The following is a 115,343-nucleotide window of genomic DNA, read 5'->3' as shown; positions in this document are numbered from 1 at the left end:
TTTCACATAATGTCGTGGGAACCTGAAGCTGTTCATATCCACTTATTTTAAGATAGATAGTAGTGATCTTTCCGGGCTCTAAACTAAATTTGAAAGTGCTGAAAGGATTGTCAAATGTTCTTTTGTAATAAGGACGCCTATCGCCTATAAATTCTTTGTACACAACATTATTCTGATCATCTAGTTGATAAAAATCAACATAATCTATAGTAGGTAAAGGAATTTGAAGAATGAGGTGAGGGTCATTCGTATTGTTTTGTACTTTGAACATTAGCCAGTAACTGAAGTTACTTATGCCCAAATTAGGTACATCAGAGTCTACTGCTTTAAACTTTTTGCTGCTTAATACAGCTTTAAGGTCAAGTTTGTTGCTTGAATCGGCAAGCAAAAACATTTGTTTACCAAAATTGCTTAATGTCTCATCATTATGTAATTTAATCGCTTCCTGACTAATTGCAGGTAACGCTATTGAGCATGTAATTAGCAAGCCAAAGAATAACCTTAATAAAAAAGTTCTAATCATAGACAGGTATTAATAACTGATAATCTATATCTATCTCACCCTTTGGTCCCTGCTCAATTGTATGTTGTATTGGATTATTTCTCAGATCAAATATTCGATCTCTATCATACTCGTCTGCCGTTTCCAAAGTTTCGGCATTCATCTTTCTCAATACTCTTGCAATATAGTCGTCTTTTGGATAAAAAAACTCACCATTATTACCAATTCCATTTTCAACTATAAAACCAACCCTTCTTACCATCGGCATGGTATAGTCCCCACAGATGGTAAATAATGATCCAAGTCTGATTTGATTTACAATTGCAATACCCGCTCTTACAAGCAAAAGACTGATGCCGATGCCTGCAACACTCTTTGCATTCCACAAACCGCAGAGTTCACCTGTTCCATCGTCAAAGTATTCGTTAATAACGTGTGCTACTTTGGGATCCATGTATCCTACAGCCTTTTCGACAGGGAGGGGATGAATTCCGTCTGCAATATGAACTCTTACTCCTCCAACAACGTTTCCTTCTTCATCCTCCGCAACTATACCATGTACACTTGGCAAGTCCATCCACAGCCTGTTGTTGGTTGTAATGTTAGTGATACCATAATCCCTCAATACCTGAACATGCCCATCTAGATACCTCTCGCAAGTGTCAAGATCTTTAATTGCCGTAAAAGATCGAAATGTAAATTTTCTCATATTGTGTCTAGGAAAACTTTAAAATATCTTCCAGTGGTCTTTTTAATGATCTAGAAGATGCTTCGTCGGCGTAAGACAACCTGAACATAAAAATTCCACAATTATTTCCCAAAGCAGGAAAAATTTTCCGCAGGCCGCATTGTAGGGATTCAAGTTCTTTGGCCATATTAGCCGTCATGCCAGCACCATTAGTCTGATTAAACCTATCAAATACAAACAACGTGCCGCTGATAGGCTGAAACGAGAGGCCGTTCAAATTAGCAGTGATCCATGCTCTTTGAAGGGCTTCTCCGCCTTTCACAAAACTCTTTGGATTATACTCTGGCATACTAATCAATCCGATGGCAGACGATGAAGCAACACCTCCTTTGGATATTTTTTCAAAAGCGCTTCCACCTCCCCATTTGTTTAATAAAGTAATTACTCCAGGTTTAGAGGCAACCATCATTCCAGTCCTGTCACTTTCAGACAATTCCAGTGTGGCAATGTCGATTCCTTCAATTATTGGTGATCCGTCTGCAGAAGGCCATTTGATCTCTTTTGTAAACAGGTCATGATGCCCCTGAGGGTGCAAGAATCTCAATCTTTCTACTGACGATACAATATTTGCTATTTCATTAATTGATTCTCGATCTTCTACAAGATCGAGATGGGCAGTTGGCTCATCAATGCTTACATTCTTACGTATTTTTGTAGTAACAGCGGCATCAATAGGCTGCTGATCTCCTTTTTTTCTATTGGTTAGCCTTAAACCTACCCCAGCAATCAGTTCATTGCGATACGTTTGTTCTTCTGTTTTGCTAAATCCAAATGCTGCGATTAATTTGCTTTCACTTCCTGTCGGAAACAAATTGATTATTGTTTCCAAACCAAGACTGGCAGCTTTTATTTTTAAATTTTCAATAGCGGCCCCAAGTGAAATATATGAGGCTGTGTTCTGGAAGTCCATCCATGAAATCGATTGGTTTTCATCATGGAATAGGAACAATTGTCCTTTATGATATAAAAACTTCCACGGCTGGCTATTACCTCCAGAGGGAGCGAGTCCTGCCGCTGCAGCTAATTCTTTTACCTGATCATCTGTAAGTATCAGTCCTGAATGAGTTTCAGTAGCTACCGTATCCGCTGCTTTTTGCATTTCATCTAATTTCAACTCGGGAGCAGAATAATCTATCACCTTATAGAAGTCGTCTTCAGGTTTTACTTTATCCCTGATGATCTCTTCAAGGTCTACAAAATATCTTCCTGAATCATTGTACTGTCCCAGCGCAATCCTTCTACAAACATCAGCACCTAAAGCCCCCCCTAAAGTCACTGCTGAAGCTAGCTGTGGCCAGGTAGTGATGGATTGCCCAACTTCAACCATAGAAGCTTTTAGTCTATCTGATGATGTCTCTAGACCTACCATAGGAAGGAGGTAGGGGATCTTCTCTTCATTGGTCTTTAAATATTTGATTTTCGTATGATCGAGATGGTCTATTAAGCCGTGCAATATAGCCCTGTCTGGTTCAAGATCAAACCTTTCTACATCTAGCGTGCCTTTATCGCTAGCGTCCATTACAACCGGGACACGAAGCGCTTTTGCCTTATGTCTTAATAAAATTTTAATATCCAGTCCATCGCACTCATCTACAATTACATCAAGTTTTCCACCTTCCAAAAAGAAGCGGTCCATATTCTCTTCCGTCATCCCATCTTCAAAAAGCGTAACTTTCAAAAATGGATCTATTTCTTTAATTTCTCTGGCTACAATCACCACCTTTGGTAAGCCAAGGTTGTGTACGCCAGTTCTGATTCTGTTTAGGTTTGTTAGTTCCAGTAAATCAAAATCCGCCAGTCTGATCTCTCCAAAACCACGTTCCATAGCCATAGTTATCGATACTGATTGGCCAACAGAAAGACCAACAACACCTACTTTTTGCCTGCCTAAAATATCCCTTTCTTCTCTGGTGATTTTATAAATGTTGCGGTTGGTCCGCATTTCTATAAATTCTTCTTCATCCAGCAAATGCACTAAACGCTCAGACCATGGATAATATACCCAAACCCCATATTCCTGCATAGACAGATCACCGATATGAAGTTTTTTTAGTTTCTTTAATTCCTCTTCACTTGGTTTTTTCTTGGGTAATTTAGACTTTATTAAATCATCCAACTGAGTATCAATTTGATCATRGATGGAGATGTGTGGCTTCTTCTTAAGCAATTCCTCAAGCCTGTTTTTGTCATTCTCCAAATAAATTCGAAAAAATAAAGGCTCTGTAGCCATAGTGTTTTCCACCGAGTTGTTCTCAAATAATAGCATCGTAATAATAGATAAAAAATATGCCCCCAATTATTTATTTCAATAAATACAAAAATAGTATATTTGCTAAATATTTAACTATCTTAAGTAGGAGTTTAAACAATTTAGCATGGTTTTTTAGTTTTATGGATAGGCAAATAATAAGCGTATTGTATGTTGATGATGAAATACATAATCTAAACGCCTTTAAAGCTTCTTTTAGAAGACTTTTTAACGTGCATACAGCAGAGTCCGCTGCTGAGGCAGTGGAAATATTGAAACAAGAACATATTAATATCATACTTACAGATCAGCGCATGCCTGTTACCACAGGTATAGAGTTCTTAGAATCAATTCTTGATGACTATCCTGATCCTATTAGAATACTTCTTACTGGATATGCAGATATAAATGCAGTTATTGATGCAATTAATAAAGGACAGGTTTATTTATATATTGCTAAACCATGGCAAGAAGAAGAACTCCGATTAGCGTTAGAAAAAGCTTTTGAAGTGTTTTCTTTAAGGGCGAGAAATAAAGAATTAAATGAGGAATTGCTACTTGTTAATGAACAACTAGAGTTTATGTTGAGGCAGAAGTTATTATCTTAAGTATAGCGTGTGAGTCTTCAAAGAAGATTTGAATAGTTCAGTTTGATCTGTCTGAAAAATCAAGTACCTAGAGTTTAAGTCAAACAATTATTTAAAATAATTAAAAGTTCAATTAGAAAATAACTTTTAAGCTAAAAAACTTCATTAAAACTTATAATATCAATATATTTAACAAAAAACATTTCAGAGATTATGAGCAGCAGTGCCTCAATAAACGTTTTGTATGTAGATGACGAACTTCACAACCTGAATTCTTTTAAAGCCGGGTTTAGGAGGTTATTTAATATTTTTACTGCTGAGTCTGCTTTAGAAGGAAGAAAAATTCTTGAGGTGGAGAATATTCATGTCATTATTACAGATCAAAGAATGCCAGTTATGACTGGTATCGAATTTTTGGAATCTATTATACCTGATTTTCCCGATCCGATAAGAATTCTCTTGACAGGGTACGCAGATATAAATGCCGTTATAGATGCAATAAATAGGGGGCAGGTCTATAAATATATTCAAAAACCATGGATGGATGAAGATCTGAGGATCAATATAGAAAAAGCCTTTGAAATATATTCTTTAAGAAAAGAGAACAGGGAACTTACCCAGCAACTGATTTTAGCAAATAAGCAATTAGAATTTTTGCTAAGGCAAAATAATTTATTGCCTTAAATGTAAGAGACAATCAAGTATGAGAATCTGGAGAATAATTTTACTAACATTAACTCATCTCTCCTTTTTCTTAAGTATTCAGGCACAAAATATTTCCAATGAAGGCATTGATTTTTGGTCAGTATTTCCTACCCATGATCCTGCATTTTATCTGGAACTCCCAAAGCTCGCCAACAATACTATTTATGTGTCTTCAAAAAATAATTCAGAAGTAACAGTGACCTGTGGTGCCTGGAGTCAAACTAAAAGAATTATGGCTAATGTTGTTGAACCATTCCTTATTCCGAGAGTTGATGCATACATCGATTTAAATGACATAAATACTATTAAAGTCCAAAGGGGGATACACATAAAGGTCAAGGATGGAATGCCCAAAGTAGCCGTATATTCACATATTTATGCAGGTAGACGCTCTTCCGCATCTCTAATCCTTCCGACGGAAGCACTTGGACAACAGTATTTTTCAATGAATTATACTCAAAATGGAAACATAAACGATGGGGCAGGCAGAAATTACTTAGCAATTGTTGCAACTGAGCCAAATACAAAAATAATAATACATACCAGAGAGGGCGATAGATCAGTCTCCTTTACCAATGCAGGAGAGGTATATGAATATATGCCGCCTGACCAGCGAGATTTGACCGGTACAATTGTTGAAATAGATCCATTATCTCCAGACAATTGCAATAAACGTTTTGCTGTTTTCTCTGGAAATACTTCAGTTTCTATTGGTAGGGGAGATCCAGACGAAGACTCTAGAGATCCGTTATATCAGCAATTATATCCACCAACAAGCTGGGGTAAAAGCTATGCGGTGGTTCCATTTAAAGATAGAAAATTCTTGTTAAGGATATTAGCGCAGGAAGATAATACCCAGGTAGACTTTAATGGGGGTACATTTACACTGAACAAAGGGCAATTTTACGAGAGTCCCTCGCTTGCAATGGAATCATTGTTTATTAAAGCAAATAAGAAGATTAGTGTTGCACAATATTCTTTAAGTCAAATCTGGTCATCTGCAACAAATCTTGAGATGTTAAGCGATCCCGATATGGTAATGCTTAATCCAATAGAGTTTAACATTAAGGTCATCACGCTTTTCTCCTCCACAAAAGAGCGCATCTCTGAGCGCTATATTAACGTGAGTATGAAAACTTCAGCCACATCAACTTTTAAAATTGACGGAGCTGTTCCAGAAAATGGCATCTGGTCAGTAATACCATCTAATCCGGAATATTCAGGCACACAGATAAGAATTAATAATGTAAGTTCAACACTAACCGCTAACGATGGCTTTAACGCTATTGCTTACGGCTTTGGCGAGAAAGAATCTTATTCATATTCTGCGGGAACAAATCTAGCTGCCGACAATTACCTTTTGATTCATAATCAGATAACCAATACAGATTCAAAAAATGCATGCCTTGGCCAAAAATCAAATTTTAAAATTGTGTTACCCTATAAGGCTTTAAATATAAAGTGGCATTTAGAGGATCATTCTCCGGTAGATTATACACCAGAGCCTCAAATAATACCTACTCCAGATGGTCCTTCGTATGCATACTTATACAACAGAGATTTCATATTTGGCGAGTTGGGTAAATTGAAAATGCAGATCACGGCCGTAAGACCAAATGAAAATAATTGTTTAAGTGCTGAAATCGAATATGATTTTGATTTTGATGTGAACCCTATTCCTACGCCTATTATAAGTACGGATGCGGAAGGGTTGGTAGATTCCTTAATTACCTTTACTGATCGAAGTAATTCTAACTTACAAGATAAACCTCTGAATAAGTGGCAGTGGGATTTTGGAGATGGCCAGGCTTCAACAGAGCAGAATCCAACTCATACATATCAGAAAACGGGTAACTTTACGGTTAGGTTTGCCACCGGAAGAGACGACGGCTGCATGTCTGATGTTATTACAAAAATGATATGTATCAGGGCCTATATAGACTATTCGAAAGATATACATCCGCCAAATGCCTTTAGTCCTAATGATGATCAAATAAATGATGTCTGGGAAATTAATGGTATTGAGGACTGCCCAGAAGCAACAGTAGAAGTTTTTACTCGTTATGGAGCACGTGTTTTTTTTAGCAAAGGTTATACCGTACCTTTCGATGGGGAGTACAAAGGCGAAGCCTTATCTGTTGGAACTTATTATTATATTATCGATCCAAACGATGGAAGAAAAAGGGTAACTGGAGCTTTAACATTATTGAAATAACGTGAGAAAAAATATATACATTATTCTGGCACTTGTATTACTAAATATTGTTGCATTGGCTCAGCAAAGGCCCCAGTATACCCAGTATATATTTAATAATTACCTGTTGAATCCTGCCATTAGTGGGATCGAAAACTATACCGACGTAAAAGTTGGTTATAGAAAGCAGTGGGTTGGTATAAATGATGCGCCTCAAACTTCATTTGTTTCAGTGAACTGGAAGCTTGGTGATGATTATTTATGGAGAAATCCGCTATCCTTGCCTGATAAGGGAGACAATCCGATGAGCAGGAATTATATGCAAAACTACACTGCCTCTCCCTCACATCATGGAATGGGAATAATTGCTGTATTGGATGAGGTTGGACCGATATCGAGATTAGATGCCAATATTACTTATGCTTATCACCTGCAGATGGCTAATCAGTTAAATCTTTCAGTAGGTGTTGCTGCTGGATTAACCAGGATAGGGTTTGATGCGAGCTCATTGCAGTTTCACGAAGGGGAGATTGAGCCTGCGACGAGGAATGCTATTGAAAGTCAGATTAAGCCTGATCTGGGCCTTGGAGTTTGGTTATACGGAGCCAGGTTTTTTGCAGGCGCATCAGTGCAGCAAATCTTATCTCAGAAGTTAAAATTTGTTAATGATCCTGGATTTAATCTTGGGAAAGAAGTTCCGCACTTTTTTATTACCACCGGGTATAGATTTTTTGTCTCAGAAGAAATATCGGCAACTCCTTCAGTGATGTTTAAAAAGGTAAGCCCTACCCCGGTTTCAATAGATGTCAATATGAAATTGTCCTTTAAAGACAGATTTTGGATAGGGGGAAGTTATCGTAAAGATGACTCATTTGCTGCATTGGCTGGAGTGAATATTAGCAAACTGATTAACCTTACCTATTCTTACGATTTTGTAACTTCAGATCTGAATCGTGTTACGAATGGAAGCCACGAAATTGTTTTAGGATTCCAACTCAACAATGTGTACGAAGTGTTTAGCACCACAAAAATGTGGTAGTGCGGAAAGTTAAAGCTCTTTTCTAAGGCGGGCTACAGGAATATTCATTTGCTCCCTATACTTGGCAACAGTTCTGCGGGCAATATTGTATCCCCTGTCTTTTAATATTTCCGTTAACTTTTCATCTGCTAATGGTTTACGTTTGTCCTCATTGCCGATACAATCTTCCAGGATTTTCTTGACCTCTTTATTTGAGACTTCTTCACCGCTTTCTGTTTGTATGGCTTCAGAAAAGAACGATTTCAATAGAAAAGTGCCAAATTCGGTTTGAACATATTTAGAATTAGCAACCCTCGACACCGTAGAGATATCCATATCTATTTTATCTGCAATATCTTTTAGGATCATCGGACGCATCTTACGTTCATCTCCAGTAAGAAGATATTCATATTGATATTGCATAATTGCGTTCATGGTTTTAAGCAAGGTTTGTTGCCTTTGCTTAATGGCATCAATAAACCATTTTGCAGAGTCTAGCTTTTGCTTTACAAACTGCACCGCCTCCTTCATTTTTTTATCTTTTTGCGCTGCCTTATCGTAGTGATCGAACATGTCGATATAAGAGCGGCTAACCCTTAATTCTGGGGCATTCTTTGAATTGAGAGTAAGTATTAAAACACCATCATTGTTTGATACATGGAAATCTGGGATTACCTGTAATTGTTTTGTCGTTACCTGATTAGAGTCGCCTGGTTTAGGGTTGAGTCTTAATATTTCGGCAATAATCTCCTTAAGGTCCTCACTGCTTAAACCTAAAGATTTTTCAAGTTTATCATAATGCTTTTTGGTAAACTCGTCAAGATAATTCTCAACAATTTCAATAGCCTTTAAAATAATTGGATTATTAGGGTCTTTCCTTCTCAACTGAAGTGTTAAACATTCCTGCAAATCTCTGGCGGCAATGCCGGGAGGGTCAAATGCCTGAATAACCTTAAGCATTTCCAGAACATCCTCCTCTTCAACCATTACATTTTGGGAAAATGCAAGGTCGTCAATCATAGATGTAATGGGGCGGCGCAAATAACCGTCATCATCTAAGCTACCTATAATTTGTTTGCCAATAATAAAGTCCTGATCCGACAGAGGAACAAGATCTAATTGCTCCTGCAAACTCTCGAAAAAAGTACTTTCAATTGCAATTGGAGTTTCTTTTTTTTCCTCATCATCATCATTATTATTKYMASWTRYWCTNKTAATCATTTACACTATCATCCTGCAAATAATCATCTACATTAAATTCATCAACGCTCTCTTCCTTTGGTCCGGCTTCAAAATCGTCCGGTGTGTCATTTAAATCGTCATACTCACTTTTAGGCTCTTCTGCAATCATCAAACTAGGGTCTTCCAAAGCAGGATTCTCTTCCAATTCTTCTTTAATGCGTGTATCTAAAGCAACTGTTGGTACCTGCAGCAATTTTATAAATTGAATTTGCTGAGGCGATAATTTCTGAAGGAGTTTTTGTTGTAAGTGTTGTTTAAGCATAGAGTAAGTGGCCCGGTAATTTAATATACCTGTTTCAAAAATACGCATTTCGTTTATATAATAGCAATTGCCACAATTATATTATAGAAAATACCTGATAAACAGAGCGAAATATATCAATCGTTTTTAGTGAAATGTTTCATCCATCATTACACTTAAACAATCTGTAATTGATAATTGATTTCAGAATTCGCAACGCGCCGTAATGATTAGATGAAGATTAATTTAATGAAAAAGAAATGGAAATCAGGGTGGAAAAGGCTTTGAATAAGCTAAAAGTTTAAGGGAAAATAATTATCTTTAATAGAAATATCAAATGGTCCAGATCTTTCTGCCGAACAATGACCACTGTTTGCTTTTTATTCGGCTCTGGCCGAACAAGGTACGTCTATAGCAAAACCGCCTATATTATATAACGCAATCAATAAGCGTCCTTTCTCAACCTAAAACTAAGCCAAAATCCATCCGATTTTTTGGCAATCAATTGGATGAATCCACATCAATTGATTTCTTGCACTTAAATATAGCAAAAATATCTGAAACCAATCACGAAAGCTTGAGTGCCGTTTCGTGCTTATGTTCTGCTAATACACAAGTGGTTAGAGTTTCACCTACAATAGCCATTGCTTTAAGTTTTGTTTCAAAAAAAGTATAAAAGGCTCCGGAACATGTAGTGGCAACTTTAAGATGAAAATCATAATATCCGGTAATCTGAGAACATTCCATTACTTCATCGAAAGTGTCTATTTCCCGACAGAATTTTGAAGCTGCGAACGGTGAATGGTCAATAAGTTTAACAAGTATATTAGCAACTTGTATCATATGGAGTTTTGTATAATCAAGCAATAATACAGATGCTTTTACAAAGCCCCCTTTTTTTAAAGACTTGATTCTTTCATGTGTAGCTGATTCCGATTTATGGATTTTATGAGCAATTTGCTTTAGTGGCATCTCCGCATTTATTTGCAAAGCATTTAATATCTCATTATTAATTGAGTCTAATCCCTGAATTTTAAACATAATCTATTTAATATTTTTTACTGTTTACGATTGCATAACAGAATTAGGTTAGGGCAAACATAATAAATTAATTTTTAATGTTGATCTCTTGAAATTGAATGTTATGGATGTTTTTACAAATAAGATTTTGTGTTTAGAGTCTTTTCTTGGGAGTTGCCAAATTAAAAATTGTGAACGCTCTCTCTTCCCGTGATATTTACTGAAGTTAAACGGTGGAATTGATATGCAGCCCTATAAATAACAACTTTGCACCGGTTTAAGTGGAGCCATGGAGGATGTCTGTCATAGGCATGCCAATAACAGGTTAAATTTAGGTTAAAAGATGGCTAGGCCTGGATGGGCGGCCATTTTTTTTGAATTTCCTCAAAAACAATTCTTTGATTCCAATGTTTAATTTTCTAATTTTAGATAAAACATAACTAAACTATTATGGGATTTGTAAAAGAATTTAAAGAGTTTGCCATCAAAGGCAGCGTAATGGATCTGGCTGTCGGTGTAATTATTGGTGGTGCTTTTGGTAAGATCATAGACAGTGTGGTTAATGATCTTATTATGCCATTAATTTCGGCAATAGTCGGATCGGTTGATTTTAGTAATATGTATGTAGTACTAAAAGGAAGTGTTAATGAAGGAATGGCATTAGTTGATGCAAGAAAAGTTCCTGGAGCTGTTGTTTTTGCTTACGGTAATTTCATTACAGTAGCTATTAATTTCCTATTACTTGCGTTAGCAGTATTTATGCTTGTAAAAGGTATTAATTCAATGAAACGCAAACAAGAGGCAGTTGCAGCCGCACCTGCAGGGCCTACTAAAGAAGAAGTTCTACTTACTGAAATCAGAGATTTACTTAAAAAGTAAATTAAAAGCTCTTTTTAATACCTGGGTCGGTTATAATAATGTAATCACCCAGGTGTTTGTGTTTTCCCCACTCTGGGTTATTATAATCTGCCGAAGGGAAGCACGACAGATTCGAAATGATAAGTTTCTTTGAAGTGCTCTTTAGTTTTGCAAGTGTACCCAATCTTTCATCACTATGAAAGCGACCATTAAGATGCAGCACTTTTGTGCCCTTGTGCTTCTTTATGTATCTGGCAATTGACCAGGCCATTGTAGCATCCCAGAAATTTTGAGTCTGATATATTTTCATATTACCCATATTATGGCCACCAAGTTCTTTTGTGAATTTATTGTAATAGCTTCCAGTTGCTGTGTCTATGGGTAATGGGGGTAAATAAGATCTCGATTCTTTCGGTAGGGTATTTAGCACATCCAACCCTGATTTACTAACCATATTGCTATACCTGGCGGCTCCATTAGCTCCAATTACATCTATTTCGTTGACTTTTGCATATTCCATAAGTGGTCTGTAATCCTTGTAGTTGTTCCATGCTCTTGATTCTTTTATAAAGTTTTTTTCTGAAATATAGCCACCAAGATATTCGTTTATAATGGGCTGTACATCGGTATGAAACATTTCCATAGAAAGGGCTGTTTTGGGATATGCGATATGTATCTGTTTAAGAATTTCAAACTCTAATATATGACCAACAGAATCGTTATGTTCTTCTCCGAAAAATAGCACATCTGTTTTTTCTAAATCCCGGGTCAATTCATTTACAGAGATGACTTTCTGATTTTTGACATCATAAATTTTATACTGTTGGGAAATTTGAGCTGTAATAAATAAGGGCAGGCATATGCAAATTATGGTAAGGAGGTGTTTCATACATCAAAAGTAAGGGATATTTTTACCGATTAAAAATGCACGTTTACCGATCTTTAGCGTAGATATAAATCATTCATGTTGACTAATGGATTCCTTCTATATACATTTGACTCACTACTTTTACATTAAAGGTTAAATAGAGCATAAAATTCATAAAGATTGTAATAGACTTTACTGAATTATATAAAATATAAGGAAATGGAAAAATTTACAAACAACAACAGTTCTAGCAGATTATGGAGTGGGTTGATAATATTGGGAGTAGGCCTGGTGTTTTTTTTAAGAAATTTTGGCGTCGATATCCCTCATTGGGTTATCAGCTGGCATACCCTGTTGATTGTAATCGGTTTGCTAGTTGGTTATAAAAGAAATTTCAATGGTGGCGGATGGTTGATAATGGTGTTGGTAGGAGGATTCTTTACGCTTGAAGACATTGGAGAATTTGATTTATCTAAATATTATTTTGCCATTGCATTTATTATTCTTGGCTTGTTTATGATTTTTAAACCAAAACGATCTGAATGGAATAAAGAGAGATGGAGAAATAGGTGGAATAAAAGACATCCACGTTTCAGAAACTTTGATGAACCTGTAAATACAGATGAGCCGAAAGAATATAGTGATATAAATAAAGATGATATTCTTGATTCTGTGAATGTGTTTGGCGGCAGCCATCAAAATGTATACTCAAAGAATTTTAAAGGAGGAGATGTGATCGCAATTTTTGGTGGCTCAGACATCAACTTAACCCAAGCCGATTTTGAGGGTACAATAATTCTGGAGGTAGTTGCAATATTTGGAGGATTAAAGATTGTAATTCCACCAAGTTGGGAAGTGAAATCGGAAGTTACTGCCATTTTTGGTGGCATGGACGATAAGAGGGCTATCGGTCAGGTGATAGACGGGCCGAGGAAAATAATAATTATTAAGGGGGTGGCTTTATTTGGCGGGGTGGACATTAGAAACTTTTAAAACCCTATGTTATGAAATGGTTTTTAGTAAGATATATTTATGAAATAGTTTGTGGTGATGGTAATTATAGACCGCAATTTGATGAACAACTAAGATTGATGTTAGCATTAAATAGTGCAGATGCACTTTTAAAAGCAGAAGAAACAGCTCATAGTTTTCATCCGCCATTTAAAAACTGTAGTGGCGAATTGGTAACCTGGAAATTCATTTGTATTGCTGATCTGCATGAAATTCAAACGCCGGATGACGGTGCTGAAATAGCATCGATAATGCATGAACCAATAGATGTATCTGCTTTTTTAAATCAGATAGAAAAAAGACAAACGTTTTTAAAAGAACATATACAACTTACAACTACAGAATTAGATTGTTTTGACAACTAGACCCCTATCAGTACCACAGATCCAGAAGTTTGCCCTTGTTATATTTTTAGCATGGGTTGCAATTTTTGTGTTCCTGTTTTATTATACACTGAATTTTAGTCTGCCTGTTTCCGTTGCCGATAGTTTAATAACAAATGGTCTGCTGGCTGTCGCATGTATTATTTTGAGTAATTTATTGGGTTATTATCAACCTAAAAATGAAACGATATTGTTTATACTGGTGTTAACTTTAATGCTGGCTCTGATTATTACTTTTGCAAGTAAGTTCGCATTAAACTTTTTGTTCTTAGATAACCTTACTTACCAAAGTTTTTTAAACTTGTCTTTATTGGTTCGCTTTATCATTGTATTTATATTTTTAGCCTGGTGTGCTTTAGCTAATATTTTATGGTATAGACTGGAAGAGCAGTCAGCCACTCAGGAAAGATTACTTACCGCTCAGAATTTATCAAAAGAGGCAGAATTAAATAAGCTTAGGCATCAGCTGCAACCGCATTTTTTGTTTAATAGTTTGAACTCTGTGTATGCACTTACTATAGTAAATCCTAAAGAGGCAGGTACCATGATCACTAAGCTTGCAGCCTTTCTAAGAGGTACTTTAAAACGAGATGATGAGGTTTGGGTTAGTGTGGGGGAAGAGATGGAATATATTGAACTTTATCTTGACATAGAAAAAGTAAGGTTTAGCCACAGATTAAATATTGATATTAGTGTAGATGAGAATACACTTAATCTGCGTTTGCCAGGTACATTATTGCAACCTATAGTAGAAAATGCTATAAAATTTGGCTTATACAATACCTCGGCAGCAATTACAATATCTATGCATGTAAAGGTTGAAAATAATGTATTGGTGATTATGGTACAAAACCCTTATGATCCCGAAATGAAGGCGACTGGTGGAACAGGTTTTGGTTTGTCTGCTATCAAAAGAAGGCTATATTTGCTGTTCGCTGATGAGAAGTTATTAAAAACGAAGGCTACAGAAGATAATTTATTTATAACAACGCTTAAAATACCTCAGGCAAATGATAAGAACGATACTAATTGATGATGAACCCCTGGCCAGGGATATTGTGAAACATTACCTGAGCGACTTTCCTAATATTGAGGTGGTGGCTGAGTGCAATGATGGGTTTGAGGGTATTAAGGCAATCACTCAGCATCAACCTGATTTTATTTTTCTGGACATACAAATGCCAAAAATTAATGGTTTCGAGATGTTGGAATTGGTAGAGAAGCCTCCTGCCGTAATATTTACCACGGCCTTTGATGAGTATGCAATTAAGGCTTTTGAAGTTAATGCGGTGGATTATTTACTGAAGCCGATAGAAAAGAGCAGATTTGATCTTGCCATGCAGAAACTGCCATCAAGGTTAAGTAATAATGGTGATGAATCAACCAGAGAATTATTGGATTCAGCAGCGCTTAGCCCGACACAAAATAACAGGGTTGTAGTTAAAAAGAATGGGGTAATTAAAATTATTGCTGTTTCTGATATCCATTATCTGGAAGCTGATGATGATTACGTAAAGATGAGCACCGTTGAGGGGATATTCCATAAGAATAAAACAATGAGCTTTTTTGAACAAACTTTGGATTCCGAGCAGTTCATTAGGATACATCGTTCCTATATTATAAATTTGGCCCAGGTTACAAAGATCGAATTGAAAGAAAAGGATAGTTATATTGTTCTTTTAAAATCAGATATATGGCTGCCAGTGAGTAAAACAGGGTATGTGAAATTGAAAGCTGCGCTGGGCTTATAGAAAATTCTAATTCTATTTGCAATTAGAAAAAAATCGCACTATATTTGCACCTCTTAATTAAAAAAATAGTCTAAGATATAATACAGTTATGAAAAGAACATTCCAACCTTCGCAAAGAAAGAGAAGAAACAAGCATGGCTTCCGCGAAAGAATGGCTACAGCAAACGGTAGAAGAGTATTAGCTTCACGTCGTGCAAAAGGAAGAAAAAGATTATCAGTTTCTGACGAACGTCGTCATAAAGCATAATTTTTGATTGCAGCACGTTTAGGTGTTAGCAGATCAGAACATCTGCAAAGTTGCGATCAAAAACATGAACACATTTAACAAAGAAGAACGGTTGTGTAGCAGGAAGTTAATTGACTTGCTATTTAAGAACGGTTCTTCTTTTTTATTATACCCCTTTCGTGTATCTTATTTATATGTAGATACAGAACACAAATATCCTGTGCAGGTTGTAATTAATGTTTCTAAGAAGCGTTTTAAGAAGGCGGTAGACAGAAATTTGATCAAACGCCGTACCCGTGAGGTTTATCGCCTTCAGAAGCAATCACAGCTTTACTCATCTCTTGTTGGTTCTAATAATCTATTGTTGCTTTCTGTTCAATTTATTGGCAAGCAGATTTACGATTATTCATTTTTTGAGAAGAAAATGTCCGGAGTTTTTAAAAAATTGGTTTTAGCTGTTGGAACCAATGAAATGAAAAAAGTTGATGGGGATAATTAAGCAGATAATTAGCTGGATTTTTTTAGGCTTGATAAAGCTTTATCAATGGTTGTTGTCTCCATTATTGGGAGCAAGTTGCAGATATACACCTACGTGTTCTCAATATGGTATTGAAGCCATAAAAAAGCATGGTCCGTTTAAAGGAGGGTGGTTAACCTTAAAACGTATTGGGCGATGTCATCCTTGGGGTGGTCATGGCCATGATCCTGTTCCGTAATGATATTTTAATTTAAACTGATGGCTACTATACTTCAAATTGAAACCGCTACACAAGTCTGTTCTGCTGCAATAGCACATGATGGTAAGACCATAGCTTTAAAAGAGTTAATGGCAAATAATATTCATGCTGGTAGCATAACTTTGTTTATAAAGGAGGCTATGGATTCTACTGGATTACAATTTGAGGATCTTGATGCTGTAGCAGTAAGTATGGGGCCAGGTTCTTATACAGGGTTGCGTATTGGCGTTTCTACCGCAAAAGGACTGTGCTTTGCGCTTGATAAGCCATTAATTGCAATACCTACCCTTCAAATGATGGCGCAAGGATTTATGCTTCAAAATCCCGATTACGATGGCCTGATTTGCGCAATGATTGATGCCAGAAGAATGGAGGTGTTTACTTCTATTTATAATAATGATCTTAAAACTGTGTCTCCGGTTTCCGCTAAAATAATAGATGAGCGGAGCTTTGCTGAAGATTTAAATAATAATATAATAACTTTTATTGGTAATGGTGCTGCCAAGTGCACTGATGTACTGAAGCAGGAAAATGCAAGATTTTCTGAACTGAATTTTAACTCGGCATCTTACATGAGTAAACTTGCTCATGAGGCCTATGAGTCTTCCAGATTTGAAGATGTTGCTTATTTTGAGCCCTTTTACTTGAAAGATTTTGTTTTAACCACACCTAAAAAGAAGTAAGGCAGTTGTTCTGAGACTGTGTTATCCTTCCGCATTATCTCTTTTTAGAGAATACACTGAAAATACGTTTGAAGAAACCAGTTCCCTGATCATCTAAACCTGGTATATAGCTGCTGTTTTGGGGATGTTCTACAGTATAACCAAACTTAATGCCCAATCCTATGTAAAAGGATGCGCCGTTATATCCAGATTTTGGGGATGCATCAGTTTTAATTGTTGCATAAGCGGTTCGAGTTGTCTTAAGGAGGTTGTCAGAACCTAAGAAGAACTCAAAGTTGGGGGTCTGATACATTCCCTGCATTCCAAAAAGAAATAGGTTATTGAAATTATAAATTGGAATAGCACTCACAGAAAAACCATTGTAATAGAATTTATTTACAATCGCTGCATCACCTCCATTATAAAACAGATTTTTTGATAAAACAAAGCTAGGCGTATAAAAATTAAATGTTTTGGAGATCAGGAAATCAGCTTTGGCATTTGTAAGGGTATAAAAACTTTTATTTACTGCACTATTTTTTACAATATCTGTAATTTGGTTTCTTATTCTTTGATCTTTACCCTTTGGACTGAGGGGTGGATTCTGCTCGGGAATTATAGTAGGATTAAGCATCTTGTCAAAATTGCTTACATAAGAACTGTTGCTCCATCTGATTATGCCGAGATCCTTTAAATTGGCCATAATGAATACACCACTTTTTGAGGTATAAGTTGTGCCAAAGCTAAGAGCGAGGCCTGGGTTTTTAAATGTAGGGATCAGGTCTTTTTTTTCTAAATCTTTGGCTTCCAGAAAACTTGCTTTGTATGTTCCTTTTAAAGATAAAGCTATTTTATCCTTTGTTGGTCCAGGCTGGATAGCTGAATTGTCAGTCCTTAAACTGTTGTAGGAAATTCCACTTAGTAAACTAACTTTAACACCGAAAGCAAGCTTCTTAGTATAGTTTTCTCTGTAGGTTAGGCTGAATTGATGATAAGATTGACCATATCCACTATTGTCAAATGGATTTGCAGTTAAATTGGAGTTGTTAATGAACCGAGTGTAATCATCCATTACTGCAAGTGATTCATTTGAGTATTTTGCATGAAGATCTGATCGCAATTGCCACGAAAAACCAATCTCCTTATGATATTTATAGGATTTAAATATCTTAAAATTGAATAAATATATATTGGAATTTTGATAGATGCTGTTTAGCTTATTCGTTCCAATTGGAATGTCTTTTACTGAAAGTCTTCCGGTGGTAATTAATTTATGCATTATATCCTCATTGCCTTTATTGATGGCATTTATTCCGAAATACGGTAAGAAGAAATTTGAAGCATATTTGCGCGAAGAATCTAGAACGAATGTTTTTTGTGCTGGGTTTTCAAACCCATCAAATAAAGTTTTGGTATTGAAAAGGCCGTATTGTTGAGCTTTTAGCTGATTAAAAAGAAATAAAAATGAGAATAGGATCAGATATTTTCTCATAATGAGTCATTTTCTAATATTAAASWWTMTTKSAYKRRWKGKWRWTSYYWMMTGCTCATCAAAACATTTGTTTGAAATTTACCATTATCTCCGCTAAGTTGGTATATAAATGACTGATAATTTTTTAATCCTTTTTCAGATGTGATATGCTTGTAGTAAGGCAGGTATATATTTTTAAGAAATATATCTGATGAATTATTGAGGTCGATAAAGAAGCTAATGCTGGAAGTATTTGGCAGCTGATTGATGCTATTGGAATAGCTTTCTTTATTTATAAAAAGACGATTGTTTTTATAACTGTTCAGAAAAGATTGTACTGTACTGGCATTATTAGCAAAGACCATATAATTATCTATAATGATGTAATAAGGTCTTTTGAATTTCTTAAAAGGCTCTCCAAAATAAACATACAAAAAATCATCCTCTTTAAATAGTTTTATGCCGTCTCCGTAATCCGTGCTAAGATCTAATAATAACTGATCAACTTTTTCGCCATTACTCAAATTGATCGCTCCAATTTTTTCTGTAGTACTTAGCTGGAAGGTAATAAGCTGATCTTTAAAGTATTTGGGTAATATCTGATTTGGATCTATATGGTATTTAGCACTGATGTTTTTTATTACCTCTGAGGCTTGATTTTCTTCCTTTTTACTGGCGAACCATTTTTGCAGCCTTCCTTTCCAATCTGTATAGTTTTCTATGGCAAAAACAGTGTAATTGGCTGTGTTTTCAGGCAAAATGTTGGTTATGGTAATTTTTTGTGCATTAGCGTTAGAGAACAACCCGTGGTAGTCATTTGGGTCATTGTTTTGTGTTACGCCAGTAAGTAATATTTTTTCTTTACTGAAATTGTATACAAGAGACGCAAATGCATTACAATTATCAAGTACTGAAAGCTCCCCGCTAAGTTTGCCCGGCATAGTTGATTTTAGCAGTTGAGGAAGGGTGTTAAAATTGATGTAGACTTCGGCAAGACTATTTTTTGCTAGCCTGGTGGTTGATTTAATGTGCTGGACAAATTTATGGTTACTATTAATAGGCGTAGATAACGCACTTGAAATGGATTGAGCAGAGCTTGATAATAGTAAGAGGTTATCTTTAGTAGCCAAATAGAATATCATGCTATCTGGTAAAGTAATAGTAGTTATCTTTTGTGAAGTATCTAATTGCAATTTAGCAGATGCTAGTGAAATCAATAATTGGTTTCTGTTTGATCCAGGATTTATCTGGGTACTATATAACAAATCTATGTGTTTGTCTTTTCCGGGAATGAGACTAATATATATGTTCTGTTTACCAATAATACGGTTGATATCGGGAGCTGATAGTAGGTGGTCCTTTATAGATTGCAGTTGTGCAAAATTATCTTCTCCAATAATTTCCTGCAAAATTTCCTGACCTTTTAAGATCTCAAATATGCTTTTGTCGTTTTGAAAAGAAAAGATAAGAGCTGAATTTGCTGTAGCTGCGTATAAACTGCTGTCATTACTTTCCCGATCTGTATTTAGACCAGAAAAATACATATAGGCCAGAGTTAAGATGGCAGTAAACAGAGCTATTATTATGACAAGAATTTTTTTCATTTGCTGTTACTACAAATTTAATTTTAATAGTTGGGATTAATAATAAATGCTTCAAGTTTGTTAAGTTTGTTATCTCAAATTGTGGGTTTAGAATATAATGGATAGACGTATATTGATAACTGCATCATTATTTGGAGCTATTGCAGTAATGCTTGGCGCTTTTGGTGCACATGGCTTAAGAAATGTATTGGATGCCGGCTCTATTGAGATCTGGACAAAAGGAGTGGAGTATCAGTTTTATCATACTTTCGCGTTACTCTTTCTTGCTCAACTTAAAAGTCGGGAAGCCGGACAAGGCAAATTCATAAACCTGGCGTATGTTTTTTTTACATTTGGCATATTGTTGTTTTCAGGATCCTTGTATTTGCTCGCAACACGAAGCATTACAAATAATGGTTTTGTAAATTACATTGGTCCGGTAACACCTATTGGGGGTTTATTGTTGATTCTTGGCTGGTTGTCGCTGCTTTTAGCGGCTTTAAAAAGTAAATAATGTTGGATTTTCTTGATCCGGAATTTATTGAAAGWGARACWMTCWTNNTRTTGNAGGWSRWWWKMCCKCTNTNTCTGNNNAWMAWTTNATWYWWATSGWRYWCSATWWRWATWAWWTKWKSASATCGMGRKCGGTAAACGTGTGGTAGTTCAGTTTGGAAAAAATAAAATCTATACAGCCTTAGTAAAAAGTATCAGTAAAGAGGCCCCTGAAGTTTATGAGGCTAAGTATATTATTGATGTTGTTGATGCTTATCCGATCATTACCCCTGAGCAGTTAAATTTATGGGATTGGATGACTTCTTATTACTTATGTAATGAAGGTGACGTCCTGTCGGCAGCATTACCAACCGGTCTGAAACTGGCAAGTGAAACGATCATCGTGTTGAAGGAGGAAAGCCCGCTTTCTGATGAAGATGGGGTTATTCAGGAGATCGTTTTTACAGATAAGGAGCAGATCATTTTAAATGCCTTAAGAAGTAGACCCAGATTAACTATCGATGATGTATCGGCATTATTGGGACAAAAAACGGTTTATCCAATCATTAATTCCCTGCTGAGCAAAGGAATGGTTTATATCGCTGAAGAAGTGGTAGAGAAATATAAACCTCTGTTAAAGTCATTTGTCTCTCTGCAGCCATTTTACAATGAGGAGGAGAATTTAAAACACCTGTTTTCGATTTTAGAGCGGGCACCTAAACAATTGAATGCGCTTTTGGCTTATTTAAAGCTTTCCAAGCAGCAGACTACTATTTCTAAGCAACAATTGCTTGAAGAGAGTGCTTGTGGTACAGCGGCCTTTAAAACGCTTGTAGATAAAGAAATTTTCGCAGTATACAAGCGGCCGGTTAGCAGACTACTGGAAAATGCCGATGACTTTGTGTTAAATTTTGAACTTAGTGAAGCTCAAAATAGAGCTTTGCAACAAATAGAAGACGGTTTTCTCGCTAAGGATGTTATGTTGTTACATGGTGTAACTGCATCAGGAAAAACACAGATATATATAAAACTGATTGAAAAAGCAATTGAAAAAGGGGGACAGGTATTGTTCTTATTACCTGAAATTGCTTTAACTACTCAAATAGTAGAACGCATACAGCGTTATTTTGGAGATGCTATTGGTGTTTACCATTCTAAATTCAACAATAACGAGCGAGTCGAGATTTGGAATAAGGTATTAAATGGCAAATATCGCGTGGTTCTGGGCGCTCGTTCTGCGGTATTTCTGCCTTTTAAAGAACTGAAATTAATTGTGGTTGATGAGGAACATGAATCTTCGTATAAGCAACACGATCCGTCGCCAAGATATCAGGCCAGGGATGCGGCAGTTTATCTGGCACATTTGCATCAGGCTAAAATTGTGCTTGGGTCTGCTACACCATCTATTGAAAGCTATTATAATGCGGTTAGCGGTAAGTATGGTCTTGTAACAATTACCGAAAGGTTTGGTGGTGTCGATTTGCCTTTACAGGAAGTAATTAGTATTTCCGAAGAAACGAAACGCAAGAAAATGGTTTCTTATTTTTCAACCAAGTTGATTGATGAGATTGCTTTTACATTGGAAAATAAGGAGCAGGTAATTTTGTTTCAAAATAGACGAGGGTATGCCACCATCTTAATTTGTGGTACTTGTGGTTATGCACCTAAGTGTGTGAATTGTGATGTGAGTTTAACTTATCACAAAACAAGTGGGAAATTACATTGTCATTATTGTGGTTATCACCAAAGTAGTATTAACGTCTGCCCGGCTTGCGGATCGGTTCACATTGAACAGAAAGGATTTGGTACCGAAAGGGTGGAGGAAGAGCTGAGTTTGATTTTTCCTGAAGCCAAAATCTCAAGGTTGGATGTAGATAGTACACGGACTAAAAATGGACTGCAGCAGATTATTTCTGATTTTCAAGAGAAAAAGACAGATATTTTGATCGGCACACAAATGGTTGCTAAAGGATTGGACTTTGATAATGTAACGCTAATTGGAGTAATTAATGCAGATACACTCTTAAACTATCCTGATTTCAGGGCTTTTGAAAGAAGTTATCAACTGTTGGCACAGGTTGCAGGTAGGGCCGGTAGAAGGGATAAACAAGGCAAAGTAATTATACAGGCCTATGATGATAACCATAGAATTATTAATCAGGTTATCGATAATAAATACTTGGAAATGTACAATGAGGAAGTTGCAGAACGCAAGCAATTTAATTATCCTCCATTTACAAGACTCATTTTTATTAATATAAAGCACAAAGATGCTGATCTTTTAAACGTGGCTTCGCAGAAGTTTGCGAACATTCTTAAAGGGCAGCTAGGGGGGAGAGTACTGGGGCCTGAACAGCCCTTAGTATCACGTGTAAGAAATTACTATATTAAACAGGTAATTATTAAGAGCGATAAAAATACTTCGGTGCAAAAGGTAAAGTCGATATTGAAAGATACCATTGTTCAATTTCAATCGGAAAAAGACTATCGCGCAGTAAACATTCAGGTGGATGTTGATCCTTACTAGTTTTTATTAGGATTGATTTTGTGCGTATTAGCATTTTTTTAACTTTTTGGAGCTAAATAATTAACTTTATTAGATTTGAAAAGGCTAATTTTGGGGTGCTATGGCGTATAAGTTTGTTGACAATTACAGAGAAAAGGGAGCGAGAAAGAAATTAGTTGAACACCTTGAAGCAAGAGGTATTACTGATAAAAGGGTATTGAAAGCTATAGGCAAGGTGCCTCGTCATTTCTTTTTTGATGAAACTTTCTGGAATCAGGCATATAAAGATATTGCTTTTCCAATTGGCGACGGACAAACTATTTCGCAACCTTATACAGTTGCTTATCAAAGTGAATTATTACATATAAAAAAGGGCGATAAGGTTCTTGAAATTGGTACTGGATCTGGCTATCAAACTTGTGTTTTAATGGAGCTTGGGGCTAATGTGTATACTATTGAGCGCCAGGAAAGCATCTATAGACACACCATACGAGTCTTGCCTGGAATGGGATACAATGCTCATTTCTTTTTTGGCGATGGATCAAAAGGGATTGCTGCTCATGCACCCTATCATAAGATCATTGTAACAGCGGGGGCCCCATTTGTGCCAGAGATATTACTTAAACAACTTAAAGTTGGTGGAATTTTAGTAATTCCGGTAGGTGATGAGCACTCACAAAAAATGGTAACTGTAATTCGTGTAAGCGAAACCGATTATGAAAGGATAGAATTGGATACCTTTAGGTTTGTACCCCTGGTTGGAGATCAGGCCTGGTAATTTTTTGCAGAGCTGCTAGAATTTCATAGCCCTGTCCATTTCTCTTTTCGATTCTCTGTCTTTAATACTATCTCTCTTGTCGAATTCTTTTTTACCTTGGGCCAGTGCAATCTCTATCTTTGCAAATCCTCTTTCATTGGTGAAAATCCGCAGTGGGACAATCGTGTAGCCCTTTTCTTCACCTTTTACTTTAAGTTTTTTAATTTCTTTTTTTTGTAAAAGCAATGCCCTGTCGCGTTTAATATCGTGGTGGTGAAATGAACTATGACTGTATTCTGAAATGTGGAGGTTCCTTACGTATAGTGTATTACCTATAAACATGCAAAATGCATCAGACATATTGGCCTTACCCTGTCTGATGGCTTTTATTTCTGTGCCTAATAAAGCAATTCCTGCATTATACTTTTCAATAATGTGGTAATCAAAATAGGCCCTTTTATTTTTAATCTGGATATCGTTCTTCATAAGAATCCGCTAATATCTCAATTTTATCTCACAATAAGCACTGGGATAGTCACTTTATGACGTACAGAATTCACTGTAGTTCCAAGTATTAGGTCCTTTAAACCTTTATGTCCATGGGCACCCATAACAAGCAGTTCAAGATTACTTTCATTAGTAATATCTACAATTGCTTTTACTGTACCTCCATAGCCAATGTGGATGGTGGCTTTGTAACCAAGCTCCGCCAGATTAGTACGGTACTTTTCAAGATTTTCTGTATCACTTTGTGTTTCATAATCTAATGCCGATTCTCCATGGTAGCGGGCTACAGCTGTTTCAACTACGTGAATTAGATGGTAGTTGGCCTGTTTGCCGCCTTGGATTAAAGCATGTCGTATTGTGTTTCTGTCGTTCTTAGAAAAATCGACAGTAATACCGATTCTTTTGTAGTGGATTTTCTCAACCTCATCTATATTAAGGGCAGTGCCATGTGGAGTTACATTTTGTTCGCGCTTAATTTTACTTATCAAAGGGTATATGAAGACGTATAATAAAAGCAATCCAATAAGTATAGCTAATGGAACTATTATAGCATAAACGTACCAACCACCATCAGCGCCCCAGGTTTTAATTTCTTCCACAACGAGTTTAACATTTAAGGAAACAATAACGATGGAGCTTCCCCAAGCTAGAATTTTTACCCATGTTTTGATGGCGAATCCTTTCATCGTGCGTTTGTCTGATGTGAAGTGGATTAGTGGGATTACTGCAAAGCCGAGTTGAAGACTTAATACTACCTGACTTAAAATCAATAAACCACCTAAAGCATCATTGCCAAACCATAATATAGTAAAAAAAGCTGGTATAATTGCCAGTAAGCGTGTAATTAATCGGCGTAACCATGGCTCTATACGAAGCTTTAAGTGGCCTTCCATTACAATTTGACCGGCTAAGGTGCCGGTTACGGTAGAACTTTGTCCTGCGGCGATTAGTGCGATGGCAAAAAGAGCTGGAGCAACATTGCCGAAAATATTTTGAAGCAGTTTATGGGCGTCTTGAATTTCCGCAACCTCATGTAAACCGTTTTTATAGAATGCAGCGGCTGCAAGAATTAAAATGGCAGCATTTACAAAGAATGCAAGGTTTAAAGCTACGGCTGTATCGATGAAATTAAACTTGATGGCCTCTTTGATTCCTTTATTATCTCTTTCAAATTTTCTGGTTTGAACCAGTGATGAGTGCAGATATAGATTATGGGGCATTACAGTTGCACCAATAATACCTATCGCTATGTATAACGCTTCTCCTGACAGCATAGTTGGCTCAAAGCCTCTCGCAATTTCTTTTAAGGATGGCTCTACGATGAACATCTCTACTAAAAATGAAACGCCCACTATAAAAACCATTGAAACAATAAAGGCCTCCATTTTGCGCATTCCTTTATTAAGTAAGAAAAGCAGGAGCACAGTATCAAAAATGGTTAAGCTAATTCCCCATATTAAAGGCAACCCAAACAATAAGTTTAAACCAATTGCCATACCTATAATCTCAGCAAGGTCACAAGCTATAATTGCTGTTTGTGCCAGGCCAAAAAGAGGAATGTTTACCCATTTCGGGTAGCCGTTTCTCGACGCTTGCGCAAGATCGAGGCCTCTTACAATACCCAAACGGGCGCTAAGCGATTGTAGTAGCAATGCAATGAGGTTAGACATTAGCAGAATCCAGATGAGCTGATAGCCAAATTTACTACCACCCGCAATATCTGTAGCCCAATTTCCTGGATCCATATACCCAACACTTACCAGGTAAGCAGGGCCAATAAAAGAAAGGATACGTCGCCAGCCAGTTCTTTTGCTGGTGTCAACACTCTGATGTACTTCACTTAGTGAGCCGGAATTCTTTGTATTGGTTTCGGGTTTGTTCATGTTATATTTTAATAAGGATGCTTTTTGCCACCTCCCGGCTTACATTAATTTGTTTGTTTTCTATACTTAGCTCTACAGAACCATCAAAATCTGTGATTTCCGTAATTCTTATTTGCTTACCTAGTGTGAGACCTATTTTTTCTAGATGTTGTAAAAAGACTGAGGAGTGTTCACTAACTCCCATAATCAGGCCTTTATCTCCGGTCTTGAGTTTAGATAATTTTATAAATACTGTGTTATCAAGCTTTCCGTTTTTATCTGGTATAGGATCGCCATGCGGGTCATTCCTGGGGAAAGCGAGGAATTCATCTAAACGTTCAATTAGCTCTGGAGATTTGATATGCTCTAACTCTTCGGCTATATCATGTACTTCGTCCCATTTAAAATTCAGTTTCTCTACAAGAAACACCTCCCAGAGCCGGTGTCTTCTTACTATGTTTATTGCTGCATTTTTGCCTGATTCTGTGAGTTTTACACCCTGATATTTTTTATAATCAACTAACTTTTTATCGGCTAATTTCTTGATCATATCGGTAACCGAAGCCGCTTTAGTCTGTATTCTTTCGGCTATAGCATTGGTTTGTACCGCGCTTTCAGTATTAAGCGAAAGGTGATAAATGATTTTGAGATAGTTCTCCTCTGTGAATGATTGCATTTATGGTTGCCTAACTATAAGTTTAGACAAATCTAAAAAAATATTAAGAAATAAACTGTAAATAATTGTAATATTTTTAGAATAAAATTTGGCATGTAACGCATTCTTATTCTACCTTTGCATAATATTAATAAAACTAATGGCAGCAGAACTAGATAAAACTGATTTTAAAATTCTTAAATTACTACAGGAAAATGGAAGGATAACTAATTTATTGTTATCTCAGGAGATTGGACTTTCTCCGGCTCCTACCTTGGAAAGGGTGCGTAAATTAGAGATGTCAGGATTTATCAAAAGCTACCATGCCCTGGTCGACGAAGAGAAATTAGGTTTAGGTATTAAAACCTTTATTCAAGTTCAACTTGATTTTCATAAAAATAATACCATACAGATCTTTTTGGATGAGGTAAATCAGATTAAAGAAATTACGGAATGTCACCACGTTACAGGACAAGCCGATTTCTTACTTAAGGTTTACGTTAATGATATTAAAGCTTATGAACGTTTAATTATGGATAAGATCAGCAAAATATCTGTAGTTAAAACTTTTCAGACAATGATGATCATGTCTACCACCAAAAAGGAACCAATCGTTCCTTTGGAATACTAAGTTCTTTTAGACAATTTGCCAGTCAATTCCACTAAGACCTTGTTTTTCTAAAATAGCATTGGCTTTAGAAAAATGTTTGCACCCAAAAAATCCATTATATGCCGAGAAAGGAGAGGGATGGGCTGCTGTCAAAATAGTGTGTTTGGTCTGATCAATTAACGCCGATTTATTTTGAGCATATCTACCCCATAAAAGAAAAACAAGCCCCTTTCTGTGTTCGGATAGCTGACTTATTATTTTATCGGTAAATATTTCCCAGCCCTTACCCTGATGAGAACCTGCTTCGTGGGCTCTTACCGTTAAAGTTGCATTGAGTAATAAAACTCCTTCATCTGCCCATTGGGTTAAATTGCCATGAGTAGGAGTAGAAAATCCTTCAACATCGGTAGCAAGTTCTTTATAAATGTTCTTTAAAGAAGGGGGAATTGTAATGCCTTTTTGAACTGAAAAGGATAAACCGTGAGCCTGTCCTTGTCCATGATAAGGATCTTGTCCTAAGATCACTACTTTAACCTTATCAAATGGTGTGTGATCTAGCGCATTGAAAATGTCTGATCCTTTAGGATATACTGTAGTGCCTTTTTGCTTTTCCTGCTGCAAGAAAGCTTTTAGATCTTTCATATAGCTTTTTTCAAATTCGGCATCTAGTTCTTTAAGCCAGCTCTTTTCTAAAGTAATCGACATGTTTAGTTTTTTGATAATATAAGTACCAAATCTTCTTCAATACTTATAATTGGTTTTTCAATAATGCGACCGAGCTCTTTTTCATTATCATAAATAATGAAGGTCGGTACACGATCTATATTTAAGTTATCTAATAACCCATTTTCTGCTTTTTTTGCCCTATCCACACAGATAAAAGTTATGTTTTTTTTATTAAGGGACAATGCATCTATAGTTTTTAGAAAATGAGGCAATTGTTCGCGACTATCACCACACCATGTTCCTAAAACAATGGTAACAGTCTGGTCTTCTAATAAAACCCGTAATTCGTCTAATGCAGCAGATTCAGGACTATATTTGGGGTACTCGTTATCATACTTGTCCCTCATCGCTGGAAATGTCGTTACAGCATCGCGGGTACAAGTATTTAATAGGATGATTTCACCTGTTAAATAGTCTTCTATTTGCTTATTGATATGCTGTGTTGTGTTTTCCATATTTAAAGATTTGTAAATCTATTCATATTTTGAAAATCTTTAGGTAAAACATGAAAGGAACGTCATTTCTTTTTTGCTGAAATTATAATTTTAAATCTGTTTTTTGGTATTTAAACACGATATTTGCAAAAAAAAAATATAAAAGGATATGCCAAATATAGTTCGTCTTATTGTAGGTTTTGTTGTGTTGGGAGCTTCCATTGCCCTTATGTTCTTCAGTTTTTGGGGCTGGGGTATTCTAGGGATTTTTATAAGTATCCTGATTCTTGTTACATATTTTTATAATGAGAATATGTTACTTGCTCAGTGGTTTTTAAGAAAAGATAATATGATTAAGGCCGAAGTTTTTCTGAAAAGAATCACTAATTATGAAAAGCAACTGATCAGAGTTCAGCAAGGCTATTATAACCTTTTGATAGGTCTTATAGAATCAAGAAAGGCTCCTATGCAATCGGAAAAATATTTCAAGAAAGCGCTTTCTTTAGGTTTACATATGGACCATAATATTGCCTTAGCTAAATTAAGTTTAGCTGGTATATCAATGGCAAAAAGAAATAAAAGGGAAGCGCAAATGTATCTGACAGAGGCAAAAAAGGCAGATAAGAATAAATTACTTGCTGATCAGATAAAACAAATGAAGGATCAGCTTGGAATGATGGATAGACAACAACAGGTTAGATACAGATAAAAAGAAGCTTAAAGCCACATACAAATGTGGCTTTTTATTTTTCGCTTAATCTGTCAAAGTTTTCATTAGGTTCATAATTCTCTGAATTTCTGCTGATGATGTCATCTTCAAGATAATCTTTCTTTCTGCTAAAGAACAATTGCTCTGATTGTATTCTTGTGATCAGCTGACGGATCAATGTTAAGTCAAATGCTTCTTTACTTAGCTTGATGCAGTATTCTTTTTCTGTTATTTCAAGGCTTGAACTGTTCATAATTTATCAATTTTAATATGCCCTAAAAATAGAAAAGGCCTGCTAAGTTTTTATGTAGCAAGCCTTTAAGTTTATGTTATCTCTATGTTAAGAAAACCAAGCAGTTACGTCTTCTTTTGAAGGCATGGTTAATTCTAGCTTAAGTTTCTTACGCATACCTCCAAGATCATTAAAAACCTTGTTTGGGTTAGCACCTTTTAACTCTTCAATTGTATTGATTCCCATTTTTCTAATCACCTGAACCCATTCAGCCGGAATACCTGCATTTACGAAATCTTCATCGGTAGTTATCTTCGCTTTTTTCTCAGGTCTCATTTGAGGGAAGAACAACACTTCCTGAATAGTAGACTGATTAGTCATTAACATTACTAACCTGTCTATACCTATTCCTAATCCAGAGGTAGGTGGCATTCCGTATTCAAGGGCTCTGATAAAATCATCGTCCATAGCCATAGCTTCGTCATCGCCTCTGTCTGCTAATTTCAGCTGATCTTCGAAGCGCTCTTTTTGATCGATGGGGTCGTTAAGTTCTGAGTAAGCATTGCCAATTTCTTTACCCATTACAAATAATTCAAATCTTTCTACCAGACCTTCTTTGCTTCTGTGTTTTTTAGCAAGAGGAGTCATCTCAATAGGGTAGTCGGTAATATATGTAGGTTGGATCAGGTTTGCTTCAACTTTCTCACTAAACAATTCATCAATAAGCTTACCACGACCCATTGATGTATCTATTTCAATATTGAGACTTTTACAGGTTTCTTTTAGCTCCTCTTCAGTCATGTTAGAAACATCTATGCCTGTATATTTTTGTATTGACTCATACATGGTCATTTTTTCATAAGGACCTTCAAAGTTTATCTCATGTTCACCAACCTTCACAACCGGAGATCCATGAATAGTTACCGCAATCTTTTCAAGACATTCTTCAACCATGGCCATCATCCAGATATAATCTTTATAGGCTACATAGATTTCCATAGCAGTGTACTCAGGGTTATGCGTACGGTCCATACCTTCATTCCTGAACATTTTGCCAAATTCATATACACCATCGAACCCTGCCACAATAAGCCTTTTTAAATAAAGCTCATTTGCTATACGAAGGTATAGCGGCATATCTAATGTATTATGGTGTGTAGTAAAAGGACGTGCAGCAGCGCCACCATGAATAGACTGTAATATAGGAGTCTCCACTTCCATCCATCCCTGGTCATCAAAATAACTTCTCATGGTGTTGATTACCTTAGAGCGGTTAATAAAGATTTGTTTAAAGCCAGGGTTTACAGTTAAATCAACATAACGTTGCCTGTAACGTAATTCAGGATCAGTAAATCCATCATATATATTACCATCTTCGTCACGTTTAACTATTGGTAAAGGTTTTAATGCTTTAGAAAGGAGTTTGAACTCTGTAACATGAATAGAAATCTCGCCAGTTTGGGTGGTAAAAACGTAACCTTTAACACCTATAAAATCTCCAAGGTCAAGTAGTTTTTTGAAAACTGTATTGTAAAGCGTCTTGTCCTCATCCGGACAAAGATCATCCCTTTTTAAATAGACTTGTATTCTTCCTGTAGCGTCTTGTATTTCGACAAATGAAGCACTTCCCATAATACGGCGGGTCATTATCCTGCCGGCTATGCTGATATTCTTATATGCCGTTTTATCCCGTTCGTAGTTCGCTAAAATATCTGCAGCATTTGCGTTTATTTCAAATGCTTCAGCAGGGTAGGGGTTTATCCCTAATTCACGCAATTGATTTAGTGAATTACGGCGTAATAATTCTAATTCTGATAGTCCTGTACTCATATATCTCTTGTATCCGGCATTAAGCCGTATAGTTTTATTTGTATTGTATTTTTAAAATTATGCAAAAATAGGTATTTACAGACATTTTTTGTCTGTATTAAATAGGAATATTCAGCACAAATCAGAATATATATTAATCTGCCTCAACAGATTCTGTATACATTTCGTTAATGGTCTCTGCATATTTTTTTTCAAGAACTTTCCTTTTGGCTTTTAAGGTTGGTGTTATTTCACCCTCCTCAATACTAAAGGGATTGCGTTTAACTTTAAAATTCTTAATTCTTTCAAATTTCGCAAGTTCTCCTGAAAACTTTTTAATGTCCTGACCTATCCAGTCTATAATTTCTTTTTCTTTTATAAAAACTTCTGGCTTTTGAAAAAATGACTCAGGAAGTTTAAATGTTTCCTGAAGGTTCTCTTTATTGGGGATAATGATTGCAGTAAGATATTCTCTTTTATCGCCAATTAAAAACAACTGATCTATTTTAAGACTTTTAAGGTAGATGTTTTCTACCGGAGTAGGATAAACATTTTTCCCGTAAGCATTCACGATCATGTTCTTTAGTCGATCTGTGATTTGTAAATTACCTCTGTAGAACCTGCCAATATCACCTGTATGAAACCAATTTTGTTTGTCAATAGCTTCTGCGGTTTCAGCTGGCTTATTGAAGTAACCCTGCATAACACAATGACCGCGAACAATTATTTCTCCTTCTGCGCACTCAAAATTAGGGTCAAAAGATTCGTGTGTCTGGATGTTAATCATTTCTTTGGTTTCTACATCCTGTATGCCAATTTCAATACCAGGTATTACGCGACCAACTGTTCCATATACCTGCCTGTGATATTCGGTAACAGACATAACTGGTGATGTTTCTGTCAGTCCAAAGCCTTCAAGTATTTTGATGTCAAGATTTCCAAAGAATTCGCCAACGTTTTTAGGTAAAGCCGCCCCACCCGAGATCATAAATTTTAATCTGCCACCTGTTTTCTCCTTTATTTTACTAAAAACAAGTTTCTCGGCTATTGAACGCTTTGCTGAAAGAAAAATACCAGGTGATCTTCCTGCTTCTTTTTCCTGACGGTAGTTCTTGCCCGTTTCCAGGGCCCAAAGAAAGATTTTAGACTTTAATCCGTCTCCTGCTGTACCACTTTTTATCGCCTTGTCATGAATCCTTTCTAATAATCTGGGAACGCAATTCATTACAGTTGGCTTTATTTCACCCATATTTTTTGCCAGTAGTTCTAGGCTTTGGGCAAAGGCAATTTTACAGCCCTGTGCACAGCAAACATGATAAGTTGCAGTACGCTCAAAAACGTGGGATAAGGGTAAAAATGATAAAAATGTTTCAGTCTCATCAATAACGGGGATTTGTTGTAAACATACCTTAACATTTTCAACGAAATTACTATGAGAAAGCATTACACCCTTTGGAGTTCCGGTAGTGCCCGAAGTATAAATTAATGCAGAAATATCTGATGGACTAAGTGCATCCCTGAGCGCTTTTATTTCTGCTAATTTGTCCTCCGTCAGATTGCTTTTAGTATTAAGAACTTCTTCAAAACTTATGATTTCTACATTCAGATCTTCGGGGACGGTAACTTTTGTGTATTCTGCAAAGGCAGGAATGATATATTTTAACTGCCGGCAGTTACCTGCAATTTTCAGTATTTTCTTATATAAGAAGGTATTCCCGACTAAGATAGCTTTGATACCTGAATCATTTATGATGTACTCTACTTCGTGTTCTGAAAGGGTAGGATATATAGATGTATTAATGGCTCCAATTTGCTGTATTCCCTGGTCATAGTACACATACTCAGGAGAATTCTCTATCATTAGGCCCATTCTGTCACCTTTCTTTATCCCCTTATTTAAAAAGAATACTGACACCGCGTCTGCATTGTCTAGCGTTTCTTTGAATGATATTTCCTCCCATTCAGTACTCTTTTTGTCTATAAGAAAGGTTTCTTCCGGTTTATGAATGTTTTCAACTACATTTCGCAGTAAACTGGGAATTGTAGCCGACTCGTTGAATGATACCATATTATATGATTGGTTAGCTTGTTATAGCAATGATAAACTTTTCCTTTTAAAAATGCAACCAGCATATATCGGTGCCTTTTATATAATAAAAAAGGGCGCTAAAAGCGCCCTCTACAAATATAGTGAATGTATGTTAAACAGAAAAACTCTCTCCGCAACCGCAGGAACGACTGGCATTTGGGTTGTTAAAATTAAAGCCTTTTCCATTTAAACCATCAGAAAAATCAAGTTCAGTGCCTGCCAGGTATAAAAAGGATTTCATATCAAGGGCTATTTTAATGCCTCTATCTTCAAAAAACTGATCTCCCTTTTGTTCTTCGTTATCAAAGTCTAGATTATAAGATAAACCTGAACAGCCACCACCTTTAACTGAAACGCGTAAGAAATAGCTGCTATCCATATGCGAATCCTGCATAAGGTGATCAATTTTGCTCTTTGCTTTATCTGTTATCGTGATCATGTCTTAATAGTATTAATTCTAATAATGATATTCAAAATGTATACCAAATTACACTCATTTTAGTTAAATATTGTAGCTGATACTGCTACATCTGTAATATTTACCTAGTGATGAGATTTAGCTAATTCAAATGGTGCCATACCGTTTTTAACACGATAATCGTTAATTGCTGATTTGATAGCATCCTCTGCCAATACTGAACAGTGAATTTTTACCGGAGGTAAAGCCAATTCTTCAACAATATCCATATTGTCAATAGTTAATGCTTCATCAACAGTTTTTCCTTTTAACCATTCGGTAGCTAATGAAGATGATGCAATTGCAGATCCACATCCAAATGTTTTGAATTTTGCATCTGTAATTACGTTGTTTTCATCTACCTCAATTTGTAAACGCATTACGTCGCCACACTCAGGTGCACCAACTAAGCCTGTACCAACTGATTTACTATCTTTATCTAAAGTACCAACATTTCTAGGGTTGGTATAATGTTCCATTACTTTTTCTGAATATGCCATTTTATCTTACTTTAAATCTCTGTTAACAGAGATGATTTATATTTTTATTAATTAAGGGGCTATTATTAATGTTCAGCCCACTCAATTTTACTTAAGTCTATGCCTTCTTTAAACATTTCCCAAAGTGGAGAAAGGTCTCTAAGGTGATTAACTGCTTTTTTAGTGTTTTCGATTGCGTAATCAATTTCTTCATCAGTTGTAAAGCGACCTAATCCGAAACGGATAGAGGAGTGCGCAAGATCATCAGATAATCCAAGGCTCTTTAAAACGTACGAAGGTTCTAAAGAAGCTGAAGTACACGCTGAACCTGAGGATACAGCAAGATCTTTCATCGCCATCATTAAGCCTTCTCCCTCAACATATTTAAATGAAATATTAGCAACATGAGGTAAACGGTGGTTTACATTTCCATTTACATAGCTTTCTTCGAGTTGAGTAAGAGCAGCTTCAAGTTTATCTCTAAGGCCAGACAGGCGTTTAGCTTCACTATCCATCTCTAAACGGCAAAGTTCACAAGCTTTACCTAAGCCAACAATACCAGGTACGTTTAATGTTCCTGAACGCATACCGCGCTCGTGACCACCGCCGTCCATTTGTGCTGTTACCTTAACTCTTGGGTTTTTACGACGTACATAAAGTACACCTACACCTTTAGGGCCGTACATTTTATGAGCAGAAAATGCCATTAAATCAATACCATCTGCGTTTACATCAACAGGGATTTTACCAACTGCCTGCGTAGCATCTGTCATGAATAAAGCACCATGTTTATGAGCAATTGCCGATATTTCTTTGATTGGTTGAACAACACCTATTTCATTGTTTCCATACATAATGGTTACAAGAATAGTTTGATCGGTCATTGCCGCTTCAAGTTCCTGAAGATCGATAAGACCATCTTCTTTAACTTTAAGATAAGTAACTCTTGCACCTGCTTTTTCCAGATGTTTACAAGTATCTAAAACAGCTTTGTGTTCTGTTGTAGCGGTAATGATATGATTACCTTTATCCTGATACATCTCGAAAACACCTTTTATACCCAGATTGTCTGCTTCTGTAGCACCCGAAGTAAAAATGATTTCTTTTTCTGTACAGCCAATTAATTTGGCTACTTGCTCACGAGAGTAATCAACAGCTTCTTCAGCAACCCATCCAAAGGCATGATTACGGCTGGCAGCGTTACCAAATTTGTTTGTAAAATAAGGTAGCATTGCTTCTAAGACCCTAGGATCTAGAGGGGTAGTGGCATTATTATCTAAGTAAATAGGAAGTTCCATCGTTTTTGTTTATTCTTATTAATAGACAAAGATACGAAAAAAGATTACCAACAATTATAATTAATACCTATGACGGTATAGTTAAAACTTGCATTTTTACATTTGTTTAACGTATTAATTCGTTTATGAAGAAGATTGAGCATATTGGCATCGCAGTAAAAGATCTTGATCTTTCCTGTAATTTGTACGAAAGGTTGTTGGGAACTTCTTGTTATAAGAAGGAAGGAGTAGCTTCCGAAAGTGTGAATACTGCCTTCTTTAAAACGGGAGAAAGTAAGATCGAGTTGCTTGCGGCTACTTCTGAAAATAGCCCAATCGCCAGATTTCTTGAAAAGAAGGGAGAGGGGATACACCATATCGCATTTGAAGTGGATAATATTGAATTGGAGATGGAAAGATTAAAATTAGAAGGTTTTGTATTACTTAATGAGCAGCCAAAACAAGGAGCTGATAATAAACTGGTATGTTTTTTACATCCAAAGGGTGCCAATGGGGTTTTGGTTGAATTATGTCAGGAAGTGCAATGATGGATGAGTTAACTTCGCTGAGTAATATTATTAGCAAGGATTTTGATATTGATAATCTGACCACAGAAGCGTTAATGAGAGAACGGCTAATTGAAGCATTTGCGTACTTGTTGGATAATGATATTTCTAAAATGATGAACATTTTATACAGGACTGATGTTGATGAAGTTAAACTGAAAGCCTTGTTGATTAGTAACTCTGAATTGCCCTCAGCAGAGGTGATTGCTGATGCTTATATTGCAAGACAAAAGCAGAAAATAGAAACACGTAAAAAGTATAGCAGATAATTTTTCCACACTTATTTGTTTCTGAAAAATAAAATTACGATATTTGCATCCTTAAAAATAAGCGACACATAAGTATATAACAATATGAAAAAAGATCTGCATCCATCAAACTATAGATTTGTAGTATTTAAAGACATGTCTAACGAATATTCTTTTCTAACAAAATCTTGTGTAGATACTAAAGAGACTGTTCAATGGGAAGATGGTAACGAATATCCTCTATATAAATTGGAGATTTCTCATACTTCTCACCCTTTTTATACTGGTAAAATGAAATTGGTTGATACTGCTGGTCGTATCGATAAATTCAAAACTCGTTACGCTAAGAAGTAATTATACCAAAATAAAAAATTATTTTAAAGTCCCGGTGCTGTTGCTTCGGGACTTTTTTTATTTTTGTCGCTTATGATAATCAATTTATTTGATGATAGTGCGTGGAAGTCTCTACGGCCGCTATCTTTCACACGGCCAGTTGCAGATCTCCGTATCGGGATTTTAACTATTGCTCAAAAATGGGAAAAGTATTTAGATGCCGAATCTGGATTTTTAACAATAGCTTATCTGGCAGTAAAATATCCTTCACTATCTGGTGCCGAATTATTTATCAATGGATCTGTATGTCCGGATGAAGGTCTGTTAGATGCTATATCTAATCTGAAACATGGTGAGTGCTTAAAGAAGCAAGATATTGTCATTGCATATAAAATAAATGCTGCCGATCTTGATACTCATACCCTAGATAAACTGCAAATTATAACATATTCTGGTAATTTCATCAGGATTGCTGTTCCAGAGGATATTTTTAAGTTCAATGATATTGAACTAAGAAAGGATTTTGCACTACTTACCAAAGGCAGGAACTCCGTAGAATTAAGTACAACCAATACGTTTATTGGTGATAATATTTTTGCTGAAGAAGGAGCGGAAGCGGAATGCTCATCCTTTAATAGTTTAAACGGACCTATTTATCTTGGAAAAAATGCCCAGGTATGGGAAGGCTGCCATATAAGAGGTTCTTTTGCCTTGTGTAATGATTCTCAAATTAAGATGGGCGCAAAAATTTATGGGCAAACTACTATTGGGCCTTACAGTAGGGTAGGCGGAGAAATTAATAACGCTGTCATCTGGGGTTACTCATCAAAGGGGCATGAAGGGTATTTAGGAAACGCAGTGATGGGGCAATGGTGTAATATCGGTGCTGACAGTAATAACTCTAACCTTAAAAATAATTATGCAGAGGTGAGGTTATGGGATTACGAAAAAGAAAGCTTTCGTCAAACAGGATTACAGTTTTGTGGTTTAATTATGGCTGATCATGCTAAATGCGGTATCAATACCATGTTTAATACAGGTACTGTGGCTGGTGTAAGTGCTAATATTTTTGGTCCAGGTTTCCCTAGAAACTTTATCCCAGATTTTGCTTGGGGCGGGGCTCAGGGATTTGATGTATACAGCTTAAATAAAATGTTTGAAACCGCCGCTAAGGTTTACGAGCGCAGAAATTTAGAATTTAATAAAATAGAACAAGATATTTTAACCCAGGTTTTTGAAGATACAAAGACCTACAGACATTTTTAATTAAAGATTATGAGAAAAAAGATAGTAGCCGGAAATTGGAAAATGAATTTGGATTATGCTGAAGGCATATCCTTGTTTTCAGAAATTGTTAACATGGTTAAAGATGAAAAAAAAGGTGAACAGTTAGCCGTTATTTGTGCTCCATATATTCATTTAAACAGTTTAGCTAAGCTTGGTGGCGACGTGGTAGGTATCGGTGCAGAAAACTGTCATGAGAAAGAAAGCGGTGCCTATACTGGCGAAATTTCAGCTAAAATGATAAAATCAGTAGGCTGTGGGTATGTAATCGTTGGCCACTCCGAAAGACGCCAGTATTTTGGCGAAAGTGATCAATTGTTAGCACAAAAAACAGTTGCTGTATTACAAAATGATTTAACTCCTATTTTCTGTATTGGCGAAACGCTTGAAGAGAGAAATAACGGAAGCTATTTTGAAGTTTTAAAATCTCAATTAGAGAACGGAATCTTTGGCCTAAGTGCTGCTGATTTTTCTAAAGTTGTAATTGCATATGAGCCTGTATGGGCTATAGGAACTGGTTTAACTGCATCATCTGACCAGGCTCAGGAAGTTCATGCTTTTATCCGTAAGGAAATTGCAGCTAAATATGATCAGACAACTGCTGATAATACCAGCATACTTTATGGAGGTAGCTGTAATCCAAAAAATGCTGCAGAACTGTTTGCTCAAAATGATATTGATGGTGGTTTAATTGGTGGTGCTTCTTTAAAATCAAGAGATTTTGTAGACATCGTTAAAACTTTCAATTCTTAATGCAATACATACAAGTTACTTTCAGCTTTACCGAGGTTCAGGAATATCAAAAAGATTTATTGATTGACGAACTGGCAAACATAGGTTATAATACTTTTGAGGATACATCTGATGGATTCGATGCTTTTGTAGGACTTGACCATTATAATGAGCAGGCTTTAAAAGAAGTTATGGCCCAGTTTGAAGGTGAACTTAAGTATACCTATGCAGTAGCAGAGATCGCGGCGGAAAACTGGAATGAAGAATGGGAAAAGAATTTTGAACCATTAATTATTGACGATCAGTGTTATGTCAGGGCTACTTTCCACCAGCCACAACCTCAGTATAAGTACGAGATAGTGATTGATCCGAAAATGGCCTTTGGTACCGGTCATCATCAAACTACAACCATGATGATGCAATATATTCTATCTACAGATGTTGAAAATCAGATCATATTGGACATGGGATGTGGAACTGGAATATTAGCCATTTTAGCTTCTAAAAGAGGAGCTAAAATGTTAATTGCAATAGATAATGATGATGTTTGCTATGAAAGTACATTAGAGAACTCAGCATTAAATAACATCACAAATATAACTGCACTGTGCGGTGGTAAAGAAGTGATTCCTAGCACCTCATTTGATATTATTCTTGCAAACATAAACAGGAATATCCTTCTTGATCAGATTTCAAGATATGCTGAAATACTAAAAGAAAGTGGAAGCATTTTCTTCAGCGGATTTTACGAATCTCCCGACCTTGAAATGATAACCGAAACTTGTAAAGAGTTTGGTATCAATTATGTTAGTCATAAAAAGATTGGTGAATGGGTAGCTGCCCACTTTAAAAAATAAAACAAATGCGTATACATTTTATCGCCATAGGTGGCAGTGCTATGCACAATCTTGCCATTGCTTTACATAAAAAAGGTTATCAGGTTACCGGCTCTGACGATGTCATCTTTGAACCTTCAAACAGCAGGCTGGAAAAGCATGGGATTCTACCTAAATCTATGGGTTGGAGCGAAGATAATATTACAGAAGACCTGGATGCAGTTATTCTGGGAATGCATGCACTTGTGGACAACCCGGAACTATTAAAAGCGCAAAAATTGGGCTTAAAGATATATTCTTATCCAGAGTATATTTATGAGCAAACAAAAGATAAACTTCGTGTGGTAATAGGTGGGAGTCATGGTAAAACAACAATTACCTCCATGATATTACATGTTCTGAACCATTACAAGAGGGATTTTGATTATCTGGTTGGAGCACAATTAGCCGGATTTGATACCATGGTTAAAGTCACAGATTCAGCTCCTCTGATTGTTATTGAGGGAGACGAGTATTTGGCTTCACCAATTGATCGCAGACCAAAGTTTCATCTGTATAAAGCAAATATTGCGGTGATTAGCGGAATTGCCTGGGATCACATTAATGTATTTCCTACTTATCAGGATTATACCAGACAGTTTGAACTTTTTATAGATACAATTCAACCTGATGGGAAACTAATTTTCTGTAATAAAGACAATGACCTTAACACTATAGTCGAAAATTCAAATGCTCCAATTGAAAAGATTGGGTATGGAATTCCAGATCATGAAGTAAAAGATGGCATAACCTATCTGCTTCCTGACGAAACTGCATTAAAAGTATTTGGAGATCATAACTTAATGAATCTTAATGCCGCAAAACTCGTATGTAAGCAATTGGACATTTCTGAGGAAGAGTTTAACATTGCAATAGCTTCGTTTACTGGTGCGGCAAAGAGATTAGAACTTTTAAATAGCTCGAATGAAACAAATGTATATAAAGACTTTGCTCATTCGCCGTCAAAGTTAAAAGCAACAATCGAAGCGGTGAAAACTCAGTTTGCTACACGAAAATTAATTGCCTGTATAGAGTTGCATACGTTTAGCAGTTTGAATAAAAATTTTCTTGCTCAATATGCAAACACTATGTGTAATGCAGATGTTGCAATTGTTTATATTGATGAAAAAACATTTGTGCATAAGAAAATGCAACCATTTACAAAAGAAGAGGTACAAATGGCGTTTAACGACGATAAACTGCAGTTTTTTAATGACTTTACTTTGTTGGAAAGTTACTTGCGAAGCATAAATTTTTACCGTAGTAACTTGTTGTTAATGAGTTCTGGAAATTTTGGTGGACTAGATCTTACGAAATTGGCACGTGAGTTGAATACAGTATCCTAAAAAGAACAAACAACAAATAGTACACCTAAATTTTAAACATGAATATCATTGGTAAAAACATTAGACAGCTACGCCAAAAAAATGGCTGGAGTCAAGGTGAAGTAGCAAAGCGTCTAAATATTTCCATCCCTGCATTTTCAAAAATCGAAACTGGTATCACTGATATAAACATATCGAGATTAGCGCAAATAGCAAATCTGTTCGAAGTTTCTACTATGGATATTATTTCAAAAGAGGGTGAAAATCCTCAATCGCTTAATTTTGAAGAAATCAACAGCTTAAAGGATAAACTTTCTCAAAGAGAAGAAGAAATCATTAAACTGCAAAAAAAGGTTATTGACCTTTACGAAGAAATTCGCGAGAAATAAATCCCTAAAAGAAAATTTTACGCATGGTCAGGTGTCGCTTTCCAAAAGTGGCACCTGTTGCCTGGTGAATTGATAGCATCTTATCATTAAAATCACCGACCCAGGATAATTCCAGTTCATCATACTGATTAAGTGGCAAAACATATTCCTTTAGTTTTATAAAAAGTGCAGATTCTAACCCGTGTTTTTGATAGGACTTTTTGGTACCCATTACAATAGCTCGCATTCTGTTGACGCCTACCCAGCGCTTATAAACAAACTTTAACTTTTCAATTATTCCAAGCTTACCATTAAAGCCTTTGATCATCTGGTTAGCATCCGGTATAATAACTACAAAAGAAGCAGGCTCTCCGTTTACGTAAGCAAACCAAATTAGTTTTTCATCCATTATAGCTTCCATCATTTTGAAGCTTTCCTGCAGTGTTTCCTTTTTTATTGGTACAAAGTTTTCAAAGTCTTCCCAGCCGTTATTATAGATCTCCATAAGATCATGAACATATTTTTCTGCGTTCTTTTTAGAGAAATGTTCAAATGTGTATCCTGGCTTGTTTGCAACCCAGTTAGCGATTTTTGTGAAACGTTCCGGAAATGGATTTCTTACAGCAAGATGATTGGTTATTTGCTCATATTCTGTATTGAATCCGTATTCCTTAAAGAAGTCATGATAGTAGGGCGGGTTATAATTCATTCCAAAAGAAGGTGGGGTAAAACCCTCAACTAGTAATCCCCAGAATGAATCGTTTTCACCAAAGTTTATTGGGCCATCCATAGCTTTCATACCATTTTCCTCGAGCCACAACTTGGCCGTATCAAATAGTTTAAAAGCAGCGGTTTTATCATTTATGCATTCAAAAAAGCCCATGCCCCCGGTGGGTTGATCGTATTGAAAAGCTTTTTTCTCATTTATAAAAGCAGCCACTCTTCCTATTGTTTGGCCTTTATTGTCTTTTAGCAACCACCTTTGGCACTTCCCATGTTTAAAGAAAGGATTTTTATCAGAGTTAAATATTGTATTTATATCCTGATCTAACGGACAAATCCAATTTTTATCATTTTTATAAATAAAGCGGGCAACTTCTAAAAAATCTTTACTGGTTTGTTTATCAGATACGGGTACAATTGTCATGCTTGATGATTGGGATAAAATAAAAAGCATCCCAATGGGATGCTCATAAACTATTATATTTTTAGTTACTAGTAGTCGTCATCGTCGTCGTCCGAACCAAAACTATCAAAAGTATCCAGATCGTCTAACGGCATATCAAAATCGTCATCATCATCGTCATACTTTTTCTTCGTAGTAATTTCGTCTTGCGAATCTTCCATCTCAGCTTCTGGATCCACTAATGGACTTTTCTTAATTGGTTTCTTTGGAGTTTTCATTACAAAAAATATAATTCCCTAAGGTTTTTATTTATGAGTTAAATTTACAGAAAATCTTTTTAAATCAAAAGAGCGATGTTTTTTTAAGTTTTTCTGTATCTCAAAAGTAAGATAAATAGGAATTTCACAACGAATTTTTTTTAAAAAAAATTAAGTCAAAAAAAAATGGTAAAGCTATGAACTTTACCATTTTTTAACACACAAATGAAACCTGAATTGAGATATAGTTTTAGGTTAGGTAAAATATCTTTGATCAATTCTATAAGAACGCTTTTTACAAACTCTGTTTGTTTTAATATCTATAACAAGTTTAATGCAAATTTTAAAATGATTAATTTTTAATTAGTGAGTGGTATAAAAAATTGAGTAAACGGTATTTTGCTACTTTAAGGGGATGGCTATTGACACAAAAGTGCCTGAATTTCCATTTTGTTTTATCTCCATTTGTATAGGATTTACTTCAACCCTATTTAGAAGGTTAATACGTTCGCGTGTTAAATCCATGCCCTTGCTTACATGATGTCCCTTTTTATCTCTCAGAGAATTGTCTATCCCTATACCATCATCAATAATCTGGATCAACAAATGTTCAGCCCCTATTAAATCTATATGTATATCGATTTTACCACCTTCTTCCTTAGGCATTATCCCGTGCCATATGGCATTTTCTATATATGGCTGAAGCAACATAGAGGGTATTAAGGTTTCTTCTTTATCTATTGCCTTATTTAGCGTAATGGTATAATTCAATTTGCCTCCAAATCGTTTCTTTTCTAAACTGAGGTAAAGCTCCAGGTATTCAATTTCTTCTTCAAGCGTTATATAGCTTTTTGTACAAATTTCCAGATTCTTCCTGATCAGCCTGGCAAAACCGGTTAATATTTTATTTGCCGAGGTGGTATCTTTTGTGTTTATATAATGTTGTATAGAGTTCATTACATTAAAAACAAAGTGCGGGTTCATCATTGCCTGTAAAGCCCGTTGCTCCAGCATCAAGATTTTATTTTTTAGCAGCAGCTGTTCTTGTTCTTTGTTTTTTCGTCTTTTAGTTACAAAAACCGCTATTTTATAAAATATAAAGCCAGCAAGTAAGAATGTGATTATAAGAAACCACGGTGTTTGCCAAAAATGGCTTTTTAGAACGAAGTTAATCTTGGTTGGACTGCTCCAATCACTATTATTGGTTTTGGCACTTATTTCAAAAACGTAATCACCAGGTTCTAATGAAGAAAATTCAAGTCTCCTGTTCTTTGTCTCTGTCCAGTTGGCATCAGATTTTAAACGATATCGATAAACAATATTTCTATTTTGAAAATCAATGGCGCTATAATAAAATGAAATGTTATTGTCCGACGGGTCCAGGGTATGACTGATCTCACTTAGCCCAAGCTTTATCTTATTATTAATTATAGATGATATAAATACTTTAGGCGGATCATTTATAGTTTTAACCTTATTGATTGAAAAATAGACCAGGCCGTTGTTGGTTGCGAAGTATGCATAACTGTTATCAATATACAATGAGTTAACATCATCTTTAAGCAAAGCATTGGTAAATTCAAAAGTTTCTACAAACGTCTTTTGCTCATTTAATGAAACCTTGTTAATGCCATTATTGGTGATTATCCATACGTCATTACCCTTTACGAATAACTTTTTACAAATATTATCAGCAAGTCCATCTCTTTGAGTTATTATCTTTATGACTTTTCTGTTTTTGATAAAAATAATTCCATATCCATCAGTAGCAAGTACTATAGTGCCATCATCCAATTCCTTTATATCATTAATTCTCCGGGTTAAAAGACTACTCTTTTCATAGTAACTATATAATGATCCATTTGAAAATTCTGATAATCCATTGATATTAGAGAACCAAAGGTTTTGGCTTTTATCAAAAAAAACGCTGTAAGCTCTATTGTTAAAGAAATCGGTCCCTTGCTTAAAGTATAAAGAGCTAAATTCAAATTTACCTTCAGTGAAAGGTAAAATAACCACGCCAGACGATAAGGCCAGAGCCAAACTTTTATCTTTTGCTACACTAAAACTCTTAATTACAAACATCGAGTTGGTAGCCTCTCTTAAGTAATCTATTTTTTTATTAGCCCCATAAATATTTGCTATTCGGCCTAGTCCATATTCCGAAGCAAAGTATATGGTTTCATTTGCAGTATCTAAAGTAAGCTGTTTGATGATGTTATATTTCTTTTTATCCGGTATTGAAATTTTACCAACAGAAAAATTAACAGGGTCGAGAATATTAATGTCGGCCTCATCCAATCCTAACCAGAAATGATTTTTGGTGTCTTTAATAACACTTTTTACAACATTGCTGCTTAATCCATTACTTTGGTCCAATATATATAGCCGTTCCTCACTTTTTGGAAGCATGTAAATTCCATTGTTAGTGGTGAACCACATATTGCCCTTAGAATCCTTTATTACCTGACTTGATGATATGTTGCTCAGGTAAGTAATCATTTTTCCCGAACGACCAATAAAATATATTCCAGAGGCGTTGCTAATCCATACATCTTTGTTTTCATCTAAATGAAAAAATCCCGGGTCATTGTTTAACAAAGACGGATCAATTTTTAATTGAAAATACTGGACATTTCCATTTTGAGTGTTAAGTCCATTTTTATCAAGAAAAGCGAGTGTCTTATCTGGCATATTTAGTCCAGACTTATAATTTATGAGGAGCGTTTTGTGAGGAATTACGGTGAATTCAGAACCATTAAACGTTCTGACAGACCGATTGCTGAATATCCAGATCTTTCCAGATTTATCTTCATGTACAAAACTATTGATGAATTGTCGGTTCCCATTAGCCGAGATGTACTTTGTTATAGATTTTCCATCCCAGGTCACCAAAACATTCTTGTTCGTACCAAACCATATTCTGCCTTTGCTATCTTCAAAAAATGAAACAATAACCGCATTGAATCTTAACAGTTTAAGTAGTTTATTGTTTGTTTCATTAAAGAACTTACCATTAAAAAAATAACTTAACTGCCCATTTAATGCCAGAAACCATATTTTTCCGCTTTTATCTTCTTTAATCTGTAAAATTTGATTGTCAGGCAAACCATCATCAACAGAAAAGGTTTCGAATACTTTTCCATCAAATCTGCTTACCCCCGCATCAGTGGCTACCCAAATGTAACCCTTAGAATCTTGTAGTGTATAAAAGCAGCTATTACTTGGAAGTCCGTCTTTAGTGCTAAAATGTTGTAGGTATGTACTTTGAGAATAGCCATCCAAGCTAAGAATTAATAAAACAATTAGTATTGTACTACTTATGGTCCAATTCTTTGTCTTATTTATCACTGTCAAAATTGGTATATGATTTAACCTTTTCCATAAAATCACTTGCTCGTCTTCTGGAAACCGCAATTTTATCGCCATTTTTTAATATCAGTTCCAATCCATTCTTAGAATTGTATTCTCTTAAATAATTCAGATTCACGATGCTCGATTTATGAACCCTCATAAACTGATGGGCAGGAAGGATTTCTTCGTATTCCTTTAAGACTTTTGATACTGTGATTTTATCTTTGTTGGCCAGATGGAAAACAGAATAATTACTATCTGCTTCGATATGAACAATATCATCAATACTTACTAAACTATATCCCTGCCCATTAGGTAAGCTAATCTTACGGATTTCGTTTCTATCTGATAGATTGACGGCTAAATTTTGCAGCCCTTCATTTCTATTATGCTCCGTTTTACTTAAAGCAATATATTTTGAGGCCTTATTCACGGCCTCTTTAAGCTCATCAATATCTATAGGCTTAAGCAGATAATCCAATGCATTGGCTTTAATCGCTTTTAATGCATACTGATCGTAAGCAGTAGTGAAGATCACATGCGTTTTAGTGGATTGTATTTGAGGGATTAAATCGAACCCATTTTCTCCGGGCATGGCAATGTCAAGAAAAATAAGATCAATGGCATTATGAGCCAGTAGGTTTCGTGCTTCCGAAACAGACTTTGCTATGCCAGATACGTGGATATTCTCACAGTTTTCCTGCAATAAAAAATATAATGAGGAACGGGCAAACTCTTCATCGTCTACAATAATAGCATTCAGCACAGTAATAGATTTTATATATGGTGAATTTATTAAAAAAAAGAACGATTGAAGAATATTTCTTTCAAACATCGAAAACCGAACTCATTTTTCTTTCGTAAGTGCACATATAAGCAGCAACTAAAGTCGTAATCAACCAAGGGCTTTTAGCCCTTATAGAACTAATAAATTATAGAAAACTCAAACTTAAAAACTATGAAAAATTTACAAGAACAAGAAAAGCAAGAATTGCTCCAAGCAGAAAGGAGCATTTTTACTGCTCCTTTGCAACGCCGTTCTTTCCTGCAATTTGCAGGAGCAGGTGCTGCAACCATTGCGTTAGTAGCTGCAGGATGTAAAAAAGACAGGAACGATCCTATGGTTCCCGGCGGAGTAACATTAAATTTTAAAGATGATTTCGGTGTATTGAATTACGCTTATGCTTTAGAACAATTAGAAGCAGCTTTTTATATTCAGGTAGCATCAAATCCGCCATCAGGTTTTTCCCCCGCTGAAAAACAGTATTTTCAAGATATCCAATTTCATGAAATTGCACACAGAGAGTTTTTTAAGAAAGCTTTAGGCACAGCTGCAATAGGAAGTTTAGAAGTTGACTTTTCAAGTATAAATTTCACAGATAGAACCAGCGTTTTAGGCGCAGCTATGGCTTTTGAAGATTTAGGTGTTGGCGCTTATAATGGTGCAGGTGTACGTTTAACAACAGACGCTTATTTGGTTGCCGCAGGAAAAATTGTTTCGGTTGAAGCACGTCACGCAGCATATGTTCGTGATCTGATTTCAAACGGAACTTTTGCTTCCAGTCCACAAGTAGATGCAAACGGTTTGGATAAAGCCTTAGCACCTGATGTAGTTCTTGCAGCTGCGGGAAAATACATCAAAACTAAAATTACTGTAACTAACCTATAACCTAAACTTTAGAAAACATGAATATCGTAAATATATTAGAAGAAATTGAAAAAGTAGACGGTGAGATCTATGAAAGATTAAATCCGAGAAGATCTGCAATGAAGGATTTTTATAACATGGGTAAAAAAGTGGCTTTGGCAGCAATGCCTTTGGCTTTAGGATCTATGTTTACAAAGGCTTATGGACAAAGTACGCCAACGGCGGTTGTAGATGTTTTAAATTTTGCTTTGACACTGGAATACCTGGAGTATCATTTTTATAACCATTCGCTTTTGGCTGCACCAGGCTTGCTTACAGCAGGTACGCCTCCTCATGGTGCAATCACCACTATCCGCGACCACGAATTGGCTCACGTAAATTTGCTTAAAGGTGCGTTGGGCAGTGCTGCAAGACCAGCATTAGCTTATACTGATTTTGATTTTACAGCAAAGGGTACTTTCCCAACCGTTTATTCAGATTATAAAACATTTCTAGCAGTTGCCCAGGCATTTGAAGATACTGGGGTAAGGGCTTATAAAGGACAGGCCACAGTTTTAAAAGGAATGCCGGTTTTAACAACAGCATTACAAATCCATTCTGTTGAAGCACGTCATGCTTCGCATATCCGTCAGATGCGTGCTGCTCCTGCTGGCGGTGGTGTTTCTATTAAACCATGGATCAGTCTTGGCGCAGGTGGTGGTGCAAATGATTCTGGTGTTCCTCAAGTAGATCCGGTATACAAAGGTGAAGATCTTGAAACTCAAGCCGGGGTAACCATTACTGGTATTGCCACTGGAGTTACTAAAGCTGCTGCAGTTGAGTCATTTGATGAGCCTTTAGCTAAAGCAGATGTTTTAGCAATTGCAAGTTTGTTTATTAAATAGTTTAAACCACACTTATTTTATTTACAAGAGTTGTTTAAGTTTAAGATAGGGAAGGAGGCGAAAGTCTTCTTCCTTTTTTAATTATATAAGGAATCTTAGTAGTTAATCACTTGCTCTTCCAATTGTTCTGGCAAATCACGGTAATTATACTGTTGACCGCGTAACTGAGGTTCAAAGCCAGCTTCTCTAATCGCATCCTGTATTCCCTTTGCAGTAAAACGATGTGGAGCACCTGCAGCCGAAACCACATTCTCTTCAATCATAATAGAGCCAAAATCATTGGCGCCAGCATGTAAACATAGTTCAGCAACGCTTTTTCCAACGGTTAACCACGAGGCCTGTATGTTTTTAACATTTGGCAACATAATTCTGCTTAACGCCAGCATTCTTATGTATTCGTCACCAGAAACATTATTGCTAATGCCTCTCAGGCGTTTTAATAAAGTACCATCATCTTGAAAAGGCCATGGAATAAATGCCAAAAATCCTTTAGCATCTGCCGGTTTCTCACTTTGTACTTCTCTGATCCATACTAGGTGTTCAAAGCGTTCTTCAATGGTTTCAACATGTCCAAACATCATAGTGGCAGAAGTAGTGATGTCAAGTTGATGAGCTGCACGCATTACATCCAACCATTCTTGTCCACCGCACTTACCTTTTGAGATCAATCTTCTAACACGGTCATTTAATATTTCTGCTCCCGCACCAGGTAATGAATCCATGCCGGCCTCTTTAAGTGCTTTTAAAACTTCGGTATGAGAAATACCCTCCAATTTTGCAACATGGGCAATTTCCGGTGGCCCCAAAGCATGCAGTTTTAGATCAGGATATAGTTCTTTTAATTGTCTAAACAGATCTGCATAAAATTTTAAGCCTAAATCAGGATGATGTCCGCCTTGCAATAACAACTGATCTCCACCTAATCTGAAAGTTTCTTCAATCTTTACTTTATAGGTTTCTATATCCGTTATATAGCTTTCATCGTGTCCTGGCCGTCTAAAAAAATTACAGAACTTGCAGTTTGCAATACATACATTAGTGGTATTCACATTTCTGTCTATCTGCCAGGTAACCTTGCCACTTGGTACTTGTTTCTTTCTCAATTCATTGGCAACATAAGCCAGCTCAGCCGTAGCTGCATTATTGTATAAAAAAACACCCTCTTCTTTTGTTAAAAAGTCGAACTGTAAGGCCCTTTGTAGTAATTCGGCAGTATTCATAGTACAAACTTAGACAAAATTGATGCTTATATTTTCAATACTGTGCAATATTTTTATCAGTGTGCAAATGCTAACTCAGTTTTATCTAAGTTTGCCGGAATTATTTTTAATCTATGGTAGACTTTAATCGTTTTACATTACCCAACGGACTTCGCGTGCTTGTGCACGAAGATGATACAACGCCAATGGCGGTATTAAATGTCCTTTACGATGTTGGTGCTCGCGATGAGGAGCAAGACAGGACCGGGTTTGCACACTTATTTGAACACCTGATGTTTGGTGGTTCTGTAAATATTCCTAGTTATGATGAGCCTTTGCAAAGAGTAGGCGGAGAAAATAATGCCTTTACCAGTAACGACATTACTAACTATTACATTACCCTTCCGGCTGTAAATCTGGAAACTGCCTTTTGGTTGGAAAGTGATAGGATGTTAAGCCTTGCCTTTTCAGAAAAAAGTTTGGAAACCCAGCGCAACGTAGTTTGCGAAGAGTTTAAACAACGTTATCTGAATCAGCCATATGGCGATGTTTGGTTAAAGTTAAGACCACTGGCTTATAAAAAACACCCTTACCAATGGGCAACAATAGGCCAGGACCTGAAGCAAATTGAAGATGCAAAAATGGAAGACGTTAAAGCGTTTTTCAAAAAACATTATAACCCTCAAAATGCCATTATGGTTGTAGGTGGTAATGTTAAAACTGAAGATGTTAAGGCACTTGCCGAGAAATGGTTTGCGCCTATTCCGGCCGGAGATAAATATATCAGAAATCTTCCTCAGGAACCATTACAAACCGAAGAGCGTAAGGAAACTGTTAAGGCTGATGTTCCATTGAATGCCATTTACATGGCTTTTAAAATGCCTGCCCGACAAGATTCTGAGTACCAAAGTTTCGATCTGATGTCTGATATTCTTTCACAGGGGCAGTCGTCAAGGTTGTACAATAGTTTATTAAAAGAACAGCAATTATTTAGTGATATACATGCGTATGTTACCAGCAGTATAGATGAAGGTCTATTTGTAGTTGAAGGTAAGCTTGTTCAAGGTGTAACCGTTGAAGCTGCGGAGGCTTCAATATGGGCTGAACTAACAAAACTAAAACAGCATGAAGTCACAGAAGAAGAAATTACTAAGGTGAAGAATAAATCTGAATCCATTATGGTCTTTGCTGAAATGAGTCTTTTAGATAAAGCTATGAATCTTGCCTATTATGAATTGCTGGGTGATGCCAACGGACTCAATACCGAAATAGATAAGTATTTGGCTGTTACCCCTCAGGGCATTCTTCAAGCCGCTAAAAATACCTTTGTAAAAGAGCAATGTTCAACTTTATATTATTTAAACGCCAAAGATGCTTAATCGTACACTAGCCCCCGAATCATTACAGGTTAATGAGATCAAATTTTTAGAGCCCTTAGCCCAACATCTCGACAATGGCATACCTGTTTTTACCATTAATGCAGGTAAACAGGAGCTGGTAAGGATAGAGTTTATATTTGAAAATGTAAACTGGGATGCATCAAAGCCATTACAGGCCGTAGGAGTTAGTCATTTGATAAACAATGGTACTGCTAAGTTAAGCGCTAAGGAAATTGCTGATAAAGTAGATTATTATGGTGCATTTTTACAAACTGAATATGGAGCAGACCAGTCTAGCGTAAAACTATATACGCTTAACAAACACCTGCAAGCAGTACTGCCTATTTTAAGATCAATCTTAAATGAAAGTATTTTCCCTGAGCAGGAACTGGCTATTTTTGTTCAGAATCAAAAACAATCCCTACAGGTAAATCTTCAAAAGAATGATTTTCTTGCCAGAAGACAATTTGCAAATTCAATTTTTGGCGATACGCCCTATGGATCAAATATCGATGCTAAGGATTACGATGCACTAAAAAGGGAAGATTTGATCAACTATTTTAAAGCTGCTTTTAAACCAGAGAATTGTACCGTAATAGCTGCCGGAAAGTTCGAAGAAAACGAATTCGAGATACTAAATAACGTTTTTGGAAATCAATGGGAAAATACTCAATCCTCTGTAATCAATAAATTTACATTTGAAGCAAGCCCTGCAGGCGAACTTTTAATTGAAAGGCCAGAAGCCATCCAATCTGCCATTAGAATGGGAGCTTTAAGCATTAGCAGAAATCACCATGATTTTCCTGGATTTCAGGTGTTAAACTGTTTACTTGGAGGTTATTTTGGATCACGACTAATGGCCAATATCCGTGAAGATAAAGGCTATACTTACGGAATAGGTTCGGCAGTTGTTTCTTTAAGAGGTGCCGGATATTTCTTTATTGCAACCGAAGTAGGAGCAGAGGTATGCAATAATGCCCTTATTGAGATCGAAAAAGAAATTAACTTGTTAAAAACAGAATTGATTGCTGATCAGGAGTTAGACCTGGTACGTAATTATATGCTGGGTTCTATGCTTGGTAGTTTAGAAAATGCATTTTCTCATGCAGATAAGTTTAAGAATGTTTATTTCTCAGGGCTTGATCATAACTATTACGAGAACTATATCACAACCGTAAAAACAATTACCTCACAAGAATTGAAAGATCTTGCTGGTAAATACTTAAACACAGACACTTTTACCAAGGTTATTGTAGGTAAGAAATAAAAATAGGGCTGTATAATGATACAGCCTTATTCAATTTTAGCAAGAATACCTTTTTGCTTATCCGCCTGGTAGATTTTTTTAGAAAATGCTACATAGTCATTATATTTCTCTGGCGGATATTTTTTGTTGTTAATCGTTTTTGTCCGGCTATAAATAAGACTGTTATCTTTTTGAACCACTTTGGCTGTGTACTTGCCAAACTCCGATTCAATCACAATATCTTTAGGCATAAACTCTACTTTATAACCTTTAGGGATAATATWRWKWWTNMKYATNNTYAYCAGNAAKAKCYKTNAWTTYWYRTKANNWAATWANTMTKCYGGNKTTCWATNMKKWGTARYTKMRMWMWYKYRTYGATTCGTCATATTTAAAGTAAGGAATAATTTATCGCCTCCTTTAGTTAAGATCTGTGACGCTTTTAGGTCTACTTTTTCATTCAGAACAGCAGCCTCTTTATTTGGCTGATTGAAGCTAAATGAGCTGATCTGCATATTTGGTATACTTAACGAGTTCATTAAGCTTTTCCTTTGCTCATTAGGCTCAATCAATGTCATTCTCAGATTTTCTTCATACTGTGCAAAGCCATATTGGGTTTCAAGACTAATAGTTGCAGAACCCTCCTCATCAAGATTTACCTTTGTTATGCGTTTCTGATAGTTGTTGGCCGGACTATAATAAGGTGTTTGTGCTAATTTACCTCCAGCTTCTGTTACCAGCAAAACCGTTCTGTCTGAATTGTCATTTCCAATATAACCCATTGGTACAAACTGGCTTGTGCATTCCAGCCATGTGGTATCTTTTTCCAGAGGCACACAAAGTATCATGTGATTTGCCTGACTTAGACTTGCAAATTTTTTATTCAGTGAAGGCATGTCATTCCCGATAACAACTAGATGAGATCTTATTCCTGCTTCTTGTAATATAGCTTTCATATAATTAGACAAAGCCTTACAGTCACCATAGTTTACAGCCGCAACCTTTTCGGCTGCAATGGGTTTGTAGCCACCAATACCCAATTGCACCCCAACATATCTGGTGTTCGATTGCAAGTAGTTGTATAGTAGTTTTATTTTGTCTTTCGGAGTTGCCGCACCTTTAATCAGGTTTTGAACTTTTGATTTTACAGATTCAGGCAATACCTGTGCCCCATTATTTAAGCCATAAAGCCACGCCCCAAGGTTAACCCAGGTTTCGATATTCGCTTTAGAGTTATCATATTCAAACTGATTTGGTGCCAAAGTTACCCAAGGACTTATATCAGCTATGCCAGCACTCATCGGCTCATATTCAAGAGCTTTTACATTCTCACAGCTCCATTTGTATTGCATCTTGTCTTTTACCTTTAAAGAATCAGTTTTAAGGCCTTTACTTTTAAGGTATTTGAAAGTCATAGTTTCAGGAATTCTGAAAGTATATTCCGATTTTTCTACCGCAGTTCCCCACGAACTAACCGGTTTCCATGACGGGTAAAAACGTATTCCACTATAGTCAGTGCTATAACTGTATTCTATAGTATAAGRATARSKRRYAKWTWAAAAATCCAGAAATTTAACTCTGTTGTCTTCATAAAGAGAACCGCTCGAAACTGCACTTCTATCTTTAAAATCACTGCTCTTGTATTCCTTAACCTTGTTGCCCTTATTGTCGTATAACGTGGCTTTTAAGTTGTAAACATTAGAGAATTTATCATAAAACTCGTACATGTTTGATGCGCCTTCTGCACTCTTGTTTAATAAAGTTACAGCAATTTTATAATCGTAAACGGCATTCCCCGGGTTCTTTACATCATACGTTTGGCTCTCGTACCTTACCACCAATGAAGCATCCTTAAGTAAATCAGCAGGGATTTTATTTACATCGTACGTACCTTGCGCCTTAGTTTCTTTAATAAGAAACAGGCCAATCACAAAAAGCATTACTATTCTCATCCTAGCTCTTTTTAAGTACAATTTGTTCAGACTGCTTCCTTACAATATTTTTAAACAGTTCCTTAATGTAATGATATTCTTCTGGGGTATAAAGTGACTTTTTAAGTACTATTTTGCTGCTGATTACCATTTTTCCAGGTTCACCGGCAAACAGAAAAGTAAATGATGCAGATTCTTCGGGCAGTATGACTTTTTCATTTTTTGGCGTTTTGTCTACCTGATATTCTTTGGGGTAATCAATAGTAATTCTAACCACTTCTTCAGTCGGGTGACCAAAATCTACCGGGAAATTTCTCTCCTCTAACTTAAATGGATTCACTTTAGTCCTTTCGTAAAGAAGAGGAGTGAAATAAATTAAGTTTCCGGCCTCTTCTACATTGTCTTCAATATTTACGTCCATACTCTCAACAAGAGATTCATTAAGGTTCGTAAGGTTCTCGATCTTATAATTTTTTATGCCTAAACCAGGTTTTCCATTTTTATAACTTTTAAGAAAGTCATCTTCATTTGAAGCAGCCTGATAACTGCTTCTTCGACTAAAAGCCTCGTAATTTGTGGTAGATAAATACATTTTGCCAGTAATCTTATTCTCTCCGTCAAGTGTTAAAAGGTAATTAACATTCTTTCTGCTAATTGTTGGGTCTTCAACCGAAATCCATTCGGCAGTCTCATCAGCCAGATTTACTTTTAATCCTTCATGACACAGATTATCAAAAGCAATCATATCTGGCATATGATTTTTATCAGTAGCATCTAAAAGGATTGTTTTTTCACCAATCTGAACACCAACAATTACATTGTTAAATTTCGTGATCATTGGAAAACCAGGATGTGCACCATTGGATCTTGTACTCAATAAAATAGGAAAAGCATTAACTTTTGCTTCTGATAATAAAGTAAGCAAACACAGATTTATATCAGCAGAGTTCCCACTTTTCTTTTCAAATATGGTTTTAGGATTTGTTTCAGAAGTATAGAAATCGGCATCATCATTAAATTTGAAGTTGTTTTTTACATAGTTAAAAACTAGCTGAACTATAGTATCCTGATTGGTGTTCATTTTAATTATATCTTTCAATAATGTTTTACTGTAGCTCCTTTTATTTATAAACAAGCCAAAGTTTTCATCTTCTTTTAGACCCTTCACAATTTTTGGCCATGTCGAAGTAACATCACGGTAAACTTCGCCAGGTACTGTTATAGAGCTTAACTCAAAGCCAACCTTGCTAACATAATCTTCCATCGTCGTAATGAAATTCTCCGTTTTCAATCCTGGAACATTTTCAACCTGGTAATGTAATTTTAAAGAAGTTGTATTTAAAGTGCCAGACGATGAAATGAAGGATTCATTAACCCGTTCCTCTTTTGGATTGATAAACAGAAACCCACCGGCAGTAATTTTGTATTTAAAATATTCAGGAATTTTGATTTCATACGCCGAATATAACATTGGAATTTCCTTCTGGAAGCGCCATGATCTCAACGTAAATATAAAGTCTGATTTAATTTTATATTTAAATTCCACTATAGACCTTTCTTTAACATTAGGTAACGCAAATTTTTTCAGGGTATAATTTTTATCTTGTTTCTCAGAAAACTTCGATTCTTTGCTCAGTTTGCTGGCAATAATTTTACCTGCTTCAAGGTTATAAGTCGTACCATCCGTGTACTCCAAATGTTGCTCGCTACCATTTTGCTTATACAATTGAATTTCAAGATTTGCATAATCATAACCGGTTTTGTTAATGATCTTGTATCGGGTATGGCGTTCAAAAACATAAATGAAATTGCCGGTTTTCGCGCTAAATTCAAACCAACCTCTTCCAACATCAAATAATGCTACTGCAGAGGCAGCTGAATCTGCACCATTAACCTTAGTATCAAATTCATTGAGGTCAACTTTGCCATACTTAAAGGTTTTTGGTTTTACTTCTTTTTCTTGTGAGTAAGCACATAGGTTTGCTACTAAAAGCAATCCGAATAGAACAGATTTTATCGCATTCATGAGAGTGTAATTTGCGTAACAATAATAAGGTATATCCCGATAACAAATAGAATAATTTTTTTTCATAATTAATCTATTTGTAGAATATATTTACATTATGAACCACAAACTAATTTACCTGTCTGTTTTTGTAATAATCAGTCAGTTAAGCATTGCTCAGGATAAAGCAAAATACAAGGTCTGGAATCCTGCAAATGATACTTTAAACGTTTTGGAAGGTCAGGGCTGGCCAAAAAAGGTAAAAGATTATTATGATCGTTTACCCGCAAAGGCCGAAGGAATCGTACGTACTGAAGTATGGAAGTTATCAAAGAACAATGCTGGAGTAAACCTGCGCTTCCGTACGAATTCGAATGAAATCATCGTAAAGTATGTGGTTAAAGGCAATCTGCAACTATCGCACATGCCAGCCACAGGCGTGAGTGGTGTTGATCTATATGCAAAAGACAGAGACGGCAGGTGGCTTTGGAGTGCCGGCGCTTTCTCTTTTGGTGATACAATTACTTATCGCTTTAATAACTTAGAACAGGCTAATAATCCAGATCGGGAATACACACTTTACCTTCCATTGTATAACGCTGTAAAATGGATGGAAATCTATGTGCCCAGCGAAAAGTCGTTTGCGCCAATGCCCCTGCATCAGGAAAAACCGATAGTAGTTTATGGTACTTCAATAGCGCAAGGGGCCTGTGCAACTAGACCTGGTTTGGCCTGGACATCCATATTGCAGCGCAAACTAGACCAACCTGTAATTAATCTGGGCTTTTCAGGTAATGGTCGTTTGGAAAAAGAGGTAGTTGATTTGCTTACAGAAATTGATGCTAAATTATACGTGTTAGATCGTTTACCTAATCTTATCTCTATATCAAAAGAAGATCTTGCAGCAAGAATTGAAGCCACTGTACTTCAATTGCAAGCAAAAAGGCCGGGAGTTCCCATTCTGTTAACAGAGCACGATGGTTATACAGATGAGCTGATAAGTCCTAAAAGGAAAACCGATTATGATAATCCAAATATTACCTTAAATGATGCATTTAAACAATTAAAGGCGAAGGGGATAAAAAACATCTACCTGCTTTCAAAGAATGAAATAGGCCAGGACATCGAGAGTACGGTTGATGGCGTACATCCCAATGATATTGGAATGATGAACTATGCAAATGCATACGAGAGGACAATTAAAAAGCTATTAAACCAGCCAGAGGGAAATATCAGTACAACCAAACCGACTACACAATATCGTGAGCTTCCTGGCTATGACTGGGAAAAGAGACATAACGAAGTACTAAATCACAACAAAACAAATCCACCTCAGTTGGTTTTTATAGGCAATTCAATCACCCATTTTTGGTCAGGTGAGCCCTTGGCGCATGTTGCAAGAGGAACCGAATCATGGAATAAATATTTTAAAGACAAGAGCCCTCTAAACATGGGCTTTGGCTGGGATAGAATAGAAAATGTTCTTTGGCGTGTTTATCATGGAGAGCTGGACGGTTTTGCTGCTAAACAAATTATATTGATGATTGGTACAAACAACTTGCAATTTAATACTGATGCTCAGATAGCCGAAGGACTAAAGGTTCTTATAACAGCGATAAAAGCAAGACAACCGAAAGCAAAAATTCTTGTGCTTGGCCTGCTACCACGTAGAGAAATGGAGGTTAGGGTTGCTAAATTAAATCTGTTATACGCAAAAATAGCATTGAACTTAAAAGTTCAATATGCTGATGCAGGAAGTCTTTTGCTTAATATAAGGAAAAAAGTAAATGAAGCACTTTTTACCGATGGGTTACATCCTAACGCACAGGGCTACGAAAAACTGGGAGCTTTTATTAATAAACAGATTACCAATAATTAAGCGAAATAATATTAAGCCTGTAAAATGAAATTTACGCAACCGTTTGTGTGAAAAAAACTTTTCATGCCTGCCCATAAGCTGTGTATATTGGTGGTATAAACTAATTTGACTTCTTGTCAAACACCTATTCTTAACCATATAAAACACAAGATGAAACCAAACCGTAGAAAATTTTTACAACAACTGGCAATAGGTTCCGGAGCTGTGGCTATCGGCCTTCCTACATTTGCCAATGAAAATGCGCCTAGCGATCATGAGCTGGCAGCAGCATTAAATCAGGGCAATAGCAGTCAGAGATTCAATATGAGTGGATATGCCGCTCCAAAAATCGATAAGGTAAGGGTTGGAATCATAGGTCTCGGAATGAGAGGCCCAGGTGCGGTTTCCAGATTGTCACATATAGAAGGAGTAGAGATCAAAGCACTTTGCGATAAATTACCTGCAAGAGCCTCAGCTGCACAAAAATATCTTACTGATAAAGGTCTTACTAAAGCAAAAGAATACTCTGGCGAAGATGGCTGGAAAGAAATGATTGAAAAAGAGGATCTTGATTTGGTTTATATCTGTACACCTTGGCATTACCATACACCAATGGCTGTTTATGCTATGGAACATGGTAAACATGCGGCAACAGAGGTTCCTGCAGCACTTACTCTTGAAGATTGCTGGAAACTGGTAGAAACATCAGAGAAAACGCGTAAGCACTGTATGATGCTTGAGAATTGCTGTTATGATTTCTTCGAAATGCTAACATTAAACATGGCTCGTAACGGCATGTTTGGGGAATTAATCCATGCCGAAGGTGCATACATCCATAACCTGTTGGGATTAAATTTCGATAAAAATGGTTATGCAGATATGTGGAGGTTAAAAGAAAACATAAATTATAACGGTAATATTTATCCAACCCATGGTTTAGGCCCAATTGCGCAATGCTTAAACATCAACAGAGGCGATAAGATGGATTATTTGGTGTCGATGTCAACAAATGATTTCCATATGGAACATGAGGCTGAGGAAAGAGCAAAAAAAGATGATTTTTACAAACAATTTGTAGGTAAAAATTATCGCGGTAACATGAATACTACAACCATCAGAACCGCTAAAGGAAAAACAATGATGTTACAGCACGATGTAACTTCACCAAGAATCTATTCCAGAATTCACCTGCTTAGCGGAACTAAAGGTTTTGCAAGTAAATGGCCAGAACCGGAACGTATTTCATTTGGCGAAGAGTGGGTTACTGAAGATGGATTAAAGAAATTATATGATACTTATAGCCCTCCAATTATTAAACACGTTGGAGAGATCGGTAAGAAGATTGGTGGCCATGGTGGTATGGACTTTATCATGGACTGGCGTTTAATTGATTGCCTGCGAAATGGATTGCCTCTTGATCAAAACGTTTACGATGCTGCATCATGGAGCTGCATAGTGCCATTAAGCAAAAAATCAGTATCTAAAAAATCTGGAAGTGTTGATGTGCCTGATTTTACCAGAGGAGCGTGGACGAGCAATGTGCCTGTAAACCTGACGCTGGATGGTGGTGGCAACACTACTGTTAGAAGTGTTAAATAAGAGCCGTCTCAAATAAAAAAGGATGGTGTATCATAAATCATGATACACCATCCTTTTTATGAAACAAAATCTTACAAATTACTCTCAATAGCACCTACTTTTTCCCTGTAAAGGTCAATCGGGCCATCAAGCAATACCGCTACTACTGTAAGATCCTTGTCAAGTCGATCTTTTGGAAGCGGGATATAAACAATTCCAGGAACCGAACTCCAATAAAGCTTGTTGTAGATTTCTGGCTCAATCATAGTGCCTTCTCCAACAATTCTAATCCGGCTAATCTTATTTTTAATTCCTTTTAAAGCAATTGGTCCTGTAGGTTTTCCTTCCACAAAAAGATACACCGTCTGCTTGTCGGCAGATAAAGCACTTGCACCTTGGTAATGTCCGTCAGGCAGGCCTTTTCCTGTCTTGTACAGGCTCTCTGCATTTTTGGTGACCCATTTGTACAGTTCAGGGTTTAATCCTTTCTTGCCCGACTCAAAATCTAAACCATCTGCCGGCAAATCTGTATCCTTAAATGGATTAACACCATTATGCAATGAACATGCAATACTATTAAGCTGCGTTTTATAGTCTGCATTTTTACCAGTAAGATCATTGAAACTTAAAGAAACCAAAGATTGGTCATTCACTTCAACAGGGCTGTCAAATTTTAATGCGATAACCGTTACATCCTGATCAGCTGCGGATGCAGGAATCTTAATGGAAACATTTTCGCCATTGCTCTCAAAAGTTGCCTTCAAATCAGAGCCTACAATCTTAGCAGAACGAACGGCCGATTTGATTCCACTTAACAGCAAGCCTCCATTATCCGGAATCCAGTCGGCATATAAATAGAGTATTTTTCTATCCATAGAAAGCGCCGTTTTTCCATTAAAATGACCTGCTGGTAAGCCAGCGTGAGTTCCATAAATTGCTTCAGCATGCTTTTTAGTCCACCTGCCTAAACCTTTGAGGATATCTACCTGCTCTGTGGCAATAGTGCCATCGGCTTTTGGCCCAATGTCAAGTAATAAATTGCCGCCCATACTGATACAATCAACCAACGTACGAACAATCATATTTGGCGATTTATATTTAAAATCATAAGGCTGATACCCCCAAGAATCATTCATTGTGTAGCACAGCTCCCAATATTCGCTATTTGGCTTAAGCACCGGGATACCCTGTTCAGGGGTTTCATAGTCGCCATGATGATTCAAACGGGAATTGATTATAATATTCGGATTATACTTTTTAAGGTCTGCTGAAATCTTTCCGGCCTGCCATTCTTCAGCAGAATGCTCCCAATCGCCATCAAACCACAATAAATCTGGCTTAAAGTTCACAGAGATTTCATTCATCTGAGTATGTAAATACTTTTGGAATTTATCCCAGCGCTTAGGCTCTTCACTAAGTTTGTATCTTTTTCTGTCTCTGGTAAAACCGTCGTAATCAGGATGGCTCCAGTCTGGTAAGGAAAAGTAAATGCCCGTTTTCAATCCAGATTTTTTAACTTCTTTTATAAAAGGTGTAATCACATCTTTCTTGGCAGCACTTTGTTTTAAGGTAGTAGTTGCATCAATTGCCTTAGTGTCCCAAAGGGATACCCCATCATGATGCTTAGTGGTAATTACAGTATACTTTGCACCACTTTCTTTAATCATTTTAACCCATTCTTCTGGGCGATACTTGGCTGCAGTAAAACCATCCAACTGCTTCATATAATTATCATGATTGATGTAGTTGTTAAAAAACGACCATGATTCGGAGATGCCGTTTACAGAATAAATGCCCCAGTGTATAAAAATTCCAAGTTTTGCATTAGCAAACCAATCCATTTTTTGTTTTTTGTCATCAATATCCTTAGCACCTGGCTGCTGGGCATTTACTTTGCCCCATAGCATTATTACAAATAGTAAAGCGGTTATTCTTTTTTTCATTAAAAGGACTGTTTTTTGTTTTTATGATTAATTATTTTTGTAGATATGATTTCTGATAAGAAAGCGGACTTTTTCCTGTTATAATTTTGAAATGTTTATGGAAGCTAGCAAAATTATGGAAGCCACTTTCATAACAGATCTGTTTAACGTTCATACTGTCCTCAATCAATAATTTGCAGGCATGACCAACCCTTATCTCACTTATAAACTGAGTGTAAGTTTTCCTTGTTCTCGATTTAAAGTATCTGCAAAACGAATTAGGGCTAATGTTGGCTACGGCAGCCATTTCTTCCATCTGAATCTTTCTTTTAAAATTAGCCAGAGAGTAATTGTAAATGGCATTGATCCGGTCATTTTCTGTCTCTTCAAAATCGTGACGGAAGCCGATAGATGACAATAAGCTGCTTTGTGAGTAATTTTCTATAGCCAGTAAGGCTTCTACAAGCAAAATAATCCTTTTAGGCCCTTCAGATAACAAAATAGACTCTATCAGTTCCCCAATTAATTTTTTGCTTTTATCTTGAACCTGTACTCCCCTCTGTGCACGCTCCAGCAACAATTTAAGTGATTTATTTTCAGGAAGATTTAAAAATGAATTACCCCAAAAGTTCTCGCAAAAGTGTACCACAACTACATCTGCATTGCTTTTTTCATCATTGAAGTAATTATCGTCAAATCGCCAGTAGTGAGGTAGATGAGCGCCAACAAGTACTACATCGCCAGATCTGAAACGTTTAATACTATCGCCAATAAATTGAGTGCCATTTCCTTTTTTAAAATAAATCAGTTCAACTTCGGCGTGGTAGTGCCAGCGGTTATTAATGTAAGGCACCTTGTCTCTTCTCGCGCTAAATGAATTTACAGAGTTGTTAGCTACTTTAAGCAATTGAGGTTTCATCTTAGTCTAATTTAGTTGTCAGATGTAAGTCACTTAACCTAACTTATACTTAAAAGAATAAGGTCAAGATCCGGTTCATTTGATTTGGTTAGGTAATAATTTCTAAATGTATAAAAATCTTTTAAAATTACATGTATTGATGATTAAATGATACTAATTTGTAAAAATCGCTGAATATTTGATGATTTTACCCTTAAAATGAAACAACGCAAACGTTTGATAATGGCTTTAAACCGCGTTAATTATTAAGCAATACGATGCTTTTTAAATTTTATAAATATTAATTAAGAAAAATAAAACACGATGATTTTTCGTTTGTTATAATAGGCTAGCTAATTAAAACGGGAATGACTGAATTATCTGAGAAAAAAGAGCGTAAATCACAAAATATACTAATCATTGAAAATGATGATGATTTAGTAGAGTTATTAGAAGAGTTATTTAGTTACGAAGGCTATCAAGTACGTTGTTATAAAGATACTAATGATATTTTTTCCTTGATGGAAGATTTTAAGCCAGATATTGTATTACTGGATTATTTACTCCCTGGAATTAACGGAGGAGAATTATGTGCCCAACTGAAAAGAGATCCGTCTACCAAACATATTCCTGTAGTTATATTTTCTGCGTATTCGCAAGTATTGCTATCACTTGGTAGTTACGGTTGTAATGCATTTATCTCTAAGCCTTTTGAGCTAAGCTCATTGTTAAATCAAATTAATAAATGTTTAGAAAATCCTTTAAAAATATTTACTGAAAAAGAGTTTGATAAAAAAACTTCCGCATCAGCGGGTGTTAATGAATAGGTAATCTTAGTTAAGGTGCCAAGAGAGTTTCAGTCATGAATGCAATTGGTTACATCAGGGTATCACCATATCTGGAGTCTGTAATAGCTCAGGAAACTGCAATTACGAATTTTTGCGAACAAAAGGGGTTAAACCTGTTAATCATATTTAAAGATACTGACGAGTACAATGAAGATATGGAGCGCGAAAGCTGGCTCGCGCTCGAAGAATATGTAAGATATAATCGGAGTGGAGTTGATTTTTTGCTGTTCTTACTCCCCGCAAAAATAACAAGATTCAATAAAATGATAGATCAGATTCAGGATCATTTTAAGCGGGAATACGGAGTAATGCTGGTGGCTGTGTTATAAATCACCTAAATGCTTGGTAATTGCCGAACCTAGCTCGTCAACCTGTTCATGCGTAAGTGAACCCCATATTTGTTCCCATTTTTCATCCTTTCTAATCTGGGCCTCTTTGCCATCCAGGGTGCATACATAATACGGTATCCCATCGGTAGTTTCTGTTTGCTTAACTTCTACCTTAATCTTTTTTTGTTCGTTGTCATGAAGCACAACAGTGAACTTTATGTCTTCGGATGCTTCCATAATTTTGTAATTTATATTTGTAATATATAACAACCAGCACGAACTAAAGTTTGGTTTTTGTAGTGTTCCTCACATAGTTCACACATTTCACATACGTTATTTAGAAAAAGGTACGTGTTTGTGGGTCTCATCCGCCTATAGGTTGATGAGACCGGGGTTTGGTGTGAAGGATGTGTAAAGAAGCACTAATCCTATGAAGAACTGTACTTAAAACGTTATAAAAGATTTATGATCAAAATTTTTAAGTTGTTTATATTTGGTGAATACTAATGTTCATTTTTAGATAATGATAAAAGGAATCACGAAATTGTTTTTGTTGGGAAGTTGTGCTTTGTTTGTTCTCATGCCCTCCCTTGTTAACGCACAATCAAAAAAAAGTAGTGCTTCAAAGCCTAATATCATATTTATCTTAACCGATGATCTTGGATACGGCGATTTAGGTGTGTTTTTTCAAAATCAGAGAAAGGAGAAAGCAGATCAAAAACTTCCTTATCAATTTACTCCAAACCTCGATAAAATGGCTGCCAATGGTGCACAATTAACTAATCAGTATTGCAACGCACCGGTATGTGCCCCATCCAGGGCATCTCTTTTAACGGGGCTTAATCAGGGCAACGCAAAGGTAAGAGACAACCAATTTGATAAGCAAATTGAAAATAACCATACTATTGGTACGGTATTGAAAACTGCAGGCTATGCCACGTCGGTTATCGGAAAATGGGGTCTGCAAGGCGAAACTAAAGATGAACCTAACTGGCCGGCACATCCTCAGAAAAGAGGATTTGATGATTTTTTTGGCTATATGCGCCATGCCGATGGACATGAACATTATCCTTACGAAGGAATTTACAGAGGTAAAAAGGAAGTATGGGACAATTATAAAAACGTAGCTGCTGATTTAGCCAAATGTTACACTACCGACTTATGGACGGCCCGTGCCAAGAAATGGATAGTAGATCATGAAAGCGCTAAAGGACCCGAAAAGCCTTTCTTCATGTTTCTTGCCTATGATTCTCCACACGCGGTGTTGGAATTACCCACTCAAGCTTATCCCGAAGGCAAAGGATTAAAAGGCGGCATACAGTGGCTTGGCAGTCCTGGCAACATGATAAATACAGCATCTGGTAAAGTCGATTCTTTTGTACACCCGGATTATAAAAATTCTACATATGATAATGGAAAGGTAAAAAATGCGCCATGGCCTGATACCTTTAAACGCTATGCTACGGCCACCAGAAGAATTGATGATGCAGTGGGCGATATTTTGCAGCTTTTAGAGGACTTAAAAATTTCGGAAAATACCATTGTCGTTTTTACATCTGATAACGGACCATCTATTGAATCTTATCTTCCTGCTGGTTATGCACCTAATAATCCGGAATTTTTTGGTGGATTTGGACCTTTTGATGGAATAAAAAGAGATGTTTGGGAAGGAGGATTAAGAATGCCGACTCTTGTAACCTGGGCTCAGCACATTCCGGCTGGTAAAGTGGTGGTATCGCCAAGTATGCTGTCAGACTGGATGCCTACCTTTGCTGATGTTGCAGGTATAAATGCACCAGCCAGAACAAATGGTGTTTCATTAGTCCCGTCTCTAACAGGAAAAGGCATACAGACCGAAAGTTTAATCTATTCAGAATATTCCGAAGGGGGTAAAACACCCGATTTTAAAGCTTTTGAAGCTAGCAGGAGAGGCCGGAAACGTGGGCAAATGCAAATGATTCGTCTCGGGGATTTTGTTGGTGTGCGTTATGATATCAAATCCGCAGATGATGATTTTGAAATTTACGATATAGTAAGCGACCCTAAGGAAACCACTAATCTTGCTTCAATACCTTCGTGCAATGAATTACAGGTTCAAATGAAAGCCAAATCATTACAGGTTAGAAAGGCAGACCTGGAGGCCCCACGACCATATGATAAGGCCGAAATTCCGGCTGTAGAGATTTTGGACAAAACATATCCCGGACTTTCATGGAAATTCTTTAAAGGAAATTTTCCCTATGTAGTTTCAGAAACAGGACTAACGCAGGTTTCAAATGGAATTAGCAAACATTTAGGAGAAGAAATGCTAAAATCAAGACCTGGAATGACTTTATATGAAGGTTTTATCAAGGTTCCATCGGATGGAGAATATAGTTTTTCACTTCAGGCAAGTGGAAAAGCTTATATGAGAATTCATGAAGCAGAGCTAATTGATGCAGATTTTGGTTATCAGTCGGTAAGTCAGGAAACAGAGCGTGTTTATCTCAAAGCCGGCTACCATCCGGTTAAGATTTACTATTTAAGAGAGGCGGGTAAAGAACGCATACTTTCCTTAAAAATGAGATATAAAGATGGCGATTGGAAACCACTAAAAGGCACTGATTTTTACGCTATTAGATAATTTGTTAACCGGATTTTCTGACTTCGCAATAATATTCTAATTAAGATGAGAAAAAAGTATGTTTAAACTTTCATTTATTCAAAAAGATAATTACATTTGGGCTTACCCTTTCGGGGGTATGTTTTTCATAGGTAGATGTAGGGTCGAAAATTAATTTTCGGCCCTTTTTTGTTATCTAAGGTTCCGTATCTTTATCTGCGCTATGAGGAAGAAGAAAATTATTGTTGCAATTACTGGTGCCAGCGGATCTATTTATGCTAAATTACTGTTAGATAGTTTGTTGAAATTGTCGGATCAGATTGATAAAGTGGGCGTGGTAATGTCAGACAATGCCAAAGAAGTTTGGCGTTTTGAACTCCAGAATCAGGATTACGACAGTTACCCCTTTACTTTTTACACAAAAATGGATTTTAACGCTCCATTTGCATCGGGATCGGCTAGGTTTGATACAATGATCATCATTCCATGTTCAATGGGTACTCTGGGCAGAATTGCACATGGGATTTCTAACGACTTAATTTCCAGAGCCGCAGATGTTGTATTGAAGGAGCGCAGAAAATTAATAGCAGTAGTAAGAGATACACCTTTTAGCCTTATCCATATCAATAACATGAAAACTGTAACGGAAGCAGGGGGGATTATATGCCCTGCCAGCCCATCTTTTTATTCCTTACCTAAAAGTATTGAAGAGGTTGCGCAAACAGTAGTAAGCCGCGTAATAGATCTAGCAGGGCTGGAGCAAGATAGTTATCGCTGGAATGAATCATAATTTCATTTAAAACCTTATCTTTGCGGGCTTATTGGAACATTTAAAAATTTACAATCGTCATGCTGAATTTATTTCAGCATCTCGAATTAGATATTCTAAAACATGCTTAAACGGGATGCTGAAATAAATTCAGCATGACGTGTGCATAATTATAGCGATAATACTGAATGAAGAAGGTTGCATTTTATACACTGGGTTGTAAGTTGAATTTCTCTGAAACTTCAACAATTGGTAGGTTATTTACCAATGCCGGATATGCTGTTGTAGATTTTACTGATGGGGCGGACGTGTATGTAATAAATACCTGTTCCGTAACAGAGCACGCTGATAAAAAGTGTCGTAAAGTGGTTAAAGAGGCATTAAAGTACTCGCCTGATGCTTATGTAACTATAGTGGGATGCTATGCTCAGTTAAAGCCTGTTGAGATTGCCGAAATAGAAGGCGTTGATATGGTGCTTGGTGCAGCAGAGAAATTTCGGATAGTTGAATACATCTCCGATCTTACCAAACAGCCTAAGGCCGTTATTCATCAGCAAAACATCGAAAAAGTTAACCATAATTTTATTGCAGCTTATTCAATAGGGGATAGAACACGCACCTTCTTAAAGGTGCAGGATGGTTGTGATTATCCATGTACTTATTGCACTATACCATTGGCGCGTGGGGGCAGCAGAAGCGATACCATCGAAAATGTAGTAAACCGCGCTAAACAAATAGCCGAAAGCGGCGTTAAAGAAATTGTACTTACAGGGGTAAATCTTGGCGATTTCGGGATAAGAAACGGAGATAGAGAAGATAAATTCTTTGACCTGGTAAAAGCACTGGATGAGGTTGAGGGTATAGAAAGGATAAGAATTTCTTCTATCGAGCCGAACTTGCTAAGCAATGAAATCATTGAATTTGTCGCAACATCCAAAAGATTTGTACCTCATTTTCATATTCCCCTGCAGTCTGGATCTAATAAAATATTAGGTTTAATGCGCAGACGTTACCAACGAGAACTTTATACCGAACGTGTTGCTGAAATTAAAGCTTTAATACCCAATTGCTGTATTGGAGTTGATGTAATCGTGGGATTCCCTGGTGAAACCCATGAAGATTTTCTGGATACTTATCAGTTCCTAAACGAACTTGACATTTCTTATCTACACGTATTTACCTATTCAGAACGCGAGCAAACAGCAGCGGCCGAAATGAAAGGCGTTGTTGCCGGAAGTGCTCGTGCGGATAGAAGTAAAATGCTTCACATCTTGTCCGACAAAAAGAGAAGGGCCTTTTATGAATCTCAGATTGGTTCAGTTGGCGAAGTGCTTTTTGAAGACGACCAAAAGAATGGTTTTATGCATGGTTTTACTAAAAACTATGTAAAAGTTAAAGCTAAATATGACCCGGTAATGGTTAATGAAATCAAAACTGTAAAACTTATTGAGCTTACTGCTGATGGTGAAGTAGAAGTTGCCGAAACAGAAGAAGTTTTAGCGCATTAATACTATATTCGCATAAAACTTTTTTATACGTATGTTTCCTACTGTATCTCATTTTTTAGAATATCTTTTTGGTATACAAGTCCCACTGCCGTTTAACACATTTGGTGTTTTTGTCGCTTTAGCTTTTATTGCTGGTTACTGGGCTTTTACTCAGGAGTTTAAACGTAAGGAAGCACTTGGTATTCTTCATCCCATTAAAAAAACAATGACTATTGGTAAACCCGCTACTACAACTGAGCTGGTTTATAATGGAGTATTCGGGTTCCTTATCGGATATAAATTGGTTTATGCACTCTTAAACTATCAACTGTTTGTAAGCGATGCCCAAACAGTACTGCTTTCATTAAAAGGAAATATACTTGGAGGCTTATTTTTTGCAGGTTTGTTTGCTTACTGGGATTATAAGGAAAAAAATGCACATAAATTACCTGAGCCAAAAACTGTTGAAGTAACGCAGCATCCATATGAATTAATGGGTACACTTATCGTTTGGGCGGCTATCTGGGGCTTTCTCGGTGCAAAGATATTTGATAACCTGGAACATTGGGACTCATTTGTGAAAGATCCTATTGGCAGCTTGTTGTCATTTAGTGGTTTAACATTTTATGGCGGACTGATCTGTGGTGGTGCTGCCGTTTTATATATCGCAAGGAAAAATAATATTAAAGTATTACACATGCTTGATATTGGTGGTCCAGGTATGATGTTGGCGTACAGTGTGGGTAGGATTGGTTGCCATATGTCTGGTGATGGAGATTGGGGGATACCTAATTTAAACCCTAAACCAATGTTGTGGCTTCCTGATTGGTTATGGGCTTATACTTATCCAAATAATGTTGCTAACGAAGGAAATCCTATTGCAGGTTGCGTTGGCAGGTTCTGTAACGAATTGCCTCAGCCGGTATACCCAACACCTATATATGAGGTAATTGTATGCTTTATACTGTTCCTGATCTTATGGAAGATCCGTGATCGTATTAAATCTCCGGGAATGATGTTTGGTATATACTTAATGCTAAACGGTTTGGAACGCTTCTTTATTGAATTGATCAGAGTAAATACTAAATATAATGTTGCCGGTATACAGTTTACACAGGCAGAGCTAATTTCAAGTATTCTCTTTTTGTCTGGCTTAGGTCTTGTTTTATATTCGTATAAGAACAGAGAAAAGCTGGCTAACTATTAAAATCTGTTTCTGAATTGAATTACGAATTAATATGTTCTAAGGTAATTGCTGTTACCCGTTTAACAGGCAATTTTATAAGAAAAGAGTCAATGAACTTTGATGCAGGTGCGGTCGAGTTTAAAGGCTTAAATGATATGGTTTCTTATGTAGATAAGAATGCTGAGAAGTTATTGGTTAGAAATTTAACCAAGCTAATTCCTGAAGCAGGCTTTACTACGGAAGAAGAAACCATAAATAGTAAAGGGGCTGTGTACAACTGGATCATAGATCCATTAGATGGTACTACCAATTTTATTCATGGTGTTCCCACTTATTCTATTAGCATAGCGCTTTATGAAGAGGATAAACCCGTTGTTGGTGTAGTTTATGAGATAAACCGTGGAGAGATGTTTTATTCTTATAAAGGCGGCGATGCCTATTTAAACAATAAAGTGATTAAGGTTTCTTCCAGACCTGCTTTATCAGATTGCTTACTGGCTACGGGATTTCCATATTATCAGTTTGACAAACAAGCACAATACATGCAGTTGCTTTCAGAGATGATGCAGAAAACGCATGGCTTACGGCGCATAGGTTCAGCTGCGGTTGATTTAGCTTATGTAGCGTGTGGCAGGTTTGATGCTTTCTTTGAGTATAACCTGAACGCCTGGGATATTGCGGCCGGCGCTTATCTGGTGCAACAGGCAGGAGGAAATATATTAAACTTTGCCGGAGGCGATGAATTTATAGAAACCAGAGAAATTCTGGCTACAAATGGTTTGATTGATGGCGAAATATTAGAGGCTATTGAACGGAGTTTTAATAGTTAATAATATTTTAGTTACGCTATCGCCACCACGTCATCCTGAATTTATTTCAGGACCTCGGACTTGCTGGGTTGTCCTTCTAATACAAGATCCTGAAATTAATTCAGGATGACGATAAGCATAATCCATAAAACAAAAGAGCCTGTTCATACAGGCTTTTTCGTTATATTTAAATTAGCTTACCAAGCTTCAGATCCTTACAAAGCTTCTGATACTACTTCTTTCACTTCAGGAACCATGCGTTGCAATAAGTTCTGAATTCCTGATTTCAAGGTAATGGTAGAAGATGGGCAGCCGCTGCATGAACCTCTAAGTTCAACTGTTACCACACCCTCATCAAATGATTTGTAGCTAATTGCACCCCCATCTTGTTCAACTGCAGGGCGAACATAATCGTGTAGAATTTGCTGTATTTTAATCTCAAGATCTGTTCCTTCAAAAGTAGGCGTCTCATCAGATGTTTCTTCTTTTATTTTATATTCAGACTCAACAGCTCCTTTAACAAATTCTTTAAGAATTGGTTCGATATCTGGCCATTCAACACCCTCTGTTTTTGTAATAGTAACAAAGTTACTTGCAAAAAAAACGCCATTAACAAAGTTGAACTTAAACAGTTCCTTTGCAAAAGGAGAGTGCTCAGCACTTTCTTTAGTTGCGAAATCTTCACTGCCATTGATCAATAATTTATTGACCATGAATTTCATTGTAGCAGGGTTTGGAGTTTGTTCAGTATATACGTTGATAGTCATTGTCTTCTTTTTTTCTACAAAAATAAATAATTCGTCGGTGCAATTTAAGGTATCGATGTCTGTTTTAGGTCATTATATCTAAAATACGCCCGTGTAGTTAAAAGGAGTGATGTTCTTTAATTCCTGTTTAATCTGATCATTCACATTTAAGCCATCAATAAAGTTCGCCATGGTATCAGCAGTAATCTTCTGATTGGTACGGGTAAGATCTTTAAGTGCTTCGTATGGATTAGGATAAGCTTCTCTTCTAAGTACAGTCTGAATTGCTTCAGCAACGACAGCCCAGTTGTTTTCAAGGTCAGCATCAATAGCTTCATTATTCAGCAATAATTTATTTAAACCTTTTAACGTAGATGCAATAGCTATTGTAGTATGAGCAAGAGGCACACCTACATTTCTGAGTACTGTAGAATCTGTAAGGTCTCTCTGTAAACGCGAAATTGGCAATTTAGCAGCAAAAAATTCGAATAAAGCATTTGCTATACCGGCATTCCCCTCTGCATTTTCAAAATCAATTGGGTTTACTTTATGAGGCATTGCGGAGGAGCCAACTTCACCTTCTTTAATCTTTTGTTTAAAATAGTTTTTAGAAATGTACGCCCAAATGTCTCTATCAAGATCAATAATGATGTTGTTTATTCTTTTTAAAGCATCACATTGTGCAGCAAATTGATCATAATGCTCAATTTGGGTAGTATACTGAGCGCGCGAAAGGCCTAATATCTCATTTACAAAATTATTTGAGAAATCTACCCAGTTTACACGAGGATAAGCAATATGGTGTGCATTAAAGTTACCTGTTGCACCGCCAAATTTTGCGCTGTTAGGAATGTTTTTTAAGTTGTTTAACTGAATCTCCAAACGTTCTGCAAATACCATAAACTCTTTACCAAGTTTAGTAGGGGATGCTGGCTGCCCATGCGTATGTGCAAGTAAAGGCACATCTTTCCATTCAGTAGCGAGACTTTTTATTTTAGCAATTAACTCAGCTATTTGAGGATAGTAAACTTCATTTAAAGCTAATTTAATCGTATAAGGTATAGCGGTGTTATTGATGTCCTGAGATGTTAATCCGAAATGGATAAATTCTTTATAAGCCTGTAGACCCAATTGATCAAATTGTTTTTTTATAAAATATTCAACCGCTTTAACATCATGGTTGGTAATTTTTTCTGTGTCTTTAATTTCCTGCGCATGATTATCATCAAACTGCTCATGAATTAAACGTAGTTTACCGTAAATAGATTTATCGAATTCTTTTAAACCAGGCAAGCCTGTTTCACAAAGTGCAATAAAGTATTCAATTTCTACAAATACTCTGTATTTTATTAATGCTGACTCTGAAAAATATTTAGAAAGGCTTTGAGTAGTGTTTCTATAACGTCCATCAACTGGAGAAATAGCTTGAAGAGGAGATAAATTCATGAATTTGACTTATTTTTACAAGCGCAAATGTAGCATTTATTAGCCTTTTAATGAAGTAAGGTTGCTGAAAAGCAAAACTTTGGACAACAAAAAAGGCCTTGGAGATTCCAAAGCCTTTTTTATTTTGTTAAAAATGACTAGTGTTTAGTTGAGTCAACAGTAGTAGTTACAGTAGTATCTTTTACAGTTGAATCAGTTACGTTAGTATCAACTTGAGTAACAACAGTAGATGAATCAGTTACAGTAGTATCTGTAGATTCACCTGTTTTCTCAGAGTTACAAGCTGCTACTGATAAAGAGATTGCTAAAGCTAAAAAGCCAAATTTAAATGCGTTTTTCATTCTAATTCTATTTTAAATAATTAATTAATTTTACAGATTAATACAGTAAAGTTTAAAAGGTAACCCACCTAATTGAAAAAAAAATAAAATATATTTTAATGTTGGTTACTGGGTTACTCTTTATAGTATTACCGTATTAAGGATGAAATAAAAAAAGTAATTTTTTTTGTTATCATTGGGTTACCATTCATGTTTAAATGTATTAATTGGTGAGTAATAAGTTAAGCAGTTCAGTTCCAACAGATAGAGAGGTAGTTTTAGGGGTCTTAAATAACTCAGAAGAAGCGCTAAATAAATTGTATACGGGGTATTTTCCGATGATTTTACAGTTTATCTTAAATAATAACGGTGATGAAGATGATGCAAAAGATGTGTATCAGGAAGGCATAATTGTTTTATATAATAAAATTAAAAGCGGAGATTTCGAGTTAAGCAGTAAACTAAAGACCTATATATACTCAGTCTGCAGACGTATTTGGTTAAAGAAGTTAGCACAGCAAAGCAAGAAAACCAATAACATCTCTGACTTTGAGGATGTGATAGCGATAGAAGAGGACGTTGAACAGCATGAAGAGAAGGATAGGCAGTTTGATAAGATGCAAGAAGCACTCCTCCATTTAGGCGAACCCTGCAAGACCATTATTCAGGACTTTTATATTAACAACCTTTCTATGCAGGAAATTTGTGAAAAGTTTGGGTATACCAATACCGATAACGCAAAAACACAAAAATATAAGTGCTTACAAAGGTTAAAGAAATTATTTTTTCAATCGTGATATGAGGAACGAAATAGAGTTAGAGGGTATAATAGAAGATTACCTTAACGGTAAACTTACTGAGGCAGAAGCCACCGCTTTTGAGCAACTACGCTTAAATGATCCGACTGTTGATCATAAGGTTGTTGCGCATAAGGTTTTTCTGGATTCGCTAAAGGATTATGCCTCAAATCTTGATTTGAAAAACAAGATGGATCATGCACATGATCAGATCGATGTTGATGCATTAAGCAGAAAGCTTGGGCCTCATCCTTCGTTTATTGTTAACATGTGGCGTAAAAATAAATCAGCAATTGCTGTGGCCGCCTCTTTTATATTATTAACAATTGTTACCATTTATTCTATACAACAAACTACAGAGCAAACGGGTAGCTATAAACAAATGAGTGCTGAGCTTAGTAAGCTTAAAAGTTCTACCACTACCTTGATCAGAGATATTAAATCAAGCCAGAATTCAAAGGTTCCTGTTAAACCTGTGAAATTTGGAGGTACCGGTTTTGCAATTTCTTCTAACGGATATATCTTAACAAGCTATCACGTAGTCGAAAAATCTGATACGGTCTATGTTCAGAACAACAAAGGTGATCTTTATAAAGTTGATATTACCTATAAAGATCCTATTAACGACATTGCTATTCTGAAAATCATTGATAAGAAATTCTCATTAGGCTCGTTACCTTACTCATTGAAAAAGGGTAAAGTTGGCCTTGGAGAATCTGTTTACACACTGGGTTATCCTAAAGATGAAGTAGTGTTAGGAATAGGCTACTTAAGTTCACAGAGTGGTTTTAATGGTGATACTTTAGCGTATCAGTTATCTCTGGATGTTAATCCTGGTAATAGCGGCGGGCCGCTGTTAGATAACAGCGGAAACGTAATAGGTATAATCAATGCTAAAGAAAGCTATACAGACGGAGCAACCTTTGCTGTAAAAGCAAAGTTCCTTCAGGAAGCATTAAGCTCTATCCCTCAGGATTCTATAGTTGGCAGGATATCTTCTGTTAGGAAGAGCAAATTATCGAAATTAGAGCCATCAAAACAGGTATCCAAAATTCAGGATTACGTGTTTATGATAAAAGGTTATAACTAATAACTAACACATAGATTTGAAACCCCGAAACCTTAATTGGTTTCGGGGTTTGTTGTTTTTGACCAGTTCACAGGTGTTCCTGCAAATTTTTTATTATTTGATTAGGTCGTAATCTAATGGTTGATAAAATTTGTAAATAATTTATTATTTTACAGTCTAACCAAATAGTAAAGACAGTGGGAGTAAGAGAAATAGTTATCATAATCGTTTCCCTTTTGATGTTATATCAGGGATATAGATTGGGTGAAAAACGAAATATTGGTGGTACTGGTGGGCTTACACTTGTATTCTTTTTTAGTTTTATCGGATTAACAATTGTTTATTTTTTACCAAATAAGAATGATCCCTATCAAGCTAAAAATGGAAAGAATTTTCGAGAGGCTCTCATTTTTATTGGGTTGTTAATTCTGTTTTTAGTTTTATTTGTTGTAGTTGTTTATAATATTAAACACCAAAGCGTTTAATTAGGGATTTATTTTTACTATCTTGTTGGTAATTAGATATCACTATATGGGAGTCATATTTGAATTGCTTTTCTTTATCTTCCAAGTCGTTGCTGGTAGTAGCAATAAGGAATCCACGGCAAATAAGTATGTCGCTGTCGGCTTCTTTGCCGTTTTCTTATTAGTTGTAGTCCTAATTTGGTGGTACAATCCTGCACCGCATACTACTGGTGCTAAAACGCTCTAATCAGTCTTTATTTCCTTTAATCCTCCATGATAAATCTTTATTATACTAATTCGGTTAGATAAGAATAATAGTAAAATCTGTGATTCTTAACAATATTTAATAATTGTTGTTTAACTGAGTAGTTTAATAATTAGTAGATTTAGCCTTGACCTGACCACAAAACCTTTATATAAAAATTTTAAATATGGATTTCGGAAAAGTAGCAGATAGTCAGATAAAGGATGTAGATTTTACACTGCCAAAAGATGGTATACAGACTTCAAAAACATTGTCGAAAGGTAAGCCGGCTAAAACCCCTGAGTTTTACGTTGGATGTGCCAAATGGGGCCGAAAGGAATGGTTAAATATGATTTACCCACCAAAAACAAAGGAGGCCGACTTTCTGGATCAATATGTAAAACATTTCAATTCTATTGAGCTGAATGCAGTTTTTTACAGCATCCCGAATGCAGAGTTGATTAAAAAATGGAAAGCCAAGGCCGAGGATAATTCCAGTAATGGTTTTATTTTCTGTCCTAAATTTTCCAGAACAATCAGCCATATTAAAAGGCTAAAAGATGCAGAGGTACCAACAGATCTTTTTCTGGCAAGTATTTCTGAATTTGGTCAGTTCCTGGGGCCATGCTTTTTGCAGCTTGGAGATAACTTTACATCTAAAAGCCTTCCTGTTCTGGAAGAATATCTGAAATACCTTCCTACCGACCTTGCTGTTTTTGTGGAGTTAAGGCACGAAGGATGGTTTTTGGAAGAAGCGAACAGGAACCAGGTGTTTGATATGTTTGCAGAGCTAAATAAGGGTGCAGTAATTACTGATGCAAGCGGTAGGAGAGACTGTGTGCACATGGAACTAACCATACCTGAAATATTTATTCGCTTTGTCGGAAATGGATCGGCACACCAGGATTCTGACTTTGCAAGGATAGATGATTGGGTGGTGAGAATTAAAGAGTGGTTGGATAAAGGACTGGAAAAGGTCTACTTCTTTCTGCACCAACACGATGAAAAGGATACGCCTATTCTGGCAGATTATACCATTAAACAATTTAACAAGCACCTGGGAAGCAAGATTCCTGAAATAAATTTTATTACAAAAACAGGAGAATTATTTTAAATAGTATACTTAACTTGTAGACTTTAATATTTACTTTTAAACATTGTTATTTACTACTAAAATATATAATTATGAGTTTAAGAATAGGGGACGCAGCTCCCAATTTTAAGGCAGAAACTTCTATAGGTAATATCGATTTTTATGATTTTCTGGGAGACAGCTGGGGAGTCTTGTTTTCTCACCCTGCAGATTATACGCCGGTATGTACTACGGAACTTGGCCGTACTGCATCTTTAAAAGGAGAATTTGAAAAAAGAAATGTTAAAGTATTGGCGCTTAGCGTTGATTCAGCAGAGTCTCATAAAGGCTGGATCAAAGACATCAATGAAACTCAAAATACAAATGTAGAGTTCCCTATCATTGCAGATCAGGACAAGAAAGTGGCTGATCTATATGATATGATTCATCCAAATGCATCAGAAACTTTAACTGTGCGTTCATTGTTCATTATCTCTCCTGATAAAAAAGTTAAATTGATGCTAACCTATCCAGCGTCTACAGGACGTAATTTTAACGAAGTATTGAGAGTAATCGATTCATTGCAACTTACCGCTAATTATAGCGTTGCAACGCCTGCCGATTGGGAAGATGGAGAAGATGTTGTGGTAATGAACAGCATTAAAACAGAAGATATTCCTGCAAGGTTTCCTAAAGGGCATAAAGTAATTAAGCCTTATTTAAGAACTACACCCCAACCTAACAAGTAAGATTGAAATATAAGGATAAACAAAAAGCGGGGCATTTTTAAAATGCCCCGCTTTTTGTTTTCTGGAATTCAGTTTCTCCGCGTTTTGTCATTCTGAAGCTAAAGCGATCGTCAGAATGACGGGTGGATAACAAAGGTCTCTAACTAAACTTAGCCTGCAATTCTTCAAACTTTTTGGCGATCTTATCACTAAGCTCAGTTTGCTTGTAGCCCAGAGCCACCCGGTGAAGGTTGCTTAAAACATACATGCCTACCTGGATATCTCTTCCATAAGCATTAAACCGTTCTGGCTCTAAAGAAGCAATATAAGTAAGCTCTTTATCTAAAAATTCAAGTGTCTCATCTGTCAATTTATTAGCTGCCTTAGTTTCATTTAAAGCATACATGTTTTGTATGGTCTGATACCTGTTTATCGTATCATCAACTGAATAATTTTTAAGAGGAATATCTTTAACACTTTTAACTAAAATGTTGCGTGCCTTATCCGTTTTTCCTTCCATGAAAAGGTTTGTAGTAAGCGAGTTCGAAACACTCCATGAACTTTGGGCAACTCTTCTGCTTTCCGGGTCAATGTATTTTGCAGTTTTAAAGCCTTTAAAATCAAATTTATGCATTAGGTTATCATACATCGGATCGCTGTTTGTTTTCTCCATTTTATCACGTGTATCCTTAGGATCGGTTTTGAAAGGCAACAAACGGAGGGCATACCCTTCAAGGTATAGGTATTTGCCTAGACCTGCATAAGTATCTTCAGATACATTTGATTCGAAATATATTGGCCTTTCCCAATTGTTGTTTGCAATGATATCCAGCAAAGCCAGATCATATTTGTACAGGATATCTTTATTGTATTTCCACTCCATCAAAGGTGTAACCTTGTCTTTGTCTTTAGCTGAAATGGTATTCGTTTTTATCAGTTGATCTGAATCTACCGTTAATTTAAAGTTTTGAGTGGGCAGAAAATTCACGAAACTTCCATCCGATAGCGGAAGTTTATCCTCTTTATTATCTGAAGTCAAAACGGCTAAAAGATCTTTTAGCTCCACACTATCTTTTAAATCGTAATCATAGTAACGAATATAATCTCTAACACCATTTACATACTTCTCTGTTGGCATTGTAATAGGAAGCGCTGCGGATTTATTCAGCTTCAATTTCATTTGATTGATATATGCATCATCAGAAAGGTATTGAATATTCACTACCCTTATATCAGTGCGAATACCCTCGACCTCTTGTGCATACCACAAAGGAAACGTATCGTTATCGGCTGTCACAAACAATATGGCGTTCGGAGCGCAAGAGTTAAGATAGTTTTTTGCCCATTCCAAGGCAGTTGTTTTACCAGAACGGTTATGGTCGCCCCAGCCCTGAACACCCATAATTGCAGGTGCGGCCAATAAGCCAACCAACGAAGCCACTATAAGGCTCAATTTAGGCGCATTAAAGCGCGATAGCCACTCCCTGATAGCAAATACCCCGAAGCCAATAAAAATAGCGAAGGCATAAAAGGAACCTACATAAGCATAATCTCTTTCCCTTACCTGTCTGGGATCTTGATTTAAATAAACAATAATAGCCAGGCCAGTAAACAAGAAAAGTGTTGTAATTACTAGAGTATCATTTCTGTTTCTACGGTATAAAAAGAATAGACCCGCAATACCTAATATTAAGGGTAAACCGTAAAATCTGTTAAATCCTTCATTGTCAACAATACTTGGCGGCAGGTTAGTTTGGCTTCSSRRWMKTNNMTAKCAKSSARTGACTTAATTCCTGTTATCCAGTTTCCTTCACTATAGCCTCCCTGACCCTGATTGTCATTTTGTCTACCAACAAAATTCCAGAAGAAATAGCGCCAGTACATAAAACCTACCTGGTATGATGCAAAGAACTTTAAATTCTGGGCAAAAGAAGGGGTTTGTCCGTCAGCAAGATTTAACCATTGTTTGTAAAAGCTTACATGATCAGGCTTGTCGCTATATGTTCTTGGAAACAATAAATTCTTATCATATTCCACATCTATACCTCTTCCGGAAACCTCATATTTATCTTTTCCTTTCCTGTATTTGGTATAAGTTTCTTTGCCGTCAATTTGTTTAGCATCAAAAGTTTGTCCGTATAAGAGGGGCGTTTGACCGTAATTTGTACGTCCTAAATAACCATATAGAGCAAAAGCATTATCAGGATTCGATAGATTTAAACTCGGTTTCGCATCTGCTCTTATAATGATTAAAAAGTAGGAGCCAAAGCCAAATAAGACAAATGTTAGGCATATCATGCTAAGGTTAAGATTGTACTTTTTGTGCTTAATTGAGTAGTAAATGGCGTAAGTAATACTGGCGGCCAAAAGCAGTATAAATGTTATGGCCCCATATCCAAAGCCAAAACCCAGTGTGTTTACGAAGAACAAATCGAATTTGGCAGCAAACAGTACAAAATATTGGATAATAACGAACTGAACTAATATCCATATAAGCCCTGCAATACCTATTGCTTTAATGATACCAAAGGCGGTTGGCTTTGCTGATTTTTTAAAATAATAAACCAGTACCACAGCTGGAATGGCCAATAAACTTAATAAATGAACCCCAATTGATAATCCAATTACAAATGCAATTAGCACCAGCCAACGGTCGTCTGTTTTACTTTCCCATTTCAAAATTGCCCAAAATACAAGGGCCGTAAATAATATGGAAAGTGAATATACTTCGGCCTCAACTGCCGAAAACCAAAATGTATCTGAAAAGGTAAATGCCAAAGCACCAACTACCCCTGTAGCAACAACGGTAAGCGTATCTGCTGTAGTTTTTTCTTGCTTGTACAGCTTGTTTGCAATCAAGGTGATGGTCCAATAAAGAAACATAACTGTGGCAGCACTAAAAATTACGGAACTAAAGTTCATCCAGTAAGCAATTTTTGATACATCACCGGCAGCTAACAAGGAAAACAACTTTCCTATCATCAGGAATAAAGGAGCTCCGGGCTGGTGACCCACTTGTAATTTATCGGCTGCGGAAATGAATTCTCCGCAGTCCCAAAAACTTACGGTTGGCTCCATGGTTAGCCAGTAGACCACTCCTGCTACAAAGAAAAGCAGAAATCCTACAAGATTSTTNWTWWWTWSWTWAWGRTTCMTANNWWRMRGSTAAYTTTCNNNGNNTMATAGTNNRARRRTAANYTWMRWMATWGNAAARWTARCTNRWWYWWKGAAWGTTNARSTRTNTTWARGAATGTTNAAAKTANTSWKAAAGAATGNNANNNTTANNWKCWGAANRGAMTNNTTMGNCAKCTSAAWGKAMTTYCNNRTSATNNCKSMAASTAWTTNYCANMYKAWSKMSGYAASTNKYTKWMAMMTRAMTANYSWAWRTKCTTNNWWWTKAAKRGWSWATMTWCYWYWWTTAARGGNNTNKMTASSWSARKKMRAKGWGRTNSSYGRRRKMKAWGWRKTCCSNGGNNWWYWTWWKKATNKCSSKRKYKWWSKTWTYRATKGCGCNNWRTTGMAGNNKYMYMAAYTGNNYRMKSWGTTNRMAGMTKYYCAWRYTSWWTWATCNSWTWWWMKCTKTTCWTSYTSWTTKRWMSWWWWKCTNMTWWTSYKCSYSATTRRWRGYAWARMTWMTRATNYKMGMYAKTNWTGNGMAWAWAWTCWGNYKTARAWAGNYYWGWRAAAATNMWTYWSYKTWWWMWKYYCAGAAANMWMTCCNKTWWYTYYWWWMWTTKYWKWAAGYTCTCCGGTAATTCCAAAAATTGTTTTAAGTTGTAGTTCTAGTTGATCTGCTTCCGATAAACCAGCCAATCCGGGCGACAGCGAAGCCATTGATATGGCCAGGCTTGCTGCACCTACATCTGGATCCTTTTCGTTGGGATTACGATTGATCGTAATGTTGTTTACTCCGGCTGTTTTGGTAATCCCTGAATTGAGAATTGATTTAACGTCCTGATAAGCTTTAGCCGAGCGTTGGGTAGTGGCTTCCAGTATCAGGAAATTACAGTAGCTAAGAAGCGCAGCAATTTTGTTACCTGGTTCTGCCATGTTAATTAATGCGTATAAGCGATGGCTACTTGCGTGTTTTGGATTTAGCTGCAAAGCTTTGGTCACATTTTGTAATGCCTCCTCATTTTTGCCGAGGCTGCTATAGGTTATGGCAAGATTATAATATAGACCCTGATATTCTGGCTGCGCTTTTATGCCGCGTTTATAATATTCAATGGCTTTGTCTTTCTGTCCCTGAGTATCATAAATACTCCCTAACATATCGTATGCGCCTCCTGAATTGGACGGATTCCCTTCAATTACCTTATTCAGATAAGGGATGGCATCCTTAGCAGATTTATTGCTAAATAGTGTGTAGGCAATTTCATAATTCGCGGTAGAATTATCTGGTTCTAATTGTAACGCTTCTTTATATTTTGAAATGGCTTCTTCAAATTTACCGGCGTCATGGAGTTTAACTCCTTCAGAGATTAGGCCGTTAATCTTGCTTTTATCCTGAGATAAAACCGCAGTTGAAATAAATAGAGATAAGAGAATGAGCGTTAATTGTTTCATGATCAGGAAAAATTTGGTTATGATTATTTCGTTAACATAAAGCTAAATTAAATCGATCTTTTTTTTAGAACGAATTTTGGAAATAACCAAACCTAAAATTTAATAATGCTGCACTATTTCGGCGTCTATTATTAGATAATCATGGTTTGCGCCTTGTGTAAAAACAAGGAATTTGTTGTGATCGGCCTTTATTTTGTATTTCTTTACCAGGTTTTCTGCTTTATCCCGATAGTTTCTGGCAATTACATTTCCCCTCGGCGATTTTTCTTTTTTAAGATCACTGGAAGATAAGGTACTGTTGATCTTAAAAATCCTGCCGGGAAAGGAAGAATCCACATGATCTGAAACATACAGCTGCGTTTGATGATGGAGCTTTTTTAATCTAAACCTTGCAGCTATCAGGTTAAAGGCTCCGCTTTTAAGCAGTGCTGTATCTGGTTCATACAGATACCCAGAAGGAGTTTCGTTTAGCAATTCAATGTCTGTTTCTTCTTCCCCTTTAAAAAAGGAAAATTCTTTTTGGGATTTGTTTAGGGTAACTGCTGTTATTTTTGGCTGCTGTGCAGATCTGTTGCTGTCAATAATCCATAACAATTCCTTGCACTCATTTTTTACACTTATAATGTGAACTTCAGAAACATTGCCGAGCTCCTTTAAACCAGCCGTAATGTCTAATAATGGTGCTGTTTTAATAATGATGCGTTTTGATTTGGAGAGTAGTAAATCCAGATGCTCAACCACATTCGGCGTGCAGTCTTTTAACATAAAAACTTTACCTGCCGAACGTCTTCTTGCAGGGTCCAGATAAATTGTATCAAAGATTTCGTCGGTTTTTTCCAGTAGTGCAATGCCATCCTTTGCCAGGCAGCTAATGTTTGATTGCTTTAACACTACCGCATTATGAGCAGCTATTTCAGAAAGATCAGTATTGATTTCGCAATGTGTTAAGTTTTTAACGGCTTTTGCAAAGTAATAACTATCTACCCCGAAACCCCCTGTAAGATCTATTAAGCTGTCGCCAGTGGCCAATGTTGCTTTGTAGGCTGCTGTGGTTTCCGATGAACATTGCTCAATAGAAAGTAGGGCAGGGTAATAAATGGAGCTAGTTTTATACCAGGTAGGCAATTTTTTTACCGATTTGTTTTTTGCCGCAATCTGATTGGCAAGCTCTTTAGAATCAACATTCTTAAACGGACTTTTAGACATAGCGAGTTTGTGTACATCATCATTTAAATGATTGTGAATGTACTCCTGAACCTCGCTATCTAAAACATGTTTATTCAACTGTTGTCTTGTCCCTCATTACAATTTGACAGGTATACCTGCTTTTAACTTCCAGTAAGATGTTTTTGTTAACAGTTACCCTATCTATGGTTTGCTGATTGTAGTATCTTATGGTAACCAATTCCAGGCCTGTGTTATACTTAACTTTATAATGCTGTGAAAGATCTGCTATCAACCCTTCCAGTTTTTTGGGGTCGTGATCAAAACTTACCGAAAAACTGATGGCAGAATTCAGCATGGTGGTAATTTTTACCTTGTGTTTGTGGAACAGACTAAAAATATCACTTAGGTTTTCTTCTATGATGAAAGAGAAATCTTTAGGGAAAATAGAGATCAGCGCCTGGTTTACTTTAAATATAAAGGATGGAACTGGCAGGTGATTATTTTCTCCTGTAATGTCTGTGCCTTCGGCCTTATGATCAAGAAAAGAACGAACAAATAAAGGGATGTTCTTGTTCTGAATCGGCTTTATTGTTTTAGGGTGAATAATTGTTGCACCATAATAGGCAAGCTCAATTGCATCATGATAAGATAAACGTGGAATTCTTTCCGTTTCATCAAACCATTTAGGATCTGCGTTTAAAACTCCGGGTACATCTTTCCATATGGTTAATGAAGTCGCATTTAGACAAGAAGCAAATATTGCTGCCGAATAATCAGATCCATCTCTACCAAGAGTTGTGGTAAAGTTTTCGCTTGTGCTGCCAATGAATCCCTGTGTTACTGCAATATATTGTTCTAAAACAGGACCCAGTTTTTTCTGTATTTCCTGTTCTGTTTTTTCCCAATTTACCTGTGCCTCGCGGTAATTGTTATCTGTATGGATAAAGTTGCGGGCATCAACCCATTGCACATTACAACCTGTTTCGTTTAAATAAGCAGCGGCTATTTTTGTAGAAACGATTTCGCCGATTGAAACGATTTGATCGTAAATGTAATCAGCTGCGTCGTCTGGTTCTTCTTCTATTAACCAATCTATTTCAACGAATGAGTTTGCCACATCGTTATAAACCGGGTGACTGTGATCTGGAAATAACTCGCTAATGATATTGAAATGGAATTGTTTTACCTCTTCAAATATCTGATGTGTATCCTCAAGGCCAGTTAAATAAGCTTTTGTTAAATCCTCAAGTTTATTGGTAACCTTACCCATTGCCGAAATCACGATTAACAGGTGTTTTTTTTGATTACGCTCTTTAATGATGTTGGCCAGATTTCTTACCCCTTCGGCATCTTTAACTGATGCACCTCCAAATTTGTATACCTCCATTAATTTGCGGGACTAAGTAATGAATTAGGTTTAGCAATTTCTTTTAGCTCACTGAAAGGGATAACCAGTTCTGTTTTTCCATATGCATAGGCCTTGATTTCGTAAGGATTATAAAGAAACATTAAACCTTCATCTGTAACGGTGAAGTTGTCATTCAATTTAAACGTATCCTTATCAAAGAAATAGCCATCTTTTAAGCTCGCTGTAGCGCTAAGCTTTTCATTTTTTCTGAATATCTTTTCGGCTACAGCAGTAAGTTTTGCCAGGGAACCTGGTTGAATTAAGGAATCTAAAAGGATTTCCTGATGGGTAGCCGGATTATAGTTAAGGTAGGTGAATACACTGTTTGGGTGTGCACCTCCGGAGTAATTTACATAGGTGTTTAGCAGCGACAAGAAGCCTGGTTTTTGTTTCACAACCTTAGCATTGATATCTAAGAACCAGGTTTGCGGGTAATCTTTTTCAGACTTTCTAAAGTCGTCATAACCTTTTATAAAATCGGTAGCATATTCATTGTATGTTTTGTAGTTTTTGCCAGAATCTGCTGTCAGTTTTATTTTGCTTTCAACAAACTGGTTTACTTTTTCATCATTAAATAATGGATATGAAATAACTGCCTTAGAAGTATCAGTTACATTTTTATTTACAGATATCGGGGTCTTGCTATAAACTTTTATTGAGTCGTATTTAAAAGTTAATGAGTCTCCTGTGGATACAACACTTGTAGTGTCGGTAGTATTGCTTGTTTTATTCTCACTCTGACAAGCTATAAAACCTATGGCGATAATAAATAATCCTAATTTTTTCATGTTACTTTGAGATTTGTTCCTTCGAGAAGGATGCATTTAACCATCCTGCTTCTATATCAGCAGCGTACTTTTTGTAAAAATTAATTGCCGGCTCATTCCAGTCCAGCACCTGCCAAACCATACCATTGTAGTTTTTATCTTTTGCTTCCTGTATAACGGTTTCAAAAAGGAGCTTGCCTGCACCTTTTCCTCTGTACGCTTCAGTTACAATGAAATCTTCCAGGTATAAACGGCAACCTTTCCAGGTAGAATAGCGGGTATAATATAGGGCAAAGCCAATAATTTTATGGTTATCCTCAGCAACAAAAGCTTTCCATACTTTGTTTTCGCCAAAACCGGCCTCCATAAATTCTTCTATGGTTACGGTTACTTCTTCCGGCGCTTTTTCATAAAGAGCCAGTTCATTAATTAATTCCAATAATCTCGGACAATCTCCTCGCTCAGCAACTCTTATTGTAATGCTCATTCTGTTTTGTAATGTTTAATCTTCCTTTTACCAAAAATACTGCTGCCAACTCTTACCATTGTGCTACCTGCTTCAATTGCCAATTTGTAATCGCCAGACATACCCATAGATACTTCCTTAAAGTAGTCATCTTTTCTAAAAAAGCTAACTTTAATGCCGTCAAAAAGTACTTTTAACTCGATGAATTCATCAAGAGTCTGTTTTTCTGTGGCGTTGTTACTTGCAATTCCCATTAACCCTACAATACGTACGTTTTTAAGTGTGGCAAATTCTTCCGACCTAAGCAATTCAATAGCCTCATCAAAACCGAGTCCAAACTTGGTGTCTTCATCAGCAATATAAATTTGAAGTAAACAGTCTATCACCCGCTTATTTTTTACGGCTTGTTTATTTATTTCAATTAGCAGCTTCAGACTATCAACCGAGTGGATTAGTTTTACAAAAGGCGCAATGTATTTTACCTTGTTGGTTTGCAGATGACCAATAAGATGCCATTCAATGTCTTCAGGTAGTTCTGCCTGTTTATCAACCAGTTCCTGAACTATGTTTTCGCCAAAAGCGCGTTGCCCGGCATTGTAAGCTTCCATAATTGCGGCGGGCTCCTGGTATTTAGATACGGCTATTAACTCAACCAGTGTCTTATCTAATTCGCTTTTATATTCTAATAAGTTATCTGCTATACTCATTTATCAGTATTTTTGGTAAAAATAAGAACCTTAGCGAACTTTGTCTAAGAAATAATGATGTTTTAGCCCATAATGAAGAACTTTATATATACAGCCTTCCTTTTTTTATTTGTTGCAGGCTGTAAGCCAGGTATTCCTTCCGATATTATTCAGCCCGATAAAATGGCCCTGGTGTTGCACGACATTCATATTGTGGATGCTTACATCACTACCATACCTAATATCGATACGTCAAGAACTATGGCTGCGGCTTATTATAGCGGTATTTATAAGAGATACGAGATAGATTCTGCCCTTTATGGTAAAAGCATGGCTTACTATAGTCAGCATCCTAAAGTATTAGATGGTATCTACGATAAGGTAACCAAGGGATTAACCAAGCAAAAGAACGTTTTGGTAAAGGCAGATTCATTGGTGAATGCTAAAGCAGCTAAAGTTCTTAAAGCTAAGTTTAAGGCCGATTCGGTGAAGCGAGCAGATTCTTTGAAAAAAGTTACTGCACCGCAACGAGCCAAATTTAAGGCCGACTCGTTAAAAAAAGTTATTGCAGTTAAAAAGGCTGATTCAATTAAAAAAGTGGATTCAACCAAGAAAGCAAAAGCTGTTTTAAGGAAGGCCATTAGGAAAAAGAGGGCAGACTCTATTAAGGCCAGAGAATTATTAAAGAAGACTATTAATAAAAAATAAGATAGAAATAGGAATGTTATATCCGGAGAATTGTTTAGAGCGTTTGGGGTTTAATGAGGTAAAACAACTTATTTACGCACACTGTCTAAGTCCTATGGGGCAGCAAATGGTGGGCAAAATGCAGGTGATGACCAAGTTTGATCAGATCAATAAATTTCTGAGACAAACAAATGAGTTTAAAAGTATCCTCGAGAACCAGGAGCCACTACAAATCAGTACATTTTTCGACATAAAATCTCTGGCCGATAAGATCAGAGTGGAGGGCACTTACCTTGTAGAGGATGAGTTGCATCAAATGTACGCCTCCTTACAGACTGTATTTTCTGTACTGAGGTTTTTTGATGAAAGAAAAGAAGTATACCCTAATCTGGAGGCACTGTTTGAGCATCTTCCTGTCGAAAAGAATATACTTAAGCGCATAGAATCTGTACTGGATCTAAAAGGAAAGATAAAGCCAAATGCNTMGSTWRYACNWCAWWMTRYMATYRSRKANGRTNNCAAANNASCANSARCNASSMWRTWAKKAMKAGAATGGACGCTATTTATAAGCAGGTAATTAGTAATAATTGGGTTGCTGATGGTAGTTTGACCATACGTGATGGCAGAATGTGTATACCGGTACTTGCCGAAAATAAAAGAAAACTGAAAGGTTTTATTCATGACGAATCGGCCAGCGGGCAAACGGTATACATAGAGCCAGAAGAGGTTTTTTCATTGAATAATAAACTTAGGGATCTGGAATTTGATAAGCGTAGGGAGATTATAAAGATCTTAATAGCGCTCACAAATGATCTGAGACCATATACGCCATTATTATTGTCGTATCATGGTTTCCTWWCTWARYTNGATTTTGTACGTGCAAAAGCCTTGTTCGCTATAGATGTTGAGGCCGATATGCCGGTTCTAATAAAGGAAGCCAAGACTAAGTTGGTTAATGCACGGCACCCCTTACTATACCTTTCATTTAAAGAGGATAAGAAAACCGTTGTTCCTTTAAACTTTCATATTAATGAGAACATGAGGATTGTGCTGGTATCAGGGCCCAATGCCGGGGGTAAGTCGGTTTGTATGAAAACCGTAGGTCTATTACAGTTAATGGTACAATCAGGCTTATTGATTCCAGTTCATGAATCCAGTGAGGTGGGTATATTTGATCAGATATTTGCCGATATCGGCGATGATCAGTCTATAGAAAGTGATTTGAGTACTTACAGTGCACACCTTACTAAAATGAGGTATTTTGTTGCAAATGCTACACCTAAATCGCTTGTTTTAATTGATGAGTTTGGAACGGGTACCGATCCTCAGTTTGGCGGACCTATGGCCGAGGCTGTTTTGGAGGTGTTGAACAATAAAAAAGTAAGAGGAGTGATTACCACCCACTACTCTAATTTAAAGCTTTTCGCTGGCAATACCCCAGGCCTGGAAAATGCTTCCATGTTGTTTGATAACGACAAGATGAAACCAATGTACGTATTGGAAATTGGTAAACCGGGAAGTTCCTACGCTTTTGAGATTGCACAGAACATTGGTTTGCAAAAAGAAGTACTGGAACTTGCCAGGGCTAAAACCGGTACCAATCAAAACAGGATAGATAGTTTGCTGGTTGATCTGGAACGTGAAAAGAAACAGATTTACGATACAAAAGTGAATCTTTCTAATCAACAGAATAAGGTGAAAAACCTTGTCGCAGAAAACGAGAAGCTTAAACTGTTTCTGGATGAGAATAAGAAAGTACTGATCAAAGAAGCTAAGCTCGAGGCTCAGGCGATTATTAGAAATGCCAATAAACTCGTTGAGAATACCATAGCAGAGATTAAAGAAAGCAAGGCAGATAAGGTAGTAACCAAAGAGTTGAGACAGAACCTGCAAAAGGTATTGGTGCAGAATCATGTAAAGGAAGAGAAAAAGCCTGAAGTACCGGTGATTAGTAATACGCCTATTGAAGTAGGCGACTGGGTACAGCTAAACAATAGCGAAACCATGGGGCAGGTGCTTGAGATAAACCGAGATAACCTGGTAGTTGCATTGGGTGATCTTCGTTCTGTGCTGAAGAAAAACCGTGTTCAGAAAATCAGCAACAAACAGGCTAAAAAAGCAGTTCAAAATAATTCATTTACCGGCAGTATTTCAGAAGCGATATCGAGCTTCACCGCTGAGCTTGACCTGCGTGGTATGCGTGGCGAAAATGCCTTGCATGAAGTAGAAAAATATCTTGATAAATCGATCATGCTTGGCTTTCCATTTATAAAGATCATCCACGGAAAAGGGGATGGCATTTTAAGGAAACTGATTCGTGAATATTTAAAGAAATATAGCCAGGTAAACAGGGTAGAAGATGAACATGCAGATAGAGGTGGCGATGGCATCACTTATGTTTATTTCAATTAGATAAACTTATTTACATTTAGGATGTTGTATGAGAAAAAGACATCCTATGAAGGTATTATTTATAAGTTTGTTCGCGCTCTTTATGAGCGTTTCTTCTTGTAAGAAAAACAAATCCGGAGACGCGCAGAGTCCTGGTGATGTTGCTATTAAAACCAAAGTTTTAGCCACAGGCCTATCACATGTATGGGAGGTTGTTTATGGGCCTGATAAGCAATTGTGGATTACCGAACGTTCAGGGAAAATTAGCAGAGTAAATCCGGAAACAGGGGCCGTAACGGCGCTTCATACTATTGCCGAAGTGGTATCAAAAGGTGAGGGTGGTTTGCTGGGTATGACCCTAAATCCCGACTTTGAAGCCAACCCATGGGTTTATGTAGTTTATGATTACGGCTCAAGTTATAAGGGAAAAGTAGTCCGGTTTACTTACTCAAACGGCACCCTGAATTCGCCGCTGGTTATTCTTGATCAGATTCCGGCAGCATCTATACATAATGGCTCCCGGCTGCTCATAACAACAGATAAGAAACTCCTGATTACTACAGGTGATGCAAGTGAGGCTGATAATGCACAAAACATGAATTCTTTATCGGGCAAAATACTTAGGGTAAATCTTGACGGGTCTATACCTGCCGATAACCCGGTTTCAGGGAGTCGCGTATGGAGCTTGGGACATAGAAATCCGCAAGGTTTGTTGCTGGCCAATGGAAAATTATACGAATCTGAGCATGGCCCTAATAACGATGACGAGGTTAACATCATTCAAAAAGGACGAAATTACGGCTGGCCAAATGTTGAGGGTTATTGCGACAAAGATGCTGAAAAAACATTTTGCACCGCACATAATGTGGTTGAGCCAATTCAAGCCTGGACTCCTACAATAGCCACCAGCGGCTTAACCTATTATAGTGGGGATCTCATCCCTGAATGGAAAAACTCTTTACTGCTGGTGAGCTTAAAGGCTTCTAAATTAACTCAGCTAAAACTCGACGCAGCCGGTGATAAGGTAGAGACGAGTAAAGATTATCTTGTAAATGATTATGGCCGGCTAAGGGCCATATGCATGAGCCCGGATGGTAAGGTTTATATTGGAAGTAGTAACGGCAGTGATGATAAAATTATAGAAATAGCGAAATAGTTTGGTTCTAACACAATTTATAATATAATTTAGTAACAAAACTTTTAGTATGATAAACAAAGTCGTAGCAGGTGCCGATGAAGCCATCAGTGACATAAAAAACGGTAGTACTTTAATGCTTGGAGGCTTTGGTTTGTGTGGAATACCCGAAAATTGCATTGCCGCTCTGGTAAGAAAAGGAGTTAAAGAATTAACCTGCATCTCAAACAATGCCGGAGTTGATGATTTTGGCATTGGCTTGATGTTACAACAGCATCAGGTTAAAAAGATGATCTCGTCTTATGTAGGGGAAAACGCCGAGTTTGAGCGTCAGTTGTTAAGTGGTGAGCTGGAAGTAGAGCTGATCCCTCAAGGCACTTTGGCTACAAGGTGTATGGCAGCGGGATATGGTATGCCTGCTATTTTTACTCCTGCTGGTGTGGGTACCGAGGTTGCCGAAGGTAAAGAGACCAGAAATTTTAACGGTAAAGATTACCTGATGGAGTATGCTTTTGATGCTGATTTTGCCTTAGTGAAAGCCTGGAAAGGTGATACTGCAGGAAACCTGATCTTTAGATCTACCAGCCGCAATTTTAACCCCGTAATGGCTATGGCCGGAAAAATTACCATTGCTGAGGTGGAAGAGCTTGTGGAACCCGGAGCGCTCGATCCGGATCATATTCATACTCCCGGTGTTTATGTGCACCGTATTTTTCAGGGGGATAACTACGAGAAAAGAATAGAACAACGTACGGTTAGACCTAGGAATTAATTCTATAATATATTGATATGCTCGATAAGAATGGTATTGCGAAACGTATCGCAAAAGAAATAAAGGACGGTTACTATGTGAATTTAGGAATTGGCATCCCTACATTGGTGGCTAATTTTATCCCCCAAGGAATTAATGTAGTGCTTCAATCTGAAAATGGTTTATTGGGTATGGGGCCTTTCCCTTTTGAAGGAGAAGAAGATGCCGATTTAATTAATGCAGGTAAACAGACCATTACCACCTTACCCGGATCATCCATATTTGATTCTGCAATGAGTTTTGGGATGATCAGAAGCCAAAAAATTGACCTGACTATATTAGGGGCCATGGAGGTATCAGAAAATGGTGATATCGCCAACTGGAAAATACCGGGCAAAATGGTGAAAGGAATGGGGGGGGCAATGGATCTTGTAGCTTCCGCAAAGAATATTATTGTTGCTATGCAGCACGTAAATAAAGCTGGCGAAAGTAAACTATTGCCAAAATGTTCTTTGCCGCTTACAGGAGTAAACTGCATAAGAAAAGTGGTAACCGAATTAGCTGTATTGGATATATTACCTGAAGGTGGATTTAGGTTAGTAGAAAGGGCACCGGGAGTGAGTGTTGATTATATCAAACAAGCCACTGCGGGTAAACTCTTCGCTAATGACAACGCGCCAGAAATGATATTGGATTAGTTTAACATAAACAGGCTTATTCTGCCTGTTTATGTTTGCAATATTTCACCTTTAGGTCTACTGAGATCTCTTCAGTTATTTTGATGATATCATCAGGTGTATCATGATTGTTTATAATAACCTGATCACACTCGCCTTTGTAAGGCAATAAAAACTCTTTGTAAGCAGGAACCACATGATTGTTCCATTTGTAAATCACATCTTCTTCAGGGTATCCGCGTTCCATACCATCGCGTTTAATTCTGCGGTCTAATGCCACAGATTCTTCTGCCTCCACAAAAATCCTGTGATCCAGCAGGGTTGCAATTTCTTTAAAATGGAGAATGAAAAGTCCCTCAACAATGATAATGGGAGCAGGATTAATTTCGAGTATTTTGGTTATTGCTAATGGATTATTGAAGTTATATTCCTTCTTATAAACAACTTCTCCTTTTAAGAGTTTCTTAATGTCAAGCAGAAATTGTTGATCATCTATGGTCGATGGCAGATCGAAGTTGTATAATTTGTTTTCTTCCTGAGTCATTTCACCAGCCGGGATGTAATAATCATCCTGTGAAACTAATGTTACCTCATCATTTTTAAAATGATGTAGGAAACAGTTCAAAAAGAAGGTTTTACCGGATCCACTACCACCCGCAATACCGATAATAAAGGGCTTATTATTGTTCATTCTCTTGTCCGCCGTATGTTAAATTGCAATAAAATCTTTTGTCTAAAGCTCCCAGTGCATCAGCAACTGCTTTAGTCATTACAATTATAACATCTTTTGTAGACTCATTTTCAGAAAATTTACCAACAACCTTTGCAAAGGTTGATCTGTTGCTCATCGGGTTGGTAATTTTCATTACGGTCCCAATTGGAGCTGTGCGGTGTAAAACCAACATTTTAGTAGGATCAAGATCAGTATCAGAAATCCATACAGCAGTACCTTTTTCGTCGATCTGGTTTAAGCCATATCTGCTTGCCGCATATTTTAATGATGGATCTTTGATAGAGTTTAGGGTATCAAGAGGGTGTTCAGGCTGTGGTGGAGTAACAGGATATTGACCCCTGATCCATAACTTCTGACCAACAGTTAATGAATTGTCTGTCAGGTTATTTTTAGCCTTTAACTGATCCATTGTTAACTTGTAGCGTGTTGCGATAGAATACATCGTCTCGTTTGATGCAACTGTATGGATCAATAATGGGCCGTTATCTTGTTTTGCAGAATCAGGCTTCGTTGAATCTGGCTTTGTCGTATCTGGCTTAGCTGCTGTAGGTTTTTGTATTGGCAGTGTAGGCTTTATGCTGTCTTTTTTAACCACAATAGCCACAGGATCTTTTTGTGTATTGTCAACCGGTGGGGTGTTGATCTTTTCAGGATCTACAGTTGCCAATGGTGTTCCGTCTGGAGATTTTGTAGCAGGAATTTTTAACACCTGACCAATTTGTAAGTTTATGGAACGAAGATTATTGATCCTTTTGATTTCGTTTACAGTAGTGCCGTATTTTTCGGCAAGCATATTCAGGTTTTCTTTTTTCTGAACGGCATGTTCTATCAGATTGCCCTCGGTAGGTGTATCAGTAGCTGCTGGCGTTGTAGTCTCATTAGCGCTAGCAGTCGGATTTCCGTTAAATGGGATGTCAGTAGGTACTTTAATGATTACCCCAATTTGAAGGTATTTGTTGTCATTAAAAGTCATAATATACTTAGGAACAACGTTATATCTTCTTCCTAATGAATAGTAGGTGTCTTTTGCGACAATCTTATGGATGATCAATTTTTTACCATTGTAATTTTCAACCCCAATTGAATCTCTGGTGTTTGCTTTAGCAGCTGAAAAACTAAGAAGTACGGCAAAGAATGATACTATATAATATTTATACATTAATTTTCTGATAAAGTAATTTCGCAATTATACGAATAATAAAAATAACCCCTGAATTGATACTATAAACGTTGCTTATGATTTACTATTGTATGTTAAGAACATTTTTCAAACCATTTTAATTAGGTATTGTTATATTTTCAATTCCTGAAAGGGTGACAAAATAAAAAAAATAAATACTATGGACGCAAAAGAAATCAGTTTAAATGAAAAGAAAGTAAAACCCGTTGTAGATATGCTTAACGATTATTTAGCAAACTACCACGTTCATTATCAGAAATTAAGAGGATGCCATTGGAACATTAAAGGGCAGAATTTTTTTACACTGCACATAAAGTTTGAAGAGTTATATACCAATGCGCAACTTACAATTGATGAGATTGCTGAACGTGTTTTAACGCTTGGAAAACCACCTCACAGTCGTTTTGCCGACTACATTAAAGAATCTGCAATAAAAGAAATTGACACCATAGGTTTAAAGGATCTGGATATGGTCGATGCCGTTCTTGAGGATATGGCTAAACTAATAGAAATAGAACGCGAGCTCCTTGAAGCTACCGATAAAGCTGGCGATGACGGATCTAACGATATGGTAAACAGGTTTATGCAGTTCAAAGAAAAAAATACTTGGATGCTTCGTTCATTTGCAGGCAAGAAATAATATAGAATTATACTCACGTCGTCATGCTGAATTTATTTCAGCATCCCGTTGAGGCAGGTTTATATCTACTTTGGGATGCTGAAATAAATTCAGCATGACGTTTTTACTTTTAATATCTTTGGCATGTAATGGGATATAAAAGTTTAGCAGACTGTGTTGCCGATCTTGAAAAGCATGGGCATTTAATTAGGATAAAAGAAGAGGTTGATCCTTACCTTGAAATGGCTGCAATACACCTAAGGGTGTATGAGCAACAAGGACCGGCGTTATACTTCGAAAAAGTTAAAGGAAGTAAGTTTCCTGCTGTTTCTAATTTGTTTGGAACATTAGAACGTTCCAAGTTCATGTTTCGCGATAGCTTGCCTAAAGTTGAACAGCTGGTGAATCTTCGTTCAGATCCGGTTAAAGCGCTAAAAAATCCTTTTAAATTACCAGGTATCGCTTTTACAGCATTAACAGCACTTCCCTTAAAGCAAAGTCTGTTTAAAGCTAACTTCAGTAAAACTACTATCAGCGAGTTACCTCAGATTGTAAACTGGCCAATGGATGGGGGCCCTTTTATTACCATGCCTCAGGTTTATACAGAAGATATCGATAAACCGGGCGTGTTAAATGCAAATCTGGGCATGTATAGAATACAGTTAGCAGGCAACGATTACGAAACCAACAAAGAAATAGGATTACATTATCAAATACATAGGGGTATAGGTGTTCATCAATCTAAAGCCAATGCAAAAGGACTGCCTTTAAAGGTGAGTATTTTTGTTGGTGGCCCGCCTTCTCATCCCCTGGCTGCGGTAATGCCATTACCCGAAGGACTTTCTGAAATGACTTTTGCAGGGGCCTTAGGTAACAGAAGGTTCCGGTACTTTTATGATGATGAAGGATTTTGCATTTCAGCCGATGCTGATTTTGTGATAACAGGTACTGTTTATCCGCAAGAGAATAAGCCAGAAGGACCGTTTGGCGATCATTTAGGTTACTATAGTCTTACCCATCCTTTTCCATTAATGAAGGTGCATAATGTTTATCACAGAAACGATGCAATATGGTCGTTTACCGTAGTAGGCAGACCTCCTCAGGAGGATACCAGTTTTGGTGCATTGATCCATGAGATTGCAGGATCGGCATTGCCTAAAGAAATACATGGGTTAAAAGAAGTAAACGCTGTTGATGCAGCAGGGGTACACCCTTTATTATTTGCCATCGGAAGTGAGCGTTATACACCGTATCTTAAGGAGAGAAGACCTCAGGAAATTTTAACTATTGCAAACCATATTCTTGGTAAGAATCAGTTAAGTTTAGCCAAGTACTTATTTATAGCTGCCAGAGAAGATAATGAACGGTTAGATACTCATGATCTTTCTGGTTTTATACAACATGTATTGGAACGTATTGATCTTACAAGAGATTTGCACTTCCATACCAAAACAACTATAGATACTTTAGATTATAGTGGGGAGGGGCTAAACAGTGGTTCTAAAGTAGTGTTTGCTGTGGCGGGGGAGAAAAAGAGAGTGCTTGCTACTGAACTTGCCGAAGGTTTTGTAATGCCTTCTGAATTTAGTTCTGTTAAGCTTGCCATTCCAGGTGTAATGGCTTTGCAACTTCCGGCTTATACTACAGCTAGAGCGGCAAAAGACGAAGTAGCTCTATTAGAAGAGGCTCTAAAGGGTAAAGATTTAAGTGGTATACCTTTGATTGTGCTTTGTGATGATGCTGAATTTACTGCTCACAATATAAACAATTTGGTATGGGTAACGTTTACGCGTAGCAATCCGGCAACTGATATTCATGGTATTTCGGAGTTTATTGATGATAAACACTGGGGCTGTAATGGGCCTGTGATAATTGATGCACGTAAAAAACCGCACCATGCGCCTGAGTTATTGAAACTGTCTGAAATAGAAGAAAAAGTGAACAGGTTGGGAGAGCAGGGCGCTTCGTTATTTGGAGTGATCTAGTTTAAAAGAAAAAAGATTGATATACGTCAGTATTGAGGGTAAACACTGAGTTTTAATAGAGAACAGTGCTTCAGAGTCGTTGCAAAGTCGTTCAAGAGTCGTTTATTTTATAGGGTACTTTCGTCATCCTGAAATAAATTCAGGACGACGGGCGTGTTATATGAGATTGTGACAATTATACTCTCTAGAGAGTATAATCATACTAACTTTTAAAACCTCAATCCAAAGGTTAAAAATACATTGTTTCTTGAAGTTTTAATATCAGCAACCGGTTCTAAGGGGTTGTCGTTTGTTCCAAGTAAATAAGGAGACAGCTCTGTGTTTGTTTCCGTGCGTTGATAAGCAACGTCAACATAATAGTTGTCGATGCGATAGCCAAGTCCACCAGAATAAAACTGAGTAGCGAAATGACCATTATCATCACCTTGTATCGCACTTCCATTAACACCGTAACCACCCCTTAAGCTAAATGCATTGTCTATTTTATATTCTGCTCCAAGTCTAAAGTTAACGGCTTGTTTGTAATTGTCTCTTACTGAATTGTTTTCGTCAACAATAGTTGCCGGATCAAGGCCCTGATCGGTTGAGAAACGAATAGTACTATAATCTACATAATCCACATSGGCAGAGAGHAAMGMWTWGNMCTRYAATNTACRTAANCYANCAYCNNCAGARATNCWWWKMWWKGYSTKCWRWYACNGTAAYTNGNANMYRGAKANSYTTTKWAMKGTGYYMTKANASGSTWMYTGMANTNGSANYASYWWYRWWYTKWGMSWYTAANRMYTMYWGMAKTAKYRYCWYCAAYAANYWTYMRWGWMKRARAYTRTANARGNTNMYYSKMTTCNNTAANNAWYYWTSAANNMSRKTSTAANRRTTRYCCCKAWWCKRRMATTWTMMMCCGRTCNNMYWWTKATYCCTNNNSRKKYWKTMTNSYMMGATMSKTTKKAYTNYTGANKTTGTCTNSYAWKRTWSSTKRTWCWKTRARTTSWCTRYCRTTGNTNTMMYGANWCRKTAANNAWTSANTRYMSTKGMTMYRAYRWACNWYMWSSWWWGAWANWSTKRMTMSSMYMTRMASCNRGTWAGWWMWGWTNRTWGMMCCTGANNNWSTWAKTTCANNKWTSTTSWRSSTGWTNSKTAYKTYANKTTWCTKCWRRRTRWYSRKTANCRTNTWGWTNCTRMAARATAMCCATNNNCATMTKSRTCYWWWWGANACMSATNCATWTGNNMRKCCKTTTGAANNNNTYYRYYWGKTMANCCRWWKKAATYTNMCRRKTSANMWWAKTRRKMTWYGATNNWSMRTWATTGRRATTTGMWSYAMMRTMATTGNNWMWKTTRYAGNRMAATYMYKRWTWCWSTWMTWRSCANMYYSCGNWTRSRYKWCTTRNCCNNWCMYYSYRWTRGSTNGKCTNWRMMSWWYYAYWCYAATANNTGGNYTAANRWWKAMMTWSWCYWWTRTGGNNTTWRKGTTTWSRTTSWSWWWKKTSGMWTTTSYRKWKWRRTTMWKRAAKTYCGSAKTTNNASANKRAATTNYYGAWTTNSYGRANRTTMCNASTNMMTKCCGRKTTANYSAMCAWTYSWASTCMTGYCNSSKYYAMCWCCAANTTGNNYKCWYSWCYCMTMCNWYTYMAATYTNGWGSTMCWMCCATAMTTNKTMWRWSWGRAKKTWMWASCATMAKKRGWSTRARWSWRKKYKWAWGYWKYWSSWGAGNAWRKCTNRSYGTANYSWYSWKMSWKAGNATNRGYTWYTKYAKSYAYCNKWRATARTANSAKTTTNNKTKCANYSTRYMTKWRYARKRSAYTTTAAGNTRYMCYCTKCMTGWKCWKGRYRMTYTRMSKYMKCCKCNTCCTGATCTTGATGATCTGCCGCCGCCGCCGCCGCTGCTACCTCCACTGCTTCTTCCACCACCACTGCTTTCTCTTGCAGGAGGGCTGTAGCTAGGTCTGCTTTCTGGCTGACGGGCTGGAGCACTTTCTCTCGTAGGTCTTACGGTTTCAGTACGTGTAGGTCTTGTTGCTTCGCCACGAGAAGGTCTGGTAGCTTGGCCATCAGCCGGTACTCTGCCTGGTCTTGTAGAAACTGTTCCATCAGGATTAGTTCTGGAAGGTCTGGCCCTGTTAGGAATAACATTGCCATCAGCGTCCACTCTGGTTGCCGGTCTGGCATATCTGCGGTTCACCCCAAAACCGTTTTCTCTACCCACAGATGGTCTTGCCCTGTAATCAGGTACATTGGTAGTTCTGCCGGTATAATAGCCACCGCCCCACAGTCCGCCACCCCATAAGCCACCGCCCCACAGGCCTCCTCCGTAATAGCCACCACCGTAGTAGTAGTTATTCCAGCCAAAGTTGTTGTAACCCCAGAAAGGAGAACTTGCAAATCCCCAGCCTCCATAAGGAGAATTCCAGTAGCTGTTGTAGAATGGACTATATCCAAAGTCCAATGAACCAGAAGAATACCATCCAGAATAATAATATGGATCGTAGTAAGTTCTGAAAGGACTTGAGTAATAAAATCTGTTTATACGAGATGAATAATCCTGATCGTAATAGTAATCACTTGTTCCGTAATAATCACTTTCGTCATATTGTTCATCAGCATATTGCTGATCGTCATATTGAGGTTGCTGTACTTGTTGAGGAGCGGGGGTATAAACCTTTGCCTTCACTGTACTGCTATAAACGTCATCATCAGTATTGGCACTTTGCTGCGCAAGCCTTGGCGCAGAGCAAGACGTAACAGCTATGGCTGCTAAGACGAGCATTCCCGTGAATAAATGGTTAGGTTTCATAACTATATGTGTTGTTTGTGTGTTGCAATTTTTTTGTAGGTATAAATTTATAAATTTGTAGTCTACATTACAAGTCATTTAACACAAAAAACGTTCCATTCAGCTATGAGCAAAGGCATTACAAGTAAAAACGAAGATTATTCCCAGTGGTATAACGACATTGTTATAAAAGCTGACCTGGCAGAACACTCATCCGTTAAGGGATGTATGGTGATAAAACCTTATGGATACTCCATTTGGGAGAAGATGCAGGCTATTTTAGACCAAAAATTTAAAGATACAGGACACAGTAATGCTTATTTCCCGTTATTCATACCAAAGTCATATTTTTCAAAGGAAGCCTCGCATGTTGAAGGTTTTGCAACAGAATGTGCCGTTGTGACACATTATCGTCTGAAAAATGATGGAAATGGGAACATTATTGTTGATGAAACAGCCAAATTGGAAGAAGAATTGATCGTTAGACCAACCTCCGAAACCATTATTTGGAATACTTATAGAGGATGGATTCAATCTTACAGGGATCTTCCTTTGTTGATAAATCAATGGGCAAATGTTGTACGTTGGGAAATGCGTACCCGTTTGTTCTTGCGTACGACTGAGTTTTTATGGCAAGAAGGACATACCGCTCATGCAACTTCTGAGGAGGCAATTGAAGAAACAAGAGAAATGCTTGATGTTTATGCAGATTTTGCTGAAAACTGGATGGGTTTGCCAGTGGTAAAAGGTGTAAAAACGCCAAATGAGCGTTTTGCAGGAGCATTAGATACGTTTTGCATTGAAGCATTAATGCAGGACGGAAAAGCATTGCAAGCCGGAACTTCTCACTTCCTTGGACAGAACTTCGCTAAAGCATTTGATGTAAAGTTCACGAATAAAGAGGGTAAGATAGAGCACGTTTGGGCAAGCTCATGGGGTGTTTCTACACGTTTAATTGGTGCGTTGATTATGGCGCATAGCGATGATGCAGGTCTGGTGCTTCCTCCAAAACTAGCTCCAATACAGGTGGTTATTGTTCCTATTTACAAAGGCGACGAGGAGTTAAATAAGATCTCGACATTTGTTGATGAATTAATGCCAAAACTGAAACGTCTAGGGATTTCTGTAAAATATGACGACCGTGATACTCAGCGTCCGGGCTTTAAGTTTGCTGAATATGAGCTTAAAGGTGTGCCAATTCGTCTGGCTATTGGTGGCAGAGATATGGAAAACGGCACTGTTGAGCTTGCAAGAAGAGATACCAGAGAGAAGCAGACTGTTATTCAGGAAGGACTTGAAATTCATATTGCACAGCTTTTAGAAGAGATTCAGCAAAATATCTACAACAAAGCCTTTGACTATAGAACTGAGCATACTACTGATGCCAATTCTTATGATGAGTTTAAAGAATTGCTTGATGGAAAAGCTGGATTTATTGCTGCGCATTGGGACGGAACGCCTGAAACAGAGCAAAAAATTAAGGAAGAAACCAAGGCCACTATTAGGTGTATCCCGTTAGATAATAAGTTGGAAGAAGGAGTTTGTATTTACTCAGGTAAGCCATCTACCCAAAGGGTATTATTTGCACGCGCATACTAAAATTTAATGGAATGGAAACTGAGAACTACAGTAAAATACTGAGCGAATTCGAGAGTAAAGCTTCATTAAAACAAAAGATATTTAGAAATACTACTGAGGTTTTCGGCTTGCTGAAGACCCAGCTTTCTAAAATTGCAGTTAAGCTGCAAACGGATTATGTGGCCAAAGATCCCTCCGTTGAGGTGCATTTTAAGGAAAGCGGTAAATTTGAAGGTCAGCTTAAGTTTTCAGGTGATGTGTTGATGGTGTCTATGCATACCAATGTATTTGCCTTTGATAAAACACATTCCATATACCAAACAAAGTACATCAAAGAAGATGAGTCTCTAAGTTTTTGCGGAACTATTTATATCCATAACTTCCTTGCTGATTCTGTGAAATATAACAGGTTGGCAGATGAGGGATCGCTGATTGCGCGTATACTGGTTAATAAGGAAAAGCATTTTATGGTTGAGGGGGAGGGTGCGCTTGATTTCTTATACCAAAGCATGGCTGAAAACGTTGTAACGGAAGAAAAGCTAACAGATATTATAGAGCGATCTATTCTTCACTGTCTGGACTCTGATCTTTTATTACCCCCTTTTGCAGAAATAAAAGAAGTAACTTTAAATCAAAAACAATCAATGCTGGCTTCAAGCGGTTATCCAACCAGTAAAAACCTTGGTTACCAGTTTAAATCAGAAATTGAGCAGAACGATAATATATGAAATTTGCAACTAAAGCGATCCACGCCGGACAAGAGCCTGATCCTACAACAGGAGCAGTGATGACCCCGATTTATCAAACTTCTACTTACTGGCAGAAATCGCCTGGTGACCACAAAGGTTTTGAATATTCGAGAGGTACCAACCCAACGCGTAAAGCACTTGAAGATTGTTTGGCAGCATTGGAAAATGCTAAATATGGGTTGGCTTTTTCGAGCGGAATGGGCGCTACAGATACTGTATTAAGGTTGTTGAAGCCTGGAGATGAGGTGATTACCGGGGACGATCTTTATGGTGGTTCTTATCGCATATTTACCAAGGTTTATGAAAAGTATGGCATTAAGTTTCATTTTCTGGATTTATCGAAACCAGAAAACATACTGCCACACATCAATGAAAACACCAAATTGGTTTGGATAGAAACACCAACCAATCCAACAATGAGGATCATTGACATCGAGGGGGTTGCTAAAATTACTAAACAGCACAAGTTAATTCTTACTGTTGATAATACTTTTGCATCTCCATATTTGCAGAATCCAATGGATTTGGGTGCTGATATTGTAATGCACTCTGTAACCAAATACATCGGGGGTCACTCTGATGTGGTAATGGGCGCATTGCTTGTAAACGATGATCAGCTTTATAAAGATCTTTGGTTTATTTACAATGCTTGCGGGGCTACGCCAGGACCTCAAGATTCATTTTTGGTGTTGAGAGGTATTAAAACACTTCATTTGAGGATGAAGGCGCATTGTGAGAATGGAGAGAAGGTAGCGCGTTATCTTAAAAATCATCCAAAGATTGATAAGATCTACTGGCCGGGTTTTGAAGATCATCCTAACCATGATATTGCGAAAAAACAGATGCGTGGTTTTGGAGGTATGGTGTCTATAACTTTAAAGGATGCTGATCTTCAGGAGACATTCCGTGTAGCTTCTTCTTTTAAGGTTTTTACACTTGCGGAATCTCTAGGTGGTGTAGAATCGTTAATTAACCATCCAACTACAATGACTCATGGTTCTATCCCTAAAGCCGAGCGTGAGAAAGTAGGAGTGACAGATAACCTGTTGCGCCTGAGTGTTGGGGTTGAGGATATTGATGATTTGCTTGCCGATTTAGAACAGGCACTTAAATAATCATCAGTTGGAATTTTTAAAACTCAAAGAATTTTTGGACGTAAAGTTTGATCAGTATAACCGACCAAACTTTATTCAAAATGACCCTATCTGTATTCCACATCAGTATACTAAAAAACAAGACATTGAAATTGCCGCTTTTTTTGCGGCAATTTTAGCTTGGGGGCAACGAAAAACCATCATTAACAAGTGTAATGAACTGTTTGAGCGGATGGATAATGATCCGCATAATTTTATGCTGCACCATGGTGAGGATGATTTAAAACGCTTGCTTGGCTTTAAACACAGAACGTTTAACGACACGGATCTCCTGTATTTTGTGGCATTTTTTAATCAGCACTATCAACAGTTTGATAGTCTTGAGACTGCTTTTTTATCTCCTTCGGATGCTTTTAGAAGCGACTTTTTAACTGAAGAGCTTCAGCATGGATACACAAAGTATGCTTCTTCAAGCTGTATGTTATCAGAGTTAACCCAGCAGGAGCCAAAAGCCGAAAGATCCCTTAATTATTTCAGGTCTTATTTCTTTTCTCTTCCGGATTATCCAATGAGAACTATAAAACATGTTTCTTCACCAATGCAAAAGTCTACCTGCAAGCGTTTAAATATGTTTTTGAGATGGATGGTAAGGAAAGATAAGAAGGGTGTTGATTTTGGGATATGGAACACAATTAAGCCTTCAGATTTGATATGTCCGTGTGATGTGCACGTAGATAGGGTGGCGCGTAAGCTTGGCTTAATTGAAAGAAAACAGACCGATTGGCGCACTGCAGTGGAACTTACAAATGAACTGCTTAAATTTGATCCTATGGATCCTGTTAAATATGATTTTGCATTGTTTGGCTTAGGTGTAGAGGAGAAATTTTAAGCTATTATGGTTACTTTTAAAGCAGAAATAGAGCGTTTTGCCGAAATGGGAGAAAAAACAGGCTGGACGTATGTTTTTATTCCCCTTGCTATTGCCAATATGATCAAGCCCGATTGCAGGAAGAGTTATCGGGTAAAGGGCCGTTTGGACCACATTGAAATTGAAGGAATAGCACTTGTGCCAATGGGAGAGGGGAACTTTATTATGGCGCTAAATGCAGGCGTTCGTAAGCAGCTCAAGAAAGACCTGGGTGGAGTTTTAGAGCTGGTTTTAGAGGAGGATACAACTTTTAAAATAGAGGTGCCAGAGGATCTTCAGGTCTGCCTTTCTGATGAACCACATCTCCTTAAAAACTTTTTAAAACAGCCTAAATCGCATCAAAATTGGTATATCAATTGGCTTAACTCGGCTAAAACAGAAGCCACCCGTACCAAAAGAATCGTGAAGATCGTTTTAGCTATGGATAAGGATTGGGATTTTGGAACGATGATGCGTGATGGAAAGCCCAGAAAAGAAGATTAGACTAAGTTCTGTCGTATTTCCTGAACCAGCTCCATACTTTCATTTGGATTACTCCAATAAAAGCTTCTCTGAAAATACGTGTACTCATTTTTGAAGTACCCTCTGTACGATCTGTAAATATAATTGGAACTTCCTCTACCTTAAACCCGTATTTGATGGCGGTAAACTTCATTTCAATCTGGAAGGCATAGCCAACAAATTTAATCTTGTCTAACGGAATAGTGGCAAGTACGTTGCGCCGGTAGCATTTAAAGCCGGCAGTTGCATCCTGTATGTCGATACGTGTAATTAAGCGCACATACATTGAGGCGAAATAAGACATTAACACTCTGCTCATAGGCCAGTTTACTACGTTAACTCCTCTAACATAACGGGATCCCACGGCAACGTCTGAACCATTAACACAGGCTTCGCGTAAACGTATCAGGTCATCCGGATTGTGCGAGAAATCGGCATCCATCTCAAATATATATTCATATTGAGGTTTGGCCAGCGCCCATCTGAAACCGTGAATGTAAGCGGTTCCAAGTCCTAATTTGCCTGTTCTTTGTTCTAAATGAAGTGCCGGATATTCTTTCTGGAGGTTCTTAACTATTTCGGCTGTGCCATCAGGGGAACCATCATCAATAACTAATATTTCGAAGAAATAGCTTAACGAAAAAACCTTTCTAATGATTCTCTCAATATTTTCTTTCTCGTTGTAGGTAGGTATTATTACTAGACTGTCTGACACGTAAAATAAATTAAGTAGCGAAATTATGGATTCTAAATGAAAAAACCCTTAATATAGATTATACTAAGGGTTAAATTTTGTTAAAAAAGCTAAATTCTAGCTCACACCTTGCATTAAACGCTTAATTAAAGGAGAGAAAAGGATTAAAAATACTCCGGCAACAGCGGCATAAATTGCCAGTTGATAATATCCTGATGTATAAGATTCCAGTTTGGTGAGCAAAGATACGTTGTCGCCACTTACAGACATCTCTGCACCAAGTTTTCCTGCGGCGAATTGTCCGAATGCACTTGCTAAGAACCACATACCCATCATCATTCCTGTTAATTTTTTAGGCGACAATTGTGTAACCAGCGACATGCCAATCGGCCCCAAGCAAAGTTCTCCAATGGTGGTTACCAAATAACCTAGTGTGAAAAGATTTAATGAAGTTACACCATTTGCATCGGCAAAAAAACGAGTGTAAAAGAAGATGTAAAAGGATGCTGCCAGGAACAAAAATCCTACACCAAATTTGATAATCGAGTTTGGTTCCATTTTCTTTTTAGCGAGCCATAACCACAATAAACCAATTAAAGGACTAAATATAATTACGAATAAAGAATTAGAACTGTTGTTTACTACGTTAGGATCGATGTTGAAGAACAAAAGGGTATGCGACAAGTTTTTTTCTGCAAAAAGAGCCAGCGAACCACCGCTTTGTTCGTAAATGGCATTGAACAGGAAATAGCAGAAGATAAAGATAAATGCTGCAAACAATTTCATCTGAAATTTTCTGTCTTTAACTTTATATGTTTCGTACAAGAAATAGATAATTGATAAGGGCGCAATGGTATACATGAAATAATCTGTATAGTGTGTGTTTTGAACCATAATCAAAATTAATGGAACAGAGATCAGAGAGAAGAGGTAAACACCAATTTCACGTGCTCTTTTCTTCGATACAGCCATGTTTTTTAATGGGGAATCACCAATAGGGCCTAATGTTCTCTGTGTAAAGAGGAAGGTTATCAATCCTAAAGCCATAACAATTGCGGCAGCAAGGAAGGCATAATTCCATGAAACGTATTTACCCAGGTATACACAAAGTGCACCACCAAGTAAACCACCAATATTAATACCTGCATAGAACATGCCGTAACCTGCATCCCGGCGGGCATCGCCCTCTTTATATAAATCGCCTACCATCGACGATACATTAGGCTTGAAAAATCCTGTACCGATAATAGAAAGTGTAATGCCAATATAAAAGAACTCTTTTGGAGAGACCGCGATGATTAAATTGCCGAGTATCATGATCATTCCACCAAAGAAAAGTGATTTTCTAAAACCTAAGACTTTATCGGCAAAAATACCACCAAGGAAGGTGAAAGCATAAACGAATGCCTGAATAGCGGCGTATTGCAGATTGGCATCTTTATCTGTAAGTGCAAGGCCTACGATCTTGTCGATCATGAAAATGGTGAGCATACCACGCATACCATAAAAGCAAAAGCGTTCCCACATCTCCACTAAAAACAAAGCCCAAAGCTGTTTTGGGTATTTCCCCTTAAAGTCCTGGATCTCCTCCAGCGTAATGTTATGTTGCATTGTTATTTCAGTTAACTTATCTTACTTCGTGCATTAATTTTTTTATCACTGGAGTTAACAGGATAGACATTACTCCAATTGCAACGGCAACACCGGTTATGATTAGGAAGAAATAGCTAATGCCTTTTTCTGATGCAATTCTATCAGCGTTTTCTCCAAGTATACCTGCAACTTTATTGGCAATAGCAATTGCCAGGTACCATACACCAAACATAAAGGCAATCATTCTGGCAGGAACAAGCTTACTTACGTAAGAAAGGCCTACAGGAGAGATACAAAGTTCAGCCATGGTATGGAAAAGATAAACCATAATCAACCAAAAGATACTTACTGAAGCTGTTTTTGCACCAGGGATAATGTCTCTGGCTCCAAAAACAAGAAATGCCATTCCTAGTCCTAATAAGATCATGCCTATACCAAACTTAACGTTTGCACCAGGATTAAATTTGCTTTCCCACCACTTAGAGAACAATGGAGCTAGTGTGATAATAAATAAAGAGTTAAGTACACTAAACCATGAAGCTGGAATTTGAGTAAGGCTTTCTTTTACTTTCTCAATTTTAAGTGAAGCTAAAGTGGAATCTGAGAGGTTTAAAAACCCTGCTCCATAAAAATCGCGAACTAACATCCAGATAGTAATGATCCATATGATCACAAAGCTGATGCTTAGGATAATATTAGCCAAGCCATATTTTTTAAAGGTTTGCTTAAATAACAGCAATAAAACCCATGTGATAATTCCTAAAGGAACTACAGCAATTAATGAGTTTGCAATTAAGAAGATCAAACTTGAATTACCAACCAGAATTCTGTCGGTATAATCTCTGGCAAAGATGGTTAATGTACCCGGTGCTTGTTCAAAAACAGCGAAAAATGAAAAGGTTAAGAATGCAAAAAAGGTAACTGCGTATAATTTTTCCTTAGTTACCTTTGAATATTTTGTTAGCCTGTAAAATAATAAGAACAGAAACAAGCCCAGCGCTAACAATATAGTGAAATTGGTTCCTTCCATTCCAGCTATTTTGAAATTTAGCAGGTTGCTTGTTCCATGGGATATCTTAGAAATGGGATCGTTAATAACCCAGATTAAGCCTAAAGCGGAACAAATAAGAACAACGATAACCTGCCATAACGTAAATGGTACTCTGTTGTCCACATCATCTTTATCAATTACAATATCTCTTGTTTTAAGTGGTTTTAAACCGATGTCTCCAAAGATGTTCTGAGTGAAATAGAACTGTAATAAGCCGAACAGCATGAAAACACCTGCTAATCCAAAACCAATACTCCAGCCAACCTTCTCGCCCAGGTATCCACATAATAATATTCCAAAAAATGCACCTGCATTTACACCCATATAGAAAATGGTATATGCACCATCTTTCTTTTCAGGATGGTCTTTGTACATTAAGGAAACTATTGAAGTCATGTTTGGTTTGAAAAAACCGGTTCCAAAAACCAATAGTCCAAGGCCAAGGTAAATGAAAAATGGCGTTTCTACCGCCATGCAACCGTGACCTAAAGTCATCAATAAAGCCCCAACAATTACAGCCCATCTAAATCCAATTAATTTATCTGCAAAGTAACCGCCAAGCATAGTGGATAGATATACCAGGGCGGTATATGATCCGAAAAGCGACATTGCATGTTCCCGGGGCCAGCCCCAGCCCGGATGATCTCCTAAAACAGATGCCGTAAAGAACATGACCAATAGGGCCCGCATACCATAGTAGGAAAATCTTTCCCACATTTCTGTGAAGAATAAAACAAACAGTCCAGCGGGATGCCCCAGCACTTTACTTTCAAAAAAGTTATTTGGCGTATCCAAATTTTTAGTATCCATTTTAGTTTTCTTGTGTGTTATTTATAGTAAGTTTAGTTAGTTCAAGTATATTAATCTAATGCTATATCAACCTGACATGCGTTTTATATCAGGATTTTATATTTTATCTCGGAGTTTTTTATGTTAGTTGATTGTGCTTTTCCCTCTTTTTGTAAAAATAAGCATCGCGCAAGATAGGCACATGAAGGCAAACTCCCAAATTTTTAATTTCCATCAAAGGTGTATTAAATACACTTAAAGCTTCTTTATAGCCTTAATTTTCTTGTCTTTCGGATCTGAAAAAAGGTCGTCCATCTCGTTCGGCTCATTCTTTAATTCTATATTTTCTACTAGCTTCAATCGTCCGTTTAATAGCTTATACGCATCAAAACTTAAATCGGATGCGTAATATTCAAAATTTCCCATCATTTCTTCCGAAATAGGAGCCAGGTGATCAAATACAATCATGTTAACGTTCTTGTCAAGCGTTACCGTCATTGTATTTTGTTTGTTGTATTCAAAAACGATCCTGTTCTTTGTAGCCTTGCTTTTTTTGGCATCTTCAAACACAGGCTTACCAAAAACAGGTTGTTGTTCCTTATTAAAAGAAAGCACATCAATCACCTTTTTAGAAGTTTTTGAACTATTGCCTTTCCAGCCTATTAGTACGTAGTAAGGCTGTTGGCCATTCATAATAACCGGTATAATTTCATAATATCGGGCACCGTACCAGTTTTTATTGCCATTAATCAGATTGGTATCTTTAATATTAGCAGTATCATCAATAAGAGGAAACATTTTTAATTTTCCATCTTTTGTGGCCATTTGAATGGTGCCAAAAAAGCGATAAGAACCATCGTCAAGTGGCAGATACCATGACAATATCCTGAACGAATTATCAGGCGATTTAAGAATGGTAATTTTCTTTAATGAATCGAAAGGATAAAGAAATGATCCCTGAGTTTTTAGTGAATTGACCAATGTTTTTATAAAAGCTGCATTTTTAGTATACCGCTCAGAATTGCTGGTCGCGTTAAATGTCTCATTATTAAGCCTAATTAATGTATCCTGGAATTTATGCATTGCAGGACCATTGTTAAAGGCAAAACTATGCTGTGCATTAAGCCTTGCTGTGACACAGCATAGTATCATTATGAGTATTAAAGGTTTTAACCTCGTTCGCATCTAATTAATATTTTCTATAACTATAGCACTGGCACCACCGCCACCATTACATATTCCGGCTACGCCGATTTTTCCATCGTTTTGTGCCAGAACGGAAAGCAGTGTGACTACAATTCGTGCACCCGAGGCGCCCAGTGGGTGGCCTAAGGAAACGGCTCCTCCATTTATGTTAACTTTTTCTTCATTAAGTCCAAGTTCCTTATTGTTTGCAAGTGAAACCACAGAAAATGCTTCATTAATTTCGAAATAGTCAACGTCGGCAATGCTTTTTCCGGCTCTTTTTAGTGCTAATGGAATAGCCTTAGATGGTGCAGTGGTAAACCATTCAGGTGCCTGTTGCGCATCAGCATAGGCCAGGATTTTAGCTAAAGGTTTTAATCCAAGTTCTTTTGCCTTATCAGCACTCATTAAAACAAGGGCTGCCGCGCCATCATTAAGGGTTGAAGCATTGGCTGCCGTAACGGTTCCATCTTTTTTAAATACCGGTTTTAAGCCGGGGATTTTATCAAATTTAACAGCAAAAGGTTCTTCATCTTTAGAAACAAGTGTTATCTCACCTTTGCGGTCTTTTATTTCTACAGGAATTATTTCTGAATCGAATTTACCTTCAGTTTGTGCCGATTGAGCTCTTTTATAAGAATTGATTGCAAAAGCATCCTGATCTTCTCTGCTGATTCCACATTCTGAAGCACATAATTCGGCAGCAGAACCCATGTGGTAATCGTTATAAACATCCCACAGGCCATCTTTAAGGAGACCATCTGTAATCTGACCATGACCTAAGCGGTAACCAGTGCGTGCTTTATCCAAATAGTAAGGAACATTGCTCATGCTTTCCATTCCTCCGGCAACAATGATATCAATTTCTCCCAGTGCAATACTTTGAGCAGCAAGCATAATGGCTTTTGTGCCAGATGCACACACTTTATTGATTGTCGTTGCAGGAAGATTGGGCAGACCAGCGAATTTAGCTGCCTGTGTTGCAGGCGCTTGGCCAATATTGGCCGATAAAACGTTGCCCATGTAAACTTCCTGAATATCTGAGGGCTTTAGTCCTGCTTTTTCCACTGCCGCTCTGATGGCCAAAGCGCCTAATTGCGTAGCAGAAAAGCTTGATAATGCACCTCCAAAGCTACCAATTGGAGTTCTGATAGCAGATACAATTACTACTTCTCTCATTTACTGTGTTTTAAGTTAGTTGAAAGCAAAGTTATATAATTACTGTCATTCAGTGGTTATAACTGACCATTTTTAACATTATTGATCTGTATCATTTTTGTTTAACCGTTTTCTCCTGTTGGATTTTACGGCCTGATTGAGCAAAAATTCTATCTGTCCATTGGTGCTCCTAAACTCATCTCCGGCCCATTTCTCAATCTCTTTAAGTAGTTCAGGGTTTATTCTGAGAACAAAAGCTTTTTTATCTTTTTCAGACATATCTAATTGTTAATTATATAATGTCCCGGTATTTACAACGGGTTGAACATTACGATCGCCGCATAGCACTACCAGAAGATTACTAACCATAGCTGCTTTGCGTTCCTCATCCAATTCTACGATATTTTTTTCAGAAAGTCTATCCAAAGCCATTTCAACCATTCCCACTGCGCCTTCCACAATAAGTTTCCTTGCAGCAATTACGGCTGTAGCTTGTTGGCGCTGTAACATTGCACTTGCAATTTCCTGGGCATAGGCAAGGTGAGAAATTCTGGCTTCAACAACCTCTATTCCTGCGCGCGACAATCTTTCGCTTAATTCAGCTTCAAGTAATGAACTCACTTTTTCTGCACCGTCTTTTAAAGTGATTGTGGCCTCTTCATCTTCAAAATTATCGTACGGGAAAATGTTGGCCAGATGTCTGACAGCTGCTTCGCTTTGTATTGTTACATATTGCAGGTAGTCTTCAACTGCAAATGTTGCCTTTGCAGTTTCCTTTATTTGCCACACTACAACAGCTGCAATTTCAATTGGATTTCCAAGTTTATCATTTACCTTAATCTGATGCCCGTTTAGGTTTCTTGCTTTTAATGATACCTTTCTTTTAATGGTTAAAGGGTTAACCCAAAAAAAGCCATCGGTTTTAACTGTGCCTACATACTCGCCAAAAAGGGTTAGTACTTTAGCTTCATTTGGGTTGTTGATGATAAAGCCAGGCAGTATTAAAAAACCACAAATGGCTAAAATAACTTCTACAACTACAAAACTTTGAGCTGCCATTGCCAGTAGTCCGCATAATAATGTGAGCACAACAAATACGGCAATCATTCGAATGCCCGCAGGCGGAGTAATAATTTTTTCCTGATACATAATGATATTAATTTGATATCATAAAGTAAGCGATAATTTTTCATTAAAACAATACCTAATTGGCAGGTAGCCAGGTTGTTTTTTGTAGTTGAATAATCGGTGCCTAAAATCCATTATAGCTTTAAAGGCAATAAAACAAACATTCAAATGAAAAATTAATGTTATTTTTGAATCAAATTCAACATAAATCGCTTTGGCAAAAATCAACAAGAATTCTCACAGGGTACTTTACCGTAAGTATACATCAAACATCAAGTATATCATGATGGTGCTTTCTGTATTGATAATAACTGCTTTTTTACCAAAACAGCCACGTTTTAGGTATGAATTTGAAAAGGGTGAGATCTGGAAAAATAAAGACCTTATATCTCCGTTTAATTTTGCGATTTTAAAGACAAACCCACAGGTAGATACAGATAAAAAAGATGCATTAAATAATGTACTACCTATTTATACTATAAATAAGTATCTGATTAATGATGTTGAAGAGGCTTATCTAAATGAGTTTGATGTAAAGTGGAGAAGTAATACCCTTCCAGAAGATGAAAAGGAACCATACAGGCAGGCCTCATTTAAACTTTTAAAATCGATTTACGATAGAGGAATTATTGCGATTAATGCCAAGCATCAAAAGGGAAGTAAGAATTATGATTTCTCTTTGCTGGATAATAATATAAGTAAAGCGGTTAGTACTCAGGATGTATTTACCGTGCAAACTGCTCTTGATTATTTTAAAGATAATTTCCAGTCAGTAAATCTGAAGGTTAAAGAAGTGATTATTAATCTTGTTGAAGATCATTTGCAACCCAACATTATTTTTAATGAGAAATTGACGGCTATTGTACAAGAGAATGCAATAAATAGCCTTTCTACAACCAGAGGAATGGTTCAGAAAGGTGAGCTGATCATTGCTAAGAATAATGTGATTGACGACGAGATTTACCAAAAACTGCAGTCATTTAAGGAAATATATGAAGCGCAGTCTAAAACAATTGGTGATAGCAGCCTGGTTTACTTTGGCCAGATCCTGCTGGTAGGCTTTAATGTTTGTTTACTAATGGTGTTTTTACACCTGTTTCGTAAAGATATATTTGCTGACAATCGTCAGCTTTCGCTGATATTACTTGTAACAACGAGTATGCTTTTGGCTTTATCATGGGCTATAAAGCTTAGTCTCCCTAGTTTGTATTACATTCCATTTTGTATTGTCCCCATTATTATAAGGATATTATTTGATACGAGGCTGGCGTTATATCTGCATTTATTGGTGATCCTGATTGCCGGTTTCTTTGTGCCTAATAGTTTTGAGTTTGTATTTTATCAAACAACTGCCGGTATGGTCGCCATTTATAGTATTCGGAATCTGGTTAAAAGAGAGCAGTTGCTATTGTCGGCTTTATTTATTTTGTCGGCATATTTTATCTCTTTTGTCGGCATTGCTTTATTAAGAGAAGGAGCTATTGGTCAGATAGAGTGGATGAATTTTGTTCCATTTATTGNTTAKYRTRYKGSYTTMWKYSMKTRYTTWKSYTTTSAWTWAWGYWTTTGAGAGGCTGTTTGGAATCACCTCTGATGTTGCATTAATTGAGCTTACTAACACTAATAATAAACTGCTAAGGGAGCTGGCTTTTAAAGCCCCCGGTACGTTTCAGCATTCTTTGCAGGTGGCAAATCTGGCGGAGGCTGCAATATTTAAAATAGGAGGGAACTCATTGCTTGTTCGGGCAGGGGCATTGTATCATGATATTGGTAAAATAGAGAATCCTCAATACTTTATTGAGAACCAAAATACTGGCTTAAGTCCGCATGATAAGCTGCCATATGAACAAAGTGCTCAGATCATCATTAAACATGTGCACAAGGGCATAGAGATTACACGTAAGCATCAGTTACCCGAAAGTGTGATAGACTTTATCAGAACTCACCATGGCAATACCCGTGTAGATTATTTTTATCAGTCGTTTTTGAAGAATTCTCCTGAAAAGTTTGTTGATGAGAATATCTTCCGTTATCCGGGACCTATACCTTTTTCTAAAGAAACTGGTGTTTTAATGTTGGCAGATTCGGTGGAAGCGGCCTCAAGAAGTCTGAAAAATCCGGACGCCCAGAGCATAAATGACCTGGTTGAACGCATAATTGACTATAAACTGGAGCAAAATCAATTAGATAATTGCGATATTACATTAAAAGATCTTGAAACTATAAAGCTGATATTCAAGACAATGCTTATGAGTATCTATCATGTTCGAATAGATTATCAACAAACTCTATAAAATTTCTTTTGCAAATATTAATGAATTGCTATATTTGCAACCTCGAAAGGGAGATTTTCGAGATACGGAGGGATGCCTGAGTGGCCGAAAGGAACAGTTTGCTAAACTGTCGTACTGGCAACGGTACCGAGGGTTCGAATCCCTCTTCCTCCGCATAGACTGATGTCAAAATCAACTAAAAGCCTGCAAATCAACTGATTGCAGGCTTTTTTGTTTTCCGGATGGAGGCAAAATATATAACTTTTCGCATCATTTTGGTGAGCGCTTAAGTGAGCAAGTGATTTTTTAAATTTGCTCACCAGAACAGTTGTAAGTATTTGATATACAGCTTGTTTCATAATTGAACATCTTGACTTGTATGGCCTGCAAAGCTAAATTTGTAAACCTTTAATTCAACATTATGAGAACAAATTTAAGCTTGCTTTTTTACTTAAAAAGGCGGAACAGTGAAGAAACCGGCCTGGTGCCCGTTTATTTGAGGATTACTGTCGATAACAAGCGGGTCGAACTGGCAACCGGGCGCAAATGCGAAGCCGAAAAATGGAGTAATGCAGCCGGGAAAATGATGGGTACTAAGGAAAGTGTCCGTGAATTCAATGCCCGTCTTGAAGAACTTGAGCGGAAGATCCATGCCATCGCTGACAGATTGGAAAGGGAGGAGGAATTCATCGCGGCAGAAGGCCTGAAAATGATCTATCTTGGGAAAAGCTCGTCACATCGGATGATCCTGGAGATTTTTGCGGAACACAACCGGAAGGCAACGGCATTGGTGGGTAAAGGTTTTGCTCCCGGTACCATCGAGCGTTATAAAACCTCACTTAAGCACACAAAGGAGTTTATTCAGTCGCAATACCATGTTGATGATCTTTCAGTAAGTAGGATTAACCTCGCCTTTATTGCAGAATATGAGTTTTACTTGCGTTCGGTCAGGGGATGTAGCAACAACACTACGGTGAAGTACCTCAATAACTTTAAAAAGATCATCCGCATCTGTCTGGGTAATGGCTGGATGGCCCGTGACCCCTTTATC

Annotated in this window: 103 protein-coding genes, 1 tRNA gene and 9 pseudogenes (2 of these 113 only partly in view); 62 read left to right on the top strand and 51 right to left on the bottom strand. The window is 37.0% G+C overall.

The genetic code is table 11. From position 1 onward, the window contains the following. From N824_RS18620 to N824_RS18610, 3 genes are all read right to left on the bottom strand, one after another. Window positions 1-523 carry the start of a 7TM diverse intracellular signaling domain-containing protein gene (locus N824_RS18620; RefSeq protein WP_084498390.1) on the bottom strand. It extends 1,631 nt beyond the left edge of the window, so 523 of the gene's 2,154 nt are visible here — the first part of the coding sequence; the start codon lies at window positions 521-523; its stop codon lies beyond the left edge, outside the window. Then, complete coding sequence (locus N824_RS18615; RefSeq protein ID WP_152542381.1) at window positions 516-1,079, bottom strand: hypothetical protein; 564 nt, start codon at window positions 1,077-1,079, stop codon at window positions 516-518. The genes N824_RS18620 and N824_RS18615 overlap by 8 nt, the downstream gene beginning before the upstream one ends. A gap of 139 nt (window positions 1,080-1,218) precedes the next feature. Beyond that, window positions 1,219-3,516, bottom strand: coding sequence for an Rv1355c family protein (locus tag N824_RS18610; protein ID WP_048906653.1), 2,298 nt, complete (start codon window positions 3,514-3,516; stop codon window positions 1,219-1,221). Between the two features lie 125 nt (window positions 3,517-3,641). On the opposite strand from N824_RS18610, the gene N824_RS18605 reads away from it, so the two are divergent. From N824_RS18605 to N824_RS18590, 4 genes are all read left to right on the top strand, one after another. Continuing rightward, a complete protein-coding gene (locus tag N824_RS18605; RefSeq protein ID WP_048906652.1) occupies window positions 3,642-4,106 on the top strand; it encodes a response regulator in 465 nt (154 codons plus the stop codon). A gap of 192 nt (window positions 4,107-4,298) precedes the next feature. Further along, a complete protein-coding gene (locus N824_RS18600) occupies window positions 4,299-4,769 on the top strand; it encodes a response regulator (RefSeq protein ID WP_048906651.1) in 471 nt (156 codons plus the stop codon). Between the two features lie 19 nt (window positions 4,770-4,788). Continuing rightward, on the top strand, window positions 4,789-7,005 hold the full coding sequence (locus N824_RS18595; protein WP_048906650.1) for a T9SS C-terminal target domain-containing protein: 2,217 nt from the start codon (window positions 4,789-4,791) through the stop codon (window positions 7,003-7,005). A gap of 1 nt (window position 7,006) precedes the next feature. Then, entirely contained in the window at window positions 7,007-8,023 is a 1,017-nt protein-coding gene (locus N824_RS18590) for a type IX secretion system membrane protein PorP/SprF (RefSeq protein ID WP_048906649.1), read from the top strand. Window positions 8,024-8,032: 9 nt separating this feature from the next. On the opposite strand, the pseudogene rpoN reads toward N824_RS18590, so the two are convergent. Further along, window positions 8,033-9,506, bottom strand: a pseudogene (gene rpoN / locus N824_RS18585) (RNA polymerase factor sigma-54). 546 nt (window positions 9,507-10,052) lie between these two features. Beyond that, window positions 10,053-10,526: an Lrp/AsnC family transcriptional regulator gene (locus N824_RS18580; RefSeq protein WP_048906648.1), complete on the bottom strand. Its 474-nt coding sequence runs from the start codon at window positions 10,524-10,526 to the stop codon at window positions 10,053-10,055. 429 nt (window positions 10,527-10,955) lie between these two features. On the opposite strand from N824_RS18580, the gene mscL reads away from it, so the two are divergent. Next, window positions 10,956-11,384 carry a large conductance mechanosensitive channel protein MscL gene (gene mscL / locus N824_RS18575; RefSeq protein ID WP_048906647.1) on the top strand — a complete coding sequence of 143 codons (429 nt, stop codon included), beginning with the start codon at window positions 10,956-10,958 and terminating at the stop codon, window positions 11,382-11,384. A 1-nt stretch (window position 11,385) separates the two neighbouring features. On the opposite strand, the gene N824_RS18570 is transcribed toward mscL, so the two are convergent. Next, on the bottom strand, window positions 11,386-12,252 hold the full coding sequence (locus tag N824_RS18570) for a ChaN family lipoprotein (RefSeq protein WP_048906646.1): 867 nt from the start codon (window positions 12,250-12,252) through the stop codon (window positions 11,386-11,388). Between the two features lie 198 nt (window positions 12,253-12,450). Between N824_RS18570 and N824_RS18565 the strand changes: the two genes are divergently transcribed. The 8 genes from N824_RS18565 to tsaB all read left to right on the top strand — a co-directional run bounded on the left by N824_RS18565 (window position 12,451) and on the right by tsaB (window position 17,022). Next, window positions 12,451-13,224: a LiaF domain-containing protein gene (locus N824_RS18565; protein WP_048906645.1), complete on the top strand. Its 774-nt coding sequence runs from the start codon at window positions 12,451-12,453 to the stop codon at window positions 13,222-13,224. A gap of 11 nt (window positions 13,225-13,235) precedes the next feature. Next, window positions 13,236-13,607, top strand: a complete 372-nt coding sequence (locus N824_RS18560; protein ID WP_048906644.1) for a DUF4288 domain-containing protein — start codon at window positions 13,236-13,238, stop codon at window positions 13,605-13,607. Continuing rightward, window positions 13,597-14,658, top strand: a complete 1,062-nt coding sequence (locus N824_RS18555; RefSeq protein WP_235207200.1) for a sensor histidine kinase — start codon at window positions 13,597-13,599, stop codon at window positions 14,656-14,658. Before N824_RS18560 ends, N824_RS18555 begins: the two co-directional genes overlap by 11 nt. Continuing rightward, on the top strand, window positions 14,636-15,376 hold the full coding sequence (locus tag N824_RS18550; RefSeq protein ID WP_048906643.1) for a LytTR family DNA-binding domain-containing protein: 741 nt from the start codon (window positions 14,636-14,638) through the stop codon (window positions 15,374-15,376). Before N824_RS18555 ends, N824_RS18550 begins: the two co-directional genes overlap by 23 nt. A gap of 88 nt (window positions 15,377-15,464) precedes the next feature. Then, window positions 15,465-15,623, top strand: a complete 159-nt coding sequence (rpmH, locus tag N824_RS29225; protein ID WP_055133745.1) for a 50S ribosomal protein L34 — start codon at window positions 15,465-15,467, stop codon at window positions 15,621-15,623. A 64-nt stretch (window positions 15,624-15,687) separates the two neighbouring features. Further along, window positions 15,688-16,101 carry a ribonuclease P protein component gene (rnpA, locus tag N824_RS18545; protein WP_048906764.1) on the top strand — a complete coding sequence of 138 codons (414 nt, stop codon included), beginning with the start codon at window positions 15,688-15,690 and terminating at the stop codon, window positions 16,099-16,101. Continuing rightward, on the top strand, window positions 16,088-16,318 hold the full coding sequence (gene yidD, locus N824_RS18540; protein WP_048906642.1) for a membrane protein insertion efficiency factor YidD: 231 nt from the start codon (window positions 16,088-16,090) through the stop codon (window positions 16,316-16,318). Before rnpA ends, yidD begins: the two co-directional genes overlap by 14 nt. Before the next feature lie 20 nt (window positions 16,319-16,338). Beyond that, complete coding sequence (gene tsaB / locus N824_RS18535) at window positions 16,339-17,022, top strand: tRNA (adenosine(37)-N6)-threonylcarbamoyltransferase complex dimerization subunit type 1 TsaB (RefSeq protein WP_048906641.1); 684 nt, start codon at window positions 16,339-16,341, stop codon at window positions 17,020-17,022. Window positions 17,023-17,056: 34 nt separating this feature from the next. Here tsaB and N824_RS18530 read toward each other — a convergent pair whose 3' ends face one another. Both N824_RS18530 and N824_RS18525 read right to left on the bottom strand, forming a co-directional pair. After that, window positions 17,057-18,493 (bottom strand): DUF5723 family protein, encoded by a 1,437-nt coding sequence (locus N824_RS18530; protein ID WP_235207198.1) that lies wholly within the window; start codon window positions 18,491-18,493, stop codon window positions 17,057-17,059. After that, window positions 18,490-20,016 (bottom strand): annotated as a pseudogene (locus N824_RS18525) (hypothetical protein). Before N824_RS18525 ends, N824_RS18530 begins: the two are co-directional and overlap by 4 nt. 157 nt (window positions 20,017-20,173) lie before the next feature. Between N824_RS18525 and N824_RS18520 the strand changes: the two are divergent. From N824_RS18520 to N824_RS18510, 3 genes and pseudogenes are all read left to right on the top strand, one after another. After that, entirely contained in the window at window positions 20,174-20,569 is a 396-nt protein-coding gene (locus N824_RS18520; protein ID WP_048906638.1) for a DUF423 domain-containing protein, read from the top strand. A gap of 12 nt (window positions 20,570-20,581) precedes the next feature. Next, a pseudogene (gene priA, locus N824_RS18515) lies at window positions 20,582-23,074 on the top strand (primosomal protein N'). A 100-nt stretch (window positions 23,075-23,174) separates the two neighbouring features. Then, on the top strand, window positions 23,175-23,831 hold the full coding sequence (locus tag N824_RS18510) for a protein-L-isoaspartate(D-aspartate) O-methyltransferase (protein ID WP_048906637.1): 657 nt from the start codon (window positions 23,175-23,177) through the stop codon (window positions 23,829-23,831). Window positions 23,832-23,846: 15 nt separating this feature from the next. On the opposite strand, the gene smpB is transcribed toward N824_RS18510, so the two are convergent. The 3 genes from smpB to N824_RS18495 are packed head-to-tail and all read right to left on the bottom strand — an operon-like array spanning window position 23,847 to window position 26,855. Beyond that, the gene (smpB, locus tag N824_RS18505; protein ID WP_172659839.1) at window positions 23,847-24,296 is read right to left on the bottom strand and encodes an SsrA-binding protein SmpB; all 450 of its coding nucleotides are present in this window, start codon (window positions 24,294-24,296) and stop codon (window positions 23,847-23,849) included. Between the two features lie 23 nt (window positions 24,297-24,319). Continuing rightward, on the bottom strand, window positions 24,320-26,200 hold the full coding sequence (locus tag N824_RS18500; protein WP_048906635.1) for an Nramp family divalent metal transporter: 1,881 nt from the start codon (window positions 26,198-26,200) through the stop codon (window positions 24,320-24,322). Window position 26,201: 1 nt separating this feature from the next. Beyond that, the gene (locus N824_RS18495; protein WP_048906634.1) at window positions 26,202-26,855 is read right to left on the bottom strand and encodes a metal-dependent transcriptional regulator; all 654 of its coding nucleotides are present in this window, start codon (window positions 26,853-26,855) and stop codon (window positions 26,202-26,204) included. Between the two features lie 139 nt (window positions 26,856-26,994). On the opposite strand from N824_RS18495, the gene N824_RS18490 reads away from it, so the two are divergent. After that, a complete protein-coding gene (locus N824_RS18490; RefSeq protein WP_048906633.1) occupies window positions 26,995-27,465 on the top strand; it encodes an Lrp/AsnC family transcriptional regulator in 471 nt (156 codons plus the stop codon). 6 nt (window positions 27,466-27,471) lie between these two features. Here N824_RS18490 and ung read toward each other — a convergent pair whose 3' ends face one another. Continuing rightward, window positions 27,472-28,149 (bottom strand): uracil-DNA glycosylase, encoded by a 678-nt coding sequence (ung, locus tag N824_RS18485; protein WP_048906632.1) that lies wholly within the window; start codon window positions 28,147-28,149, stop codon window positions 27,472-27,474. 2 nt (window positions 28,150-28,151) lie between these two features. Further along, entirely contained in the window at window positions 28,152-28,625 is a 474-nt protein-coding gene (locus N824_RS18480) for a thioredoxin family protein (protein WP_048906631.1), read from the bottom strand. 148 nt (window positions 28,626-28,773) lie between these two features. Here N824_RS18480 and N824_RS18475 point away from each other — a divergent pair, with 148 nt between their 5' ends. Beyond that, complete coding sequence (locus N824_RS18475) at window positions 28,774-29,313, top strand: membrane protein (RefSeq protein ID WP_048906630.1); 540 nt, start codon at window positions 28,774-28,776, stop codon at window positions 29,311-29,313. 34 nt (window positions 29,314-29,347) lie between these two features. Here the strand turns inward: N824_RS18475 and N824_RS18470 are convergent, their stop codons facing one another. The 6 genes from N824_RS18470 to N824_RS18445 all read right to left on the bottom strand — a co-directional run bounded on the left by N824_RS18470 (window position 29,348) and on the right by N824_RS18445 (window position 35,677). Beyond that, window positions 29,348-29,566, bottom strand: coding sequence for a hypothetical protein (locus N824_RS18470; protein ID WP_048906629.1), 219 nt, complete (start codon window positions 29,564-29,566; stop codon window positions 29,348-29,350). A gap of 87 nt (window positions 29,567-29,653) precedes the next feature. After that, complete coding sequence (gene lysS / locus N824_RS18465) at window positions 29,654-31,375, bottom strand: lysine--tRNA ligase (protein ID WP_048906628.1); 1,722 nt, start codon at window positions 31,373-31,375, stop codon at window positions 29,654-29,656. Between the two features lie 133 nt (window positions 31,376-31,508). Continuing rightward, window positions 31,509-33,422 carry a long-chain fatty acid--CoA ligase gene (locus tag N824_RS18460; protein WP_048906627.1) on the bottom strand — a complete coding sequence of 638 codons (1,914 nt, stop codon included), beginning with the start codon at window positions 33,420-33,422 and terminating at the stop codon, window positions 31,509-31,511. 133 nt (window positions 33,423-33,555) lie between these two features. Then, window positions 33,556-33,882, bottom strand: a complete 327-nt coding sequence (locus N824_RS18455; protein WP_048906626.1) for an iron-sulfur cluster assembly accessory protein — start codon at window positions 33,880-33,882, stop codon at window positions 33,556-33,558. Between the two features lie 104 nt (window positions 33,883-33,986). Next, window positions 33,987-34,400 (bottom strand): Fe-S cluster assembly scaffold IscU, encoded by a 414-nt coding sequence (gene iscU / locus N824_RS18450; RefSeq protein ID WP_048906625.1) that lies wholly within the window; start codon window positions 34,398-34,400, stop codon window positions 33,987-33,989. A 65-nt stretch (window positions 34,401-34,465) separates the two neighbouring features. Continuing rightward, window positions 34,466-35,677, bottom strand: a complete 1,212-nt coding sequence (locus N824_RS18445; RefSeq protein ID WP_048906624.1) for an IscS subfamily cysteine desulfurase — start codon at window positions 35,675-35,677, stop codon at window positions 34,466-34,468. A 125-nt stretch (window positions 35,678-35,802) separates the two neighbouring features. On the opposite strand from N824_RS18445, the gene mce reads away from it, so the two are divergent. The 8 genes from mce to N824_RS18405 all read left to right on the top strand — a co-directional run bounded on the left by mce (window position 35,803) and on the right by N824_RS18405 (window position 41,408). Further along, complete coding sequence (gene mce, locus N824_RS18440; RefSeq protein ID WP_048906623.1) at window positions 35,803-36,204, top strand: methylmalonyl-CoA epimerase; 402 nt, start codon at window positions 35,803-35,805, stop codon at window positions 36,202-36,204. Further along, the gene (locus N824_RS18435) at window positions 36,186-36,491 is read left to right on the top strand and encodes a hypothetical protein (RefSeq protein ID WP_235207195.1); all 306 of its coding nucleotides are present in this window, start codon (window positions 36,186-36,188) and stop codon (window positions 36,489-36,491) included. The genes mce and N824_RS18435 overlap by 19 nt, the downstream gene beginning before the upstream one ends. 84 nt (window positions 36,492-36,575) lie before the next feature. Beyond that, entirely contained in the window at window positions 36,576-36,824 is a 249-nt protein-coding gene (locus N824_RS18430; protein ID WP_048906621.1) for a type B 50S ribosomal protein L31, read from the top strand. 72 nt (window positions 36,825-36,896) lie between these two features. Next, window positions 36,897-38,069 carry a putative sugar nucleotidyl transferase gene (locus N824_RS18425; RefSeq protein WP_048906620.1) on the top strand — a complete coding sequence of 391 codons (1,173 nt, stop codon included), beginning with the start codon at window positions 36,897-36,899 and terminating at the stop codon, window positions 38,067-38,069. A 9-nt stretch (window positions 38,070-38,078) separates the two neighbouring features. Next, window positions 38,079-38,840 carry a triose-phosphate isomerase gene (tpiA, locus tag N824_RS18420; protein ID WP_048906619.1) on the top strand — a complete coding sequence of 254 codons (762 nt, stop codon included), beginning with the start codon at window positions 38,079-38,081 and terminating at the stop codon, window positions 38,838-38,840. Continuing rightward, window positions 38,840-39,676 (top strand): 50S ribosomal protein L11 methyltransferase, encoded by an 837-nt coding sequence (gene prmA, locus N824_RS18415; protein WP_048906618.1) that lies wholly within the window; start codon window positions 38,840-38,842, stop codon window positions 39,674-39,676. The genes tpiA and prmA overlap by 1 nt, the downstream gene beginning before the upstream one ends. Before the next feature lie 5 nt (window positions 39,677-39,681). Continuing rightward, entirely contained in the window at window positions 39,682-41,040 is a 1,359-nt protein-coding gene (murC, locus tag N824_RS18410) for a UDP-N-acetylmuramate--L-alanine ligase (protein ID WP_048906617.1), read from the top strand. A 38-nt stretch (window positions 41,041-41,078) separates the two neighbouring features. Further along, a complete protein-coding gene (locus tag N824_RS18405; RefSeq protein WP_048906616.1) occupies window positions 41,079-41,408 on the top strand; it encodes a helix-turn-helix domain-containing protein in 330 nt (109 codons plus the stop codon). A 4-nt stretch (window positions 41,409-41,412) separates the two neighbouring features. Here N824_RS18405 and N824_RS18400 read toward each other — a convergent pair whose 3' ends face one another. The 4 genes from N824_RS18400 to N824_RS18385 all read right to left on the bottom strand — a co-directional run bounded on the left by N824_RS18400 (window position 41,413) and on the right by N824_RS18385 (window position 46,890). After that, window positions 41,413-42,534, bottom strand: coding sequence for a hypothetical protein (locus N824_RS18400; protein WP_048906615.1), 1,122 nt, complete (start codon window positions 42,532-42,534; stop codon window positions 41,413-41,415). A 68-nt stretch (window positions 42,535-42,602) separates the two neighbouring features. Beyond that, entirely contained in the window at window positions 42,603-42,734 is a 132-nt protein-coding gene (locus N824_RS35600; RefSeq protein WP_255327457.1) for a hypothetical protein, read from the bottom strand. A 438-nt stretch (window positions 42,735-43,172) separates the two neighbouring features. Continuing rightward, entirely contained in the window at window positions 43,173-46,121 is a 2,949-nt protein-coding gene (locus N824_RS18390) for a two-component regulator propeller domain-containing protein (protein ID WP_235207193.1), read from the bottom strand. Then, complete coding sequence (locus tag N824_RS18385) at window positions 46,111-46,890, bottom strand: LytTR family DNA-binding domain-containing protein (RefSeq protein ID WP_048906762.1); 780 nt, start codon at window positions 46,888-46,890, stop codon at window positions 46,111-46,113. The genes N824_RS18390 and N824_RS18385 overlap by 11 nt, the downstream gene beginning before the upstream one ends. Before the next feature lie 192 nt (window positions 46,891-47,082). Here N824_RS18385 and N824_RS18380 point away from each other — a divergent pair, with 192 nt between their 5' ends. Further along, window positions 47,083-47,793: a ferritin-like domain-containing protein gene (locus N824_RS18380; protein ID WP_048906612.1), complete on the top strand. Its 711-nt coding sequence runs from the start codon at window positions 47,083-47,085 to the stop codon at window positions 47,791-47,793. A gap of 17 nt (window positions 47,794-47,810) precedes the next feature. Beyond that, the gene (locus tag N824_RS18375; protein WP_048906611.1) at window positions 47,811-48,656 is read left to right on the top strand and encodes a ferritin-like domain-containing protein; all 846 of its coding nucleotides are present in this window, start codon (window positions 47,811-47,813) and stop codon (window positions 48,654-48,656) included. Between the two features lie 95 nt (window positions 48,657-48,751). Here N824_RS18375 and mqnC read toward each other — a convergent pair whose 3' ends face one another. Then, window positions 48,752-49,876 (bottom strand): cyclic dehypoxanthinyl futalosine synthase, encoded by a 1,125-nt coding sequence (gene mqnC, locus N824_RS18370; RefSeq protein WP_048906610.1) that lies wholly within the window; start codon window positions 49,874-49,876, stop codon window positions 48,752-48,754. A gap of 113 nt (window positions 49,877-49,989) precedes the next feature. Here mqnC and N824_RS18365 point away from each other — a divergent pair, with 113 nt between their 5' ends. Together N824_RS18365 and N824_RS18360 are read left to right on the top strand one after the other, a co-directional pair. Beyond that, entirely contained in the window at window positions 49,990-51,234 is a 1,245-nt protein-coding gene (locus N824_RS18365) for a pitrilysin family protein (RefSeq protein ID WP_048906609.1), read from the top strand. Further along, on the top strand, window positions 51,227-52,501 hold the full coding sequence (locus tag N824_RS18360; RefSeq protein WP_048906608.1) for a pitrilysin family protein: 1,275 nt from the start codon (window positions 51,227-51,229) through the stop codon (window positions 52,499-52,501). Before N824_RS18365 ends, N824_RS18360 begins: the two co-directional genes overlap by 8 nt. Before the next feature lie 26 nt (window positions 52,502-52,527). Here N824_RS18360 and N824_RS18355 read toward each other — a convergent pair. Next, window positions 52,528-54,429: pseudogene (locus tag N824_RS18355) on the bottom strand (DUF3857 domain-containing protein). Window position 54,430: 1 nt separating this feature from the next. Beyond that, window positions 54,431-56,434 carry a DUF3857 domain-containing protein gene (locus N824_RS18350; RefSeq protein ID WP_048906606.1) on the bottom strand — a complete coding sequence of 668 codons (2,004 nt, stop codon included), beginning with the start codon at window positions 56,432-56,434 and terminating at the stop codon, window positions 54,431-54,433. Between the two features lie 97 nt (window positions 56,435-56,531). Between N824_RS18350 and N824_RS18345 the strand changes: the two genes are divergently transcribed. Further along, window positions 56,532-58,292, top strand: a complete 1,761-nt coding sequence (locus N824_RS18345) for an SGNH/GDSL hydrolase family protein (protein ID WP_048906605.1) — start codon at window positions 56,532-56,534, stop codon at window positions 58,290-58,292. Window positions 58,293-58,442: 150 nt separating this feature from the next. Further along, window positions 58,443-59,870: a Gfo/Idh/MocA family protein gene (locus tag N824_RS18340; protein WP_048906604.1), complete on the top strand. Its 1,428-nt coding sequence runs from the start codon at window positions 58,443-58,445 to the stop codon at window positions 59,868-59,870. Between the two features lie 71 nt (window positions 59,871-59,941). On the opposite strand, the gene N824_RS18335 is transcribed toward N824_RS18340, so the two are convergent. Then, window positions 59,942-61,792 (bottom strand): alpha-L-fucosidase, encoded by a 1,851-nt coding sequence (locus tag N824_RS18335; RefSeq protein WP_048906603.1) that lies wholly within the window; start codon window positions 61,790-61,792, stop codon window positions 59,942-59,944. A gap of 31 nt (window positions 61,793-61,823) precedes the next feature. Beyond that, window positions 61,824-62,690, bottom strand: a complete 867-nt coding sequence (locus N824_RS18330) for an AraC family transcriptional regulator (protein WP_048906602.1) — start codon at window positions 62,688-62,690, stop codon at window positions 61,824-61,826. 347 nt (window positions 62,691-63,037) lie between these two features. Here N824_RS18330 and N824_RS18325 point away from each other — a divergent pair, with 347 nt between their 5' ends. Both N824_RS18325 and N824_RS18320 read left to right on the top strand, forming a co-directional pair. Next, window positions 63,038-63,496 carry a two-component system response regulator gene (locus N824_RS18325; protein WP_048906601.1) on the top strand — a complete coding sequence of 153 codons (459 nt, stop codon included), beginning with the start codon at window positions 63,038-63,040 and terminating at the stop codon, window positions 63,494-63,496. Between the two features lie 35 nt (window positions 63,497-63,531). Beyond that, the gene (locus N824_RS18320) at window positions 63,532-63,846 is read left to right on the top strand and encodes a recombinase family protein (RefSeq protein ID WP_048906600.1); all 315 of its coding nucleotides are present in this window, start codon (window positions 63,532-63,534) and stop codon (window positions 63,844-63,846) included. Here the strand turns inward: N824_RS18320 and N824_RS18315 are convergent. Continuing rightward, on the bottom strand, window positions 63,841-64,083 hold the full coding sequence (locus N824_RS18315) for a hypothetical protein (protein ID WP_048906599.1): 243 nt from the start codon (window positions 64,081-64,083) through the stop codon (window positions 63,841-63,843). The two genes, N824_RS18320 and N824_RS18315, sit on opposite strands and share 6 nt — an antisense overlap. Window positions 64,084-64,369: 286 nt before the next feature. Between N824_RS18315 and N824_RS18310 the strand changes: the two genes are divergently transcribed. The 5 genes from N824_RS18310 to N824_RS18290 all read left to right on the top strand — a co-directional run bounded on the left by N824_RS18310 (window position 64,370) and on the right by N824_RS18290 (window position 70,720). After that, entirely contained in the window at window positions 64,370-66,469 is a 2,100-nt protein-coding gene (locus N824_RS18310; protein WP_048906598.1) for a sulfatase-like hydrolase/transferase, read from the top strand. A 202-nt stretch (window positions 66,470-66,671) separates the two neighbouring features. Further along, window positions 66,672-67,238, top strand: coding sequence for a UbiX family flavin prenyltransferase (locus N824_RS18305; RefSeq protein WP_048906597.1), 567 nt, complete (start codon window positions 66,672-66,674; stop codon window positions 67,236-67,238). A 167-nt stretch (window positions 67,239-67,405) separates the two neighbouring features. Beyond that, complete coding sequence (gene mtaB / locus N824_RS18300; protein WP_048906596.1) at window positions 67,406-68,725, top strand: tRNA (N(6)-L-threonylcarbamoyladenosine(37)-C(2))-methylthiotransferase MtaB; 1,320 nt, start codon at window positions 67,406-67,408, stop codon at window positions 68,723-68,725. A gap of 31 nt (window positions 68,726-68,756) precedes the next feature. After that, window positions 68,757-69,911 carry a prolipoprotein diacylglyceryl transferase gene (locus N824_RS18295; protein WP_048906595.1) on the top strand — a complete coding sequence of 385 codons (1,155 nt, stop codon included), beginning with the start codon at window positions 68,757-68,759 and terminating at the stop codon, window positions 69,909-69,911. Between the two features lie 14 nt (window positions 69,912-69,925). Next, window positions 69,926-70,720, top strand: a complete 795-nt coding sequence (locus tag N824_RS18290; RefSeq protein WP_048906594.1) for an inositol monophosphatase family protein — start codon at window positions 69,926-69,928, stop codon at window positions 70,718-70,720. Between the two features lie 194 nt (window positions 70,721-70,914). On the opposite strand, the gene N824_RS18285 is transcribed toward N824_RS18290, so the two are convergent. The 3 genes from N824_RS18285 to N824_RS18275 all read right to left on the bottom strand — a co-directional run bounded on the left by N824_RS18285 (window position 70,915) and on the right by N824_RS18275 (window position 73,232). Continuing rightward, window positions 70,915-71,466 (bottom strand): NifU family protein, encoded by a 552-nt coding sequence (locus tag N824_RS18285; RefSeq protein WP_048906593.1) that lies wholly within the window; start codon window positions 71,464-71,466, stop codon window positions 70,915-70,917. A gap of 78 nt (window positions 71,467-71,544) precedes the next feature. Beyond that, entirely contained in the window at window positions 71,545-72,891 is a 1,347-nt protein-coding gene (purB, locus tag N824_RS18280; RefSeq protein WP_048906592.1) for an adenylosuccinate lyase, read from the bottom strand. Between the two features lie 137 nt (window positions 72,892-73,028). Further along, complete coding sequence (locus N824_RS18275; RefSeq protein WP_048906591.1) at window positions 73,029-73,232, bottom strand: hypothetical protein; 204 nt, start codon at window positions 73,230-73,232, stop codon at window positions 73,029-73,031. A gap of 209 nt (window positions 73,233-73,441) precedes the next feature. Between N824_RS18275 and N824_RS18270 the strand changes: the two genes are divergently transcribed. The 5 genes from N824_RS18270 to N824_RS18245 all read left to right on the top strand — a co-directional run bounded on the left by N824_RS18270 (window position 73,442) and on the right by N824_RS18245 (window position 77,606). After that, the gene (locus N824_RS18270) at window positions 73,442-74,008 is read left to right on the top strand and encodes an RNA polymerase sigma factor (protein WP_048906590.1); all 567 of its coding nucleotides are present in this window, start codon (window positions 73,442-73,444) and stop codon (window positions 74,006-74,008) included. Window position 74,009: 1 nt separating this feature from the next. Continuing rightward, on the top strand, window positions 74,010-75,098 hold the full coding sequence (locus tag N824_RS18265; RefSeq protein ID WP_048906589.1) for a S1C family serine protease: 1,089 nt from the start codon (window positions 74,010-74,012) through the stop codon (window positions 75,096-75,098). Window positions 75,099-75,274: 176 nt separating this feature from the next. Next, window positions 75,275-75,562, top strand: coding sequence for a hypothetical protein (locus N824_RS18260; RefSeq protein WP_152542378.1), 288 nt, complete (start codon window positions 75,275-75,277; stop codon window positions 75,560-75,562). Between the two features lie 410 nt (window positions 75,563-75,972). Next, the gene (locus N824_RS18250) at window positions 75,973-76,899 is read left to right on the top strand and encodes a DUF72 domain-containing protein (RefSeq protein WP_048906586.1); all 927 of its coding nucleotides are present in this window, start codon (window positions 75,973-75,975) and stop codon (window positions 76,897-76,899) included. Window positions 76,900-76,970: 71 nt separating this feature from the next. Beyond that, complete coding sequence (locus N824_RS18245) at window positions 76,971-77,606, top strand: peroxiredoxin (RefSeq protein ID WP_048906585.1); 636 nt, start codon at window positions 76,971-76,973, stop codon at window positions 77,604-77,606. Between the two features lie 139 nt (window positions 77,607-77,745). On the opposite strand, the gene N824_RS34430 is transcribed toward N824_RS18245, so the two are convergent. The 8 genes and pseudogenes from N824_RS34430 to N824_RS18215 all read right to left on the bottom strand — a co-directional run bounded on the left by N824_RS34430 (window position 77,746) and on the right by N824_RS18215 (window position 86,666). Continuing rightward, the gene (locus N824_RS34430; RefSeq protein ID WP_235207191.1) at window positions 77,746-79,200 is read right to left on the bottom strand and encodes a hypothetical protein; all 1,455 of its coding nucleotides are present in this window, start codon (window positions 79,198-79,200) and stop codon (window positions 77,746-77,748) included. A 74-nt stretch (window positions 79,201-79,274) separates the two neighbouring features. Next, window positions 79,275-80,663 (bottom strand): annotated as a pseudogene (locus tag N824_RS34425) (DUF2723 domain-containing protein). A 987-nt stretch (window positions 80,664-81,650) separates the two neighbouring features. Beyond that, window positions 81,651-82,151, bottom strand: a pseudogene (locus N824_RS38525) (tetratricopeptide repeat protein); the annotation flags it as partial. A 99-nt stretch (window positions 82,152-82,250) separates the two neighbouring features. Further along, the gene (locus N824_RS18235) at window positions 82,251-83,435 is read right to left on the bottom strand and encodes a hypothetical protein (protein ID WP_048906584.1); all 1,185 of its coding nucleotides are present in this window, start codon (window positions 83,433-83,435) and stop codon (window positions 82,251-82,253) included. Further along, entirely contained in the window at window positions 83,428-84,705 is a 1,278-nt protein-coding gene (locus N824_RS18230; RefSeq protein ID WP_048906583.1) for an aspartate kinase, read from the bottom strand. The genes N824_RS18235 and N824_RS18230 overlap by 8 nt, the downstream gene beginning before the upstream one ends. Continuing rightward, complete coding sequence (locus N824_RS18225; protein WP_048906582.1) at window positions 84,705-85,514, bottom strand: DUF3298 and DUF4163 domain-containing protein; 810 nt, start codon at window positions 85,512-85,514, stop codon at window positions 84,705-84,707. Before N824_RS18225 ends, N824_RS18230 begins: the two co-directional genes overlap by 1 nt. 1 nt (window position 85,515) lies before the next feature. Further along, the gene (locus N824_RS18220) at window positions 85,516-85,980 is read right to left on the bottom strand and encodes a GNAT family N-acetyltransferase (RefSeq protein ID WP_048906581.1); all 465 of its coding nucleotides are present in this window, start codon (window positions 85,978-85,980) and stop codon (window positions 85,516-85,518) included. Further along, window positions 85,977-86,666 carry a YggS family pyridoxal phosphate-dependent enzyme gene (locus tag N824_RS18215; protein WP_048906580.1) on the bottom strand — a complete coding sequence of 230 codons (690 nt, stop codon included), beginning with the start codon at window positions 86,664-86,666 and terminating at the stop codon, window positions 85,977-85,979. The genes N824_RS18220 and N824_RS18215 overlap by 4 nt, the downstream gene beginning before the upstream one ends. A 72-nt stretch (window positions 86,667-86,738) precedes the next feature. Here N824_RS18215 and N824_RS18210 point away from each other — a divergent pair, with 72 nt between their 5' ends. The 5 genes and pseudogenes from N824_RS18210 to N824_RS18190 all read left to right on the top strand — a co-directional run bounded on the left by N824_RS18210 (window position 86,739) and on the right by N824_RS18190 (window position 92,307). Further along, window positions 86,739-87,353, top strand: a complete 615-nt coding sequence (locus tag N824_RS18210) for a DUF4296 domain-containing protein (RefSeq protein ID WP_048906579.1) — start codon at window positions 86,739-86,741, stop codon at window positions 87,351-87,353. Between the two features lie 13 nt (window positions 87,354-87,366). Continuing rightward, window positions 87,367-89,744: pseudogene (locus N824_RS18205) on the top strand (endonuclease MutS2). Between the two features lie 46 nt (window positions 89,745-89,790). Next, window positions 89,791-90,879 (top strand): sorbosone dehydrogenase family protein, encoded by a 1,089-nt coding sequence (locus tag N824_RS18200; RefSeq protein WP_048906578.1) that lies wholly within the window; start codon window positions 89,791-89,793, stop codon window positions 90,877-90,879. Between the two features lie 49 nt (window positions 90,880-90,928). Beyond that, window positions 90,929-91,630, top strand: a complete 702-nt coding sequence (locus tag N824_RS18195) for a CoA transferase subunit A (RefSeq protein ID WP_048906577.1) — start codon at window positions 90,929-90,931, stop codon at window positions 91,628-91,630. Between the two features lie 17 nt (window positions 91,631-91,647). After that, window positions 91,648-92,307: a 3-oxoacid CoA-transferase subunit B gene (locus N824_RS18190; protein WP_048906576.1), complete on the top strand. Its 660-nt coding sequence runs from the start codon at window positions 91,648-91,650 to the stop codon at window positions 92,305-92,307. Window positions 92,308-92,323: 16 nt separating this feature from the next. On the opposite strand, the gene N824_RS18185 is transcribed toward N824_RS18190, so the two are convergent. Then, window positions 92,324-92,977 (bottom strand): uridine kinase, encoded by a 654-nt coding sequence (locus N824_RS18185; RefSeq protein WP_048906575.1) that lies wholly within the window; start codon window positions 92,975-92,977, stop codon window positions 92,324-92,326. Continuing rightward, window positions 92,967-94,178, bottom strand: coding sequence for a LysM peptidoglycan-binding domain-containing protein (locus tag N824_RS18180; RefSeq protein ID WP_048906574.1), 1,212 nt, complete (start codon window positions 94,176-94,178; stop codon window positions 92,967-92,969). The genes N824_RS18185 and N824_RS18180 overlap by 11 nt, the downstream gene beginning before the upstream one ends. A 181-nt stretch (window positions 94,179-94,359) precedes the next feature. Here N824_RS18180 and N824_RS18175 point away from each other — a divergent pair, with 181 nt between their 5' ends. Both N824_RS18175 and N824_RS18170 read left to right on the top strand, forming a co-directional pair. Beyond that, window positions 94,360-94,839 (top strand): Dps family protein, encoded by a 480-nt coding sequence (locus tag N824_RS18175; protein ID WP_048906573.1) that lies wholly within the window; start codon window positions 94,360-94,362, stop codon window positions 94,837-94,839. A gap of 128 nt (window positions 94,840-94,967) precedes the next feature. After that, on the top strand, window positions 94,968-96,803 hold the full coding sequence (locus N824_RS18170; RefSeq protein WP_048906572.1) for a UbiD family decarboxylase: 1,836 nt from the start codon (window positions 94,968-94,970) through the stop codon (window positions 96,801-96,803). 209 nt (window positions 96,804-97,012) lie between these two features. On the opposite strand, the gene N824_RS18165 is transcribed toward N824_RS18170, so the two are convergent. Together N824_RS18165 and N824_RS30345 are read right to left on the bottom strand one after the other, a co-directional pair. Next, on the bottom strand, window positions 97,013-97,423 hold the full coding sequence (locus N824_RS18165) for an outer membrane protein transport protein (protein WP_048906571.1): 411 nt from the start codon (window positions 97,421-97,423) through the stop codon (window positions 97,013-97,015). Window positions 97,424-98,976: 1,553 nt separating this feature from the next. Then, on the bottom strand, window positions 98,977-99,195 hold the full coding sequence (locus tag N824_RS30345; RefSeq protein ID WP_152542375.1) for a hypothetical protein: 219 nt from the start codon (window positions 99,193-99,195) through the stop codon (window positions 98,977-98,979). A gap of 135 nt (window positions 99,196-99,330) precedes the next feature. Here N824_RS30345 and N824_RS31385 point away from each other — a divergent pair, with 135 nt between their 5' ends. The 6 genes from N824_RS31385 (at window position 99,331) to N824_RS18135 (ending at window position 104,403) form a co-directional block, all read left to right on the top strand. Continuing rightward, on the top strand, window positions 99,331-99,540 hold the full coding sequence (locus N824_RS31385) for a hypothetical protein (RefSeq protein WP_161662336.1): 210 nt from the start codon (window positions 99,331-99,333) through the stop codon (window positions 99,538-99,540). A gap of 157 nt (window positions 99,541-99,697) precedes the next feature. Beyond that, window positions 99,698-101,170: a proline--tRNA ligase gene (gene proS, locus N824_RS18155; protein WP_048906569.1), complete on the top strand. Its 1,473-nt coding sequence runs from the start codon at window positions 99,698-99,700 to the stop codon at window positions 101,168-101,170. An 11-nt stretch (window positions 101,171-101,181) separates the two neighbouring features. Further along, window positions 101,182-101,877: a hypothetical protein gene (locus tag N824_RS18150; RefSeq protein ID WP_048906568.1), complete on the top strand. Its 696-nt coding sequence runs from the start codon at window positions 101,182-101,184 to the stop codon at window positions 101,875-101,877. Next, window positions 101,874-103,013 carry a cystathionine gamma-synthase gene (locus N824_RS18145; RefSeq protein ID WP_048906567.1) on the top strand — a complete coding sequence of 380 codons (1,140 nt, stop codon included), beginning with the start codon at window positions 101,874-101,876 and terminating at the stop codon, window positions 103,011-103,013. The genes N824_RS18150 and N824_RS18145 overlap by 4 nt, the downstream gene beginning before the upstream one ends. A 7-nt stretch (window positions 103,014-103,020) precedes the next feature. Continuing rightward, window positions 103,021-103,881 carry a TIGR02757 family protein gene (locus N824_RS18140; RefSeq protein WP_048906566.1) on the top strand — a complete coding sequence of 287 codons (861 nt, stop codon included), beginning with the start codon at window positions 103,021-103,023 and terminating at the stop codon, window positions 103,879-103,881. Window positions 103,882-103,887: 6 nt separating this feature from the next. After that, on the top strand, window positions 103,888-104,403 hold the full coding sequence (locus N824_RS18135) for a YdeI/OmpD-associated family protein (RefSeq protein WP_048906565.1): 516 nt from the start codon (window positions 103,888-103,890) through the stop codon (window positions 104,401-104,403). A 1-nt stretch (window position 104,404) separates the two neighbouring features. Here N824_RS18135 and N824_RS18130 read toward each other — a convergent pair whose 3' ends face one another. The 7 genes from N824_RS18130 to N824_RS18100 form a co-directional block, all read right to left on the bottom strand. After that, window positions 104,405-105,136, bottom strand: coding sequence for a polyprenol monophosphomannose synthase (locus N824_RS18130; protein ID WP_048906564.1), 732 nt, complete (start codon window positions 105,134-105,136; stop codon window positions 104,405-104,407). Between the two features lie 96 nt (window positions 105,137-105,232). Next, window positions 105,233-106,726 carry a peptide MFS transporter gene (locus N824_RS18125; protein ID WP_048906563.1) on the bottom strand — a complete coding sequence of 498 codons (1,494 nt, stop codon included), beginning with the start codon at window positions 106,724-106,726 and terminating at the stop codon, window positions 105,233-105,235. Window positions 106,727-106,742: 16 nt separating this feature from the next. Further along, a complete protein-coding gene (locus N824_RS18120; protein WP_048906562.1) occupies window positions 106,743-108,569 on the bottom strand; it encodes a peptide MFS transporter in 1,827 nt (608 codons plus the stop codon). Window positions 108,570-108,803: 234 nt separating this feature from the next. Beyond that, window positions 108,804-109,700, bottom strand: a complete 897-nt coding sequence (locus N824_RS18115; protein WP_235207189.1) for a hypothetical protein — start codon at window positions 109,698-109,700, stop codon at window positions 108,804-108,806. 33 nt (window positions 109,701-109,733) lie between these two features. Next, complete coding sequence (locus tag N824_RS18110; protein ID WP_048906560.1) at window positions 109,734-110,912, bottom strand: acetyl-CoA C-acyltransferase; 1,179 nt, start codon at window positions 110,910-110,912, stop codon at window positions 109,734-109,736. Between the two features lie 78 nt (window positions 110,913-110,990). Next, window positions 110,991-111,170 carry a hypothetical protein gene (locus tag N824_RS18105; RefSeq protein WP_048906559.1) on the bottom strand — a complete coding sequence of 60 codons (180 nt, stop codon included), beginning with the start codon at window positions 111,168-111,170 and terminating at the stop codon, window positions 110,991-110,993. A 9-nt stretch (window positions 111,171-111,179) separates the two neighbouring features. Further along, on the bottom strand, window positions 111,180-112,040 hold the full coding sequence (locus N824_RS18100; RefSeq protein WP_048906558.1) for an SPFH domain-containing protein: 861 nt from the start codon (window positions 112,038-112,040) through the stop codon (window positions 111,180-111,182). A gap of 262 nt (window positions 112,041-112,302) precedes the next feature. Here N824_RS18100 and N824_RS37375 point away from each other — a divergent pair. The 5 genes and pseudogenes from N824_RS37375 to N824_RS18080 form a co-directional block, all read left to right on the top strand. After that, a pseudogene (locus N824_RS37375) lies at window positions 112,303-113,454 on the top strand (transmembrane HD family protein); the annotation flags it as partial. Further along, window positions 113,441-113,488: pseudogene (locus N824_RS38520) on the top strand (hypothetical protein); the annotation flags it as partial. The pseudogenes N824_RS37375 and N824_RS38520, both read left to right, overlap by 14 nt. A gap of 216 nt (window positions 113,489-113,704) precedes the next feature. After that, window positions 113,705-114,313 (top strand): HDIG domain-containing metalloprotein, encoded by a 609-nt coding sequence (locus N824_RS37370; protein WP_306413907.1) that lies wholly within the window; start codon window positions 113,705-113,707, stop codon window positions 114,311-114,313. Window positions 114,314-114,379: 66 nt separating this feature from the next. Beyond that, window positions 114,380-114,466: transfer RNA gene (locus tag N824_RS18085), tRNA-Ser, on the top strand. Between the two features lie 247 nt (window positions 114,467-114,713). Continuing rightward, window positions 114,714-115,343, top strand: partial view of a site-specific integrase gene (locus N824_RS18080; RefSeq protein WP_084498388.1) — the 5' end (the start) only. It continues 717 nt past the right edge of the window; the window shows 630 of its 1,347 coding nt (coding positions 1-630); the start codon lies at window positions 114,714-114,716; its stop codon lies beyond the right edge, outside the window.

It is taken from the genome of Pedobacter sp. V48 (assembly GCF_000523515.1).
In the GTDB taxonomy this organism is placed as follows: Bacteria; Bacteroidota; Bacteroidia; order Sphingobacteriales; family Sphingobacteriaceae; genus Pedobacter.
Note: the sequence above shows the minus strand (reverse complement) of the source record. Positions and strands in the feature narration are given on the sequence as shown.

Coding starts and splice junctions, on each gene's coding strand:
- N824_RS18125 (WP_048906563.1), bottom strand. CDS start 106,726: ATGCAACATAACATTACGCTGGAGGAGATCCAGGACTTTAAGGGGAAA.
- proS (WP_048906569.1), top strand. CDS start 99,698: ATGAGCAAAGGCATTACAAGTAAAAACGAAGATTATTCCCAGTGGTAT.
- N824_RS18190 (WP_048906576.1), top strand. CDS start 91,648: ATGCTCGATAAGAATGGTATTGCGAAACGTATCGCAAAAGAAATAAAG.
- mscL (WP_048906647.1), top strand. CDS start 10,956: ATGGGATTTGTAAAAGAATTTAAAGAGTTTGCCATCAAAGGCAGCGTA.
- N824_RS18315 (WP_048906599.1), bottom strand. CDS start 64,083: ATGGAAGCATCCGAAGACATAAAGTTCACTGTTGTGCTTCATGACAAC.
- N824_RS18330 (WP_048906602.1), bottom strand. CDS start 62,690: ATGAAACCTCAATTGCTTAAAGTAGCTAACAACTCTGTAAATTCATTT.
- N824_RS18295 (WP_048906595.1), top strand. CDS start 68,757: ATGTTTCCTACTGTATCTCATTTTTTAGAATATCTTTTTGGTATACAA.
- N824_RS18405 (WP_048906616.1), top strand. CDS start 41,079: ATGAATATCATTGGTAAAAACATTAGACAGCTACGCCAAAAAAATGGC.
- rnpA (WP_048906764.1), top strand. CDS start 15,688: ATGAACACATTTAACAAAGAAGAACGGTTGTGTAGCAGGAAGTTAATT.
- N824_RS18560 (WP_048906644.1), top strand. CDS start 13,236: ATGAAATGGTTTTTAGTAAGATATATTTATGAAATAGTTTGTGGTGAT.
- murC (WP_048906617.1), top strand. CDS start 39,682: ATGCGTATACATTTTATCGCCATAGGTGGCAGTGCTATGCACAATCTT.
- lysS (WP_048906628.1), bottom strand. CDS start 31,375: ATGAGTACAGGACTATCAGAATTAGAATTATTACGCCGTAATTCACTA.
- N824_RS18150 (WP_048906568.1), top strand. CDS start 101,182: ATGGAAACTGAGAACTACAGTAAAATACTGAGCGAATTCGAGAGTAAA.
- N824_RS18325 (WP_048906601.1), top strand. CDS start 63,038: ATGACTGAATTATCTGAGAAAAAAGAGCGTAAATCACAAAATATACTA.
- N824_RS18520 (WP_048906638.1), top strand. CDS start 20,174: ATGGATAGACGTATATTGATAACTGCATCATTATTTGGAGCTATTGCA.
- N824_RS18490 (WP_048906633.1), top strand. CDS start 26,995: ATGGCAGCAGAACTAGATAAAACTGATTTTAAAATTCTTAAATTACTA.
- N824_RS18195 (WP_048906577.1), top strand. CDS start 90,929: ATGATAAACAAAGTCGTAGCAGGTGCCGATGAAGCCATCAGTGACATA.
- N824_RS18285 (WP_048906593.1), bottom strand. CDS start 71,466: ATGACTATCAACGTATATACTGAACAAACTCCAAACCCTGCTACAATG.
- tpiA (WP_048906619.1), top strand. CDS start 38,079: ATGAGAAAAAAGATAGTAGCCGGAAATTGGAAAATGAATTTGGATTAT.
- N824_RS18365 (WP_048906609.1), top strand. CDS start 49,990: ATGGTAGACTTTAATCGTTTTACATTACCCAACGGACTTCGCGTGCTT.
- purB (WP_048906592.1), bottom strand. CDS start 72,891: ATGAATTTATCTCCTCTTCAAGCTATTTCTCCAGTTGATGGACGTTAT.
- prmA (WP_048906618.1), top strand. CDS start 38,840: ATGCAATACATACAAGTTACTTTCAGCTTTACCGAGGTTCAGGAATAT.
- N824_RS18510 (WP_048906637.1), top strand. CDS start 23,175: ATGGCGTATAAGTTTGTTGACAATTACAGAGAAAAGGGAGCGAGAAAG.
- smpB (WP_172659839.1), bottom strand. CDS start 24,296: ATGAAGAACGATATCCAGATTAAAAATAAAAGGGCCTATTTTGATTAC.
- N824_RS18580 (WP_048906648.1), bottom strand. CDS start 10,526: ATGTTTAAAATTCAGGGATTAGACTCAATTAATAATGAGATATTAAAT.
- N824_RS18170 (WP_048906572.1), top strand. CDS start 94,968: ATGGGATATAAAAGTTTAGCAGACTGTGTTGCCGATCTTGAAAAGCAT.
- N824_RS18340 (WP_048906604.1), top strand. CDS start 58,443: ATGAAACCAAACCGTAGAAAATTTTTACAACAACTGGCAATAGGTTCC.
- iscU (WP_048906625.1), bottom strand. CDS start 34,400: ATGGCATATTCAGAAAAAGTAATGGAACATTATACCAACCCTAGAAAT.
- N824_RS31385 (WP_161662336.1), top strand. CDS start 99,331: ATGAATAATCCTGATCGTAATAGTAATCACTTGTTCCGTAATAATCAC.
- rpmH (WP_055133745.1), top strand. CDS start 15,465: ATGAAAAGAACATTCCAACCTTCGCAAAGAAAGAGAAGAAACAAGCAT.
- N824_RS18470 (WP_048906629.1), bottom strand. CDS start 29,566: ATGAACAGTTCAAGCCTTGAAATAACAGAAAAAGAATACTGCATCAAG.
- N824_RS18245 (WP_048906585.1), top strand. CDS start 76,971: ATGAGTTTAAGAATAGGGGACGCAGCTCCCAATTTTAAGGCAGAAACT.
- N824_RS18135 (WP_048906565.1), top strand. CDS start 103,888: ATGGTTACTTTTAAAGCAGAAATAGAGCGTTTTGCCGAAATGGGAGAA.
- ung (WP_048906632.1), bottom strand. CDS start 28,149: ATGTCGATTACTTTAGAAAAGAGCTGGCTTAAAGAACTAGATGCCGAA.
- N824_RS18425 (WP_048906620.1), top strand. CDS start 36,897: ATGATAATCAATTTATTTGATGATAGTGCGTGGAAGTCTCTACGGCCG.
- N824_RS18265 (WP_048906589.1), top strand. CDS start 74,010: ATGAGGAACGAAATAGAGTTAGAGGGTATAATAGAAGATTACCTTAAC.
- N824_RS18110 (WP_048906560.1), bottom strand. CDS start 110,912: ATGAGAGAAGTAGTAATTGTATCTGCTATCAGAACTCCAATTGGTAGC.
- N824_RS18475 (WP_048906630.1), top strand. CDS start 28,774: ATGCCAAATATAGTTCGTCTTATTGTAGGTTTTGTTGTGTTGGGAGCT.
- N824_RS18445 (WP_048906624.1), bottom strand. CDS start 35,677: ATGGAACTTCCTATTTACTTAGATAATAATGCCACTACCCCTCTAGAT.
- yidD (WP_048906642.1), top strand. CDS start 16,088: ATGGGGATAATTAAGCAGATAATTAGCTGGATTTTTTTAGGCTTGATA.
- N824_RS18275 (WP_048906591.1), bottom strand. CDS start 73,232: ATGAAAAACGCATTTAAATTTGGCTTTTTAGCTTTAGCAATCTCTTTA.
- N824_RS35600 (WP_255327457.1), bottom strand. CDS start 42,734: ATGGAAGATTCGCAAGACGAAATTACTACGAAGAAAAAGTATGACGAT.
- N824_RS18400 (WP_048906615.1), bottom strand. CDS start 42,534: ATGACAATTGTACCCGTATCTGATAAACAAACCAGTAAAGATTTTTTA.
- N824_RS18495 (WP_048906634.1), bottom strand. CDS start 26,855: ATGCAATCATTCACAGAGGAGAACTATCTCAAAATCATTTATCACCTT.
- N824_RS18595 (WP_048906650.1), top strand. CDS start 4,789: ATGAGAATCTGGAGAATAATTTTACTAACATTAACTCATCTCTCCTTT.
- N824_RS18320 (WP_048906600.1), top strand. CDS start 63,532: ATGAATGCAATTGGTTACATCAGGGTATCACCATATCTGGAGTCTGTA.
- N824_RS18615 (WP_152542381.1), bottom strand. CDS start 1,079: ATGGACTTGCCAAGTGTACATGGTATAGTTGCGGAGGATGAAGAAGGA.
- N824_RS18305 (WP_048906597.1), top strand. CDS start 66,672: ATGAGGAAGAAGAAAATTATTGTTGCAATTACTGGTGCCAGCGGATCT.
- N824_RS18570 (WP_048906646.1), bottom strand. CDS start 12,252: ATGAAACACCTCCTTACCATAATTTGCATATGCCTGCCCTTATTTATT.
- N824_RS18105 (WP_048906559.1), bottom strand. CDS start 111,170: ATGTCTGAAAAAGATAAAAAAGCTTTTGTTCTCAGAATAAACCCTGAA.
- N824_RS18210 (WP_048906579.1), top strand. CDS start 86,739: ATGAAGAACTTTATATATACAGCCTTCCTTTTTTTATTTGTTGCAGGC.
- N824_RS18180 (WP_048906574.1), bottom strand. CDS start 94,178: ATGTATAAATATTATATAGTATCATTCTTTGCCGTACTTCTTAGTTTT.
- N824_RS18375 (WP_048906611.1), top strand. CDS start 47,811: ATGAATATCGTAAATATATTAGAAGAAATTGAAAAAGTAGACGGTGAG.
- N824_RS18145 (WP_048906567.1), top strand. CDS start 101,874: ATGAAATTTGCAACTAAAGCGATCCACGCCGGACAAGAGCCTGATCCT.
- N824_RS18460 (WP_048906627.1), bottom strand. CDS start 33,422: ATGGTATCATTCAACGAGTCGGCTACAATTCCCAGTTTACTGCGAAAT.
- N824_RS18225 (WP_048906582.1), bottom strand. CDS start 85,514: ATGAAAAAATTAGGATTATTTATTATCGCCATAGGTTTTATAGCTTGT.
- N824_RS18605 (WP_048906652.1), top strand. CDS start 3,642: ATGGATAGGCAAATAATAAGCGTATTGTATGTTGATGATGAAATACAT.
- N824_RS18120 (WP_048906562.1), bottom strand. CDS start 108,569: ATGGATACTAAAAATTTGGATACGCCAAATAACTTTTTTGAAAGTAAA.
- N824_RS18565 (WP_048906645.1), top strand. CDS start 12,451: ATGGAAAAATTTACAAACAACAACAGTTCTAGCAGATTATGGAGTGGG.
- mtaB (WP_048906596.1), top strand. CDS start 67,406: ATGAAGAAGGTTGCATTTTATACACTGGGTTGTAAGTTGAATTTCTCT.
- N824_RS18435 (WP_235207195.1), top strand. CDS start 36,186: ATGTCAGGAAGTGCAATGATGGATGAGTTAACTTCGCTGAGTAATATT.
- N824_RS18175 (WP_048906573.1), top strand. CDS start 94,360: ATGGACGCAAAAGAAATCAGTTTAAATGAAAAGAAAGTAAAACCCGTT.
- N824_RS18480 (WP_048906631.1), bottom strand. CDS start 28,625: ATGGAAAACACAACACAGCATATCAATAAGCAAATAGAAGACTATTTA.
- N824_RS18215 (WP_048906580.1), bottom strand. CDS start 86,666: ATGAGTATAGCAGATAACTTATTAGAATATAAAAGCGAATTAGATAAG.
- N824_RS30345 (WP_152542375.1), bottom strand. CDS start 99,195: ATGGAGGCTGGGGATTTGCAAGTTCTCCTTTCTGGGGTTACAACAACT.
- N824_RS18455 (WP_048906626.1), bottom strand. CDS start 33,882: ATGATCACGATAACAGATAAAGCAAAGAGCAAAATTGATCACCTTATG.
- N824_RS18550 (WP_048906643.1), top strand. CDS start 14,636: ATGATAAGAACGATACTAATTGATGATGAACCCCTGGCCAGGGATATT.
- tsaB (WP_048906641.1), top strand. CDS start 16,339: ATGGCTACTATACTTCAAATTGAAACCGCTACACAAGTCTGTTCTGCT.
- N824_RS18360 (WP_048906608.1), top strand. CDS start 51,227: ATGCTTAATCGTACACTAGCCCCCGAATCATTACAGGTTAATGAGATC.
- N824_RS18350 (WP_048906606.1), bottom strand. CDS start 56,434: ATGAATGCGATAAAATCTGTTCTATTCGGATTGCTTTTAGTAGCAAAC.
- N824_RS18115 (WP_235207189.1), bottom strand. CDS start 109,700: ATGATACTATGCTGTGTCACAGCAAGGCTTAATGCACAGCATAGTTTT.
- N824_RS18100 (WP_048906558.1), bottom strand. CDS start 112,040: ATGTATCAGGAAAAAATTATTACTCCGCCTGCGGGCATTCGAATGATT.
- N824_RS18380 (WP_048906612.1), top strand. CDS start 47,083: ATGAAAAATTTACAAGAACAAGAAAAGCAAGAATTGCTCCAAGCAGAA.
- N824_RS18430 (WP_048906621.1), top strand. CDS start 36,576: ATGAAAAAAGATCTGCATCCATCAAACTATAGATTTGTAGTATTTAAA.
- N824_RS18500 (WP_048906635.1), bottom strand. CDS start 26,200: ATGAACAAACCCGAAACCAATACAAAGAATTCCGGCTCACTAAGTGAA.
- N824_RS18220 (WP_048906581.1), bottom strand. CDS start 85,980: ATGAGCATTACAATAAGAGTTGCTGAGCGAGGAGATTGTCCGAGATTA.
- N824_RS18200 (WP_048906578.1), top strand. CDS start 89,791: ATGAAGGTATTATTTATAAGTTTGTTCGCGCTCTTTATGAGCGTTTCT.
- N824_RS18310 (WP_048906598.1), top strand. CDS start 64,370: ATGATAAAAGGAATCACGAAATTGTTTTTGTTGGGAAGTTGTGCTTTG.
- N824_RS18335 (WP_048906603.1), bottom strand. CDS start 61,792: ATGAAAAAAAGAATAACCGCTTTACTATTTGTAATAATGCTATGGGGC.
- N824_RS18530 (WP_235207198.1), bottom strand. CDS start 18,493: ATGAGAAAATATCTGATCCTATTCTCATTTTTATTTCTTTTTAATCAG.
- mce (WP_048906623.1), top strand. CDS start 35,803: ATGAAGAAGATTGAGCATATTGGCATCGCAGTAAAAGATCTTGATCTT.
- mqnC (WP_048906610.1), bottom strand. CDS start 49,876: ATGAATACTGCCGAATTACTACAAAGGGCCTTACAGTTCGACTTTTTA.
- N824_RS18185 (WP_048906575.1), bottom strand. CDS start 92,977: ATGAACAATAATAAGCCCTTTATTATCGGTATTGCGGGTGGTAGTGGA.
- N824_RS18345 (WP_048906605.1), top strand. CDS start 56,532: ATGAACCACAAACTAATTTACCTGTCTGTTTTTGTAATAATCAGTCAG.
- N824_RS18250 (WP_048906586.1), top strand. CDS start 75,973: ATGGATTTCGGAAAAGTAGCAGATAGTCAGATAAAGGATGTAGATTTT.
- N824_RS18600 (WP_048906651.1), top strand. CDS start 4,299: ATGAGCAGCAGTGCCTCAATAAACGTTTTGTATGTAGATGACGAACTT.
- N824_RS18230 (WP_048906583.1), bottom strand. CDS start 84,705: ATGGAGGTATACAAATTTGGAGGTGCATCAGTTAAAGATGCCGAAGGG.